Source organism: Dermatophilus congolensis (genome assembly GCF_900187045.1).
Lineage (GTDB): Bacteria > Actinomycetota > Actinomycetes > Actinomycetales > Dermatophilaceae > Dermatophilus > Dermatophilus congolensis.
In genome coordinates this window covers 1,613,423-1,728,765 of the sequence record NZ_LT906453.1, presented here as the reverse complement: position 1 = coordinate 1,728,765, position 115,343 = coordinate 1,613,423, and the positions used below count along the sequence as shown (strand labels likewise).

Annotated in this window: 89 protein-coding genes, 1 pseudogene and 1 riboswitch (2 of these 91 running past the window's edge); of the genes and pseudogenes, 30 read left to right on the top strand and 60 right to left on the bottom strand. The window is 60.5% G+C overall.

Features of this window, described 5'->3' with window-relative positions:
- Window positions 1–915, bottom strand: partial view of a molecular chaperone DnaJ gene (gene dnaJ / locus CKV89_RS07365; protein ID WP_028327718.1) — the 5' portion only. Its footprint begins 213 nt before the window's first position; the window shows 915 of its 1,128 coding nt (coding positions 1–915); the start codon lies at window positions 913–915; its stop codon lies off the left edge, out of view.
- A 121-nt stretch (window positions 916–1,036) separates the two neighbouring features.
- Window positions 1,037–2,074, bottom strand: coding sequence for a heat-inducible transcriptional repressor HrcA (gene hrcA, locus CKV89_RS07360; protein WP_028327717.1), 1,038 nt, complete (start codon window positions 2,072–2,074; stop codon window positions 1,037–1,039).
- Between the two features lie 208 nt (window positions 2,075–2,282).
- Between hrcA and CKV89_RS07355 the strand changes: the two genes are divergently transcribed.
- Both CKV89_RS07355 and CKV89_RS07350 read left to right on the top strand, forming a co-directional pair.
- Window positions 2,283–3,125: a DUF3097 family protein gene (locus tag CKV89_RS07355; RefSeq protein WP_028327716.1), complete on the top strand. Its 843-nt coding sequence runs from the start codon at window positions 2,283–2,285 to the stop codon at window positions 3,123–3,125.
- A gap of 109 nt (window positions 3,126–3,234) precedes the next feature.
- The gene (locus CKV89_RS07350; RefSeq protein ID WP_034401474.1) at window positions 3,235–4,932 is read left to right on the top strand and encodes an AMP-binding protein; all 1,698 of its coding nucleotides are present in this window, start codon (window positions 3,235–3,237) and stop codon (window positions 4,930–4,932) included.
- Between the two features lie 73 nt (window positions 4,933–5,005).
- On the opposite strand, the gene hemW is transcribed toward CKV89_RS07350, so the two are convergent.
- The 3 genes from hemW to lepA are packed head-to-tail and all read right to left on the bottom strand — an operon-like array spanning window position 5,006 to window position 8,966.
- On the bottom strand, window positions 5,006–6,253 hold the full coding sequence (hemW, locus tag CKV89_RS07345; protein ID WP_028327715.1) for a radical SAM family heme chaperone HemW: 1,248 nt from the start codon (window positions 6,251–6,253) through the stop codon (window positions 5,006–5,008).
- Between the two features lie 2 nt (window positions 6,254–6,255).
- On the bottom strand, window positions 6,256–7,098 hold the full coding sequence (gene trmB, locus CKV89_RS07340; RefSeq protein WP_051277691.1) for a tRNA (guanosine(46)-N7)-methyltransferase TrmB: 843 nt from the start codon (window positions 7,096–7,098) through the stop codon (window positions 6,256–6,258).
- Window positions 7,095–8,966: a translation elongation factor 4 gene (lepA, locus tag CKV89_RS07335; RefSeq protein WP_028327713.1), complete on the bottom strand. Its 1,872-nt coding sequence runs from the start codon at window positions 8,964–8,966 to the stop codon at window positions 7,095–7,097. Before lepA ends, trmB begins: the two co-directional genes overlap by 4 nt.
- Window positions 8,967–9,146: 180 nt before the next feature.
- On the opposite strand from lepA, the gene CKV89_RS07330 reads away from it, so the two are divergent.
- Window positions 9,147–9,731 carry a type II toxin-antitoxin system PemK/MazF family toxin gene (locus tag CKV89_RS07330; protein ID WP_034401527.1) on the top strand — a complete coding sequence of 195 codons (585 nt, stop codon included), beginning with the start codon at window positions 9,147–9,149 and terminating at the stop codon, window positions 9,729–9,731.
- Window positions 9,732–9,798: 67 nt separating this feature from the next.
- On the opposite strand, the gene CKV89_RS07325 is transcribed toward CKV89_RS07330, so the two are convergent.
- The 3 genes from CKV89_RS07325 to hrpA form a co-directional block, all read right to left on the bottom strand.
- Window positions 9,799–11,463 (bottom strand): RNA polymerase sigma factor, encoded by a 1,665-nt coding sequence (locus CKV89_RS07325; RefSeq protein ID WP_028327712.1) that lies wholly within the window; start codon window positions 11,461–11,463, stop codon window positions 9,799–9,801.
- A 9-nt stretch (window positions 11,464–11,472) separates the two neighbouring features.
- The gene (locus CKV89_RS12535) at window positions 11,473–11,607 is read right to left on the bottom strand and encodes a hypothetical protein (RefSeq protein ID WP_267879304.1); all 135 of its coding nucleotides are present in this window, start codon (window positions 11,605–11,607) and stop codon (window positions 11,473–11,475) included.
- 226 nt (window positions 11,608–11,833) lie between these two features.
- On the bottom strand, window positions 11,834–15,862 hold the full coding sequence (gene hrpA / locus CKV89_RS07320) for an ATP-dependent RNA helicase HrpA (protein WP_231935352.1): 4,029 nt from the start codon (window positions 15,860–15,862) through the stop codon (window positions 11,834–11,836).
- A gap of 205 nt (window positions 15,863–16,067) precedes the next feature.
- Here hrpA and CKV89_RS07315 point away from each other — a divergent pair, with 205 nt between their 5' ends.
- Together CKV89_RS07315 and CKV89_RS07310 are read left to right on the top strand one after the other, a co-directional pair.
- Entirely contained in the window at window positions 16,068–17,462 is a 1,395-nt protein-coding gene (locus CKV89_RS07315; protein ID WP_084441350.1) for a uracil-xanthine permease family protein, read from the top strand.
- A 57-nt stretch (window positions 17,463–17,519) separates the two neighbouring features.
- Window positions 17,520–17,840, top strand: a complete 321-nt coding sequence (locus CKV89_RS07310; RefSeq protein ID WP_028327711.1) for a putative quinol monooxygenase — start codon at window positions 17,520–17,522, stop codon at window positions 17,838–17,840.
- Window positions 17,841–17,920: 80 nt separating this feature from the next.
- Here the strand turns inward: CKV89_RS07310 and mnhG are convergent, their stop codons facing one another.
- The 14 genes from mnhG to CKV89_RS07240 all read right to left on the bottom strand — a co-directional run bounded on the left by mnhG (window position 17,921) and on the right by CKV89_RS07240 (window position 35,875).
- A complete protein-coding gene (gene mnhG, locus CKV89_RS07305) occupies window positions 17,921–18,259 on the bottom strand; it encodes a monovalent cation/H(+) antiporter subunit G (RefSeq protein ID WP_028327710.1) in 339 nt (112 codons plus the stop codon).
- On the bottom strand, window positions 18,256–18,636 hold the full coding sequence (locus CKV89_RS07300) for a monovalent cation/H+ antiporter complex subunit F (RefSeq protein WP_231935351.1): 381 nt from the start codon (window positions 18,634–18,636) through the stop codon (window positions 18,256–18,258). Before CKV89_RS07300 ends, mnhG begins: the two co-directional genes overlap by 4 nt.
- A complete protein-coding gene (locus CKV89_RS07295; protein ID WP_051277690.1) occupies window positions 18,633–19,238 on the bottom strand; it encodes a Na+/H+ antiporter subunit E in 606 nt (201 codons plus the stop codon). The genes CKV89_RS07300 and CKV89_RS07295 overlap by 4 nt, the downstream gene beginning before the upstream one ends.
- Window positions 19,231–20,889 (bottom strand): Na+/H+ antiporter subunit D, encoded by a 1,659-nt coding sequence (locus CKV89_RS07290; RefSeq protein WP_034401517.1) that lies wholly within the window; start codon window positions 20,887–20,889, stop codon window positions 19,231–19,233. Before CKV89_RS07290 ends, CKV89_RS07295 begins: the two co-directional genes overlap by 8 nt.
- Before the next feature lie 38 nt (window positions 20,890–20,927).
- The gene (locus tag CKV89_RS07285; RefSeq protein ID WP_034401472.1) at window positions 20,928–21,377 is read right to left on the bottom strand and encodes an NADH-quinone oxidoreductase subunit K; all 450 of its coding nucleotides are present in this window, start codon (window positions 21,375–21,377) and stop codon (window positions 20,928–20,930) included.
- Complete coding sequence (locus CKV89_RS07280; RefSeq protein ID WP_231935350.1) at window positions 21,374–24,304, bottom strand: Na+/H+ antiporter subunit A; 2,931 nt, start codon at window positions 24,302–24,304, stop codon at window positions 21,374–21,376. The genes CKV89_RS07285 and CKV89_RS07280 overlap by 4 nt, the downstream gene beginning before the upstream one ends.
- 188 nt (window positions 24,305–24,492) lie before the next feature.
- Window positions 24,493–25,140, bottom strand: a complete 648-nt coding sequence (locus tag CKV89_RS07275) for an IMPACT family protein (protein WP_028327708.1) — start codon at window positions 25,138–25,140, stop codon at window positions 24,493–24,495.
- Window positions 25,137–26,780 carry a dipeptide ABC transporter ATP-binding protein gene (locus CKV89_RS07270; protein WP_028327707.1) on the bottom strand — a complete coding sequence of 548 codons (1,644 nt, stop codon included), beginning with the start codon at window positions 26,778–26,780 and terminating at the stop codon, window positions 25,137–25,139. The genes CKV89_RS07275 and CKV89_RS07270 overlap by 4 nt, the downstream gene beginning before the upstream one ends.
- Window positions 26,777–27,607, bottom strand: a complete 831-nt coding sequence (locus CKV89_RS07265) for an ABC transporter permease (RefSeq protein WP_028327706.1) — start codon at window positions 27,605–27,607, stop codon at window positions 26,777–26,779. Before CKV89_RS07265 ends, CKV89_RS07270 begins: the two co-directional genes overlap by 4 nt.
- A complete protein-coding gene (locus CKV89_RS07260; protein WP_084441307.1) occupies window positions 27,604–28,599 on the bottom strand; it encodes an ABC transporter permease in 996 nt (331 codons plus the stop codon). Before CKV89_RS07260 ends, CKV89_RS07265 begins: the two co-directional genes overlap by 4 nt.
- A 26-nt stretch (window positions 28,600–28,625) precedes the next feature.
- A complete protein-coding gene (locus CKV89_RS07255; RefSeq protein ID WP_028327704.1) occupies window positions 28,626–30,122 on the bottom strand; it encodes an ABC transporter substrate-binding protein in 1,497 nt (498 codons plus the stop codon).
- Between the two features lie 143 nt (window positions 30,123–30,265).
- Entirely contained in the window at window positions 30,266–31,540 is a 1,275-nt protein-coding gene (locus CKV89_RS07250) for a DUF445 domain-containing protein (protein WP_028327703.1), read from the bottom strand.
- Between the two features lie 26 nt (window positions 31,541–31,566).
- A complete protein-coding gene (locus CKV89_RS07245; protein ID WP_028327702.1) occupies window positions 31,567–33,528 on the bottom strand; it encodes a malectin domain-containing carbohydrate-binding protein in 1,962 nt (653 codons plus the stop codon).
- A 175-nt stretch (window positions 33,529–33,703) separates the two neighbouring features.
- Window positions 33,704–35,875, bottom strand: a complete 2,172-nt coding sequence (locus CKV89_RS07240; protein WP_051277689.1) for a glycosyltransferase — start codon at window positions 35,873–35,875, stop codon at window positions 33,704–33,706.
- A 586-nt stretch (window positions 35,876–36,461) separates the two neighbouring features.
- Here CKV89_RS07240 and CKV89_RS07235 point away from each other — a divergent pair.
- Window positions 36,462–37,988 carry a sugar transferase gene (locus CKV89_RS07235; protein ID WP_324603354.1) on the top strand — a complete coding sequence of 509 codons (1,527 nt, stop codon included), beginning with the start codon at window positions 36,462–36,464 and terminating at the stop codon, window positions 37,986–37,988.
- 66 nt (window positions 37,989–38,054) lie between these two features.
- Here the strand turns inward: CKV89_RS07235 and CKV89_RS07230 are convergent, their stop codons facing one another.
- The 3 genes from CKV89_RS07230 to CKV89_RS07220 all read right to left on the bottom strand — a co-directional run bounded on the left by CKV89_RS07230 (window position 38,055) and on the right by CKV89_RS07220 (window position 42,393).
- Window positions 38,055–40,895: a vitamin B12-dependent ribonucleotide reductase gene (locus tag CKV89_RS07230; RefSeq protein ID WP_028327701.1), complete on the bottom strand. Its 2,841-nt coding sequence runs from the start codon at window positions 40,893–40,895 to the stop codon at window positions 38,055–38,057.
- A gap of 202 nt (window positions 40,896–41,097) precedes the next feature.
- Complete coding sequence (gene nrdR / locus CKV89_RS07225) at window positions 41,098–41,592, bottom strand: transcriptional regulator NrdR (RefSeq protein WP_051277688.1); 495 nt, start codon at window positions 41,590–41,592, stop codon at window positions 41,098–41,100.
- 363 nt (window positions 41,593–41,955) lie between these two features.
- Complete coding sequence (locus CKV89_RS07220; RefSeq protein ID WP_154657698.1) at window positions 41,956–42,393, bottom strand: hypothetical protein; 438 nt, start codon at window positions 42,391–42,393, stop codon at window positions 41,956–41,958.
- A gap of 428 nt (window positions 42,394–42,821) precedes the next feature.
- Between CKV89_RS07220 and lexA the strand changes: the two genes are divergently transcribed.
- Both lexA and CKV89_RS07210 read left to right on the top strand, forming a co-directional pair.
- Window positions 42,822–43,535 carry a transcriptional repressor LexA gene (gene lexA / locus CKV89_RS07215; protein ID WP_028327699.1) on the top strand — a complete coding sequence of 238 codons (714 nt, stop codon included), beginning with the start codon at window positions 42,822–42,824 and terminating at the stop codon, window positions 43,533–43,535.
- Between the two features lie 40 nt (window positions 43,536–43,575).
- A complete protein-coding gene (locus tag CKV89_RS07210; protein ID WP_028327698.1) occupies window positions 43,576–44,520 on the top strand; it encodes a LysR family transcriptional regulator in 945 nt (314 codons plus the stop codon).
- A 4-nt stretch (window positions 44,521–44,524) separates the two neighbouring features.
- Here CKV89_RS07210 and CKV89_RS07205 read toward each other — a convergent pair whose 3' ends face one another.
- From CKV89_RS07205 to hflX, 9 genes are all read right to left on the bottom strand, one after another.
- The gene (locus CKV89_RS07205) at window positions 44,525–46,942 is read right to left on the bottom strand and encodes a DNA internalization-related competence protein ComEC/Rec2 (RefSeq protein WP_084441305.1); all 2,418 of its coding nucleotides are present in this window, start codon (window positions 46,940–46,942) and stop codon (window positions 44,525–44,527) included.
- Window positions 46,939–47,214 carry a ComEA family DNA-binding protein gene (locus CKV89_RS07200; protein ID WP_051277687.1) on the bottom strand — a complete coding sequence of 92 codons (276 nt, stop codon included), beginning with the start codon at window positions 47,212–47,214 and terminating at the stop codon, window positions 46,939–46,941. The genes CKV89_RS07205 and CKV89_RS07200 overlap by 4 nt, the downstream gene beginning before the upstream one ends.
- Complete coding sequence (locus tag CKV89_RS07195; protein WP_157728092.1) at window positions 47,183–47,968, bottom strand: SLBB domain-containing protein; 786 nt, start codon at window positions 47,966–47,968, stop codon at window positions 47,183–47,185. The genes CKV89_RS07200 and CKV89_RS07195 overlap by 32 nt, the downstream gene beginning before the upstream one ends.
- Window positions 47,969–48,222: 254 nt before the next feature.
- Window positions 48,223–49,134 carry a DegV family protein gene (locus CKV89_RS07190; RefSeq protein WP_084441299.1) on the bottom strand — a complete coding sequence of 304 codons (912 nt, stop codon included), beginning with the start codon at window positions 49,132–49,134 and terminating at the stop codon, window positions 48,223–48,225.
- Window positions 49,131–52,037, bottom strand: coding sequence for a leucine--tRNA ligase (gene leuS, locus CKV89_RS07185; protein WP_028327694.1), 2,907 nt, complete (start codon window positions 52,035–52,037; stop codon window positions 49,131–49,133). Before leuS ends, CKV89_RS07190 begins: the two co-directional genes overlap by 4 nt.
- A gap of 205 nt (window positions 52,038–52,242) precedes the next feature.
- Window positions 52,243–52,503 (bottom strand): 30S ribosomal protein S20, encoded by a 261-nt coding sequence (gene rpsT / locus CKV89_RS07180; RefSeq protein ID WP_028327693.1) that lies wholly within the window; start codon window positions 52,501–52,503, stop codon window positions 52,243–52,245.
- A 209-nt stretch (window positions 52,504–52,712) separates the two neighbouring features.
- The gene (holA, locus tag CKV89_RS07175) at window positions 52,713–53,786 is read right to left on the bottom strand and encodes a DNA polymerase III subunit delta (protein ID WP_084441297.1); all 1,074 of its coding nucleotides are present in this window, start codon (window positions 53,784–53,786) and stop codon (window positions 52,713–52,715) included.
- The gene (locus tag CKV89_RS07170; protein WP_028327691.1) at window positions 53,783–56,017 is read right to left on the bottom strand and encodes an ATP-dependent DNA helicase; all 2,235 of its coding nucleotides are present in this window, start codon (window positions 56,015–56,017) and stop codon (window positions 53,783–53,785) included. The genes holA and CKV89_RS07170 overlap by 4 nt, the downstream gene beginning before the upstream one ends.
- Before the next feature lie 107 nt (window positions 56,018–56,124).
- Entirely contained in the window at window positions 56,125–57,654 is a 1,530-nt protein-coding gene (gene hflX / locus CKV89_RS07165) for a GTPase HflX (protein ID WP_084441293.1), read from the bottom strand.
- A gap of 165 nt (window positions 57,655–57,819) precedes the next feature.
- On the opposite strand from hflX, the gene CKV89_RS07160 reads away from it, so the two are divergent.
- Complete coding sequence (locus CKV89_RS07160; protein WP_028327690.1) at window positions 57,820–58,458, top strand: class I SAM-dependent methyltransferase; 639 nt, start codon at window positions 57,820–57,822, stop codon at window positions 58,456–58,458.
- Window positions 58,459–58,491: 33 nt separating this feature from the next.
- On the opposite strand, the gene dapF is transcribed toward CKV89_RS07160, so the two are convergent.
- The 6 genes from dapF to CKV89_RS07130 form a co-directional block, all read right to left on the bottom strand.
- A complete protein-coding gene (gene dapF / locus CKV89_RS07155) occupies window positions 58,492–59,379 on the bottom strand; it encodes a diaminopimelate epimerase (RefSeq protein ID WP_028327689.1) in 888 nt (295 codons plus the stop codon).
- 46 nt (window positions 59,380–59,425) lie between these two features.
- A complete protein-coding gene (miaA, locus tag CKV89_RS07150; RefSeq protein ID WP_028327688.1) occupies window positions 59,426–60,364 on the bottom strand; it encodes a tRNA (adenosine(37)-N6)-dimethylallyltransferase MiaA in 939 nt (312 codons plus the stop codon).
- A gap of 93 nt (window positions 60,365–60,457) precedes the next feature.
- The gene (gene miaB / locus CKV89_RS07145; protein WP_028327687.1) at window positions 60,458–61,987 is read right to left on the bottom strand and encodes a tRNA (N6-isopentenyl adenosine(37)-C2)-methylthiotransferase MiaB; all 1,530 of its coding nucleotides are present in this window, start codon (window positions 61,985–61,987) and stop codon (window positions 60,458–60,460) included.
- A gap of 160 nt (window positions 61,988–62,147) precedes the next feature.
- A complete protein-coding gene (locus CKV89_RS07140) occupies window positions 62,148–62,735 on the bottom strand; it encodes a regulatory protein RecX (RefSeq protein WP_051277684.1) in 588 nt (195 codons plus the stop codon).
- Window positions 62,735–63,757, bottom strand: a complete 1,023-nt coding sequence (gene recA, locus CKV89_RS07135; protein WP_231935489.1) for a recombinase RecA — start codon at window positions 63,755–63,757, stop codon at window positions 62,735–62,737. The genes CKV89_RS07140 and recA overlap by 1 nt, the downstream gene beginning before the upstream one ends.
- Window positions 63,758–64,098: 341 nt before the next feature.
- The gene (locus CKV89_RS07130; RefSeq protein WP_084441290.1) at window positions 64,099–64,335 is read right to left on the bottom strand and encodes a DUF3046 domain-containing protein; all 237 of its coding nucleotides are present in this window, start codon (window positions 64,333–64,335) and stop codon (window positions 64,099–64,101) included.
- A 182-nt stretch (window positions 64,336–64,517) separates the two neighbouring features.
- Here CKV89_RS07130 and CKV89_RS07125 point away from each other — a divergent pair, with 182 nt between their 5' ends.
- The 6 genes from CKV89_RS07125 (at window position 64,518) to arfB (ending at window position 73,380) form a co-directional block, all read left to right on the top strand.
- Window positions 64,518–65,888, top strand: a complete 1,371-nt coding sequence (locus CKV89_RS07125; protein ID WP_028327686.1) for an MBL fold metallo-hydrolase — start codon at window positions 64,518–64,520, stop codon at window positions 65,886–65,888.
- 1 nt (window position 65,889) lies between these two features.
- Complete coding sequence (locus CKV89_RS07120) at window positions 65,890–66,651, top strand: sulfite exporter TauE/SafE family protein (RefSeq protein ID WP_028327685.1); 762 nt, start codon at window positions 65,890–65,892, stop codon at window positions 66,649–66,651.
- Window positions 66,652–66,662: 11 nt separating this feature from the next.
- Window positions 66,663–67,244, top strand: a complete 582-nt coding sequence (locus CKV89_RS07115; RefSeq protein WP_028327684.1) for a rhodanese-like domain-containing protein — start codon at window positions 66,663–66,665, stop codon at window positions 67,242–67,244.
- Window positions 67,245–67,414: 170 nt separating this feature from the next.
- Window positions 67,415–72,082: an ATP-dependent helicase gene (locus CKV89_RS07110; RefSeq protein ID WP_034401466.1), complete on the top strand. Its 4,668-nt coding sequence runs from the start codon at window positions 67,415–67,417 to the stop codon at window positions 72,080–72,082.
- Window positions 72,069–72,944 (top strand): DNA-formamidopyrimidine glycosylase family protein, encoded by an 876-nt coding sequence (locus CKV89_RS07105; protein WP_028327683.1) that lies wholly within the window; start codon window positions 72,069–72,071, stop codon window positions 72,942–72,944. The genes CKV89_RS07110 and CKV89_RS07105 overlap by 14 nt, the downstream gene beginning before the upstream one ends.
- A 1-nt stretch (window position 72,945) precedes the next feature.
- Window positions 72,946–73,380 carry an alternative ribosome rescue aminoacyl-tRNA hydrolase ArfB gene (gene arfB, locus CKV89_RS07100; RefSeq protein WP_197697039.1) on the top strand — a complete coding sequence of 145 codons (435 nt, stop codon included), beginning with the start codon at window positions 72,946–72,948 and terminating at the stop codon, window positions 73,378–73,380.
- Between the two features lie 17 nt (window positions 73,381–73,397).
- On the opposite strand, the gene CKV89_RS07095 is transcribed toward arfB, so the two are convergent.
- The 8 genes from CKV89_RS07095 to dapA form a co-directional block, all read right to left on the bottom strand.
- Window positions 73,398–73,703, bottom strand: a complete 306-nt coding sequence (locus CKV89_RS07095) for a helix-turn-helix domain-containing protein (RefSeq protein ID WP_028327681.1) — start codon at window positions 73,701–73,703, stop codon at window positions 73,398–73,400.
- Between the two features lie 215 nt (window positions 73,704–73,918).
- Window positions 73,919–74,407, bottom strand: a complete 489-nt coding sequence (locus CKV89_RS07090) for a CinA family protein (protein WP_084441288.1) — start codon at window positions 74,405–74,407, stop codon at window positions 73,919–73,921.
- Window positions 74,404–74,994 carry a CDP-diacylglycerol--glycerol-3-phosphate 3-phosphatidyltransferase gene (gene pgsA / locus CKV89_RS07085; RefSeq protein WP_084441286.1) on the bottom strand — a complete coding sequence of 197 codons (591 nt, stop codon included), beginning with the start codon at window positions 74,992–74,994 and terminating at the stop codon, window positions 74,404–74,406. Before pgsA ends, CKV89_RS07090 begins: the two co-directional genes overlap by 4 nt.
- A complete protein-coding gene (gene rimO, locus CKV89_RS07080; RefSeq protein ID WP_051277712.1) occupies window positions 74,991–76,517 on the bottom strand; it encodes a 30S ribosomal protein S12 methylthiotransferase RimO in 1,527 nt (508 codons plus the stop codon). The genes pgsA and rimO overlap by 4 nt, the downstream gene beginning before the upstream one ends.
- Window positions 76,518–76,553: 36 nt before the next feature.
- Complete coding sequence (locus tag CKV89_RS07075) at window positions 76,554–77,561, bottom strand: serine hydrolase (protein WP_154657697.1); 1,008 nt, start codon at window positions 77,559–77,561, stop codon at window positions 76,554–76,556.
- Entirely contained in the window at window positions 77,528–80,233 is a 2,706-nt protein-coding gene (locus CKV89_RS07065) for an FtsK/SpoIIIE family DNA translocase (RefSeq protein ID WP_028327675.1), read from the bottom strand. Before CKV89_RS07065 ends, CKV89_RS07075 begins: the two co-directional genes overlap by 34 nt.
- Before the next feature lie 204 nt (window positions 80,234–80,437).
- A complete protein-coding gene (locus tag CKV89_RS07060; protein WP_028327674.1) occupies window positions 80,438–82,120 on the bottom strand; it encodes a ribonuclease J in 1,683 nt (560 codons plus the stop codon).
- Complete coding sequence (gene dapA, locus CKV89_RS12085; RefSeq protein ID WP_028327673.1) at window positions 82,117–83,010, bottom strand: 4-hydroxy-tetrahydrodipicolinate synthase; 894 nt, start codon at window positions 83,008–83,010, stop codon at window positions 82,117–82,119. The genes CKV89_RS07060 and dapA overlap by 4 nt, the downstream gene beginning before the upstream one ends.
- Before the next feature lie 389 nt (window positions 83,011–83,399).
- Between dapA and CKV89_RS07050 the strand changes: the two genes are divergently transcribed.
- On the top strand, window positions 83,400–84,212 hold the full coding sequence (locus CKV89_RS07050) for a thymidylate synthase (protein ID WP_028327672.1): 813 nt from the start codon (window positions 83,400–83,402) through the stop codon (window positions 84,210–84,212).
- A gap of 62 nt (window positions 84,213–84,274) precedes the next feature.
- A complete protein-coding gene (locus CKV89_RS07045; protein WP_231935349.1) occupies window positions 84,275–84,793 on the top strand; it encodes a dihydrofolate reductase in 519 nt (172 codons plus the stop codon).
- 66 nt (window positions 84,794–84,859) lie between these two features.
- Here CKV89_RS07045 and dapB read toward each other — a convergent pair whose 3' ends face one another.
- Window positions 84,860–85,561, bottom strand: coding sequence for a 4-hydroxy-tetrahydrodipicolinate reductase (gene dapB, locus CKV89_RS07040; protein ID WP_051277711.1), 702 nt, complete (start codon window positions 85,559–85,561; stop codon window positions 84,860–84,862).
- A gap of 335 nt (window positions 85,562–85,896) precedes the next feature.
- On the opposite strand from dapB, the gene CKV89_RS07035 reads away from it, so the two are divergent.
- Complete coding sequence (locus CKV89_RS07035) at window positions 85,897–87,576, top strand: ABC-F family ATP-binding cassette domain-containing protein (RefSeq protein WP_034401463.1); 1,680 nt, start codon at window positions 85,897–85,899, stop codon at window positions 87,574–87,576.
- A 62-nt stretch (window positions 87,577–87,638) separates the two neighbouring features.
- On the top strand, window positions 87,639–88,526 hold the full coding sequence (locus tag CKV89_RS07030; protein ID WP_028327668.1) for a hypothetical protein: 888 nt from the start codon (window positions 87,639–87,641) through the stop codon (window positions 88,524–88,526).
- Window positions 88,527–88,547: 21 nt separating this feature from the next.
- On the opposite strand, the gene CKV89_RS07025 is transcribed toward CKV89_RS07030, so the two are convergent.
- Together CKV89_RS07025 and CKV89_RS07020 are read right to left on the bottom strand one after the other, a co-directional pair.
- Window positions 88,548–89,954 carry a DUF2252 domain-containing protein gene (locus CKV89_RS07025; RefSeq protein ID WP_028327667.1) on the bottom strand — a complete coding sequence of 469 codons (1,407 nt, stop codon included), beginning with the start codon at window positions 89,952–89,954 and terminating at the stop codon, window positions 88,548–88,550.
- A gap of 165 nt (window positions 89,955–90,119) precedes the next feature.
- Complete coding sequence (locus CKV89_RS07020; protein ID WP_028327666.1) at window positions 90,120–91,505, bottom strand: amino acid permease; 1,386 nt, start codon at window positions 91,503–91,505, stop codon at window positions 90,120–90,122.
- A gap of 213 nt (window positions 91,506–91,718) precedes the next feature.
- On the opposite strand from CKV89_RS07020, the gene CKV89_RS07015 reads away from it, so the two are divergent.
- A complete protein-coding gene (locus CKV89_RS07015) occupies window positions 91,719–92,420 on the top strand; it encodes an ABC transporter ATP-binding protein (protein ID WP_051277683.1) in 702 nt (233 codons plus the stop codon).
- Window positions 92,421–92,501: 81 nt separating this feature from the next.
- On the opposite strand, the gene CKV89_RS07010 is transcribed toward CKV89_RS07015, so the two are convergent.
- Window positions 92,502–93,293 carry a hypothetical protein gene (locus CKV89_RS07010; RefSeq protein WP_154657696.1) on the bottom strand — a complete coding sequence of 264 codons (792 nt, stop codon included), beginning with the start codon at window positions 93,291–93,293 and terminating at the stop codon, window positions 92,502–92,504.
- Window positions 93,294–93,763: 470 nt separating this feature from the next.
- Window positions 93,764–93,913 (bottom strand): hypothetical protein, encoded by a 150-nt coding sequence (locus tag CKV89_RS11860; protein WP_157728091.1) that lies wholly within the window; start codon window positions 93,911–93,913, stop codon window positions 93,764–93,766.
- Window positions 93,914–94,074: 161 nt separating this feature from the next.
- Between CKV89_RS11860 and CKV89_RS07005 the strand changes: the two genes are divergently transcribed.
- The 3 genes from CKV89_RS07005 (at window position 94,075) to CKV89_RS06995 (ending at window position 98,342) form a co-directional block, all read left to right on the top strand.
- A complete protein-coding gene (locus CKV89_RS07005) occupies window positions 94,075–94,950 on the top strand; it encodes a CPBP family intramembrane glutamic endopeptidase (RefSeq protein ID WP_051277681.1) in 876 nt (291 codons plus the stop codon).
- Window positions 94,951–95,307: 357 nt separating this feature from the next.
- A complete protein-coding gene (locus CKV89_RS07000) occupies window positions 95,308–96,876 on the top strand; it encodes a YfcC family protein (protein WP_028327665.1) in 1,569 nt (522 codons plus the stop codon).
- Between the two features lie 155 nt (window positions 96,877–97,031).
- Entirely contained in the window at window positions 97,032–98,342 is a 1,311-nt protein-coding gene (locus CKV89_RS06995) for a threonine/serine exporter family protein (protein WP_154657695.1), read from the top strand.
- Between the two features lie 30 nt (window positions 98,343–98,372).
- Here CKV89_RS06995 and rocD read toward each other — a convergent pair whose 3' ends face one another.
- Window positions 98,373–99,629, bottom strand: a complete 1,257-nt coding sequence (gene rocD, locus CKV89_RS06990; protein WP_084441278.1) for an ornithine--oxo-acid transaminase — start codon at window positions 99,627–99,629, stop codon at window positions 98,373–98,375.
- Window positions 99,630–99,722: 93 nt separating this feature from the next.
- Here rocD and CKV89_RS11855 point away from each other — a divergent pair, with 93 nt between their 5' ends.
- Window positions 99,723–99,950 (top strand): hypothetical protein, encoded by a 228-nt coding sequence (locus CKV89_RS11855; RefSeq protein ID WP_154657694.1) that lies wholly within the window; start codon window positions 99,723–99,725, stop codon window positions 99,948–99,950.
- Window positions 99,951–100,169: 219 nt separating this feature from the next.
- Window positions 100,170–100,775, top strand: a pseudogene (locus CKV89_RS06985) (metal-dependent transcriptional regulator); the annotation flags it as partial.
- Here the strand turns inward: CKV89_RS06985 and CKV89_RS06980 are convergent.
- Genes CKV89_RS06980 through CKV89_RS06970 form a run of 3 tightly spaced genes read right to left on the bottom strand, consistent with a single transcriptional unit; the run spans window position 100,730 to window position 103,400 of the window.
- Window positions 100,730–101,710 (bottom strand): metal ABC transporter permease, encoded by a 981-nt coding sequence (locus tag CKV89_RS06980; RefSeq protein WP_028327661.1) that lies wholly within the window; start codon window positions 101,708–101,710, stop codon window positions 100,730–100,732. The pseudogene CKV89_RS06985 and the gene CKV89_RS06980 overlap by 46 nt on opposite strands.
- A complete protein-coding gene (locus CKV89_RS06975) occupies window positions 101,707–102,441 on the bottom strand; it encodes a metal ABC transporter ATP-binding protein (protein WP_028327660.1) in 735 nt (244 codons plus the stop codon). Before CKV89_RS06975 ends, CKV89_RS06980 begins: the two co-directional genes overlap by 4 nt.
- Complete coding sequence (locus CKV89_RS06970; RefSeq protein WP_028327659.1) at window positions 102,441–103,400, bottom strand: metal ABC transporter substrate-binding protein; 960 nt, start codon at window positions 103,398–103,400, stop codon at window positions 102,441–102,443. Before CKV89_RS06970 ends, CKV89_RS06975 begins: the two co-directional genes overlap by 1 nt.
- A gap of 513 nt (window positions 103,401–103,913) precedes the next feature.
- Here CKV89_RS06970 and CKV89_RS06965 point away from each other — a divergent pair.
- From CKV89_RS06965 to CKV89_RS06950, 4 genes are all read left to right on the top strand, one after another.
- Window positions 103,914–105,173, top strand: coding sequence for an ABC transporter substrate-binding protein (locus tag CKV89_RS06965; RefSeq protein WP_028327658.1), 1,260 nt, complete (start codon window positions 103,914–103,916; stop codon window positions 105,171–105,173).
- A gap of 19 nt (window positions 105,174–105,192) precedes the next feature.
- The gene (locus CKV89_RS06960) at window positions 105,193–107,181 is read left to right on the top strand and encodes a VWA domain-containing protein (protein WP_095068504.1); all 1,989 of its coding nucleotides are present in this window, start codon (window positions 105,193–105,195) and stop codon (window positions 107,179–107,181) included.
- Window positions 107,182–107,206: 25 nt separating this feature from the next.
- Window positions 107,207–108,217, top strand: coding sequence for an ATP-binding protein (locus CKV89_RS06955; RefSeq protein WP_028327830.1), 1,011 nt, complete (start codon window positions 107,207–107,209; stop codon window positions 108,215–108,217).
- 60 nt (window positions 108,218–108,277) lie between these two features.
- A riboswitch (cobalamin riboswitch) is annotated at window positions 108,278–108,457 on the top strand.
- A gap of 136 nt (window positions 108,458–108,593) precedes the next feature.
- Complete coding sequence (locus CKV89_RS06950; protein WP_028327831.1) at window positions 108,594–109,643, top strand: homocysteine S-methyltransferase family protein; 1,050 nt, start codon at window positions 108,594–108,596, stop codon at window positions 109,641–109,643.
- A gap of 169 nt (window positions 109,644–109,812) precedes the next feature.
- Here CKV89_RS06950 and CKV89_RS06945 read toward each other — a convergent pair whose 3' ends face one another.
- The 3 genes from CKV89_RS06945 to rpsO all read right to left on the bottom strand — a co-directional run bounded on the left by CKV89_RS06945 (window position 109,813) and on the right by rpsO (window position 114,635).
- Window positions 109,813–111,324 carry an APC family permease gene (locus CKV89_RS06945; RefSeq protein WP_028327832.1) on the bottom strand — a complete coding sequence of 504 codons (1,512 nt, stop codon included), beginning with the start codon at window positions 111,322–111,324 and terminating at the stop codon, window positions 109,813–109,815.
- Between the two features lie 155 nt (window positions 111,325–111,479).
- On the bottom strand, window positions 111,480–113,993 hold the full coding sequence (locus CKV89_RS06940; RefSeq protein WP_028327833.1) for a polyribonucleotide nucleotidyltransferase: 2,514 nt from the start codon (window positions 113,991–113,993) through the stop codon (window positions 111,480–111,482).
- A 372-nt stretch (window positions 113,994–114,365) separates the two neighbouring features.
- Complete coding sequence (rpsO, locus tag CKV89_RS06935; RefSeq protein ID WP_028327834.1) at window positions 114,366–114,635, bottom strand: 30S ribosomal protein S15; 270 nt, start codon at window positions 114,633–114,635, stop codon at window positions 114,366–114,368.
- Between the two features lie 208 nt (window positions 114,636–114,843).
- On the opposite strand from rpsO, the gene CKV89_RS06930 reads away from it, so the two are divergent.
- On the top strand, window positions 114,844–115,343 hold the 5' portion of the coding sequence (locus CKV89_RS06930; protein ID WP_028327835.1) for a molybdopterin-dependent oxidoreductase. It continues 1,849 nt past the right edge of the window; only the first 500 of its 2,349 coding nucleotides appear in the window; it begins with the start codon at window positions 114,844–114,846; the stop codon falls past the right edge of the window.

Here is a 115,343-nt window from a genome sequence, read left to right as displayed (position 1 = left end):
GCCGCGCAGAGTTTGCACGTCTCCGCTTTGGGTTCCTGGTTCGATACGTACGTCGAGGTTGCCGTCCAGGGTTTCCAGGGAAATGGTGGTTCCCAGGGCTGCGGCTGTCATGGGTACGTGGAGTTGGCAGTGCAGGTCGTCGTTGCGGCGGCGGAAGGTGGGATGCGCGCGCACGGCGATCTCGATGTATAGGTCCGCTGCGGGGCCGCCACCGATGCCGACTTCGCCCTGTCCGGAGAGCTGGATGCGGGTGCCGGTGTCGACGCCTGCGGGGACTTTGAGGTTGAGGGTGCGGCGGGTTCGTACGCGTCCTTCACCGGAGCATTCGAAGCAGGGATTGGTGATGAGTGTTCCGTATCCCTGGCATTTGGTGCAGGGGCGGCTGGTCATCACTTGGCCGAGGAAGGAGCGCTGTACTTGCTGTACTTCGCCGGCTCCGCCACATGCGTCACAGATGACGGGTTTGGTGCCGTTGGCGGTTCCTTCGCCGTGGCAGGTGCCGCATTTTTCGGCTGTGTCGACGACGATTTCTTGCTCGCCGCCGAACACAGCGGTGGCGAGGTCAATGTCGAGGCGGACGAGAGCGTCTTGGCCGCGTTGCACTCGGGAGCGTGGCCCGCGGCTGGCGCCGGTGGCGCCGCCGAAGAAGGCGTCCATGATGTCGCTGAAGCTGAAGTTTCCTGCGTAGCCTTCACCGCCGGAGGCGTAGGGGTCGGCGCCAGCGTCGTAGGCCTTGCGTTTGCTTGGGTCGCCGAGGACGTCGTAGGCCTGGCTGATTTTTTTGAACTGTTCTTCAGCGTCGGGGCCAGGGTTGACGTCTGGGTGAAGCTTGCGTGCTTTGCGCCGGTAGGCCTTCTTAATTTCTTCGTCGGAGGCTCCGCGCTCGACCCCGAGGTCGGCGTAGTAGTCGTTCACCAATCAGCCCTTCTTGTCCTGGGGGACATATCGGTTTTCACGTCGCTGGGGCGAGCGCTTGTGGCGTTCTCGCCATGTGTGTGTCCTCTGTGCACGGTGGCGTGGGAAGAGGGTTCGGGTCTCATGACCCGAGCATTCGTGAGACATAGTTGGCGACCGCGCGGACCGCAGCCATGGTGCCCGGGTAATCCATGCGGGTAGGACCGATGACAGCCAGTCCTCCGAGGGTATCGGTACCGACGCCGTATCCCGTGCCGACCACAGATGTTGATGCGAGTCCTTCGTGTGGATTTTCTTGGCCGATGCTGACGCCCACCGCGCCAGCGGGGGCGCCTTCGGCGAGGGATCCGAAGAGCCGCAGTAGCACCATGTGTTCTTCGAGCGCTTCGAGGACGGGGCCCACGCTTAAGGGGAAGTCCGTTCCGAAGCGGGCAAGGTTTCCTGTCCCGACCAAGAGCACACGTTCTTCGCTCTCTTCGACGAGTGCCTCGTTAAGGACACGTAGCAGCGCCTCGACCAGGGTGTGTTCGGGACCGATGTTTTCTTCAAAGTGTGCGCGCAGCGCCACGGCTGCTTCCGGCAGGAGGCAGCCGACTGAGGCAGCGTTGATGCGGTCACGTAAGTGGCTGAGGTTTTCTGCGTTCCAGGTGTGGTCGATGTCCTCGGGCAGGTCGATGCGTCGCTGCTCGACGCGGCCAGAGTCGAGGATGAGCACGAGCATGACGCGCTCGACTCCTAGGGGCAGGAGTTCGATGTGTTGGACGCGAGAGCGAGTGAGCGAGGGGTATTGCATGGCCGCGACCTGGCGGGTCAGGGAAGCGAGCAGGCGTGTCGTGCGTTCCACTACGTCATCCAGGTCCACGGCGCCTTCCAGGAATCCGGCGATGGCGTTTTTTTGCGCCGGGGAAAGTGAACGGGTCTGGGCTAGACGGTCTACGAAGAGGCGGTATCCCGCATCGGCGGGGATACGCCCTGCGCTGGTGTGGGGCGCGGCGATGAGGCCTTGCTCTTCCAGAACTGCCATGTCGTTACGGATGGTCGCAGCCGACACGCCCAGGGCGTGTCGATCGAGAAGGGATTTGCTGCCGACCGGTTCGGAGGTGGCCACGTAGTCCTCGATGATGGCTGACAAGACCGTCAACCTGCGATCGGTGTTCATCCACTCACCTCCTGAAACAGTCCGACGGGTCACCGTCGTGTGGGCGGGGCCGCCAATCAATGACTCCCTTTGATGTTGGCACTCTGATCGGTCGAGTGCCAACTCGGTGCGCCCCTACGATGGTCGCGTGCGCGAATTCCCCCGATCCCGTTCCCCCCATAAATCTTCCGCCCCTGCCGCTGCGAGCCGGGAACGATATTCCGGTGACATCCTCGCGCACAAACACACTCCCCCGCGAGGAAGATCCACACAGACACCCGCAGAAATCGGTTTGGTCGTCGAAGAAGTAGCCTCCGGCTGGGTCGGAGCGATCACGCGGGTACAAAAAGCAGGCGGCATGCAGGTCGTAGATCTAGAAGATCGCCGCGGTCGCATCAAAGCTTTCCCTCTGGGCCCCGGCTTCCTCATCGACGGCTCCCCCGTCACTCTCACCGCCCCCACCCGCAACACCGCTAAACGCAGCCGCGCATACACAGCCAGCGGCAGCCGCGCGCTCGCTCAAGCTCGCGCCCGCGTCGCACTAGGCTCGCGCATCTTCGTCGAAGGACGACACGACGCTGAACTAGTCGAAAAAGTGTGGGGAGATGACCTACGCGTCGAAGGAGTAGTCGTTGAATACGTCGGCGGAATCGACGACCTCAACGGCATCATCACCGAGTTCGCCCCCACCGCACAGCGACGCCTCGGCATCCTCGTAGACCACCTTGTTCCCGGCAGTAAGGAATACCGACTCGTAGAAAAAGCCCGCACCCTCCAGCCCTGGGCCAACCACGTTCACATCGTCGGCCACCCATTCGTCGACGTGTGGCAGTCAGTCAAACCCGCTCGTGTCGGCCTGCGCGCATGGCCCACCATCGAACGCGGCACCGACTGGAAACGCGGCATCCTGGCGGCACTAGGCCTACCCAACAGTGACCAAGCCGACATCGCCCGCGGCTGGCAAGCAATCCTGACTACGGTACGCAATTACGAGGATCTCGAACCGCAATTCCTTGGACGAGTAGAAGAACTCATCGACTTCGTCACCGCCCCAACCGACACCGAAAACTGAAACCCTCAGGCCCCGACTCCTCACAAAGCCGCGCCCCACGTAACCACACAGGTTACGGTTACGTAGCCGCAGCTTCAGTCGGTACCCGAGTGCAAATCTGGAGGCCTACATGATCGGAAAGCAACTCGCCACCGACTCCCTTGAGTCCGGCTCCGTCGCCAGACACCTCACCTATTGGGACACCTCCATTCCCGCCAAAATCGAAGCCACCGCGGCCAAACTTCCCGAACGCGTCTGCATCGACTTCATGGGCACCGCGCTCACCTACGAAAAACTCAGCGAACACGTATCCCGCGTGGCCGCTGGCCTGCTCAAACTCGGCCTCCGCAGCGGCGAACGCATCGCCATCCTGCTGCCCAACTGCCCCGAAAACATCATCGCCACCCTGGCAGCCCAACGCATCGGCCTAGCCGTCGTGCAACACAACCCCCTCTACCCCACCGACGAACTCGAACCCATGTTCCTCGACCACGGCGCCCGCGTCGTCGTCGCCTGGGACAACTCCCTACCCGCCGTCATGCCGCTACGCCAACGCACCGGCGTTGAACACATCTTCGGCGTCGACATCACCCGATCCCTCCCCCTCCCCAAACGCCTCGCCCTACGCCTCCCCCTGGCAAAAACCCGCTCCATGCGCTCGCAGTTAACTGCTGGTGGGCTCATGCGCGGGTGCGCATCCTGGGAATCGTTATTCCGACACGGAGCATTGCCCTCCACACACGGCTACCCCGCCTCAGATGCCACCGCCGTGATCATGTACACCTCAGGAACCACAGGCCGCCCTAAAGGCGTGCCGCTCACGCACGCCAACCTGCTAGCTAACTGCAAGCAAGGATTGGAGTGGACGGGACTCACTTTAGGGACCGAAACGTTCCTGTCGGTACTGCCCATGTTCCACGCATTCGGTCTCACACTGGGCTCTTTCGCTGGTTTGTGCGCAGGTGCCACCGTCGTCACCCTGCCCAGCCCTGACCCAGGCTTGATGGTCGGAGCCATGAAACGCCGCCCAGCAACCTTCCTCGTTGGAGTGCCGCCGCTGCTGGACGCCTTCCTCAAAAAAGCCAAAGAACGCCACGTACGGCTGCAATCGCTGCGCACCACATTGTGCGGCGCCATGTCACTGCCACCAGAGTTCGTCGCCAAATGGGAAAAAGCCACCGGCGGGATGCTCGTCGAAGGATACGGACTCACCGAAACCTCACCGGTAGTAGTAGGCAACCCCCTGGATTCTCGACGCCGCGCAGGCAGCATTGGTCTGCCCTTCCCCGACACTGAAGTGCGGATCGTTGACCCCAAAAACCCACAGAATGACGTCCTCGAAGGCGAAGAAGGCGAACTGATCGTCCGCGGACCACAGGTGTTCTCCGGCTACCTCAACAAGCCACTGGAAACCGCTGAAGCTTTCGTTGACGACTGGTTCCGCACCGGCGACGTCGCGCGCATCATCGACGGATTCATCGTCCTGACCGGCCGCCTCAAAGACATCATCATCACTGGCGGCTTCAACGTTTCTCCACTTGAAGTCGAGGACGCGCTGCGCCGCCACCCTCGTATCCGAGACATCTCCGTCGTCGGGATCCCAGGCACACGACGCGGCGAAGACGTCGTCGCCGCGATCGTTCCCGAGGGAGAACTGCCCAGCAACGAAGAACTCCGTGCTTGGGCCAAACAGCACCTAGCTGCCTACAAAGTCCCGCGCAGGTTCGTTTCTGTTGAAGAGCTACCCATCAACGCCATGCGTAAAGTCGTGCGCGCCGAGGTCGTGGCACTCATCCAACGCACCGAAGCCGACACCACAAAAGCCTGACCCCCAAATCGTGTTGTGGCGCCCCACCCTAGGCAGGGTGGGGCGCCACAACACGATTCTTTAAACACCTGCGCTAATAGCCAAGCATCCGCCGCAAAACCAAGTCAGCCAACAAACGTCCCCGGTCAGTGAGCACCACCCTAGGGTCAGCATCAGCTAATGCGTCCTCACGCAGCAGCCCCTCCTGAGACAACTGCCTAGCCACCTGCGGACCAGCAGTAAACCCTGAATCCAGCACCGACAGCGGCAGCCCTTCAGCCAGGCGGATACCAAGCATGATTTTTTCAGTAACACGGGCTTCTTCATCCAGCACCTCACGCGCCGCAGCCGGCGAACGGCCTTCCTCTAACGCAGCTGCATACGCGGCCGGATACTTCACATTCCACCACCGCACACCACCAATATGGCTGTGCGCTCCTGGCCCCACTCCCCACCAGTGCCCGTCATGCCAGTAGCCCTCATTGTGGCGACCGCGCCCCACATCATTACGTGCCCAGTTGCTCACCTCATACCAGCGGTACCCAGCAGCAGCGAGCGCCCGGTCTGCCATCTCGTATTTGGCTGCCTCATCGTCATCATCGGTGGGGGCGACCGCACCGCGGCGCAATGCCGCGCCCATCGCGGTGCCCTCTTCGATCACCAATCCATAGGCAGAGATGTGATCTGGTTCCAGGGCAATCGCCGCATCCAGGGACACCTGCCAGTCCGCCAGGCTCTCCCCCGGCGTGCCGTAAATCAGGTCAAGGCTGGTCACCAAACCCGCATCCTTGGCTGCGGCGATAGTTGCCTCAACGTTGTCGGGAGTGTGGGTGCGGTCAAGCGTTTCTAGAACATGCCTAACTGCCGACTGCATCCCCACACTGATGCGGGTTATCCCCGCATCAGCCAATCGCGCCAACGATTCCGCGCTCGTTGTGTCTGGGTTGGCCTCGACCGTTACCTCTGCGCCATCGACCAGCCCGAATCGGGAACGGATCGCATCGAGCAATGTCACGATGTCCTCAGCAGCGAGCATCGTGGGGGTGCCTCCGCCGAAAAAGACTGTGTCCACTGGCCGTAAAGCTTTGCCTGTTCCAGCAAGAACCCGCGCAGACAAGTCAATCTCGGTAACTGCGGCAGCAACGTAACGGCGCATCTGCTCCTGGCCATCGACACCGGCAGATGGAACGTATGTGTTGAAGTCGCAATAACCGCATCTGCGGTAGCAGAACGGCACATGCAGGTAATAGCCAAACGGTTCAGGCCCCTGTAGCGCCGCTACCGCTGCGGGCGGGAGTGCACCATCGGCAGGAGCCGGATCTCCAAGAGGAAGAGAGGGCACGGTCAGGCCGTCGGTGTGACCATGTAGGCAAGGTCAGCGATGGGCCTGCCCAAGGCGCGACCTTTGCTCTCAAATCGCGTCAATGGCCGCACTGCATACCGCTCGCTTTGGCCATACAGCGACCTGGCAGACACCGCAGCAGTCGGGTCATCGTGTGCCTGTGGGTCAGTCATGGCAGTCACCGCACCCGGAATCGGAGAAAGTGCAGGTACTTGCGCGGCTGCCTCACTCATCACCACGGCATAGGGGGCCCAGTCTGTGGCCAGCCGGACCACTCCCCCAGCAGCCAGGACGCGCGCTACATCCTCAAAAAACCCGACGTCTACAAGACGGCGCTTGTGGTGTTTGGTTTTCGGCCACGGATCCGGGAACCACACGTGAATTTCCGAAAAGGTTCCAGGCTCTACGTTATTGGCGATCAGAGCCCGTCCGTCACCCTCCAAAACCCGCAGGTTGCTCAACCCTCGCGCCTCAGCCTGCACCACGGTGCGAGCCAACCCGGGCCGATACACCTCCAACGCCACATGGTCAGCGTCAGGGAAAGCCTCAGCGTGCGCCAGAACCGCATCACCAGTACCAGAGCCCACCTCAGCAATCAGTGGCGCTGACCTACCGAATACCGCCTGTGCATCAAAGCGCCATTGCGGGGCGATGCTGGTCAACCGCAGGTCGCGCTCAGGAGTGACGAACCAGCCCTGCATTTGCGGGGTCCAGGCCTTAGCGTTGCGCGTGGAATAGCGCCCATCCCGACGCGCGAATGACAACACCTCACGCGGAATGAGAACCCGTTCTTCAGGCGCGCCCTGGCCCGCTGCCTCAGCTGCGGTATCGGAGTTCAGCGTCATTTCTTACCGCCCTTGGCTTCGCCGCCACCATCACTGGACAGCGCAGCGATGAAGGCTTCCTGCGGAACCTCCACGCGCCCCACCATCTTCATGCGCTTCTTGCCCTCTTTCTGCTTCTCAAGCAGCTTGCGCTTACGGGAGATGTCACCGCCGTAACACTTGGAAAGCACATCCTTGCGGATAGCGCGGATGTTTTCTCGAGCAATCACACGCGAACCAATCGCAGCCTGGATCGGCACCTCAAACTGCTGCCTAGGAATCAACTCCCGCAGCTTGCCCGCCATCGCGACACCATAGGCGTAGGCCTTGTCCTTGTGCACGATCGAGCTGAATGCATCAACTTCCTCGCCCTGCAACAAGATATCGACCCGAACCAAGTCAGCGGTTTGCTCACCATCAGGCTCGTACTCAAACGATGCATAGCCACGCGTCTTGGATTTCAACGCATCAAAGAAGTCGAACACGATCTCAGCCAGTGGCAGCGTGTACCGCATCTCCACCCGCTCCGGGGACAAGTAATCCATGCCCCGCAACGACCCGCGCCGAGACTGGCACAGCTCCATGATTGCCCCGATGAATTCGCTCGGCGCCAGGATGGTCGAGCGCACCACCGGTTCCCGCACCTCTTTGACTTTTCCAGCCGGGAATTCACTCGGATTCGTCACCCGCACAACGGATTTGTCTTCCATCACGACCTCGTACTCCACGTTAGGCAGAGTCGAGATGAGATCGAGGTTGAACTCGCGCTCGAGGCGTTCGCGCACGATCTCCAAGTGCAGCATCCCCAAGAACCCAACACGGAAACCAAACCCCAACGCCACCGACGTTTCCGGCTCATACACCAGCGCCGCATCGTTGAGCTTGAGTTTGTCCAACGCGTCCCGCAATGCCGGATAATCCGACCCATCAATCGGGTAGAGACCCGAGAACACCATCGGGCGAGGATCCTTGTAGCCACCCACCGGCTCCTTGGCAGGGGCCGAGGACAACGTCACCGTGTCACCCACCCGAGACTGGCGCACATCTTTGACGCCAGTGATCAGGTAGCCGGTCTCTCCCACGCCCAGACCATTGCTCGGCAGCGGCTCTGGCGAGATCACCCCGATCTCCAGCAGCTCATGGGTGGCACCGGTAGACATCATTGAAATCCGCTCTCGCGGCTTGAGCATCCCATCCACCACTCGCACATACGTGACTACGCCACGGTATGTGTCATAGACAGAGTCGAAAATCATCGCCCGCGTCGGCGCATCGGCTACACCCACCGGCGGGGGAATCTGCCGGACGATCTGGTCGAGAAGCTCCTCAACTCCCTCGCCGGTCTTTCCCGACACTTTCAGCACATCCTCGGGCTCACAACCAATCAAGCCCGCCAACTCCTCGGCGTACTTCTCCGGCTGCGCGGCAGGAAGATCAATTTTGTTTAGCACCGGGATGATGGTCAGATCGTTTTCCATCGCCAGGTAAAGGTTCGCCAGCGTCTGGGCCTCAATGCCCTGGGCGGCATCAACCAGCAGCACCGCTCCCTCACAGGCAGCAAGAGAACGCGACACCTCATAGGTGAAGTCCACGTGCCCAGGAGTGTCAATCATGTTGAGGCAGTAAGTGTTCTGCCCCTCCTCATCAGCCACAGACCACGGCATCCGCACCGCCTGCGACTTGATCGTGATGCCACGCTCACGCTCAATGTCCATCCGGTCCAAATACTGCGCACGCATCTCCCGCTCAGGCACAATGCCCGTTGACTGCAGCATCCGGTCCGCAAGCGTGGACTTGCCGTGGTCAATGTGGGCAATGATGCAGAAGTTACGAATCAGCTCGGCAGGGGTCGCTGCGGGAGGCAGCGCCGAAGCAGCCTTCGGTGACACTAGGTGACCTCGATAGTGGTAGAGCGGACGGGGATCAGGTGCCAGGAGCCCGATCTACAGGAGCGATCAAACATCAGCTGCCTGTACAGCACCAACGGCACAATCACCTCCCATTCTCCCACGACTTCAACAGCACCTTGGGGCATGCTCCACGCCACCGCCACCGGCTACGCTTCCGGCGTGTCATTCAACTTCCAACGTCTTGGACGTGAACTGCTCCGTTTCCTCCTGCGATTCGCTGGAGAAGAACTCCAGCGACGCACCGAAAACACCCCGCCAGAGAAGAAAACACAACACGCCACCACCGCCCCGGCACCATCGGAAGCGCCCCCAACTCCACGCCCCCCAGCCAGCCGCCGCACACCCACCACCAACAGCGGCGCACCAGAGAACATCACTTACTCCCCCAACCGCAATGGTCGCCCAGACCCCGGCGAAGTCGTTTGGGCTTGGGTGCCCTTTGAAGAAGACCCATCCCAAGGCAAAGACCGACCCGTCCTGGTTCTGAGCATCGAAGGCAACACCGTCCACGCCCTCCAACTCACCAGCAAAGACCACGACCGAGACGCCGCACAAGAAGCACGCGCCGGACGATTTTGGATGGATATCGGCACCGGTGCCTGGGACCGCCAAGGACGCCCCAGCGAAGTACGCCTCAATCGACTTTTGGCCCTACCAGCCGACAGCATCCGCCGCGAAGGCGCCGCCCTGGACCGCGACATCTTCGAATCTGTCGTTGCGGCCTCAGCGAAATACCGCCACTAACACCACCCACGCATATAGCGGCGGGGGCGGTACACATATGTGTACCGCCCCCGCCGCTATACCGCGATCAGTCCAAGTAGTCGCGCAACACCTGAGAACGCGACGGGTGACGCAGCTTACTCATCGTCTTCGACTCGATCTGACGGATACGCTCACGCGTCACGCCATACACCTTGCCGATCTCATCGAGAGTCTTCGGCTGACCATCAGTCAAACCGAAACGCATCGACACCACGCCCGCCTCACGCTCAGAAAGCGTGTCTAGCACCGAGTGCAACTGCTCCTGCAACAACGTGAAGCTCACCGCGTCAGCAGGAACCACAGCCTCAGAGTCCTCAATGAGGTCACCGAACTCGCTGTCGCCATCCTCACCCAGCGGAGTGTGCAGAGAAATTGGCTCACGCCCATACTTCTGCACCTCGACAACGCGCTCAGGCGTCATGTCGAGCTCCTTGGCCAGCTCCTCCGGCGTGGGTTCGCGACCCAAATCCTGCAGCATCTGGCGCTGCACCCGAGCCAACTTGTTGATGACCTCAACCATGTGCACCGGAATACGAATGGTGCGAGCCTGGTCAGCCATAGCACGAGTGATGGCCTGGCGAATCCACCACGTCGCATACGTCGAGAACTTGAAGCCCTTCGTGTAGTCGAACTTCTCAACCGCACGAATCAGACCGAGGTTGCCTTCCTGGATCAAGTCCAGGAACAACATTCCACGCCCCGTGTACCGCTTAGCCAGCGAAACCACCAGACGAAGGTTGGCCTCCAGCAAGTGGTTCTTGGCGTTACGGCCATCCATGATCACCCAACGCAAATCGCGGGTCAGCATCGGATCGAACTCTTCACGCTCAAGAATTTTCTCAGCGAACAAACCCGCCTCAATACGCTTAGCAAGATCAACCTCTTGCTCAGCGTTAAGGAGGGCGACCTTACCGATCTGCTTCAAGTAGTCCTTGACCGGGTCGGCCGTAGCACCAGCAGTGACAACCTGCTGCGCCGGGGCATCTTCCTCATCATCGTCACGCAGAACAAAGCCCGACTCTTCAGAGCCATCGTTCTTGTCGTCCTTCTTAGACTTGCGTGAACGCCTGCCCCGAGGAGTGACCTCTTCACCGTCATCATCTTCAGGCTCGTCATCAACGAGATCGTGGTCGGTGTCAACAAGGTCATCGACAATAGGCTCATCGAATTCCTCAGACACGACATCGAGATCGTCCTCGAGCTCCGGATCTTCCTTCGCGGCCTTACGGGTACGCGTAGTTTTCGCAGCCGCCGACTTCGCCGTCGAACGCGTCGCGCGCTTACGCGGCGCTGGCTTGTCCGCAGCCTCTTCCGATCCCTCCGCCGCGTCAGCCGCAGGCGCGACCTTCTTCGTCGTGGCCCGGCTAGTACGCCGCGTCGTAGTACCAGCGGCCTTAGTCGACTTACGCCGCGGCGTACGCTTACGCGGCTTGTCACCAAGGCCTTCAGCAACAGCCTGCGCTGCGTGATTCGCATCAAGAGTGACCGTGATGCCACTCATCTCAAGAGCACGCAACACCGCCTTCTGACGCGCCAAAGTCAATTCAGCCGCGACCAGCGCGCGCTGAACGGAAACACTGTCGACGGTTCCTGTGGCGGCACCAGCCGCCAGCAGCTCGGCGATGGCCGGGTGCGAGAACTCGGCCGGAAGAGGCTTGGTTCCATTCTTACCGGTTGGGGCTTCTGCGGAGGCGTTCGCCACGTGCTGCACCGACACCTTTCACGTAGGTTGGTAGGTCAGTCGCATTCCTGCTCGGACGGCTAGCGCGGCTCGTGTCTCACCGCTCATCTCGCGGGACATTACGGAGCCGGGGTGTTTAAGTGCCGAATCGCAGGCAAAAATGACTTGCACCATTATAACTTCTTGCACACATCTCCCTCGTCACACACGCAAAACCGCAGGCCGTGGCCCACCATGCGAAAGCAACTCAGTCAACGCAGGAATGCCAACGCAACACCGGCCGCAATAATTCCGCCACTTGAGCACAACGCCCAAAAAACCGAAAAAACACAGCAGACCGCGCCAACGACGGCTTCCTACACACCCCATCGGCACCACAACCGACTACCCCAACACCCCTCTAATCACGAGCATCCTCCACCCGATCCATCGCCGCATAAATCCGCTTCTCAGACACAGGAACAGCCGTCCCCAACCGCTGCGCGAACAAACTCACCCGCAACTCCTCCACGAGCCAACGCAACTGCACAACATCAGCCGCACCATGCTCAGTCACAGGCAACTTCGCCACAACCGCCAACCGTTCCTGCTCCACCCGCGCCACAACCTCAGCCGAGGCTGCATCCTTACGCAGATCCAACGGACCCTTCTCGATCCGAACCAACATGGCCTGCAAATACCGCGCCACATGCGCCAACTGCTTCATACCCGTCGCAGCAACAAACCCCGGATACACCAACCCAGCAAGCTGCTGCTCCATATCAGCACGCATCTGCTTAACCCGATCCGCATGCATCGCATCCAGCGCCAACCGCACCTTCAACGACCGCTCCAACACCGGAACCACCATGTCAACAATGTCCATCACATGCGGCACAACCTCCCGCTTAACCGCAGCCAACACCTGATCAAACGCCTCAGCAGTACGGATCCGCGCCGACATCCCCGACTCCTGCTCAGCGATAATCGCATCCACCGCTGCCGCCAACACATCCTCCAGCAACGCATCAATGCCACCATGCGGGTTATTACCCAACGCCAACCGCTGAGAATTACTCAACAACGTCAAAATGCGCTGCCACGGCGCCGTCGAATTCAACAAAACCAGCCGCCGCAAACCATCATGCGTAGCCGTCTCCTGCTGCCGACGCGTCCCCAACACCTCAATCGCCACCGAATCACCATGATCGACCAGCGCCGGGAACCCCTTCACCGTGTTCTTTCCGCGCTTACCCTCAAACTCACTAGGAAGCTCACCGAAATCCCACGACGTCACCGCTTTGCGCTCCAAATCAGCAGCGGCCTTCTTCATCGTTCCACGTACCTTCGGCGCCAGCTCCTCCTGCAACGCCTCCAAATCCTTACCCTCAGCAATGGCGCGCCGCCGGTCATCCTCCACAGTGAAACTCATTCGCAAATGCGCAGGTAAAGAAGCAATACCCCACTCCCCCTCCGGCACCCGCTTACCCGTGACGATATACAGACCCCGCGCCAACTCATCCGCAAAAGACAACCCCGACTCAGGACCCGAACCCGGCTCCGGCTCACCCTCAACACTGATCGCTGCCAACGCCGCCCGCGCCCGATCCGGAGCAGGAACAAACTGCTTACGCGTCGCCTTAGGTAACGACTTCACCAACGCAATCGCCAGATCCTCACGCAAACCCGGAACCAGCCAGTCAAACCCCACATTCTCCACCTGGTTCAACACCGCCAGCGGAATATGGCACGTCACGCCATCAGCAGCGCCACCTGGATCAAACTCATACGTCAACCGGAAAGACAGCTCCCCCTGCTGCCACACATGCGGATACTTCGCCCGCAATGCCTCATCCAACGGGCCATCGCCAGCATTAGCCGTATCCGCAACCAACACATCCTGCGTAAACGTCAACAAATCCGGATCCGCGCGACGCGCATCCTTCCACCACGCATCAAACGCAGCACCACTAGTCACCGACGCCGGAATGCGCTCGTCATAAAACGCAACCAAATCCGAATCATCAACAAGCAAATCACGACGACGAGCCCGCGACTCCAACTCTGCCAACCGATCCAACAACTTACGGTTGTCATGGAAAAACCGATGCGGCGTATCCCAATCGCCCTCCACCAAGGCATGCCGAATAAACAAATCACGCGCCAATTGCGGATCAATCGGCGCCAACGCCACCCGCCGACCAATCACCAACGGCACACCAAACAATGTCACCCGCTCATCAGCGATAGCCGCAGCACGCCCACGACTCCACCTCGGCTCCGAATGCGACCGCTTCACCACATGCGCCGCCGCCTCCTCAACATCCACCGCCGACGTCACCGCATTCGTCCGCGCCCACAACCGCGTCGTCTCCACCAGCTCGGCACTCATCACCCACTCCGGGTTTACCCGCCGCAGTACCGAACCATGCCCAATGGCAAAACGCGCACCCCGGGCACCCACGTACTCCCGCTTCTCTTGATCCCACGCCCCCACCTGCGACAACAACCCCGTCAACAACGCCTGATGCACCGCCGAAGCCGGAGAAGTCCCCGTGCCCACCCGCAAACCAAGCTCCTTGACCGTGTCCCGCAACTGCGACACCAAGTCCTGCCATTCCCTAAACCGCAAGAAATGCAAATACTCATCCCGACACAACCGACGGAACGCCGAACCAGACAAAACACGCTGCTGCTCAGACAAGTAATCCCACACAGCCAACAACGTCATAAAGTCCGAACCCTCGACCTTAAAACGCGCATGCGCCTGATCAGCACGAGCAGAATCACCCCCCTCCGAAGGACGCTCCCGCACATCCTGAATACTTAACCCCGCAACAATCACAATCACTTCACGCAACGTCCCGTTACGATCCGCCGCAATCAACATCCGCGCCAACCGCGGATCAACCGGAATACGAGCAATATCCCGCCCCAACCGCGTCAAACGATGAGGACCCTTCTCCCCCGCCTCAATCGCCCCCAACTCCTGCAACAACCGCACACCATCAGAAATCTGGCGACGATCCGGCGGATCAACAAACGGGAACCCTGAAATATCACCCAACCCCAACGAGATCATCTGCAAAATCACACTCGCCAAATTGGTCCGCATGATTTCCGGATCCGTAAACTCCGGCCGGCCAGCGAAATCTTCCTCGCTATACAAACGAATCGCCACACCATCAGACAAACGCCCCGAACGACCCGAACGCTGATTAGCACTTGCCTGACTAATCGCCTCAATCGGCAAACGCTGAACCTTCGTCCGCTGATTAAAACGACTAATACGCGCCGTACCCGTATCCACCACATACCGAATACCCGGAACCGTCAACGACGTCTCCGCCACATTCGTCGACACAACAATGCGCCGCCCCGAATGCCCCGCAAAAATCCGATGCTGCTCCGCCGCAGATAAACGCCCATACAACGGCAACACCTGCGTATCTGGAAACTTCATCGCCTCCAACGCATCAACAGCATCACGGATCTCCCGCTCCCCCGAACAAAACACCAAAACATCCTGATCACCGCCATCCCCACGGCTCTCAGTCCATAACTCCTCCACCGCCTCAGTAATCCCATAAACCTGATCCACCTCCACCTCAACCCGCTCACCAGAACGCGAAACCTGCTCACGCACAAGCGGCCGATAACGAATCTCCACCGGATATGTACGCCCCGACACCTCCAAAATCGGCGCAGGACGACCATCCGGACCAGCGAAATGATTCGCAAACTTTTCCGGATCAATCGTCGCCGAAGTAACAATCACCTTCAAATCAGGACGCTTCGGCAATAACTGACGCAAATACCCCAAAATAAAATCAATATTGAGACTCCGCTCATGAGCCTCATCAATAATGATCGTGTCATAACGACGCAAATAACGATCCCGCTGCAACTCCGCCAGCAAAATCCCATCCGTCATCACCTTCACCAAGGTGTCCCGACTCGACGCATCGTTAAAACGCACTTGATACCCAACCGCACCCCCAATCTCAACCCCCAACTCCTCAGCCAACCGCTCCGCCACCGAACGCGCAGCAATACGCCGCGGCTGCGTATGCCCAATCTGCCCATCAATACCCCGCCCCAACTCCAAACACATCTTCGGAATCTGCGTGGTCTTCCCCGACCCCGTCTCACCAGCAATCACCACCACCTGGTTCTCACGAATCGCCGCAAGGATCTCATCCCGCACCCCCGCCACCGGCAAATGCTCCGGATACGACACCTGCGGAACCGCAGCCAACCGCGCCTGACGACGCTTAGCCCGCGCCGCATCCCGCGCCGCCCGCTCCTCCTGCGTCAACGGACGCCGCACCACACGGCCACCCCGACCGCGACCCCGACCAGAAGAACGACCACCCCCAGAACGTCCCCCACTCACGCCACCAACACCAGACTCAGAACGACCACGGGAGGAATCAAACGCATCAGGCACGCGCACCAATATAAAGGCGCACCACCCAGCAGCCTCCCTCACCCCAGCCACCGGGACAGCCCAACCCACGCCCAACACCCCTACAGCTACGCTGTTGCGCAACCCAGCCACGGACGGCACCAACCGCCCCACATCAACCGGGGCGCCCAACCCCTCACCCCACCGCCACCACGCCCACCAGCGGCGCGGCTACAAGGAGAACACCATGCCCTCACTCGGGTGGAAACTTCACTCAGATGGCCGAACCATCACACCCGGGGCAGTCGTCGCCCCCGAAGAACGCCTCTCCTGGCCATTCACCATCAGCATCGGCGCCCAACACGTCGTCGCCATGTTCGGCGCAACATTCCTCGTCCCCCGACTCACCGGATTCCCACCCTCCACCACACTCTTCTTCTCCGCCATCGGCACCCTCCTCTTCCTAGCAATCACCGGCGGACGACTCCCCAGCTACCTCGGCTCCAGCTTCGCCCTCATCGCACCCATCACCGCCGCCACCGCCTCCCACGGCGCCGGATCCGCACTCGGCGGCGTCATCGCCGTCGGTGCACTCCTGGCACTCATCGGAGCAATCGTCCACGTCGCCGGCGCACGCTGGATCGACACAATCATGCCCCCCACCGTCACCGGCGCCATCGTCGCTCTCATCGGCTTCAACCTTGCCCCCGCTGCCTGGAACAACGTCAAAGAAGCACCCATCACTGCCACCGTCACCATCCTGGCAATCATCCTCACCACCGTCCTGTTCAAAGGACTCATCGGACGCCTATCCATCCTCATCGGCGTCCTCGTCGGCTACGCCACCGCCCTCACCCGCGGCGAAGTCACCTTCACCGAAGTCGACAAAGCATCATGGTTCGGCCTACCCACCTTCCACACCCCCACCTTCGAACCATCCGTCCTTGCCATGTTCCTACCCGTCGTAGTCGTCCTCATCGCCGAAAACATCGGACACGTCAAATCCGTCGCAGCCATGACCGGACGCGACCTCGACGACATCACCGGACGCGCACTCTTCGCCGACGGCATCTCCACCATGCTCGCAGGCTCCGGAGGCGGATCCGGAACCACCACCTACGCCGAAAACATCGGCGTCATGGCCGCCACCCGCGTCTACTCCACCGCCGCCTACGTCGTCGCCGGACTCTTCGCCCTAGCACTAAGCATGATCCCCAAATTCGGCGAACTCATTAACACCATCCCCAGCGGAGTCCTCGGCGGCGCAGCCACCGTCCTCTACGGCATGATCGGCATGCTCGGCGTACGCATCTGGGTACAAAACCGCGTCGACTTCTCCGACCCAGTCAACCTCAACACCGCAGCCCTAGCCCTGGTCATCGGCATCGCTGACTTCACCTGGGTCCTCGGCGGCCTCACCTTCAACGGCATCGCCCTAGGAACCGGCGCCGCCCTCATCGTCTACCACCTCATGCGCACCCTCTCCCGCCTACGCGGCACCACCGTCGAAGCCCCCTCCCCCGCATCCGCACCCGCCGGAACCGAAATAACCACCACCGGCGAACACACACCAGACCGCTGGGCCGAACGCCCCACCCCACCACTAACCAAAAAACCAAACCCCGCCCCCACACAACAATGACAACCCCACCGCACAACTCACCCAGCGAAGAGCACCAACCTCCGTTAGCGTGAACGCATGATCCTCATCAACGTCAAATTCTTCATCAAACCCGAACACGCAGATAACTGGCCAGAAATCAGCCGCCCCTTCACCGAAGCAACCAGAGCCGAAGAAGGCAACCTCTGGTTCGAATGGTCACGCAGCATCGAAGACCCCAACACCTACATCCTCCTCGAAGCATTCACCGACGAAGGAGCTGAACCCCACGTTTCCAGCGAACACTTCGAAACAATGAAAAAAGAATTCCCCCAATACCTCACCCAAACCCCCCAAATCATCAGCAAACAGGTCGAAAACGGCCAATGGGGCCCCATGGGAGAACTCAACATCTCCTAACCCCCAGCCCCAGACAAAACACAAGTGCCTGGTAACTGACCTATGTAACAAGTCAGCTACCAGGCACTTGCGTACCTGCCCTACCCACCCTGCCCCGAAACCTCACCCTCATCAGCCTTATCCGAGCGCGCCAATGCGTAATACCCCCGCCCAGTCATATGACCCGACGTTGGCACCGTGATCATCTGAAAAACACCCACCAACAACAACATCCCCAAATCAATCCACGACGGCAACCTCAACCCCACCGCCAACAACACCAACAACACCCCCAAAGTCTGCGGCTTAGCAGCCGCATGCACCCGACTAAAAAAGTCCCGAAACCGCCCCAACCCCACAGCAGCCGTCAAACACAAAAACGACCCCACAAACAACGCCGCCAGCGCCACCCAATCAGCAACCTGCTCCACAACGCTCACCGACGATCCCCCTGACCTGTAGAAAACTGCCCCTCACCAGAACCGTCACCCTCACCCTCCAACAAAACCCGCCCATCCACCACCGGCGCCAACGACCTTGGCTGCACCGCATCATCAGCATGCGCCGCAAACCGCGCCACCGCCAACGAAGACACAAACCCCACCAACGACAACGAAATAAGAATCGACACCGTCGAACCATCCCGCGTCGCCGCAATATATAAACCAAGAACACACACGACCGTCGACACCAACACCTCGTTAGCAATCGCCCGGTCAACCGCCGTTGGGCCCACCACCATCCGAAAAACCGACAACAACGCAGAAACCAACAACATCACTACGCACGCACCAACAATCCACAGCTGAACGCTCACCGCTGCACCTGCCCCTCAACTCCAGACGCCACAGACCGCGAACGCCGCCGACCACGCAACACTGCCTCCGGATTCTCTGCCAACGCCCGAATCACCCGCTCCTCCTGCGACTGCGCTTTCCGCAACGCCACCCGCAACGACTCCTCATCAGGCGCATCAAAAATATGCAACAGCATCCACCCCTCACTCGGAGACAAATCCACCACCACTGACCCCGGAACCAACGCGTTCATCTCCGCATTCACCACAGCGATCAACTCGTTATCCGAACGCAGCGGCACCCACAACAACCGCCCCTGCGGCTGCCACCCCACCTGCAACGCCCTCGCAGCAACCTGAAAACTCGCCACCACCAGATCAACACCAAAACGCAACCAGAGCACCAGCATCGCCCACAGCCGCACCCGCACACCCAAAATCAACGGCGGCAACGGGAATAGCATCAAAATTCCCGCAGCCAACAGCATCCCGCCAACAACGTTCAGCCAGGTAGCCCTCCCCCACAGCAACACCCACACCAACACCAACAGCACAAACTGCACCGGCTGCACACGCCTACGCACAGCCCGGAACTGGCGCCTAAAAGCCCCTGAATCAACCACGGCAAACACTCCCCTCGCCACACCCAGCTGGGAACACCGCACGCACATACGACGTCCGCGACAACAAATCCAAAGCCGCCCGATCTGTCACCCCATACAACGGGCCAGCAACCAACGTGAACGCACACGAAACCGCCACCAACGACGCAGCAGGGATAAATAACCCACGCGGAACATGCTGATTAGCCTGCCCCTGCAGCTCACGCAACCGATCAGGCTCAATCGCTGGACTGGACTCCGTCGCCGCGAACTCACGCTCCCCAGCAGGAACCACCACATCAGCAGAAATCTCCGTCACCGGCCGCCGCCAGAACGCCCTGGCCCACACTCGCGACACCGCATACAGCGTCAACAAACTCGTTACCACTGCACCGGCCATCAGCGCATACGAGACCACACCCCCGGCCTGTGCGCCCGCATGCAGCAACCCAATCTTCCCCAACCATCCCGAGAACGGAGGAATGCCACCCAAGTTCACTGCAGGAATGAAAAACAACACGGAAATCATCGGAGCCGTACGCGCTAAACCACCCAACTCAGCCAACGACGTCGTCCCCGCTCGATGCTCGATCAACCCCGTCACCAAGAAAAGACTCGTCTGCACAACAATGTGATGACACGTGTAAAAAATAGCCGCCGACAAGCCTATCTGATTACCGACCGCTAACCCAAACACCAAATAACCAATATGACTAATCAGCGTAAAAGACAACAAACGCTTAATGTCATCCTGCGCAATAGCACCCAAAATCCCGAAAAGCATGGTCAACAAGGCAGCCCACATGAGCAAGCCATTCAATCGACCATCAGGGAACAACAGCGTCTGGGTACGCAACATCGCGTACACGCCCACCTTGGTCAACAGGCCAGCAAAAACCGCAGTCACCGGAGCAGGGGCAGTCGGATACGAGTCCGGAAGCCAGCCCATCATCGGGAACAGCGCAGCCTTAATCCCAAAACCAATCAACAACAAAGCCGACAGCGTCAGCGCCCCACCCGAAGACAACTCAGGAATCCGCACCGCCAACTGCGCCAAATTCACTGTGCCGGTGGCCGCATACACAAAAGCGATCGCAGCCAAGAAAAACAACGAACTCAGCAAATTAACAAAAACATAGTTGACGCCAGCGCGCACTCGCTCTTCCGTACCACCCAATGTAAGCAGCACAAAACTAGCGACCAGCAACATTTCGAAACCAACATAAATATGAAACAAATCCCCAGAAATAAACGTGGTTCCAACCCCAGCAGCCAACACCAACAACGTCGGGTGAAAAATTGGCAGCGGAGCCTCACCATCACCCACATCAGCGCTAGAACGTCCCTGCCCAATCGAATACATCATGACCGCGAAAGTCACGATCGTGGACACCAACACCATCAGCGACGTCAACCGGTCAACAATCAACGTCACCCCCATAGGAGCTGCCCACCCGGCAGCCTGCATCACCTGAGGGCCATACACATCCGCTCGATACACCAACAAAGACGACGCGATCAGCACACCCAGAAACACACAGATCGTGATGATCCGCTGGACCTTCTCTTTACGAACCGCAACCAGAGTTAGCCCGGCACCAATCAGCGGCAAAGTCACCGGCAAAGGAACCAGCCACGTCCACGGATCCACCTCGCCAGCCGGAGAAGGCATATTTCCACCAGCGATCACATCCACCAACGCCATCGCACTCACTGCGGCCCTCCTTCACGCTTACTTTCAGGGCCGCTTACCGGCACAGACTGCACATCCCCACCTCGCCCCGGGTGGTGACCGCCTGGATCAGGGTCATCTCCCGGATCTGGCTGGTCCAAATCATCGGCGTAAGCACTGTCAGACATGTCATTTTCAGCAGCACGACGAGCAATACGCGCATCCTCATCGTCATCGGTAATGATGTCGCTGCTAGACAACTGCCACGCCCGATGAGCAAGCGCCATGACAAAACCAGTCAAAGCCAGCGTGATCACAATCGCAGACTTGCCCGCCGCGCCACCAGCAGCAAGAAACAACAGATTCACCGCATTGCCCATCAGCACAACACCGATGAACGAACGCACAATGCCTCGCTCCAGAAGCAACACAACACCGCACGCCATCATCACCCCGACAGCAACAGCCAATGGAAGGTTAGAAATCACCGCGACAGTCCTTCCATCGAATCTGTTCCACCCTGCCTTCGATCAAACGAAGAACTGATCGGTGAAAAATCAGGAGCACATGTGGTGATGCGTCCATTCAAGGAGTCTTCTTCCATCTGTCGGTCAAGGGCTGACCCAAGGCTGCGGAGCATATCCAACACGAGCCCAATCACCACGAGATAAACACCCACGTCAAACAAAACCGACGTCACAAAGTGGACCTCGCCAATCAGCGGTAGATGAAGTTCGAATGTCCACGTCTGCAAAACGTGCCCGCCAAAGAGCATCGACACCACACCAAAACCCGCGGAAAGAAACAAACCACTTCCCAGCAGCGCACCAGGCAAGATCGGCGCAGCAGCTCGTAGTTCGTCACGCCCGCCAGCTAGGTAACGCACAGTCAGGGCAAGACCAGCAACCATGCCTGCCGCAAAACCGCCACCTGGGGCGTTGTGCCCCGCGAACAGCAGGTACACCGACCACAGCAAAATTGAATGGAACACCAACCGGGCAACAACCTCGATGAGTACCGACCGTCGTTCTCCAGTCACAAACCCGGCAGTCGAAACAAGCCAGGACTGTTGCACTCCCGGCTGTGAAGCAGGCACTGCCTGCTGGGCTTGCCGTAGTCGTTTTCCTGTCTTGCTGAGTTTTCGGGGTCGAATACGCTCCATGTTTTCTTCGCGGAGGAAGATCAGGCTGGCGATGCCCGTTGCTGCGGCCAAGGCGACAGAGATCTCCCCCATCGTGTCCCAGGCACGGATGTCGACCAGGATGATGTTGACGATGTTTGTTCCGCCTCCGAATGGATATGCCAGTTCGGCCATTCCATCGGATGCCGGTCGGTGAACGCGCAAGGCCGGCATAAGTAGGGCAAGTGCGGTGAAGATGACACCGACGATCGCTCCGAAAACAACTCGCCAAATACGCAGGGATGTTGATGCTGTGATGTCGAATCGGGTTCGCAGGCGGCGCAGCACGAGAACGAACACGACGATGGAGAACGTTTCGGCCAGTGCTTGGGTTAATGCCAGATCTGGTGCGCCATAAACGAGGTACATCATGGCGCAGCCGTATCCGGTGGTACCGGCCATGAAAATGGCTCGAAGGCGGCGGCGAGAGCGGACAGATGCGATAGCGGCCGTGCACAGAACCAGGGCGATAGCGGCTTGGGGCCAAGCTGCAGCGTTATCTGTGTGGATGCGCTGCCAGTCCTGCGAGGTAAGTAGCAAGGTCCCGCCAGGAACGACGATGAAGACAGTCAAGATCAAGGACAGCGACAGTGGCAGCGATCCACGTTGGAGCAGACCGGTCGTTTCTAGCGAAAGACGATCAAGACCACGCATGCAAAGCCAGTAAGCATCTCGTGCGGACAACAACTGTGGGACGTTGTTTTGGAATCGGTAAACGTGTCTGCTGAGCAGGATGAGAACGCTTCCTGCGGCCCAGGTAAGCAGCGTCAGAAGCAGGGCTGGGGTGATGCCATGCCAGAGAGCAAGGTGAAGGTCTGCGGCGTGCGAGGGGGTGTCACTTGCGCGGCGCAAGATGGGTTCAAGATAAGTGCAGAAAATCCCGAGTGCAATGCTCCCGGCGGAAAGGATGAGTGGAATACCGGTCAGGAGGGGACCAGGGGCATGAACTGGGGTTTTTTCGAGTTCAGGGTTGTTACGGAAGGCGCCCCACACGAATCGCCAGCTGTAGGCCAGGGTCAGGGCTGAGCCAGCGACGAGAACTCCTAGGACAATCTTTCCGTAGGGCAACGGCGAGTGCAGGTAAGCGTCATAGGCAGCTTCTTTTCCTACGAAACCGAGCAGGGGTGGAAGGCCAGCCATGCTTGCGGCGGAAATGATTGTGGCGATGAAAAGTCCGGGCATGGAGTGCCGTAGACCGGATAGTCGGCGCAGGTCGCGGGTGCCGGTGGAGTGGTCGATGGCTCCAACGATGAGGAAGAGCGCGCCTTTGTAGAGCGCGTGGGCGAGCAGGAGGGTGGTACCAGCTAGGGCAGTGTTTGGGTATCCGGAGCCGACGAGAATGATGAGGAATCCGAGCTGGCTGACGGTGCCGAAGGCGAGGAGGAGTTTGAGGTCGTGTTGGCGTAGGGATCGGTAGGCGCCGATGATCATCGTTGCGCATCCGACTGTGAGGACAAGAGGGCGCCAGGTGGGGGCGTCGGCGAAGGATGGCGCTAGTCGGGCTACGAGGTAAATGCCAGCTTTAACCATGGCTGCCGCGTGCAGGTAGGCGCTGACTGGGGTGGGGGCGGCCATGGCGCCGGGTAGCCAGAAGTGGAAGGGCACCTGGGCGGATTTGCTCAGGGCCCCGATGAGGATGAGGACGATGGCTGTGTTGGTGATGGGGCTATCGAGGGGGGTGGTGCCAAGTAGCTGGGACAGGCGGTATGTTCCAGCTTGTTCGCCGAGGAGGATGATGCCGATGAGCATGGCCAGGCCACCGAAGCTGGTGACAACGAGTGCTTGGGTGGCGGCGATGCGGCTGGATCTGCTTTCGGGTCGGTGCCCGACGAGCAGGTAGGACCCGACGGTAGTCAGTTCCCAGAAGAGGTAGAGCAGGAGGGCGTCATCGCTGGTGACGAGGCCAAGCATGGCTCCAGCGAAGGCGACCAGGGTTCCAGCGAAGCGCCCGAGTCCTGGTTCGTCGTCGGAGAAGTAGCCTGCGCAGTAGGCAAGTACGAGTGCTCCTATTCCACCGACGACCAGGCATAGCAGCCAGGAGAGTGTGTCGAGTCTGAAAGTGAGGGTGAGGTTGAGGGTGGGGATCCACGGGTAGGTTTCGATGAGAGGGCTACCCAGGGCTGCCGGTGTCTGTGTAAGTGCCCATGCGAATGTCATTGCCGGTGGTGCTGCGAGGATCCAGAATCCTTTGGAGCGGAAGCGGTCAATGATGAATGGGGACAGGACAGCGGCCACTGCATGGATGGTGAGCAGAACGACCACTGAGGGAACCTCCTCTTGGGCTCACGGTGTGGTGAGCCTCGACGCCTGGGGAGCATGACAGCGCACGCACTCGTATGGCGGGCCGCATTACCAACTTACCGGGTTTTGAGAAAGGTTCGTAGAAACAATCCATCCGCAGCAGTGATGAACAGGCTGGTTGACTACTGGTGAGGGTTTTGGATTGGTGACCAGGTGGGGCCGAGGAGTTCGGTGGTGCCGTGTCCGGATGAGGTGGAAGCGACGATTTCGGTGACGTCGTTTTCGAGGTCGCTTCTGATGTCTACGAGCATGGTGACGTTGTTGGTTGTGTACTCCACATCGTGGAATGCGCATCCCATGGCGCGTAGTGCGTTTTCGGTTTTTCCTGCGCAGTTCATGTTTGTGGTGATGCGTAGGCGTTTGCCTTCTGCGTAGGTGATGGTTTCGGCGGTTTCGATTGCGGCGATGGTGGCGTCTGTGTATGCGCGAACTAGTCCGCCTGTTCCTAGCAGGGTGCCTCCGAACCAGCGTGTGACGACTACGACGACGTTGCTCAGTCCGTGTCCTGCGATGGTTTCGAGGATGGGCATTCCGGCTGTGCCTGATGGTTCTCCGTCGTCGCTGCTGCGGCGGGTTTCTTGGTTGTGGCCGAGGATGAAGGCGCTGCAGTGGTGGCGAGCGTCCCAGTGTTCGCGCCGTGCGGTGTCGATGACTGCGCGGGCTGTTGTTTCGTCGGTGACTGGTTCGATGTGGGCGAGGAATCGGGAGTTTTTTACGTCGATTTCTGCGCTGGTTGGGTGGCTGATGGTGGTGTAGAAGCGTTCGCTCATGTTGGCTCCGTCGCGAGGTCGGCGGCCTGTTTGCCTGCGAGGGCGCCGGTGATGGTGGGGGCTGAGGCGATGAGGCGTTGGGTGTAGGGGTGTTGTGGGGCGTGGTAGAGGTCTGTGCTTGGTCTGTCTTCGACGATGTGTCCTGACTGCATGACGATGGTGCGTTCGCAGAGGTCTTGGACGACGAATAGGTCGTGGCTGATGAATAGGAGGGTGAATCCGATGCTGTCTGCGAGGGAGGTGAGTAGGTCGAGGATGTGGCCGCGGACGGTGACGTCCAGGGCGCTGACGGCTTCGTCTGCGAGCAGGAGGGTTGGGTTGGGTGCCAGGGCGCGGGCGATGGCGATGCGTTGGCGTTGGCCGCCGGAGAATTCGTGGGGGTAGCGGGTGGCGGCGTCGGGTTCGAGGCCGACGGCTTCGAGAAGTTCCCATACGCGTTCGCGGTGGAGGGTGCGTTTTCGGGCGCGTAGTGGTTCGGCGATGCTTTGCCAGACGCGCATATGGGGGTCGAGGGATCCTGCGGGGTCTTGGAACACCATTTGGAGTCGGTCTCGGAGGAATCCGAGTTCTCGTTCGGGGCGTGCGGTGATGTGTTCTCCGTCGATGCGGATGGTGCCGCTGGTGGGGTTTTGTAGGCCAGCGAGGCAGCGCAGCAGGGTGGTTTTTCCGGAGCCGGATTCGCCGACGATTCCGAGGCGTTCTCCGGGGTTGAGGGTGAATGAGACGTCATGTAGGGCGGTGACTGCTTCTCGGGTGGGCCGTCCAAAGCGGCGTTGGGGGGCGAATGTGTGGGTGAGGTTGTCGACTTCTACGTGGGCGCCGTGGCGGGTGGGGGGTGGCTGGTGGCTGCTGGTGCGGGGGGTGGTGGCGCGGTCGGCGGCGCTGACGAGTAGGCGGGTGTATTCGTGTTGGGGTGTTGATAGTGCGGTGTGTGTGGGGGCGTGGTCAACGAGGGTGCCGTTTTTCATGACGAGGAGGCGTTCGCAGACGGTGCCGACGACGGCGATGTCGTGGGAGATGAATAGGACTGCTGATCCGCGTTGGGTGGCGCCTGCGACGATGCGTTCGAGGACGGATGCTTGGACGGTGACGTCGAGTGCGGTTGTGGGTTCGTCGCAGATGAGGAGGTCGGGGGTTCCTGCCATGGCGATGGCTGCGACGACGCGTTGTCGTTGTCCCCCGGAAAGTTGGTGGGGGTATGCGGTCATGGTGTGGGTGGGGTTGGGGAGCCGCATTTCTTCGAGGAGTTCGATGGCGGCGGTGCGTGCGTGGGTGCGGTTGAGTGCGGCGCGGGCTTGGAGGGCTTCGATGATTTGGTTACCGACGCGCATGGTGGGGTCGAGTGCGGTCATCGGTTCTTGGAAGATGAAACCGATGTTGGCGGCGGCGGTGCGGGTGTGGTGTCGGGTGTTGAGGAGGTTGTTGCCGTAGAGGTTGATGGTGCCGGTGGTGGTGAGGTTTTCGGGTAGGAGTCCGGCGATGGCGGCTGCGGTGAGTGATTTTCCGGAGCCGGATTCTCCGATGAGTCCGACTCTTTCTCCGGGTGCGATGTGGAGGTTGATGTTGTTGACGAGGATTTTTTCTCCGGTGGTGATGTGGAGGTTGTGGACGTCGATGAGTGGTGGTGCGGTGGTGGTCATCGGTGTCGTCCTCGTAGTCGGGGATCGGTGAGGTCGCGCAGTCCGTCTCCGAGGAGGTTGAATCCGAGTACGGCGGTGGCGATGGCTGTTCCGGGGATGAGCGCGAGTCCGGCGTGGGAGTAGAGGAATTCTTGTCCTTCTTGGAGCATGCGGCCCCAGGAGGGTTGGGGTGGTGGGGTGCCTAGGCCGAGGAAGCTGAGTGCTGCTTCGGCGAGGATGGCCATGGCGAAGGCGACGGAGCATTGAATGATGATGGTGCCGCGGATTCCGGGCCAGATGTGGGTGTAGGCAATGGACCAGGGGCTGCGTCCGGCTAGTTGTGCGGCGGCGATGTAGTCGCTGGTGAGGATGCGTAGGGCGTTGGCGCGGGTGATGCGTAGGAAGGTGGGGATTCCGGCGATGCCGATGGCGGTGACGGCGGTGAGGGTGCTGCTGCCGAAGATGGCGCCGAGCATGATGGCTAGGAGGAGTGCAGGGAAGGCCAGGAGGATGTCGGCGGCGCGTAGGAGGGTGGTGCTGATGGGGCGGGGGCCCATGGCTGCGAGGATGCCTAGTGGGACACCGATGAGTGCGGATATGGCCACGGATGTGATGCCTACGGTGAGGGTGGTGCGTGCTCCGACGAGGATTTGGCTGAATACGTCGCGGCCGAATTTGTCTGTTCCGAGCCAGTGTTGTGCGGTTATGCCTTGGAGTCGTTGGGTTGGGTGCATGGCGGTGGGGTCGTAGGGGGTCCAGATGAAGGAGCAGGCTGCGGCGAGGATGACCAGGCTTGATAGGGCTGCGCCGGTGATGAGGAGGGCGGGTAGGCGGCGGTGTTTGTTCATGCGTGGACCCGGATTCGGGGGTTGAGGAGGGTGTAGAGCAGGTCGACGAGGGTGTTGAGGATGAGGATGGCGATGACTAGGAGCATGACGACGTCTTGGATGACGAGTAGGTCGCGGTTGCCGACGGCGTCGAGCAGGAGGGATCCGAGGCCGGGGATGGCGAAGACTTGTTCGATGATGACGGCTCCGATGAGCATGCTGGCTAGTTGGATGCCCAGGATGGTGATGACGGGGATGGCGGTGTTGCGTAGTACGTGGGTGGTGATGAGGTGGGGGGTGCTGATGCCTGTTGAGCGGGCGGTGCGGATGTGGTCTTGGTGCCAGGTTTCGAGTACGGCGGCGCGGATGTAGCGGGTGAGGATGGCGCCTTGGACGAGGCCCAGGGACAGGGCTGGCAGGGTGAGGTGGGCGAGGAAGCTGGTGGGGTTGTGGGCTGGGACGGCCCATCCGGAGCTGGGGAGGAGTCCGGCGTGGACGGATAGAAGGGTGACGAGGATGATGGCGACGAGGAAGGAGGGTAGGGATACGCCGATTTGGCTGAGGGTTGAGATGGCGATGCCGTCGGCATGGCGGTGGCGTAGGGCCGCGTGGATGCCTGCGGGGATGGCGATGAGTAGGGCGATGACCAGTCCTGCGGCGACGAGCCAGCAGGTGACGGCGGCGCGGTCCAGGATTTGGGGGGTGATGGCTGCGCCGGTGACGTAGCTGTTTCCTAGGTCGAGGGTGATGAGGCTGTGGATCCAGTCGAAGTATTGGGTCAGTAGGGGGCGGTCGAGGCCGTATTGGGTGCGTAGCGCGGCGACGGCTTCGTCGGAGGCGTTAAGTCCTAGGGCGATGCGGGCGGGGTCCCCGGGCAGGATGTTCATGAATGTGAACACGAGTATGGATGCGGCTAGGAGGGATGCCGCGAGGTTGGTTATTCGTTGTAGGGGTGTGGTTGCCCGTGGTGGTTGCCGGGTGGGGGTGGCTCCCTCTGGAGGGGGTGTAGTCATGGGGTGGTGCCGCTCGGTCGTGGTGTTTATTTGCGGGCGATGCGGGTCAGGTCGAAGGACTCGGAGGTGTCGTTGGCTCTGATTCCGGTGAGGTCTGATTTGTGGACGACGAGGTGAGGCATGAGGAAGAGGAAGTCAGCGGCGGCGTGTTCGGAGATGCGTTGTGCTGCTGCTTTGAGGTTTTCGATTTCTTGGGCGGGGGTGCCTTGGTCGGCTTCTTCGATGAGGCGGGTGAATTCGGGGTCGTTGTAGCCGAGGTAGTAGTTGGGTGAGAAGACGCGGCCCATGTCGCGGGGTTCTACGTGGGCGATGATGGTGGCGTCGTAGTCCTTGCTTTTCATGACTTGGGAGAGCCATGCGGCAGGGAATTCGAGTTGGTCGAGTTGGACGGTGAAGCCGACGGCTTCGAGGTCGCTTTTGACGACTTGGCCGCAGGAGATGGCGTAGGCCGTGTTGGGTAGGCGTAGCCGGATGGTGGGGTTGGGGGTGCCGGCGGAGGCGAGGAGGGCTTTGGCTTTGTCTTGGTCGTAGGGGTGGTTGTGGGTGGTGTCTTCGTACCAGGGGTCGGTGGGCGGGACCATGGAGCCGATGTGGGTGCCTTTTCCGGCCCAGCAGGTTTTGAGGAGGCTGGGTTTGTCGATGGCGGTGCGTGCGGCTTGGCGGACGCGTTCGTCGGTGAAAGGTCCGGTGGCGTTGTTGAAGGCTAGGAGGACTTCGCCGGTGGTGGTGCCTTCGGTGATTTTGTATTCGGGTCGGTTTTTGAATTGGCCGAGTGATTCGGGTGAGGCGAGGTTGCTGATGATGTCGATGCCGCCGGAGAGGAGGGCGTTGTTGAGTGCGTTGCCGTCTTTGAAGTAGCGCAGGGTGACGTTGCGGAAGTGGGGGGTGGTTCCGGCGAAGTGTGGGTTGGGGCCTAGTTGGAGTGAGTCGCCGCGTTTCCAGCTGGTTACGGTGTAGGGGCCGGTGCCGTTGGTGGTGGTGGCGTGGTCGCTTTTGTCGTTGCGGCTGAACATGGCTCCGACGCGGGTGGTCATGCGGTAGAGCCAGTCGTTGCTGGGGCGTTCGAGGGTGACGCGTAGTTCGTTGGGGGCTGTGGCTTCGGCTTTTTCGACGACGTCCATGTAGTCGGCTACGGAGGTGGTCCAGTCGGTGGAGACGCGGTTGATGGAGTAGACGGCGTCTTCAGCGGTGAAGGGGGCTCCGGAGGCGAATTTGGCGTCGTCGACGAGTTTGAAGGTGTAGACCTTGCGGTCGTTGGAGACGGTCCAGGAGCTGGCGAGGGCGGGCACGATCATGCCGTGTTCGTCGAGGGTGACGAGGCCTTCGTAGACGTTGCCTAGGAGGGCTTCGGGGATAGCGGCGCCGTCGTTTTTGGTGAAGTCGAGGCTGACTGGTTCGGCGGTGAATCCGACGGTGAGTCGGGTTCCGGAGGATGGGTCTTCGTTAGTGGACCCGGCCGAGCATGCGGCGATCGTGGCCAGTGCGAGCGCGCTTGCGAGGGTCTTGACGAGGCGGCGGGTCATCGGTCCTCCTGTTGTCCACCTGCATTGATGCACCAGGTGTGGCGGGCCCACGGTGTCGGTGCGGGGAAGATTCCGGTGCCGTCGCAGCATACGTCAGGGGTGGGGTGGGTTGTGGAGGACGTGCGGTTTTGTCTGTTGTTCTCTCACAGCAGTAGGTGGGAGATGGTGTGGATGAGTAGGCCGGCAAGGCCGCCGACGATGGTGCCGTTGATGCGGATGTATTGGAGGTCTTTGCCGACGTGTAGTTCGATGCGTTCGGCTGCTTCTTTGCCGTCCCAGGAGCGGATGACTTGGGAGATGACGGTGGCGATGTCGCGTCCGAAGGTGGCGATGAGGGCTTCGGCGGAGGATGCCAGACGGTTGGTGACGGTTTGGGCTAGCTGTGGGTCGGTGAGAAGTCGTTGTCCGAATGCGCGTAGTTCGTCGGTGGCGCGGTTGATGAGGTGGCTGTCGGTGTCGGTGAGGGCGCGTTGTCCGACGTTGACGAGTGCTTCCCAGAGGTGGATAGCTGTTTCGGTGGTTTGGGGGTGGGTGAGCAGTCGTGTTTTGAGTGCTTCGGTGCGTTCCATGACTGTGGGGTCGTTTTGGAGGTCGCGGGCTAGGTCGGTGAGGAGGTCGTCGATGGCTTGGCGTACGCGGTGGTAGGGGGTGGATCGGACTTCTTGGATCCATTTGACGCATTCGGTGTGGACGCGGTCGGTGACGATTCCGTTGAGCCAGTCGGGGGTCCAGGTGGGGGCGCGGTCGGCGATGAGTGTGCTGAATTGTTCGGGGTTGTCTAGGAGCCAGGCGAGGGCTTCGTCGAGGAGTAGGTCAACTAGGCCGGTGTGGATGCGGTCGGTGACGATTTCGTCCAGGAGGGCTCCGGCTAGGGGGCTGATGGGTTCGTGGGTGAGTTTGGGGACGAGGGTGTGGTTGATGAAGCCGCGGATTTCGTTGTCGTCGACGCTGTTGAGTGCGCGGGCTGCGACGGGGGCGAGTCGGTGGACGACGCGTTCGGCGTGGTCATCTTCGGTGAGCCATCGTCCGGTGCGTTGGGCGATGTTCATGGTTTGGACTCGTTGTCGGACGGCGTCGGGGGTGAGGAAGTAGCCGAGGAAGAAGTCTTCGAGGCTGGTGGCGACGGTGTCTTTTTTGCGGGGTATGAGGGCGGTGTGTGGGATGGGTAGGCCTAGGGGGTGGCGGAAGATGGCGGTGACGGCGAACCAGTCGGCGAGGGCGCCGATCATGGCAGCTTCTGCGGTGGCGTTGACGTATTCCCAGGGCCCGTCGTGGCCGAAGGTGAGGGCGTAGACGATGGCGGCGATGATGAGTAGGGCGGTGGCGACGGTGCGCATGATGCGCAGGCCGCGGGCGCGTTCGGCGTCGGCGGCCTGCGGTGTGGTGAGGCTGGGGGTGGCTGGATGTGTGGTCGCCATGGGTTCATTGTGGCGTGTGGGTTGGGTCAGGGGCGTTTCATGCGGTGGAGGTATTCGGCTGTGGCGTGGGGGTTGTCGGTGAAGAGGTTGGAGCGGATGTAGGGGGCGTTTTCGTGGAAGTAGGACTCGTATCCGATCCAGCGGGCATTGCGGGTTAGCCAGTCGTAGACGAAGGCGATGTAGCGGGGGTTGTCGCCGCCGCTGTTGGGGTTTGCTGGGGCGATTCCCCATTCGGGTAGGACGAATTTTTTGTTGTGGGTTTTGGCGAAGTTGAGCCAGAAGTTCCAGCCGTAGGGGGCGTCGCGGTGGTGGGCGATGTTGGTGTCGTTTGTGTAGCCGGGGTCCCAGTCGTAGGCGTCCATGCCGATGTAGTCGACGCAGTCATCGCCGGGGTAGAAGGTGCGTGCGTCGGTGGTGTCGGTTTGTCCGGGGCCTTCGTTGACTACCCAGGCGATGCGTAGACGTGGGCCGCTTTTGCGTAGTGCGGTGACGGCGTGGCGGTAGGCCTGTTTCCATTGGGTGGCGCTGTGGGCGTAGGCGGCGTGTTTCCAGCCGGGGAGGTTCATTTCCCAGCCGAGGCGGATGTATGCGGTGGGGTATTTTGCGGCGATCATGCGGCCGAAGTTTTCCCATTGGGTGTTGTAGCCGCCGGTGCTTGCGGTGGTGAGGTTGCCGTCGTCGGGCCAAAGGGGGACGCCGACGTCGAGGGTGCCTGTGTAGCGGGTGGGGATGCGTTGGTTGTCCATGAACCAGTCGTTGGACATTTCGGCCCAGTTTTCTCGGCTGGGGAAGACGGTGATGACGTCGGCGGCTCGTCCTCGGTGTTGGATGAACTGGGTGGCGATGTCGGCGCGGTGCATGGGGAAGAGGCCTGAGTCGAAGGGCATGCCACTGGGTCGTTGGGTTGTGGTGGGGGGTTTGGGATTGCTGGGGGGTGCGGGTTTTTTGTCGGTTCGGGTGATGGTGATGGCTGATAGGAGTGCGAGGTTGGTTTTGTTGATGGGGGTGATGTCGAGTCGACCGTCGGTGACTGTGGTGGTTAGGCGTAGGTCGTGGGCGGTGTTTTTGCCTGCGGCTTTGTAGATGTCGATGTTGGTGAGTTTGGTGGTTCCTTCGGCTTTGATGTCGAAGATGCGTTGGCCGGGTTTATTCCAGAAGGCTTCTCTGGTGTGGAGGGTGATGGTGTAGGTGCCGTTGGGTAGGGGGTGGGACCAGTTTTTCCAGCGGATGAGTTCGGGGCGGTAGAGGGTGTCGCTGGTGGTGCCTTTGATGTCGGTGGTGGGTGGGAGTGGTTCGACGAGGTCTCCGCCGGTGAAGCCGCGGCGAGCGATGTAGGTGTTGCCAGCGGCGTCTTTGATGGGTTTGGTGTAGGTGGTCATGCGCAGCACTGTGGTGCTGGTTGTGGGTGCGGGCTGGGCTGGGGGGTTGGGTTTGCTGGGGGGTGTGGTGGGGGTGATGTCGATGGCGGAGATGAGGGCGCTGTCTGCGGTGGCGGTGAATCCGAGGTTGAGGTGGCCGTCGGTGATGGTGGTGTTGAAGGTGCGGTCGTAGGCGTGGTTTTTCCCGACGGCTTTGATGATGTCGATGTTGTCCAGGGCGGGGTTTCCTTCGGCGGTGACGGAGAAGACGCGTTGACCGGGTTTGTCCCACCAGGCTTCGCGCATTTTGAGGGTGATGGTGTAGGTGCCGTTGGGTAGGGGTGTTGTCCAGGAGTTCATGCGGACGTGTTCGTGGCGGTAGAGCTCGTCTTCGGTGGTTCCGGCGATGTCGTAGTTTCCCCAGTAGGAGGTGGATTTGTCTCCGGTGTCGAATCCGCTGGTGGGGCTCCAGGTGTGACCGTGGGTGTCGGTGATTGGGGTGAGGGCGGTGGTGATGCGGATGGTGTTGCCGGGGGCGGGTGTGGCGGCGAGGGCGATGCTGGTGGGCGCGGCCAGGGCGAGGAGGGTGAAGGCGGCCAGGGCGCGTGTGGTGGCGTGGTGTGGACGCATGGGTAGGGCGCTTTCGAGTGGGGAGAAAGAGTCGCTTTCCTGTCGGGTGTGAGGGCGACTTTTCTGAGGTGTTCCTTCAGGCGCCTGCTGCTTCCCCCGGGGGCCAGGGGTGCGTGTAGGGGGCCGATGGTGTCCCATCGGCCCCCTACACAGTTAGCTTGTTCAGGTGTGGTGTTTAGGCGGTGGTGGTGTCTGTGTGTGCGGGTTTTGCTGCTTCGAGTAGTTGTTCGATGGGCGCTAGGGCCGCGTCCCAGCCGTAGACGGCCAGCATCGCATCGACGGCATCTTGGGGCAGGATTTTTTCTCCGTGGAGCAGTTCTATCTCGATTGCTTCGCAGAAGCGGCTGAGGTCTTCGGAGGTGGTGCGGATGACTCCTTCGGGGAGTCCGTCGAGTCCGGATGCACCGACGTGGGTTGAGACTGAGGGCAGGCCGTATCCAATGTATTCGAGCAGTTTGATGCGGGATCCGCCGCCTTCGAGGAGGGGGGCGATGCCTAGTCGTGCTCGTTCGAGGAGGGGGGCCATGCTGGGCACATTTGCTTCGAGGCGGGTTCCGGGTGCTGCTTGGACGCGGGCGCGGAATTCTTCGGAAGGGTTGCGTCCGGCGATGGTTAGGACGAGTCCGTGGTGGCGGGAGATGAGGTCGGCCCATTGGGGTGATTCGATGAGCCAGAGGATGCCGTTGATGTTGGGGCGCCAGTCGAGGGCTCCGGTGAAGAGCAGTTCGAGGGAGTCGATTTTGGCGGCTTGGCTGCCTCCGCGTCGTTTTTCCGGTGGTGGTGGGGTGACGCCGTTGCGAGCCACGATTACGGTGCTGGTGCCGTCTTTGCGGGCTTGGTGGGCGTCGTGTTCGGTGCAGACGATCATGGGGTGGCGTGCCCCGGTGCCTTTTTCGAGGGTTTTGAGCAGGGCGGCTTCAGCGTAGGCGGCGACTTTCATGGCGCCGGTTTCGGCGTGGGCGCGTTGGGCCATGAGGTCGGATTCGACGTTGTGTGTGCTCAGCCAGACGGGTAGTCCTTCGGGGAGGATGTCGGCGATTGCGAAGAGGCTGGTGTGGTCGATGATCGATCCGCGGAAGGGGCCGTATTGCTCGAGTGCGTACTGGACTCCTTCGATAACGGCGTCGCCGCACAGTCGTAGGGCTCCTAGGCTGCGGTATCGCATGAAGCTGGTGGCGTCTTCGACGCGGCTGAAGGGCCCTGACTTGGGGGTGAAGATGTCTTCGACGGTGAAGTGCTCGCCGCTGCCGCTGGCTTTTTTGACGCCTTTGGGGGTGACGAGGATGACGTCGTCGCGTTCGGCGAACCAGCGCACCATGGCTAGGGTGCGCAGCATGCCTCCGGAGGTTGCTGGGATGCCGAATTCTTTGGTGACGAAGAGGAATGGGAGTCCGGGTACGCCTGCTGCTCGGGCGGTGGGTGAGGTTTCGAGGAAGCGGGAGCGGGCTACTTCACGGCCGCCGACGTTGGCGCGGCCGGTGGCGACGCCTTTGGCGTATTCAACGTAGAGCTTGGCCAGGGGGCGGTCGCCGCGGGCCAGTTCGCGGGCGGCGCGCAGGGCGTAGCCGCCGAGCATGGCTCCGCGCATCACTTTGGCTTCGGGGCCGGTGTGGTAGCGCTTGACGTAATTGGTGAAGGAGGCGCCGCGGAGGCGGAGCATTTCTTTGCTGGGTGCTCCGGAATTGCCTGCGCCGTGGGGAACGATGACGTCTGAGCGGAGCACTTCGGCTAGGCCTGCTTCACGGGCGCGGCGGCCGAACGACATGTCTTCGGAGTAGACGTAGAAGGATTCGTCGAATCCTTCTAGGCGGCGGAACTGTTCGGTGCGTACTGCCATGCAGGCGCCGGTTGTCCATTCGACGGAGACGTTTTCGCCCATTTCGGGTTTGGCGTAGACCCCGGCTTTGGGGAAGCGTTTGTGGAGTCCGGCGGCGTAAACGATGGTGCGTGGGACGGTGGGTTCCCATCCGCCGACGCCCATTTCGACTCCGTTTGTAGAGACCATGGTTGCGGCGTGGGAGGCGGCGAGCACGTCAACGGCTAGACCGTCGACGAGGGCTTGCATGTCGCTCATGGTGGGTCGTGAGTCGGGGTTGACGAAGACGACGAAGGGGGCGCTGCTGGTGAATGCGCCTTTGTTGGCGGCGCGGGCGAAGCCGACGTTGCCGCCGTCGAGGTAGCGCACATTGGGGTGTTTTCGAGCCCATTGGTCTAGGCCGTCGATGCCTTGTCCGTTGTCGACGATGGCGATGGGTAGTTCTTCTGGCCATCCGGCGACGAGCTCTTCTACGTGTTCCCTGCTTTTGTAGGTGACGAGGACGACCTCGAAGTCATTCTTCGTGCTCATGTGTCTTCTCCCCTGATCCGGCGAACACGTCCTCGCTTGATCGGCGGCTCACCCCGGTGTGTTGGTAGCCGTTGCGGCGGCCGCGTGACCGTGGTGGGGTGTGCGGACTTGTCGTGCTCGAGATTCTCGTTGTGATTCTTGACGACCTTACCGAGCTGGTTGCTGTGGGGTAAGGCGGGCTGTGCGCATGCCGTGTGGAGTTCGGGGTGTGGGCCGGTGTGTGGGTTGTTTTGTGTTCACCACGCGAGTCGTACCGGTGTGGGGGTGCCGCTAGACTTCGTGGGCAGTTGTCCAGGTCGGGCGCCCGTCTCACACTCCTTTTTAGGTACGTCGTTCTCGAGTGTGGTTGGCCGCCTCTTGCGTTCCCTACGTGAAGGGGGCGTGCTCGGTGCTTCATCGATTGAGAGGGCGTTCCCGCCCGAGCCTCGGCACGAGCGCTATCCGTGGCCCAGCGTGGGGACACGTTCTCGTGTTGAAGAGGGGATCCACGCCGTGGGGGCGTGGTTTTTGGTCGTGAGCGCGATGGAGCGGAGCCGGCTAGGCAGCGGGGGGCCGCTGCGGCGGCGACATTTTGGGGAGGTTTATTTTGTCGATTCACGAACGTGAGTCTGTGCCTGTGCAACACCGCACTGATGCGGGAGTTTTGGGGCATGAGCAGGGCAATGATTCATTGTCTGCCGGTGGCGCTGATCGCGGCGCTGCGCGTGGCGCGTGGTCACGCATGTACCTGCATCGGATTGTTGTGCTGGATGTGATTTCGGCGGTGCTGGGGCTTTTCTTGGCACTGAAAATTGGGCCTACTCGGGATGAGATCGCCGGTGGGTACATTCTGGCTAGTGCCCCTATCCCGTTGGTGTGGGTGGGGATTCTTGCTTTGTGCCACGCCTATGAGCGCCGTTATTTGGGCGTGTCCGATGAGGAGTATCGGACGGTGGGGCGCGCCGTGGTTGGCATGCTGGGTTTGCTGGCTGTGGCAGGAATGTTCACTAAGGGACAGTGGTCTCGGGCGTACATCATCACGCTGCTGGTGTCGTTGTTTGTGCTGGCCTTGGTTAACCGCCGGATCATGCGTTGGTGGTTGCACAAGAACCGCCGCAACGGTCGTTTGATGCAGCGGACTGTGGTTGTTGGTCGTGCTGATGCTGCAGCCGAGTTGATCCGGCAGATTAAGCGCTCCCCCGATCAGGGTTTCGATGTGGTGGCGGTGTGCACTTCTGGGATGGATTCGTCGTGGAATGCCACCTCCGCGATTGAGGGGGTTCCGGTTTTCGGTAGCCCGGCGGAGGCCACTTCGGCTGTGGATTTGTTTGACGCCGAGGTTGTGGCGGTGACGTCGCATCCGGAGTTGGCGGGTAAGTCTTTGCGTCGCCTTACCTGGGCCTTGGAGGAGCGCAATGTGGAGCTGGTGGTTTCTACCGGGCTTCTCGATGTGGCCGGGCCGCGTTTGTCGATCCGTCAGTCTTCGGACATGTCGCTGCTGCATATTGAGCGTCCCGCGGCGACACGGCAGTCAGAGATTTTGAAGAGCATCATGGACCGCTCTATCGCGGCGGCGTTGATTGTTATTTTCTCTCCGTTGCTTATTGGTGTTGCTGTCGCGATTAAGGTGATTTCGCCGGATGGGCCGGTGATTTTCCGTCAGCAGCGTGTGGGGCAGCGTGGTGAGCTGTTCACGATCTACAAGTTCCGTTCGATGGTCCCTGATGCGGAAAAACGTCTTGCTGATTTGTTGAAGTACAACGAGGGCAACGAAGTCCAGTTCAAGATGAAGAAGGATCCACGGATTATTCCGGGTATCGGTAGCTTCATCCGTAAGTACTCGGTGGATGAGTTGCCGCAGTTGTTCAATGTGTTGTTCGGGACAATGTCGCTGGTGGGGCCGCGCCCGCAGAGCCAGGCCGAAGTTGAGCAGTATGAGCCCGATGCGATGCGTCGTCTGCACGTCAAGCCGGGTATGACGGGATTGTGGCAGGTCAGCGGCCGCAGCGACCTTGATTGGGAGCAGTCGATTCGTCTGGATTTGAAGTACGTGGACAACTGGTCCCCGATTGTGGACTTGAAGATTCTGGTTCGTACCTTCAAGGCAGTGTTCGCCAGCTCTGGAGCGTACTAACCAGCCCGTGTAGAAGCACATCTAAAGGGGGGCACCCATTATCGGGTGCCCCCCTTTAGATGTCTGTTAGCTGCAGCCGCTGGTGGAGCCGCATCCTTCGCAGGCGTAGCAGCTGCCCGCTGGGCGCATCTTGGTGCCGCAGGTCATGCACATGGGTGCATCAGCGATTTTGCCTTGGAGTAGTTCCATCAGGTCTGCTGAGGAGCGCACCGGCGCGGTGTTGCGGCGTTGCTCTTTGGCTCCTGAGACCGGTGTTTGTGAATAGTTTTCCAGTTCGCTTTCTTGGGCTTCGTCGCTGTTTTCGGCGAGGTATGACCCTGTTTCTAGGTGCCGGGCACGTTCTTCGGCGGAGTAGATGCCGTATGCCGAGCGGGTGTCGAAGTCCAGATAGTCCAGTGCCAGACGCCGCGCGACATAGTCCATGATCGATTGAGCCATACGAATGTCGGGGTCGCCTGTCATGCCTGCTGGTTCGAAACGCAGGTTGGAGAACTTTTCCACGAATGTTTCCAGCGGAACGCCGTACTGCAGCCCGATGGAGACTGCGATTGAGAAGGCGTCCATCACTCCGGCCAAGGTTGATCCTTGCTTACCGAATTTGAGGAACACCTCTCCTGGCCGCCCGTTTGTGTAGGCAGAGGCTGTCAGGTACCCCTCGGCTCCTCCTACCGCGAATGATGTTGTCGTTGAGGGGCGTCGCCGGGGCAGGCGGGTGCGCTTGGCCCGGTACTCCACGATCTTTTCTGGCGCAGGCTGTTCAGCAGGCGATTGAGGGTCGGTGGTGGAGGTTTTTTTCGCTCCACCATCAGATAGCGGCTGGCCGACTTTGCAGTTGTCGCGGTATACGGCTAGGGCTTTGAGGCCAAGTTCCCAGCCAGCCATGTACACATCGGCGATGTCTTGGATCGTTGCGCTTTCGGGAAGGTTCACGGTTTTGCTGATCGCTCCGGACAGGAAGGGCTGCGTCGCGGCCATCATGCGCACGTGGCCCATGGGTGCGATTGCCCGTGCCCCCATGGCGCAGTCGAACACTTCGTAGTGTTCTCGTTTCAGTCCGGGGGCGTCGATTACGTGCCCGTGTTCGGCGATGTATTCAACGATGGCTTCTACTTGCTCGTCTTGGTATCCCAGGCTGCGCAGGGCGCGGGGAACAGTGTGGTTGACGATCTGCATTGATCCGCCGCCGACAAGTTTTTTGAATTTGACCAGTGAGAAGTCTGGTTCGATGCCGGTGGTGTCGCAGTCCATCATGAAACCGATCGTGCCGGTTGGGGCCAGCACTGAGGCTTGTGCGTTGCGGTAGCCGTGTTCGCTGCCGATACGTACTACGTCTTCCCATGCCTGGTTGGCGGCTGTGTGGATGCTTTGCGCCATCGGCTCGAAGGTGCGCAGAGTGAGACTGGCATCTCGGTGCATCTGCATGACGCGTTGGTGGGGTTCAGCGTTGCGGGCGTAGCCGTTGTACGGGCCGACGATGCCAGCTAGCTCGGCGGAGCGGCGGTAAGCGGCACCCGTCATCAGGGATGTGATGGCGGCAGCGAGGGCCCTTCCGCCATCGGAATCGTATCCGTGTCCGGTGGCCATGAGGAGTGCGCCGAGGTTGGCGTATCCGATGCCTAGCTGACGGAAGTCGCGTGTGGTTTCAGCGATAGCCAAGGTAGGGAAGTCTGCGAAGCAGATGGAGATGTCCATCGCGGTGAATACGAGTTCGACGGTGTGGGTGAATTTCTCCACATCGAAGGTGTCGTCCTCGCGGAGGAATTTCAGCAGGTTCAGTGAGGCCAGGTTGCAGGAGCTGTTGTCTAGCGACATGTACTCCGAGCAGGGGTTTGAGGCAGTGATTCGGCCAGATTCGGGGGTGGTGTGCCAGTGGTTGATGGTGGTGTCGTATTGCAGTCCGGGGTCGGCGCATTCCCAGGCAGCTTTTGCGATGGTGTCGAACAGTGATTTTGCGTCGACTTCTTCGATGACTTCACCGCTCATGCGGGCTTTGAGGCCGTAGGTGGTGCGGTTTTTGACTGCTTCCATGAAGGCGTCGTCGACGCGTACTGAGTTGTTGGCGTTCTGGTACTGCACGGACACGATGTCTTTGCCGCCTAGATCCATGTCGAATCCGGCGTCGCGCAGGGCGCGGACTTTGTCTTCTTCGCGTGCCTTAGTGAGGATGAATTCTTCAATGTCGGGATGGTCGACATCCAGGATAACCATTTTTGCTGCGCGTCGGGTAGCGCCGCCAGATTTGATGGTTCCTGCCGAGGCGTCGGCGCCACGCATGAAGCTCACTGGCCCTGACGCGGTGCCTCCAGAGGAGAGGAGTTCTTTGCTGGAGCGGATACGGGACAGGTTCAGTCCTGCGCCGGAGCCGCCTTTGAAAATGAATCCTTCTTCGCGGTACCAGTTCAGGATTGACTCCATGGAGTCTTCAACGGAGAGGATGAAGCATGCGCTGACCTGCTGGGGGCTGGCGGTGCCGACGTTGAACCAGACTGGTGAGTTGAAGCTGAAGATTTGATGCACCAGGGCGTAGGTGAGTTCGTGTTCGAAGATTGTGGCGTCTTCGTCCGTGGCGAAGTAGCCGTGTTTTTTTCCTGCGGCGACGTACGTCATGACGACTCGGTCAATCAGTGTTTTGAGTGAGGATTCACGCGTTGGTGTTCCCACTGCGCCGCGGAAGTATTTTGTGGTGACGATGGTGCTGGCGTTCATCGACCAGAAGTCGGGGAATTCGACTCCGTGTTGTTCGAAGATTGTTTCGCCGGTTTTCCAGTTTGTTTGGACAACGTCGCGTTTTTCCCATGTCACCTCTTCGTAGGGGTGCACTCCAGGGGTGGTGAAGATACGCGCGACGGTGATTCCTTCCCTGCCTGCGTGGTCTGATTCAGCCATTGTGTCGGTGGTTTCGCTCATACGTCGTTCCTCCCAGACTCGGCTCTTGCGAAGCCGCTCTACTGTTTGCTCGCCCCGAACGCTTGACTATGTCGACGACGCAGGCACAGTGGCGTAGGGCCTCGGGCGCCCGCTGAATGCGGGCATGGGTGATAGCGGCACCAGTTGTTGGCCCGCTGATGGTGAGAAATGTGAAAAACGCGCTATGAAAGCGTGGTGGTGCTTACCCGCTGCCGGGTGGGTCTCCGTCGTCGGTAATGACGCCGTTCTCGTCCTGAGGTTGGCGCAGACGGGCGATCGCAGCCTCGAAGTCTTCGAGGCGCTCGAAATCTTGATAGACGCTGGCGAACCTTAGGTAGGCGACAACGTCGAGGGCTTGTAGCGGTTCAAGGATTGCCAGTCCGATGGCGTGCGCGTCGACCTCAGCGGCGCCGCGCATCCTGATGTTTTCTTCTACGTGCTGGGCAAGTAATGCCAGGTCGTCGTCGGAGACGGGTCTGCCTTGGCATGCTTTGCGCACCCCAGTGACAATTTTTCCGCGACTGAAGGGCTCACTTGCGCCGGAACGTTTCCGTACTGCTAGTGCGGAGGTTTCCAGGGTTGTGAAACGTCTCCCGCAGGAAGGGCATTCTCTTCTGCGCCGGATACCCGATCCGTCGTCAATCGCACGACTGTCGATGACTCGACTGTCGTCGTGACGACAAAATGGGCAGTGCACGTCGCTTCCCTTCCTTGCGTGTTGAGTGTCGATGCTGCCGTGAGGAACGGCCACATCGCGTGGATCCCCGCACGTCCAGGAACGCAGGTTCACGTTCTCTCAATAGACAAAGGCCCACTGAAATAATAGCGATATAAAACCTTTTGCCCATCCACAATATATGGACGATGCCTTACCTGGCGTCACTAGATGTAGTGATCCTATGGGTGCCACTTCTCCGAACAAAAGCTGGAAGGCCGTTTGATACGTCACTTTCCCTATCCCAAGCCCGCAAACACACAGGCCAGCAGCCCACTCACGCGCCTCCAACTCAGGAGCCCAACTCCCCCCACCGGCGTGTCGAAGCTACTGCCCCAATGGATCTCACGGCATGCGTGGAATCCACAAACGCTGCCCCGCACTCACATGCACATCAGCCAAGTCATTGATCTGCTGCAGGATCATCACTGCATCACCAGAAGGAAGCTGCGGCAGGTACTCTCGGGCAACATCTGCCAGCGTTGATTGGTTCTCCGTGACGGTCACCATGCGATCCATCACAATCCCCACCTGATCAAGACCAGTGCACACCATAAAAACGACAAGTGACACCGCAAACACCACCCCCAAAGCCACCACTAAGCGCCCTGTAGATATCGACCACACCGGGCTCGATTCTTCCCGCCCCGAATCCGGGAAGGAAATGACAGTCGCTAACCCCTCACCTGCAGCTGTGGCTCCAGCGCCGACTTCATCATGCCCCCGCATGTCAGCTTGTTCCCCGCCAGCTGATACCGCATGCAGCATATTGCGACCAGTCATCACAAACTCCCTCTCCTTATACCCCAACACCGACTCTGCGCCTGTCGCACGCGAGTCAATGATTCGAATACCTGTTCTATCGAACAAGAGTTCGATAAGAAAAGCAAGGATATTTCGCACACATATTCGATTTACTTAATCCAACTTGACTAACGTGCCCCCTGAGATGAGCTCCTCCTTCTGGGGGGCGCAACACAGAATCCGAACATCTGTTTGAGGAAACCGCCCATCGCCGCCTAGAATTCGAACAACAGCCCCATCTCGCAACTCTCATCGGACTCACGTACACGCCCAATCCAGAGCCCCGAAAAGAGCGGGAACCAGTCAGCCCAAGGTGAAACCCACCTTGCTCTCACCCCCCGACACCGTTCACACGCCCCCTGCGAAATCTCACCTTGTCGGCAGGCGGTGCTAGAGAAAGGATCCCCATGTCCGAGATCCATGAAACCGCCGCCCAACAACGCCCCGGACTCACTGCACGGCAACGCAAAGTTCTCCAGGTCATCCGCGTCTGCGTGGAATCCCGCGGATACCCACCCAGCCTGCGCGAAATTGGCGATGCTGCAGGACTGACCTCACCCAGCAGCGTCTCTCACCAGCTCTCCGCCCTCGAACGCAAGGGCTACCTGCGCCGCGACCCCCACCGCCCCCGCGCCATCGAAATACTCATCGACACCGACCTAGACCTCCCGGACCGTAAAGAGCCCCGCTCCGAGGCCACAGAACCCCCCACGCCAGAAACACACAGCACAGATCTGCACCCCGAAGCCACCTACGTGCCCGTCCTTGGCCGTATCGCAGCTGGGGCCCCGATCCCCGCAAAAGAAGCACTCGAAGACGTCTTTCCCCTACCGCGCCAACTCGTCGGTGAAGGAGAGCTCTTCCTCCTGCAAGTCTTCGGGGACTCCATGGTTGACGCAGCCATCTGTGACAAAGACTGGGTCGTCGTCCGCCGCCAACCCACCGCCAGCAACGGCGAAATCATCGCAGCCATGCTCGACTCCGAAGCAACAGTCAAAACCCTAAAAATCAACCCCGATGGCTCCCGCTGGCTCATGCCACACAACCCCGCCTACAGCCCCATCGACGCCACCCACGCCACCATCCTCGGAAAAGTCACCGCAGTCATCCGACGCCTGTGACCACCCGCGATACCAGTAACGCGACGTTATGATCAGCAACATGATCGACATCGCCGGTTTCCGAGTCATGCACGCCATCGCTGACGCCGGAAGCTTCACCTCCGCCGCCGCTTCCCTGGGCTACTCCCAACCTGCGATCTCACAAATGGTGCGCCGACTCGAACAACGCACCGGAACCACCCTCGTCGAACGCGTAGGCCGCACCGTACGCCTCACCGAAGCAGGCGAAGTCCTCGCCCGCCACGCCACAGCCATACTCACCGCTCTCGAACAAGCCGAAGACGAAATATCAGCCATCGCCGGACTCGAATCAGGACGAGTACGCCTCATGGCTTTCCCCTCGGCATCGGCCGCCATCGTCCCGGCAGCCCTAGCTCAACTACGCGAAACCTACCCCGGCATCACCGTCACCTTCACCGAAGGCGAACCCCCGCAAGCACTAGCCGCCCTGCGCGCCGGCGAATGCGACATCGCTTTAGTCTTCGCCTACGACGGAGCCGGACTACCCGCAGCCGAAGACAACCTCGAAACACTCCACGCCATCGAGCTATTCGATGACCCTGTACACGTCGCACTCCCCCGCCAACACCCCCTCACCAGCAACCCCGTGGTCAACCTCGCCGACCTCACCAACGAAGACTGGATCGCCGGTTGCCCCCGCTGCCGCGGCCACCTCCTGGACTCCTGCAACCTGGCCGGATTCCGCCCCCGCGTCACCTACGAAACCGAGGACTACATGGCCGTACTCGGGTTCGTCGGCGCCGGGCTCGGCGCCGCCCTCATCCCCGCCCTGAACCTCTCCAAAGCCACCCACCCCGACGTAGCCATCCGCAACATCACCCCCCAAAGCCACCGCACCGTCTACGCCGTCACCACACCCGACCTTTTCCGCGTCCCCGCCGTCGCCACCACCCTCCACGCCCTCACCGACAGCGCAGAACAAGCACACACATCACCAGAAATCCCCGCCACCCTCATGATCTAAAACCTCATCTGGTTCGCAGCCCCCGAACCACAACACCCCGGCCACCACCAGCACCCGAAACATGCATCAAGACCGTCCCCGCCTCATCGGTGCGCCACACACTCGCCCCCGAACGCTGCAAATCCACCATCACCGACGGAGCTGGATGCCCATAGGTGTTCTGCGCCCCCACACTAATAACCGCAACTGCCGCCCGCAGATCGCTATACAACCCTGCAGCAACATGCGCCGACCCATGATGCGACACCTTCACCACATCAAAACTGCCTAACTGCCCACTGCCTTCAAGAGCACGACGCACAGCAGCAGTAGCTGCTTCTTCAGCATCCCCCAACAACAACACCCGCATCCCACCAGCTTCAGCGGTAAGAACCAAAGAGCCGTCATTAGAACTAGCGCTGTGCTCACTACGCGGCCACACAGTTCGCAAACGAAGCCCACCCCACACCCCCTCATTGCCCATCACCCACGTCTCCACCGGAATCTGCGCACTCTGGATAATCCGAGTGATCTGTGCAGGACGCCCCCGCGCCTCGGCCGCAGCCGAAACAACCAACCGCTCCACCTTCCGGCCAGCGACCACACCCGAAAGCCCCGCAACATGATCCGAGTCGTAATGGGTCAACACCACCGCCGCCAAGTGCTGCACATCCAACGCATCAAGACAAGCATCAATCAACCGCGGATCACGACCGGTATCCACCAAAACAGTTGACGCACGATCATCACCACGCACAACCAACGCATCCCCCTGCCCCACATCACAGGCAGCGAACTTCCAGCCCTGAGCCCCCTGTCCACCAGGCAACGGAACCCACACCGCGAACAAAGCAACAATCAAGCCCCCACCAGCAAAAACGCTATGACGACACATAACCCCCAAAAGTCGCCGCCACACCGGAACCGTGAACAACACCACCACAGTGAGCACCGCAAACACACCAGCTCCCCACCCCCCTGCCGGCCACGGCACTGTTCCACCAGGAACCACCGCCAACCCACGCGCCACACACGCAATCGCCAACGCGCACACCCCTGGGAACCACGCACACAATGCCGCCAACGACGGAAACACCAACGAGGCAGCAGCCGTAAAAATCCCACCCAGGGTGACCGGGGCAACCAAAGGAGCGGTGAGCACATTAGCCGGGATAGAAATCAGCTGAATCCCTGGGCTCAGCAGAAGCAACACCGGAGCGCACATCACCTGCGCAGCCAACGGAACAGCAACAAGGGGAGCCAGCCAACGCAAAAACCTCGGGAGCTTACCTGCGATCCCCTCAGACCACGAGCGCGCAAACAGAACAATTCCCGCCGTAGCCAGCACCGAAAGCGCAAACCCATAGCTACGGGCCAACCACGGATCGAAACTCAGAAGCAACAAAATGGCAGCGGCCAAAGCAGGCAACGCAGCACCGCGGCGTGAAGCGCTAACACCAACCAGACCAACAGCTCCCATCGTTGCTGCACGCAACACACTTGCATCTGGGCGAGCCACAACCACGAAAAGAGCGACTGCGGCCATACCGAGAAAAGGCCGGACCCGCCGTGGCATTCCGATCAGCCGCATCAAGAAAGCAACACCAAGGAGTACATACGTCACGTTCGTGCCCGACACTGCACTCAAGTGAGTCAAGCCGGTGTCGCGCATCGCCTCAACCAGAGAAGAAGACTGTTGTGAACGATCACCGAGAACCATCGCCGGAACGAGTCCGCGAGCATCCTCAGGAAGAGCGTGAGTAGCCTGACTGAGCCCAGTTCGGACATACGTGGCCACGGCCAAAATCGGATTCGGTGATGGGTGTACCTGCAGTGCGTTCGGGCGGCTCACGGTGGCGACGGCTTTATCTGGCGCAGGGACTTCCCGTAGCGCTCCACGCACCGTAATAGCGTCACCCCAGTTTGCGTGAGCGAGGCGTTGATCAGCGAAAATCCGCACTGGTGTAGCTACCGAAGTGCTTAGCGCATGATGTTCAATCGTTTCGACGTTCATCAAGGCGACATACAGTGCCCCCGAGCCGTTCGCAGAGGGAATTTGTCGTGGCTCTTCGGTGATACGTCCAGTCAGGGCGCCAGTGGCGTGTGTTGCTGCAAGATCGGGGATCGGGCCAGCTTGTCTACGCAGATCATACGCGGTGGCGGTGGCGCACAGAACAAACGTGGCAATGAGAGTCAAAGTGCCGATGCGCGCGATCGAGGTGGGACATCGGCAGAGAAATGCAGCAGCAGGCAGGGCGAGCAGCGCACTGATTAGTGCCGCCCCAGTGGTGAAAGTCCAGTGCGGACCAGCCACGGCTAATACGCTCCACGCGATCACTGCTGGGATAAATAGGCGCAGGTCAGCAGGCACCTCAGTGGCCGAGGAAGGTTTTTCGCGCTTATCACGCAGTGCGCTAAGAAGCAGGTTGGCAACCGTCCTCATACCGTGACGAGTTGGGCAAGTTTAGCGAAGGTCTTTTCACCGACACCGGAGACCTCGTTAAGGTCTTCCACACGCGTGAAGCGCCCGTTATCGGTGCGCCATTTAATGATTTTTCCGGCCATCACCGGACCAACACCAGGCAAAGTTTCCAAGGTAGTTTGATCGGCGCTGTTGAGGTTCACTTTGCCTGCAGCGGTAGTAGAAGTACCTGGGCTGCTTACAGAGGCCGCGGGGGCTGCCTCACCCAGGGCAGCGACGATGATGTTCACCATCACTGAGTGGCTTGGCCATATTGATACTGCGGGCATCGCTTCCACGTGCGAAACCACCTGCGGCCGCAATCGCTTGGCTCGCACGGGACCCCGCAGGCACAGTGACGACCCCCGGTTTGGTGACTCTCCCGGCGACATGGACCGTGATGGCCGCCGGTGTCGTCTGTGACTGTTTATCAGCCTTCCCCGCAGTTCCTAAAGGTGACGGTTGCCCAGCATGGGTGGATGCAGCGGGAACGATGTGCTCTGCTGCTTGACGTTCGGTGAACCACCAACGTGCGAACACCACCGCACACGCCAGCACACCAATGATCAAGGCTCCGATAATCGCGCGGGTAGGGGGAACACTCCTGGCCGTTTGGAGACGTTGCGGAACAGCGAGCAGAGCACGAGTGTCCGTGGCGTGTATGCGCTCTTCGTCTTCCAGGGGTGGCAAACGCCGATGCTGGTTATGGCTCTCCGCAGCTGGGGAGGCAAGCAGAGCGCGCACATTTGGTCGAGGGCTTTTGTTGATCTGCGGTACGTATGGTGTTTTTTGCTGTACATCCCCCATACCTGCTGCTGGGTGCGTGGGCTCGTTGTAACTGCGAGCGCTCTTTGATTCTGCTTTCGCGACGAGTTGCTGCCACCGCTGCTCGACGTCGTTGCAGCCACCAGAGGGTTTCTCTGCTAGATCCCAGTCGTCGATTTGTGAATCCCACTGCTCACGTTCTGACGCCCACTCCAGCTCGAATTCCTCATCAATATCGGACACGAACCCGGCACTAGAGTCAGGGGCATAGCGGGACTCGCAAGCAGCGAAAGCACGGTGAGCACGATGGCGCGAAGGGTGGATTGGCCACGGCGCATTGACTCCACGCGGGCGACTGGCCTCGTGGGCAGCTTGTGCGGTGGGCAGCGGATCGGCAGGAGGCATGCGGTGAAGCTATGCCGAACCAGAACACTCAGATGCAGACAGCACCTGCTGATGTGGAGAACAAATCCCTTCTCAACAGGTTGTGGACGCCCCTACGTAGGCTCTGTGGGCGTTCCTGTAACAAATACCCCAACTGCTCCCGGACCGACATGCACCGCCAACACCTCGTCCACAGGCGCTACCGACACCGAAGCAACGGAGATGCTCTGCGTTATCAACGCTTGCGTGAGTTTTTCTGCCAACAGATCGGCACGCTCGGTGGCATCAACATGTTGCACCGTCACCGTGACCGGGCCTAGAAGCTGTCTAGCGCGCGAAACCGCTAACTCAATCAGGCGTGAAACAGCACGTCCAGTAGTTCTGAGTTTTTCCACGGGCTCGATGTGCCCGTCTGTGAGCTGAAGAATCGGTTTCACTGACAAGGCTGCCCCAAGGAACGCCGCAGCAGCACCAATCCGCCCGCCCTTACGCAGGTTCTCCAAAGAATGCACATAGAAAAACGTGGACGTCGCATCGGCAACCGCGCGAACAATACCGCGAGCGGCCTCACCAGCTTCCTGCGGCGATAGCCCAGCGACAATCGACGCTGTGTGGCGCACCGCGTTCCCCAACCCGGCGCCAGCCATTGCGCTATCGATGACGTGCACAGGCACCGATGCCGACCGCGCGGCCAACAATGCTGCGTCACGCGTGCCAGATAGCTGGGAAGATAAATGCACCGAAACGATGCCCTGCACACCACGAGAAGCCAAGTTTTCGTAGCAGGTGAGGAACTCCCCCGGTGAAGGACGTGAAGTACCGGTGGTTTTAGCTGCAGCCGCAGCCATCGGGAAAGATCCTTCACTATCTGCGGTGATCTCGTGCCCATCAGCCAGGACGTGCAATCTGACCACCCCGATACCCAACTGCCTCTGCTCAGCAGCAGACAGCCCGGCAGTGGAATCTGTCACCACAGCAATGCTGCGGCCACCGGCCACCGGGCTGTCAGTGCTGCGAGCTGTCACTGAGCGACGATGTTGACCAGGTTCGGGGCACGCACAATGACCTTGCGGACTGTTTTGCCCTCAATCAGTTCAGCGATGCGCGGCTCGGCGAATGCTGCCTTCTCCAGGTCAGCTTCACAGATCGAGGGGTCAACCTCGATGCGTGCCCGGACCTTACCCAGCACCTGAATCACCGCGGTCACCGAGGCCGCAGCCAGGAGCGCCTCATCAGCTTCAGGGAACTGCGCGTACACCACTGAATCGCTGTGCCCCAGGCGGTGCCACAACTCTTCAGCAATGTGCGGAGCCACTGGCGCCAACATCACTACCAGCGTTTCAGCAGCCTCACGCGGAGTATGTGCCAGCTTGGTGAGAACGTTGTTGAACTCGATCAACTTGGCGATCGCTGTGTTGAACCGCAAACCGGCGTAGTCGGCACGCACGCCTTGCACTGCACGCGCCATCGCCCGTGCTGTGTCCTCATCCATAGGTTCATCGACGACAACGACCTCGCCGGTTTCTTCATCGATGACGTTGCGCCACACTCGCTGCAAGAAACGCTGCGAACCAACGACCGCGCGGGTCTCCCACGGTTTGGAGGCCTCCAGCGGTCCCATGCTCATCTCGTACACCCGGAATGTGTCGGCCCCGTACTGGTCGTACATCTCGTCAGGGCTGACAACGTTCTTCAACGACTTGCCCATCTTGCCGTACTCACGCACGACTTCCTGACCGTTCCACAGGTAGGCGGTGGTGCCGTCCTGCTGCACAGACTCGGTGATCTCGGCGGCAGGAACGATTTGGCCACGCTGGTCACGGAACGCATACGCCTGGATGTAACCCTGGTTGTACAGCCGGCGGAACGGCTCGGCACTGCTGGTGTGCCCCAGGTCGAACAACACTTTGTGCCAGAACCGGGCATACAGCAGGTGCAGCACAGCATGCTCCACACCACCGACGTACAGGTCCACTCCACCAACATCCGGTAGACCTGCCGGCGCGCCCTCCACAGGAGTGGCTCGGGGGCCCATCCAGTACCGCTCGACCTGCGGATCAACAAAACGTTCCGTGTTGGCCGGGTCGAGGTAACGCATCTCGTACCAGCAGGAGCCAGCCCATTGGGGCATCACGTTGAGCTCACGGCGGTACATCTTCGGGCCATCACCAAGATCGAGCTGCACATTCGCCCATTCCTCGGCGCGAGCCAGCGGCGGCACCGGCTGACTAGTTTCGTCCTCGGGTTCGAGCTTCTGTGGCGAGTAGTCGTCTACTTCAGGCAGCTGCACTGGAAGCATCGACTCCGGTACCGCAACCGGCTGGTCGAACTCGTCGTACACGATGGGGAACGGCTCACCCCAGTACCGTTGGCGGCTGAAGAGCCAGTCACGCAGCTTGTAGGTAGTGGTGCCTTCACCGATGCCCTGTGCCTCCAGGTGAGTGATCATCGCGGCTTTGGCCTGCGGCACTGACATGCCGTTGAGATCGATGCCCTCCCCGGTGCTGTTGATTTTCACTCCATCACCGGTGTAAGGCTGATCTTCAGGATGCCCCGCCGGCGGTTCGATGGTGCGGATCACGTCAATGTCAAAGGCCGAAGCGAATGCGAAATCACGCTCATCTTCGGCAGGGACGGCCATGATGGCGCCCGTGCCGTAGCCCATCAGAACGTAGTCGGCGATGAAAACAGGAAGAGCGCGCCCATCAACCGGGTTGATCGCGAACGCCCCAGTGAACACACCCGTTTTTTCTTTGCCTTCTGCCTGGCGCTCCATCTCGGTTTTGCTCGCCGCCGCAGCGATATAGGCAGAAACTCCCTCAGAAGGAGTGGCCGCTCCAGCTTTCCACGCCTGCTTAGTGCCCTCAGGCCACGTGGCGGGCACAATCTTCTCAACAAGCGGGTGCTCCGGAGCAAGCACCATGAATGTGGCGCCAAACAACGTATCTGGGCGGGTAGTGAACACCTCGACCTGTTCGGTGGCACCTTCTGCTGCAGGCACATCAAAACGCACCGTCGCTCCAGTAGAGCGACCAATCCAGTTACGCTGCATCAACTTGACCGGCTCTGGCCAGTCAACCCGATCCAGATCTTCCAAAAGGCGATCGGCGTATGTGGTGATGCGCATCATCCACTGCCGCATGTTGCGCTTAAACACCGGGTAGTTGCCGATATCGGAACGTCCCTCAGCGGTGACTTCCTCATTCGCCAAAACAGTTCCCAACCCGGGGCACCAGTTCACCGGCGCAGAAGAGACATACGCCAACCGGTACTGGTCAAGAATTTCTCGCTGCTCGTGCCGCGCCAACTCACCCCACGGGCGGCCATCTGGCGTAGGACGGGTGCCGTCCGCGAACTCTGCCTCCAGCTCCGAGATCGGGCGAGCCTTACCTTTGCCGTTGCTGGCGTTAGGGGCCTGGGGATCAAACCAGGCGTTGAACAGCTGCAAGAAAATCCACTGCGTCCAGCGGTAGAACTCGACATCGGTGGTGGCCACGGAACGACGCGTGTCATGGCCCAACCCCAAGCGACGCAGCTGGCGACGCATATTCGCAATGTTGTTCTCGGTAGTGACGCGCGGGTGCTGACCGGTCTGGATCGCATACTGCTCAGCTGGCAAACCAAACGCGTCATAGCCCAGGGTGTGCAGAACGTTCTTACCCGTCATGCGCTGGAAACGTGCGAAAGCATCCGTGGCGATATAACCCAGCGGGTGCCCAACGTGCAGCCCCGCCCCAGAGGGGTAAGGGAACATGTCCAGAACGTAAAGAGGCTCACGCTTAGCGGCCTGCGAGTCAGCCCACGGGCCAGCTGGGTTCGCGGCGGCATATGTACCTTCGGTCTCCCACACATCTTGCCAATGGCGCTCGATGCGATCGGCTACCTCGGCCGTGTATCGGTAGCCGGCTCCGGAAGCTGATTCACTCATCGACATCGTCCTTCGTCTCGTCATACACCACGTCACGGGCCACGACTGGACACGCCGGGCCGTCGCCAATCTACCGCAGGGCAGCAGAACCTCTCCAAAGGAACCGGGCCCACCAGCCACCCAGAAATACGAAGCGAGGACCGCCTGGAAACTCCAGACGGCCCTCGCCTCACCGATCACCGGTCTCCCGGCGTCACGGAGTTGATCAGAGAGCGTTGAAACGCGTCGCCATAGCCGACTTCTTGTTAGCGGCCTGGTTCTTGTGAATGACGCCCTTGCTCACGGCCACGTCCAGCTTGCGGGACGCGTCGCGCAGCGCCACCGCTGCCTCGTCCTTGTTGCCAGCCTCGACCGCAACACGGAACTTACGGATGAAAGTACGCAGCTCAGACTTGTAAGCCTTGTTGCGTTCGGTCCGCTTGTTGTTGGTCTTAACGCGCTTGATCTGCTGCTTAATGTTTGCCACGAATCTGACTTTCTGGTCGAAGGACTACTCCACACACACGCATGAAGCAGGCCCCCCTCGCATCCGAACCGCAACTGAAGTCGTCGTGGTCGGCCCGGCCAAGGAAGGGCTAATTTCGCGTGACTTGCGCACGACCTGGGCGCGCACGCGAACATCCAGCTTAACAGGCGCGCTGGACACGACCGAAGCACCCCTGCACCTCACCCCCGCTATCGACCCCGACCTCGACCTGTGTACGCATGCCGAGCCCGCGCCACCTGCAACACACACCGCTCCACCGCGAACTGCGGATCCCGGCCCCCACCTTTGACCGCGAAATCAGCAGCCGCGATTGCCTCCACCGCAACAGCAAGCCCATCCTCACTCCACCCTCGCGCAGTACGACGAGCCCGATCAACCTGCCAGGGAGCCATTCCCAACGCCCCAGCAACCTGCCCCGCCGACCCAGAGGGCGCCCCCGTGACCTTAATGAGCTGGCGAATCTGCACCGCCAACGCAGCCACAATCGGCACAGGATCAGTCCCCACAGCCAACGCATGCCGCACCAACGCCAGCGCCTCAGCAGTGTTCCCCGCCAAAGCAGCATCGGCGACTTTGAACCCATTCGCTTCGACACGGCCGCCGTAATACGTCTCGACTGTTCCGGTGTCGATCGCCCCTGTGGTGTCTGCGATGAGCTGACTACAAGCAGAAGCCAACTCATCGACACTTTTACCTACTGCTTCGACAAGAGTTTTCACAGCGTCAGGAGCGATACGACGCCCCGCGCGACGGAACTCACTGCTGACAAACTCAGACTTGTCCCGGTCGCTCTTAATCGCTGGAGCGGTCAGAACCCGCGCACCAGCTTTTTTCATCATGTCGAGGACTTTTTTGCCACGATTACCGCTGCGATGCCAAACGGCAAGAGTCACCGTCTCTTCAGGGGCACTGAGATAGCGAACAAGGTCCTCGATCAAAGCGTCATTAGCGGCCTCCAAGCCACGCACAAAAATGCCTGTTCTGCCCCCGAAAAGAGAAGGGCTAGCGGCCATAGCGATGGAGCCAGCCTCATACCCTTCGGCATCAAAACGGACAATATCGACCTGCGGGTCAGTAGCCCGTAGCGCGATAGCAGTGGCTTCCAAAGCGCGCTGAGCCAAGACACGTTCTGGCCCAGTCACGAGAACCAAAGGCGGCACTCCCCCGGCGGGAGTGTCTGCGATGGTGGCGTCATCATCAAAGCCACCGAACCCAGAGTTCGGTTCCGGGGCGCGGCGGCGTCCAGCCCGTTGTGCAGTCATGACAGTTTCAGTGCTTTCATCCGGGCAATGATCGATTCAGGTGGCATTTCAAGATGTTCAGCAAGCTCAGAGATATCAAGCCCCAGATCGAGACCATCGCGGAGTTCTTCATCAAGAGTGGCATCCCACTTATGCCCCGCCGTCACTGCCAGACTCGAGTCCACTGCGCCAGTGTGCTCTACGCGCGGCGCTGGATGCTCGGTTTCTCCAGGTTCCATCGGTGGAGCACTAGTGGCGGGCATAGATTTCATCACCGCGCGCTCCCCACGCGCCGCGACCGGCAGCACAGGCGCAGCCGCAGCATCAAGACGTTGAAGAGCCCCCAACACAACATCACGGTCAGTGGTGGGCCACATATCAGGCAGCGAAGCCTGCAAAAACCCGGCATAACGGGCTTTCTTCATTCGCGGATCGAGAAAAGCAACAACTCCACGGTCATCAGCACGGCGGATCAACCGCCCAGCCCCCTGCGCAAGTTTGAGAGCCGCAGCAGTAGCCGAAACCGCCATAAACCCATTACCTCCCATAGAGCCAATGGCGCGAGTGCGCGCCTCAGTGAGAGGGTCATCGGGGCGGGGAAACGGGATCCGGTCAATAATGACCAGCTGACACGCCGAGCCAGGCACATCAACGCCCTGCCACAACGAAAGCGTCCCAAACAGGCAAGTGCTGGCATCCGAGGCGAACTGCCTCACCAACGTCGATAGTTGGTCATCTCCCTGACACAGAATGTCCAGGTCATCGCCGAAGCGTTCCCGCATCTGCTCCGCAGCAGTCTTAGCTGCGCGCATCGAACTAAACAGCCCCAATGTTCTGCCGCCAGCAGCACGAATGAGAGCTTCGATCTCGTCGAAAACCTCCGTCGCAGCGCCATCACGTCCAGGCGTAGGCAGCCGGTCAGCCACGTACGCGATTCCTTGCCGCGCATAGTCGAACGGGCTACCCACATCCACGCAACGCCATGCCGGGGCTCCCTGCCCCCGCAATCCCATCTGCCCAGCTACAGGGTCGAAAGATCCCCCCAACTCCAGCGTGGCTGAGGTCAACACAACCGTCCGTTCGGTGAACATGGCCTCCCGCAGCTGCATCGCCACACTCATCGGCGCGATACGCAGCACCGCTCCCCTGCGGTCGTCTTTAGTCACCCAGAGCACATCGAGTTCCCTGTTTTCCAAAGCACGTTCAGTGAAAGCGTGGATCTCTTCAACCGCGGCACGAGCGACTTTCTTTGCGCCCTCGACAGGTTCGCCGCCTTCGCCCTTCAAAGACCCCCACAGCAGGCGCGCAGCCTCATGCACACGCCCCAAAGCCTGAACCAGCATTTCCGGGGCAGTCTGCACCCTGCCCTCGGGAACCGCTTCCAAAGCAACAGCCAACCCATCACCAGCCAAAGCGAACTCATTGGCATCAGCATGCGAGGCAGCTTTACGTGCAGCACTACCAACAGATTTAGAGCCCAGCTCATCAGTGACCGTCGCTGTCACCCGATCAACGAGTTCATGGGCCTCATCGACCACAAGAAGATCATGCTCAGGCAGCAGACGCCGCCCTTCAAACGCATCAATAGAAGCAAACGAATGGTTTGTGACCACGATGTCAACGTCAGCAGCCGCTGCCCGCGCCTGCTCAACAAAACACTCCTCACGCATCGGACACCGCGACCCTAGGCACTCCCGCGCCGACACCGACACTTGACGCCAAGCGCGCTCAGAAACCCCCGGGACCAGATCATCACGGTCACCAGATTCGGTTTCCTGAGCCCACTGCCGTAGCCGCAAAACCTCTTGCCCCAGACGCCCGATCTGCTCATCCACCTGGCCGACACCGAACAAAGCATCGTCATCGTCCTCAGGCATACCGCCAGAAATTTTGTGCACACAAATGTAGTTACGACGCCCCTTGACCAGCCCATACGTCAACGGCCGAGGCAAATACCCACGCAGCGACTCAGCCAACCGTGGCAGATCACGGTCAACGATCTGCCCCTGCAACGCCAGTGTTGCCGTAGCCACCACAACCGGGGTTCCCGTCGCCTGCGCATGTGCTGCAGCTGGCACCAAATACGCCAACGACTTACCCGTACCGGTCCCAGCCTGAACCAGCAAATGCTCACCAGAATCGACAGCGGCGCTAATCGCCTCAGCCATCGACACCTGACCGGCACGCGGGGAACCACCAATTCCGGCAACAGCGGCCTCAAGCAGGGTTTTCACAGAAGGCGACGACACAATCCACCACCCTAGTGCCCCTCACCCACCCCTCTGGACTGCTTGTCCACTGCTAAAGCAGCAGTTTCCAAAACGCCCAGAGGGTTGAGGAAGAACGTGGCGAAGAAAACTCACGACTCCACAAGGAACGGCGCGAACTCACTAGCTTTTTCGTGCCGCACAAAACCTTCAATCAACGTGCCCTCAGGGGTGTGCTCCTCACTACGGATATCGCCCTGCCCATGCAACAGCGACACCAAATCGCCGCGCTGATAAGGAATCAGAACACGCAGGTGAACATCCGGGACTGGCAGATGATCAGCGACAAGCTGACGCAACTGCTCTATCCCCTCACCCGTGCGTGCTGAAACGAACACCGCGTCAGCCTCACAGCGGCGCAAAAGATCTAGCGTCTCTTCTTCAGCTAGATCGGTTTTGTTCACCACCACTACTTCACGAAGCTCATCAGGACGCACCTCAGCAAGCACTTCACATACTGCCTTGATCTGCCCAATCGGATCCGGGTGCGAGCCATCCACCACATGCAAGAGCAGATCAGCATCCCCGGCCTCCTCCAACGTGGACCGGAAAGCCTCCACCAGCTGGTGCGGCAACGAACGCACAAAACCGACCGTGTCCGCGATGGTGTACTCACGCCCATCGGGGGTGTTCGTGCGACGAACCGTGGTGTCCAACGTGGCAAACAAAGCGTTCTCCACCATCACCCCAGCTCCGGTGAGCCGGTTCAGCAAGCTAGATTTACCGGCGTTGGTGTACCCAACAATGACCACACTGGGCACGCTGTGAGCAGCCCGTCCCGAACGCTTCGTGACCCGAATTTTCTTCATCTCACGGATCTCGCGACGCAGCTTGGCCATCCGTGTATTGATGCGGCGACGATCAAGCTCGATCTTCGTCTCACCAGGGCCACGCGACCCCATACCCGCACCACCAGAAACCTGCCCACCAGCCTGCCGGGACATCGACTCACCCCAGCCACGCAGACGCGGCAACAAATACTCCAGCTGCGCCAGCTCAACCTGAGCCTTACCCTCTTTAGACTTAGCGTGCTGGGCAAAAATGTCGAGGATCAACGCGGTGCGGTCAATGACCTTCACCTTCACCACATCTTCCAAGGCACGCCGCTGGCTGGGGGCAAGCTCACAGTCAGCGATAACTGTGTCAGCGCCCTCAGCGGCAACAACCTCGGCCAGCTCAGCAGCTTTACCCGACCCGAGATAGGTCGCCGGATCTGGTTTAGCGCGGCGCTGCAGCACCCCCGCCAACACCCGCGACCCAGCAGTTTCAGCCAACGCTGCCAATTCGCGTAGAGAGTTCTCGGCATCCTCAACCGAGCCAGAATTCCACACCCCCACCAGCACTACGTTCTCCAAACGCAACTGGCGGTATTCAACTTCGGTAACGTCTTCCAGCTCAGTCGAGAGGCCATCAACACGGCGCATCGCCGCGCGTTCCTCACGTTCGAACTGGTCACCATCCCAGGTGGCATGGGCGTCGGTGTCACTGGTGTCAGACAAGGCAGCAGCTCGACGCGCGAAAACATCTTCATACTCGGCAGAGTCACGGAGCCCACCGAATGCCGCACCGTAACCGGTCTGCTCGATGTCGGGGGCGTGAGTTGTGTGATCGTTGTTCGTCATATCCCTCTCATAGTCGCATGATCATCCGGCTCAAACGGGAATGCCCAAGAACCGGTACCGGCAACAACGCAACACTCAACCATCCTGTTCCCCACACTCCCCCACAGGTACGCAAAGCCCCGCGCAGACAAACCGACCATGACGCACCAGCGGTAACCTAAGCCCATGCCGAGCCCGACCAGCCACTACTTCGACACCGACCCAACTGGACCTGCCCGCACCCGCACCCTGCGCGTCAACCTCGCCGGCCGCGATGTCGAAATCGCCTCAGCAGACGGCGTGTTCTCCGGCGACCGGCTCGACCCAGGAACATCCGTTCTTCTCCGCGAAGTACCCCACCCCCCCACAAGCGGAACCTTCCTCGACATCGGATGCGGCTGGGGACCCATCGCCTGCACCCTCGGAATGCTCTCCCCTGAAGCTGACGTCATCGCCGTTGACGTCAACCGACGATCCCGAGAACTCACCGCAACAAACGCAGCAACACTGGGCTGCACACGCGTACAGGCCCTAGCCCCAGAAGAAGTCCCTGAAGAAACCCGCTTCGACCTCATCTGGTCCAACCCACCCATCCGGATCGGCAAACCGGCATTACACGCCCTGCTCTTAACCTGGCTGCCTCGCCTCTCCCCCAGCGCAGACGCCTACCTCGTAGTCAGCAAAAACCTCGGCGCCGACTCACTACAGACCTGGCTCACAGCAACCCTGCCCGATGCTTTCACAGTGCGCCGAGCAGCCACGGCCAAAGGCTTCCGGATTCTTCATGTGCACCGCGACAGCGAAACTGAGACTGCCTGCAGCTGACCCCGCCAGCCACAGGCAATCAGGCCAACTGCCTCACAGCCGCGTCACACCATCAGCAATCAACTCAGCAGGTCCAGAAAGAGTCACCTGACGGTCCGCACCCACAGCGACGTGAAGGCTTCCCCCGGGCACATCAACCCGCCACTGGTTAGCTCCATCCTCGCCACTGCACAGCATTGCCGCCACCGCCGCAGCCGCAGCGCCCGTGCCACACGAACGCGTTTCACCAACACCGCGCTCAAACACCCGCATCTGCAGATGCCCCGGACCAATAACCTGCACGAGCTCCACATTGGTTCCATGCTCAGGCAGCGGCGTCACCACCGGAGCTGCACTCAAATCCACGGCAGGTAGATCAACCTCACAAGGAAGCATCACCACCGTGTGCGGGTTTCCCATATCGACACTCACGCCCGCTAACCCCTCAAATCCAGGCACCGATACCCGCGCATCAAAACCCTGCGCCTCGAACTCGCTCTGCGCGGTCAAGGTGTACTGCCCCAGCCCCGTGGAATACACCGCACCCTCGACCCCGATGCGTTTAATTCCCGCGCGCGTAGCAATCATGTAACTGTTCTCAGTCACCAACCGCTCCCGCCGCAAATAGGCAGCGAAAACCCGCGTCCCATTCCCGCACATTTCCGCAGGCGTGCCATCAGCATTGCGGTAATCCATGAACCATTCAGCCTGGCCCGCCAGCGCCTCGATCTCGGGTTCACCACACAATGCGGTGGGCACAACTCGGATTACACCATCGCCGCCTATACCTGCGCGGCGGTCCGCGAGTCGACGGACCTGGTCAGGGGCTAGGCCACGCGTGCCATCGAGGTCAGGGATAAGCACAAAGTCGTTTTGGGTGCCGTGCCCCTTGGTGAAGGAGTATGCGACGGGGGCGGGGGTTGTTGCGTTCACGTGATTCATTCTCCCGCGATGTGCTGAGTGGATTATGTGTTTGGTCGGGTGTTTATCACAGAGCAGGACTGCTGAGACCGTGCTGCTGGAGTGCGGCCAGGGCAGCGGGCAGAACGCTGCTGGGATCGTGGGCATCAATCCACGTGATGCGCGGGTCAGGGGTGAACCAGCTAATTTGTCTGCGCGCCAGGCGCCGAGTGGCGACGGTGGTGGCCTCGATGGCTTCTTCTTCGCTCATGGATCCGCTGAGCTGCGCCAAAGCTTCGCGGTACCCCACAGCGCGAGAAGCTGTCCTGGTCTGGGACAGACCACGCTGTTCCAGTGCCGCGACTTCCTCGAGCAGTCCAGCGCGCCACATATCCCGCACCCGAGTTTCGATGCGGGTGTCGAGTAAGTCTCGATCTAGGTGCAGGCCCAGCATCACGGTGGGACGGACGAATTCACGTCTCGGCATGGTTGCCGAGAACGGGCGTCCAGTGAGCTCGATGACTTCTAAAGCGCGAACAATACGGCGGGTGTTGCGCGGTTCGATAGCTGCGGCGGCCTGTGGATCCAGTTCGGTGAGCTTTTGGTATAGGGCGGGAGTGCCTTCCGTTGCGGCGTGCGCCTCCCACCGTGCACGAACTCGAGGATCAGTTGGCGGGATTTCCAGCACATCGATAGCTGCGCGCACATACAGCCCGGACCCTCCTACCAGCACAGGGAGGTTTCCACGGGCGATGATTCCATCAATATCGGTGCGCACGTGCCGCTGATAGGCGGCCACGCTCGCATCATCAGCAATGTCGAGAACATCGATCTGGTGGTGAGGGATGTTTCCCCGCTCAGCGTTGGTTGGTTTAGCAGTGCCGATATCCATGCCCGCGTACAACGCGAACGCATCAGCGTTAACGATTTCTCCACCCAACTGCTCGGCAAGGCGCACCGCTAGCGCGGTTTTTCCCGTCGCTGTTGGGCCCACAACTGCAACCACTTGTGGCACTTGTTCGGTCACGAACCCACCCGCCGTCTTCGTTTCCAGTGATGAAAAGTTTCTGCTTTCCCGGGCATCACGACGCATCTGCGTACAAGTGATGCCCGGGGCACCTCAGCAGCTTCCGCAGGCTCCGGTAGATGCAGTTTGTGGCCGCGCACCTATAGTCGGTAGCCCCAAGCTGACCGTTGGTTTGTGCGGAACCGGGTTGCCTTCTAGACGTTCCCACGCGTCACCACCGATGGTGCGGCGCACGGAGAAAACCCGCTCGTCTGGGTTCTGGGCCACTGCCGAGTCGGCAACCAAGTGGTGCGGGGCCCCATAGGTCACTGCCACATCGACAAGGTCTCCTGGGCGGGGGCGTTCGGACTCCGACAGTCCCTCAGGCAACGAGAAATGCACGAGACGGTTATCGCGTGCCCGGCCAGACATCCGCGCAGTCTCTACATCTTTACGGCCCTCAAACGGAGCGACAAGCACCTCAACCGTCTGGCCTTCAAGGGCACGGTTTTGTTCCCAGCTGATCTCGTCCTGCAACGCAACCAACCGGTTGAAGCGTTCCTGGACAACCTCTTTGGGGATTTGGTTATCCATCGTCGCTGCCGGGGTGCCGGGGCGGATCGAGTACTGGAACGTGAATGCACTGGAGAACCGCGAGGCCCGAACAACCTCAAGAGTGTCTTCGAAATCTTGATCTGTTTCGCCCGGGAATCCCACGATGATGTCCGTAGTGATCGCCGCGTGCGGGATCTGCTCCCGGACTCGCTCAATGATGCCCAGGAACTTCTCGCTACGGTACGAGCGGCGCATCGCTCGCAGCACCGAATCCGAACCGGACTGCAACGGCATATGCAGGCTCGGCATCACATTCGGCGTTTCTGCCATGGCGGAGATGACGTCATCAGTGAACGCCGCCGGATGTGGGCTAGTGAAACGCACACGCTCCAGGCCATCGATATCACCGCAGGCGCGCAGCAACTTAGCGAATGCGCCACGGTCCCCGAACTCCACCCCATAGGTGTTCACGTTCTGCCCAAGCAGTGTCACTTCAAGGACACCCTCGGCCACGAGTGCCTTAACTTCAGCGAGGATGTCGCCCGGGCGGCGGTCCTGCTCTTTACCGCGCAACGCCGGAACAATGCAGTAGGTGCAGGTGTTGTTACAGCCCACCGAAATCGACACCCAGCCGGCGTAAGCCGAGTCACGCCTCGTCGGCAACGTCGAGGGGAATGTCTCCAAAGACTCGAGGATCTCCACCTCAGCCTTCTTGTTGTGACGTGCCCGCTCCAACAGCACCGGCAACGACCCGATGTTGTGCGTACCGAAAACAACATCGACCCACGGCGCTTTAGCAACGATGAGGTCTTTGTCTTTCTGCGCCATGCATCCACCAACAGCGATCTGCATGTCGGGGTTTTTCGTCTTGGCTGGACGCAACTGCCCCAAGTTGCCGTAGAGCTTGTTGTCCGCGTTCTCACGCACTGCGCACGTGTTGAACACGACAATGTCTGGCTCTTCCAAACGTTCAGTCGGTGGAACCGATTCGTAATCCACGTACCCCGCGGCCTCCAAGAGCCCCGCAAGACGCTCGGAATCATGCACATTCATCTGGCACCCGTGAGTGCGCACTTGATAAGTCGTCATCACAAACTATTCTCCAACCTCACCCCTGCGCCCACGAAACCGACACCGATCCCGCGACACGACAAGCGCAGGCCACCTCACCTGAGGTGGCCTGCGCCCTACCGGACGATCACAGCTCCAGCGGTTACCCGCCAAGCTGCTCAATTTAACCAGCTACACGTCAATCCCGAGCATGCTCAGGCAAAGCATCCAAAGCCTGAGCAACCACCGAAAACGCGACACCTGCCGAATACCCTCGCCGACCAAGCAAACCCAGCAGGCGACGTTTCTTCGTTTCAATGTCAAGGCCACTCATCGACCGCAGCTTCTTATCGACAACTGCGCGAGCAGCCTCTTTATCACGCTCCACGTCAAGATGCTCAACAGCATCTTCAACGATCGTGGCCTCCACGCCTCTCTTGGCCAGTTCCATCTCCAGCGACCGCTTCGACAGTCCCTTAGAATCCCGCAAGCTACGCACCAACATCTGTGCGTAAGCCGCATCATCAACCAAACCAGCGTCTTCCAAACGGTCCAAGACCTGATCAGCTGTTTCCTGCGGAATGTCTTTAGCCGTGATCGCCTCAGCAAGCTGTGCCCGAGACCTTGGTGCCGCCGCTAACTTACGCAGCGCAATCCGTTTAGCTTGTGCGTAGTCGGCAGAAACCGACAATGCACCTGACCCCTCGGACTGCGAAGACCTACTCGCCTGCGCTACTGCCTGCGCCATCGCCTCACGAGCGCGCGCCAACCGTGCATCGTCACTCATCAGAACGCAACAGGCGCTTCATCGCCCCCCGCGCCGCCTTCTACAGCTTCCGCAGGCGCCTCAGCGCCGGGAATGATGCCCAGCTTTTCCTTGATACGCCGCTCAACCTCTTGCGCCAACTCCGGGTTGTCTTTGAGGAAGTTACGGACATTCTCCTTGCCTTGACCGAGTTGGTCGCCCTCGTAGGTGTACCAGGCCCCAGCCTTACGGATAATCCCGTGCTCCACACCCATGTCAATGAGGCTGCCCTCACGCGAAATGCCCTGACCATACAGAATGTCGAACTCGGCCTGCTTGAACGGCGGAGAAACCTTGTTCTTAACCACCTTGGCGCGCGTACGGTTACCCACCGGGTCGCTGCCATCCTTCAACGTCTCAATACGGCGAATATCCAGACGCACCGAGGCGTAGAACTTCAACGCCTTACCACCTGTGGTGGTCTCCGGGTTACCGAACATCACGCCGATCTTCTCGCGAAGCTGGTTAATGAAAATTGCCGTCGTGCCCGTGCTGTTCAATGCACCCGTGATCTTACGAAGGGCCTGGCTCATCAACCGCGCCTGCAACCCCACATGCGAATCACCCATCTCGCCTTCGATCTCCGCGCGCGGAACCAAAGCCGCTACCGAGTCAACGACGATGATGTCGATAGCTCCCGAGCGGATCAACATATCGGTGATCTCAAGCGCCTGCTCACCAGTGTCCGGCTGGCTCACCAACAACGCATCAGTGTCCACACCCAAAGCCCGGGCATACTCCGGATCCAAAGCGTGCTCAGCATCAATGAACGCCGCGATCCCCCCGGCTTTCTGCGCACTAGCCACCGCATGCAACGCCACAGTCGTCTTACCCGAAGACTCCGGACCGTAAATCTCAATCACCCGGCCACGAGGAAGACCACCCACACCCAGCGCCACATCCAACGCAATCGACCCCGTCGGAATAACCCCCAATGCCGGGCGCACCTGATCACCCAAGCGCATCACAGCACCCTTGCCGTAGGCCTTTTCGATCTGGGCCATCACCGTGTCCAGAGAAGCAGCCTTGGGATCCAACGAAGAAGAACGAGACCCCGACGAGGCCTTGGAAGAACGTGCCATGACACACCTTGCTTTCTGCGAATACTCGAAACGGCCGTCTACCTGCGACCTCAAGCGCGACCACCAGGCCAACAACTCGGGTCAGACGTTAAAAGGAACCACCGACAAGGTCCCGCCACCGCAACGGCAACTGTGGACCATACCCCATGACCAACCAGGTTGTGGAGCAGCCGGACCCGCCGGTCGAGTACCGGCAGAAAGTCCCATCACCCACAAACTACCGAACAAATGTTCGATAGGCCACCTCAACACACGCCACCACATCAGTACTTATCGCGATTCTCCTGCAATGGAACAACTCGCCCCAGCCGCCGCTCCGGCGGCACCCCCATCTGTTCCACCAATGCCTCCCATACCCGCCGCGGCTCAACACCAGACTCCAGGAGCTCATCAGGAGTACCCCCACCCAACGCCGTCACACTCTGATGCGACGCCAAAACCTGCGCACGCGCAGCCCCGAACTCCTCATCCATCAACCGCCAAAACTCACTAAGACGCATAACCCAAGTCAACCACCCCGCACCATCACCCCAGGCGGCACCTACCTCTTGCTGTGAATCATGCGCAGCAAAGGCGACAGCTAGTCAGTTGAACACACTGGCGTGACCCACCTCTTGAATATACCCCTGGGGGTATGTTCAACTGGGTTTATCACCACCCGCCACACCCCTGGGAGACCCCCATGCTCTTCACCCAGCACTACCTCGACTGCCTCTCACAGGCCTCATACGTCATCGGTGACGAAACAACAAAGAAAGCCATCATCATCGACCCCCGACGCGACACCGACGACTACCTCAACGAAGCCACCGAAAACGGCATGAACATCATCGGAGTCATCAACACCCACTTCCACGCCGACTTCGTCTCCGGACACCTCGAGCTGGCAGAAAAAACCGGAGCCTGGATCGGATACGGCGAAAAAGCCACCCCCGACTTCACCCACCGACCACTCACACACGGCGAGCGCATCAGCCTCGGAGAAGTCACCCTCGAAATCCTGGCCACCCCCGGACACACCCCCGAATCAATCAGCATCCTCGTCTACGAACACGCAGACGACGACGTGCCCTACGGCGTACTCACCGGCGATGCACTCTTCATCGGTGACGTCGGACGACCAGACCTCCTAGCATCCAGCGGCACCACCGCCGAAGAACTCGGCCGCAACCTCTACCACTCCATCCAACACACCCTGATGTCCCTACCCGATGAAGTCCGCGTCTTCCCCGGACACGGCGCCGGATCAGCCTGCGGCAAAAACCTCTCCACCGAAAAACAATCAACAATCGGTGAACAACGCCGCACCAACTACGCCTGCACGCCCATGAGCGAACAAGAATTCGTCGATATCGTCACCGCAGGCCAACCAGCCCCTCCCGCCTACTTCGCCTACGACGCCACACTCAACAAAAAACACCGCCCCACCCTCGGCAACAGGGTCACACCAGCCCTGAACAACACCGAACTCGACCACGCCCTCAACAACGGCGCCCTCATCCTCGACACACGCGCAACCGAAGAATTCACCGCAGCGCATCTACGCGGATCCATCAGCGTTCCCTTCGACGGGCGGACCGCCGAAACTGTCGGCATGCTCCTCACACCCGAACAACGCATCATCCTCATCACCCCCGAAGGGCTCGAACAAGAAACAACCATGCGCCTTGGCCGCATTGGATACGACCACGTCCTCGGATACCTCCCCCGCCTCGACAGCTACCTCAGCGAACACCCAGAGAAAGCCGGACAGGCCAACCGCCTCGAAGTTCACGAGCTCGACAACGCTGCGCCACACACACAACTACTCGACGTACGTGGCCCCGGCGAAGCAGCAGAAGGCGCCATCCCCAACACCATCAACATCCCCCTGCCGCAGCTAGCCCAACGACTCAACGAACTAGACAAAAACCGCCCAGTGATCGTCTCCTGCGCCGGAGGGTGGCGATCCAACGTCGCCGCAAGCTACCTACGCCACCAAGGATTCAGCAACGTCGCAGACCTCATCGGCGGCTACAACGCCTGGGCCGACGCACACTCAATGGCGCACTGACATGGACTGGTGGATCCCCCCATTAGCCCTAGCCGTCGGTGCCCTCATGGGCGCCCTCGGCGGAGGCGGAGCCATCCTCACAGTCCCCATCCTCACCACCCTGATAGGGCAAACACCACGCGCAGCAACCACCGGCTCACTCATCATCGTGGGCCTGTCCGCCCTCATCGGCGTCATCCCACACCTGAAAACCGGGCGAGCCAAAATCGCCGACGGCCTCACCTTCGGAGTCTTAGGGTCAGCAGGCGCGCTCATCGGCTCCCACCTATCAGCCACGGTGCGCGGCCCAGTGCTCATGGTCGCTTTCTGTGCACTCCTGCTTCTTGTCGCAGCAGTGATGATTCGCAAACAAATCCGCGCCGCCCCCACCGGCACAACACGCCGCGGCTGGATCGCCCGCATCGGCGCAGCAACCGGCGTCGGCCTACTCACCGGGTTCTTCGGGGTCGGAGGAGGATTCGTCATCGTGCCCGCCCTGACTCTCATCATGGGCCTAGAAATGCCCGCAGCCGTAGCCACATCCCTGCTCGTCATCGCGATCAACTCAGCAACCTCACTGGCATCCCGCGCCACCCAAGAACTCCCCCTGGACTGGGCCACCCTTCTTCCATTCGCTGCACTCACAGCCTTCGGAACTCTCCTAGGAGGACGATTAACCACCCGTATCAATCAACGCGCCCTCAACCTCGCATTCATCGCCCTACTCATCCTCCTAGCCCTGGGCTTGGCTGCACAAAACCTGCCCGAACTCATCAACCAGTAAGGAAACCCTCCATGACCCGCTCCGAACACATCACCGCCGCACAAGCAGACACCTGGATCCACAGCCCCGACGCCCCCACCCTCCTCGACGTCCGCACACCAGCAGAATTCGCCAGCACCCACATCGCCGGATCCATCAACGCACCCATCGACCTCATCGAAAAAGACGCCGCCCGCATCGGCGCAGCCATCCCCAACGACGTCCTCCTCATTTGCCGCACCGACAACCGCGCCCACGCCGCAGCCAAAGCCCTCGCCCCCACCATGGGCGGAAAAATCCACGTCCTCGTCGGCGGCATGACCCAATGGGAAAAAGAACACCGACCCGTAGAAAACGGACAAGGCGGCCCCTGGGCCATGGACCGCCAAGTCCGCACCGTCGCCGGCGCACTCGCCCTAAGCAGCATCGCCGCAAGCACCATCGCCCCCAAAGCCAAATGGCTCGCCGGAGGCATCGGCGCAGGCCTGCTCTACGCAGGCCTATCCGACACCTGCGCCATGGCAAAACTCCTCGACAAAATGCCCTGGAACCAGGTCAACAACTCCCCCACCACCGAAACCATCCTCACCGCCCTGACACACAAGAAAAACTAACCCCCGCCACAAAACTCACAACACAACACCACCAAGCCCGTGGCCAGCGACCTGGCCACGGGCTTAACAACAAAAACCACCCCCACCAAAACCCGCCAGCGCCGCTCACCGCCGCAACACCATCCCAATGGCAGGATGACGCACACCCCCCAGCCACGGAACGAGGTGACATGAACACCCCCAGCGACGACACCAACCCCCTAGCCGCCTTCCACCCAGCCACCCGCACCTGGTTCACCGAAACCTTCCCCGCCCCCACCCCCGCACAACACCACGCCTGGAACGCCATCAACACCGGCAACGACACCCTCGTCGTCGCACCCACCGGATCAGGAAAAACTCTCGCCGCCTTCCTCACCGCCATCGACCGCCTCGCCCACACCACCCCCACCCCCGACACACCCCCCGGCGTACGCGTCCTCTACATCTCCCCACTCAAAGCCCTCGCCGCCGACGTCGACCGCAACCTCGCCCGCCCCCTACGCGGCATCGCCGCCGTCGCACGCCGCACCAACACACCCCAAAACACCGTCACCGTCGGCATCCGCACCGGCGACACCAGCACCAAAGACCGCCGCGCCATGGCAACCACACCCCCCGACATCCTCATCACCACCCCCGAATCTCTCTACCTCCTCCTCACCTCTGCAGCACGCACCATCCTGCGCAACGTCGACATGGTCATCATCGACGAAATCCACTCCCTCACCCCCACCAAACGCGGAGCACACCTAGCCCTAAGCCTCGAACGCCTCGACGCATACGCCGGACACCGCGCCCAACGCATCGGCCTATCCGCAACCGCCCGCCCCCTCGACGAAGTCGGCAAATACCTCACCGGAGGTCTGCCCTACACCCTCGTCCAACCCCCCGCACACAAAGAATGGGACCTTGACATCGTCGTCCCCATCGAAGACATGTCCCTACCAGGCCAACCCACCGGAAACCCCACCGGCGCCGCATCCGGCAACGAAGAACGCCACTCCATCTGGCCCCACATCGAAAACCGACTCCTAGACCTCATCACCACCCACCGCAGCACCCTCATCTTCGTCAACTCCCGCCGCGTCGCCGAACGCCTCACCGCCCGCGTCAACGAAGAATGGGACACCCGCAACACCCCCAACGAAACCACCACCGACACCCCCACCACACCCCCACCCGAACCACCAATCCTCGCCCGCGCCCACCACGGATCCGTCAGCAGCGAACAACGAACCCACATCGAAGAAGCCCTCAAAAGCGGCCAACTCCCCGCAGTCATCGCCACCAGCAGCCTCGAACTAGGCATCGACATGGGCGAAATCGACCTCGTCGCCCACATCGACGCACCCCCCAGCGTCGCCTCCGGACTCCAACGCGTCGGCCGCGCCGGCCACCAAGTCGGAGCCCGATCACACGGCATCTTCCTACCCACCCACCGATCCGACCTCATCCGCACCACCGTCGTCTGCGAACGCATGCGCGCCGGACTCATCGAAACACTCCACATCCCCACCAACCCACTAGACGTCCTCGCCCAACACATCGTCGCCATGTGCGCCATGGACGACTGGACCCTCCCCGAACTCACCAACCTCATCCGCCGCACCGCCTCCTACGCCACCATCCCCACCACCCTCCTCACCTCCGTCCTCGACATGCTCGCCGGACGCTACCCCGACGAAAACTTCGCCGGACTACGCCCCCGCATCATCTGGGACCGCAGCACCGACACCCTCACCGGCCGCCCCGGCTCCCAACGCATCGCCGTCACCAGCGGCGGAACAATCCCCGACCGCGGCCAATTCGGGGTCTTCCTCATCGGCGAAGGCCCCGGCCGCCGCGTCGGCGAACTCGAAGAAGAAATGGTCTACGAATCCCGCGTCGGCGACGTCTTCACCCTCGGCACCTCATCCTGGCGAATCGAAGAAATCACCCACGACCAAGTACTCGTCACCCCAGCCCCCGGCATCCCCGGACGCCTCCCCTTCTGGCGCGGCGACGCCGAAGGACGCGAAGCCGAACTCGGCGCCGCAATCGGCGCCTTCATGCACGAAATCGCCACACTCCCCCACGACACCGCCATCAACCGCGCCACCACCGCAGGCCTAGACACCTGGGCCGCCACCAACCTCGTCACCTACATCCACGAACAAAAAACCGCCACCGGCGCCGTACCCAGCCAAAACACCATCATCCTCGAAATCTTCCCCGACGAACTCGGCGACACCCAGATCGTCATCCACTCCCCCTGGGGCTCCCGCGTCAACGCACCCTGGTCCCTAGCCATCGCCGCCCGCCTACGCCAACGATTCGGCATCGACCCCCACCCCATGCACGCCGACGACGGCATCATCCTGCGCCTACCCGAAACCACCCCCACCGACGACAACACCCCCACCACCCACCAACTCCTCACCGAAATCGCCGAACTCATCACCATCGACCCCGACGAAATCACCGACATCATCACCAACGAAGTCGGCGGATCAGCCCTCTTCGCCTCCCGATTCCGCGAATGCGCATCCCGCGCCCTCCTCCTGCCCCGCCGCAACCCCGCCGCACGCCAAGCCCTCTGGCAACAACGACGCCGCTCCGCCCAACTCCTCGAAGTCGCCAGTCGCTACCCAGAATTCCCCATCGTCCTAGAAACACTGCGCGAATGCATGCAAGACGTCTTCGACGTCCCCGCCCTCAAAACCCTCATGACCAACCTCACCAACCGGCGAACCCGCATCCACGCCATCAACACCCCCACCCCCTCCCCCATGGCACGCACCCTCCTATTCGGATACATCGCCCAATTCCTCTACGAAGGCGACTCCCCCCTCGCCGAACGCCGCGCAGCAGCCCTATCCATCGACCCCGAACTCCTCGCCGACATCCTGGGCACCCACACCACCAGCATGCGCGAACTCCTCGACCCCACCATCGTCGAACACACCGAAGCCCAACTCCAAGCACTCGACCCCGAACGCAGCCCACGCAACATCGAAGAAACCTTCGACCTCATCCGCCGCATCGGCCCCCTCACCACCACCGAAATCACCACCCGCACCCACCCCCACACAGACACCACAACCACCACCACCTGGATCTACGAACTACACAACCGCCGCCGCATCATGCCCATCACCATGGCCGGCGAACAACGCTGGGCCCCCGTCGAAGACGCCGGCAGACTCCTCGACGCCCTCGGCATCACCCCACCATCATGGGTCCCCTCCGCCCACCTCACCCCACCCCAAAACCCCCTCACCGACCTCATCATCCGCTACGCCCGCTGCCACGCACCCTTCACCACCACCGACCTAGCCACCCGACTAGGACTCGGCGAACACATCATCCGCACCCACCTGCACCACCTCGAAAACACCGGCAACATCATCACCGGCGAACTACACCCCGCAAACACCGGACAAGACCACTGCGACCCCGAAATCCTGCGCCTCCTACGCCGCCGCAGCCTCGCAGCACTACGCGCCCAAGTCGAACCCGTCACCCCCACCACCTACGCCCAATACCTCACCACCTGGCACGGCATCACCACCGAAACCGGCACACCACAACCCCAAGAACACGGCACCGAAGGACTCCTGCACGTCATCGAACAACTCGCCGGATACCGCCTACCAGCCAGCGCCCTCGAAACCCTCATCCTGCCCACCCGCATCACCAACTACACCCCAACACTCCTCGACGACCTCCTCACCCGCGGCGAAATCACCTGGCAAGGAAACGGCTCCACCGCAGGCGACGACGGATGGATCTCCCTACACCTCACCGACGACGCCCCCAACACCCTCCACACCCCCACCACAACCCCACCACCAGAAAGCATCCACGCCACCATCCTGACCATCCTCGCCACCGGCGGCGGATTCTTCTTCCCCACCCTGGCCAACACCGTCCGCGAACACATCACCACCACCAACCCCACCACCCCACCACCAAACAACACCACCATCAGCGACGCCCTCTGGGACCTCGTCTGGGACGGACACATCGTCAACGACACCTTCACCCCCATGCGCGCCCTACTCAACAGCACCCGCACCACCCACAAACAACGCCCCCGACCACCACGCCCCACACGACTAACCCGACGCAACCTACGCACCCCCACCCGCACCACCACCCCCGACCCCACACCACCACGACTCCAAGGACGCTGGTCCCTCCTACCACCAACCGAAACAGACCCCACAACCCGCACCCTCACCACCGCCGACATCCTCCTCGAACGCCACGGCATCCTCACCCGCGCAGCCGCCACCAGCGAAAACACCGACGGCGGATTCACCCCCATCTACCGCATCCTCACCCACGCCGAAGAAACAGGAAATATCCGCCGCGGCTACTTCATCGAAGGACTCGGCGCCTCCCAATTCGCCACCAACGCCGCCCTAGACCAACTCCGCACCCACAACGAAAACAACAGAATCGACACAACCCCACCACAACCCCCCGCACTCATCCTCGCCGCCACCGACCCCGCCAACCCCTACGGCGCAGCCCTCCCCTGGCCCACCACCAACAACAACGAAAACACCACCCACCGCCCCGGCCGCAAAGCAGGCGCCCTCGTCATCCTCCACACCGGAAAACTCTGCGCCTACATCGAACGAGGAGGACGCACCCTCCTCACCTTCGGCGACAACACCACCCACGCCCACACCACCGCCACCGCACTAAGCACCATCATCGACACCGGCCGCCTCCCCCAACTCACCATCACCACCATCGACGGCACCCCCGCCCTCCAAGCACAAAATCACCCACTCCACACCCACCTACTCAACAACGGATTCCACCTCACCCCCAATGGACTAAGAAAACGCCATGCCAGAAGGTGACACCGTCGCACGCACCTGCCAACGCCTCCACCACGTCTTCGCAGGCCACACCACCCAAGAAGCCGAACTCAGATGGGGAAACCGCGAAGGAAGCGGACTCATCGGACACACCACCATCGAAGTCATCCCCCACGGCAAACACATCCTCCACCGCTTCTCCAACGGCTGGACCCTCCACTCACACCTACGCATGGAAGGCAGCTGGCGCATCACCCACCCCAACGAACCCCAACGCCACTCACGCCGCGTCCGCGCCCTACTAAGCACCAACGAATGGACCGCCCTCGGCCTATCCCTAGGCATGCTCAACCTCATCCCCACCCGCGACGAACACACCCTCACCGGACACCTCGGACCCGACATCCTCGGCCCCGACTGGAACACCGACCTAGCAACCACCAACCTCCTGACCAACCCCACCACCATCGGCGCAGCCCTACTCGACCAACGCAACCTCGCCGGCATCGGAACCCTCTGGGCCAGCGAAACCCTCTTCACCCAACACATCAACCCCTGGACACCAACCACCACCCTCACCCCACAACAAATCACCAAAATCCTCACCAAAGCCCACCAACTCATGACCGCCGCCCTCAACCACGCCATCCAATCAAGCACCGGATCACACCGCCCCGGACACAACACCTACGTACACGCACGCTCAGGACACCCCTGCCGCCGATGCGGCACCACCATCCGCGTACACCCCATCGGCCCACCCACCCGCGAACGCGTCATGTTCTACTGTCCAACATGCCAAAACGGCCTAGCACCAGGAGACAAAGGCGCCCCCATCAAACCCCTGGGCTACACCCGACACCCACACCCCCGCGGCCCCCGAAAAACCCGGTACGGAAGATGACATGCCCCACATCGATCACCCCCTACCCATCACCCGAACCCTAACCATCCCACCCAAAGAACTCCGCGAACGCTTCAACCGCGCAACCGGCCCCGGCGGACAACACGTCAACACCAGCGACACCCGCGTCGAACTATCCTTCAACCTCACCAACAGCCCCTCCATCCCCGAACACCTCAAACAACGAATCCACGACCGCCTCGCCCACCGACTCAACAACGGAACACTCACCATCACCGCAGCCGACGAACGCAGCCAACTCGCAAACCGAAAAATCGCCCGGCAACGACTCGCGCAACTCCTCCGCGAAGCCGCCGCGCCCCCTACGCCCCAACGCAAGAAAACTCGCCCCACACGCAACTCCGTTCAACGCCGCCTCACCAGCAAAAAACACCGCGCGGCAATCAAACGAAACCGATCACGCCCCTTCGACTAACCCCCCAAACCCCACGCTCACGCAGCAGGACGCGGCACAGCCAAACGACCCCGCTCACCAGAGCCCATCGTCAGCACAACCCCAGCGGCTTCCCCCAACGCAACCTGATCAGCGACATCACGCAACATCTGACTCACCGGCAAATCCAACGCCCCACAAATCGAAGCCAACAACTCCGAACTTGCCTCTTTCTCCCCCCTCTCAATCTCCGACAAATACCCCAACGAGACCGCAGAACGCGCCGACACATCACGCAACGTACGTCCCAACGACTTACGTCGAGAACGAAGTACCGTACCGATCTCCTTGCGCAGCAGCACCATGTTGTCCTCTCCTCGCAATTCCCCTGGCGATCGACCGCCGTGGACAGTCCCCTCCCCAAATAAGGGGAACCTCTCTCCGGCTTGTTATATGCAACGGACGAGCCCCCCAATTCATGCCCTCAACGCGAGGAATAATGCGGTACTCACCGAAAAAGCTGATCCAAGACGCACACAGACCCAAAAACAGGCCCGTGCCCCCCCGTCCAAGAACAACCTCAAAGCCGTTGTCGCAGCAGTCTAAATGCTGCCTCCACCGTGGCGAACCGAATCGCACCACGCTCCCCCGTTAACGAGAGCCGCTCCACCACCGTCTGACACCCCACCTCACCCTGCGGCCCATGCACCGCAATAAACACCGTACCCACCTGCGCATCCTCAGAAGGATCCGGCCCAGCAGCCCCCGTGGTTCCCACCCCCCACTGCGCACCAAACAACCTCACCGCCCCCACAGCCAACTCCGCAGCAACCTCAGCGTTCACCGCCCCCGTAACCAAAGCGCTCTGAGAAACCCCCACCACACGAGCCTTCACCTCACTGCTATACGCACACACCCCACCACGCACCACAGCAGAAGACCCCGGCACCGCAGTCAACCCAGCAACAACAAGACCACCCGTCAACGACTCGGCCGTCGCTACCGTCTGCCCCGCATCCAACAAGGCAGCAACAACATCAGCAGCAGGAACCAACACCTCACCACTCACGCCGACACCTGCCGCGACGACGAACGCACCAACCTCACAGCCTGGAAAACATACTCAACACCCGTCGCCACAGTCACCACCAAGGCACCGGCCACCACAACAACACCAATCCACCACAACACGCCCGTCACCGGAGCAACCAGCAACGCCAACGCCACCGTCTGCAACACCGTCTTAATCTTGCCGCCACGGGAAGCAGGCATCACGCCATAACGAATCACCACCAACCGCAACACCGTGATCCCCCACTCACGCAGCAGAATGAGAATCGTCACCCACCACCACAGGTCACCGATCACACTCAACCCGATAAACGCCATTCCGGTGAGCGCTTTATCCGCAATCGGATCAGCTATCTTCCCGAAATTTGTCACCAAATTACGTGAGCGAGCGATATACCCATCCAGCGAATCCGTCGCCATCGCCAGCAAAAACACCAGCAACGCCCACCACCGCATGGACACCTCATGCCCACCCCCGGCCAGCAACAGCCAGCCGAAGAGCGGGACCATGAAAATCCGCAACACCGTCAACGCATTAGGCACATTCCACGAACTCGGCTGCGTCTGCGGCGCACTACTGGTCATGAGATCACCGCAACCAGATCAGCACCCTCAGAAGTAACCACCCGCGCCGAAATGAGCTGACCAACCTCAGGAAGCTGCGCCGCACCATCACTGCTTTGCACAAGACGCGTCAACCCATCAACCTCCGGACCTTGATGCTCAGCCCGACCGAACACAATCCGGTCCCCCTCAAAGAACGACCCCTCACCCAGATCCTCATCCCACGGCTGAGCCTGCGCATTGGACTCAACAAGCACGCTCACCTGCGAACCGATCCGCTCAGCCGCACGCTCAGCACCCGCCGACTCAGTAATCGTCGAAAGAATATCCAGGCGTTCATCAATAACTTCTTGCTCAACCTTGTCGTCATACCCCTGGGCCTCAGTGCCATCCTCATCGGAGTACCCAAAAACGCCACACACATCCAAACGCGCAGCTGTGACGAAATCAACGAGCATCTGGAAGTCCTCCTCCGTCTCGCCGGGGAACCCAACAATCACGTTAGAGCGGATCCCTGCCTCCGGCGCCAAAGACCGAATCTTCTCGATCAAGCTCAAGAACGACTCCGGATCACCAAACCGACACATCCGGCGCAAAATCTTCGCAGACACATGCTGGAACGAAAGATCGAAATACGGCACAACCTTCTCCGTCTCGACAATCGCCCGCACCAAGTCATCACGCAACTCCGCTGGCTGCAAATACGAAACCCGGATACGTTCCAGCCCTTCCACCTCAGCAAGATCAGGTAACAACGTGTCCAGCAGACGGATATCGCCCAAATCCTTGCCGTACGAGGTCGAGTTCTCAGAAACCAGGAAAGCTTCCTTCACCCCATTACTACCCAGCCAGCGAGCCTCAGCAAGAACATCACTAGGACGGCGAGAAACAAACGCACCACGGAACGAGGGGATAGCGCAGAAAGCGCAACGACGATCACACCCCGAAGCGATCTTCAACGGAGCCCACGGCGCCCCATCCAAACGTGCCCGCACGAACGATTCACCAGCAGTGGCATCCGGCCCCAAATCCCCATGCCCTGGAAGCACGATTCCCGGCGCCGTTTCCTGACGAGCAATCGGAGAAATCGGCAACAGAGAACGACGATCCCGCGGAACGTGCGACTGCACCTGCTCCCCAGCCAAGATGCGACTCAAGTGATCGGACATGTCCTTGTAGGAGTCAAACCCGAAAACACCATCAGCTTCAGGCATTTGCTCAGCTAGCTCACGCCCATACCGCTCCGCCAGGCACCCCACGGCCACCACTGCGCGAGTCTCGCCGCTTTCTTTCAGATCAGCCAGATCAAGAATCGTGTCGATCGAATCTTTCTTGGCCTCTGCGACAAAACCACACGTATTCACAACATTCACGTCGGCGCCAGAAGGGTCGTCAACAAGAGTCCACCCCGCAGCAGCCAAGCGGCCTGCGAGCTCCTCAGAATCCACGTCATTGCGTGAACATCCGAGACTGGTGAGGTGAATCGTGCCGTGAGTGGCATCGTTGCGTGCGGGCGCACTTGCGGCAGCGGTGGGCGAAGTCATAACAACCACTTTAGGGGTGATGCGGGCTGTGCCAACTCACGCACACTTGCCCGCATCTGTTGCACCAAGCGAATCACGTAGCCAACTAGCTGCTTGCGACAAAATTTTGGCACCTGCATCGTGGTTACCGCCATGCGGTTGAACAAGAAGCGCGACCCCTACTCCACCGCCACCGGGCAAGATCAAAACTCCCACCTGCCGCATCAGGTAACCACTGGTGCTAGGACCCCAACCACCTTTGAATGCAACGTCATCGACATTCAAGCCACGTTTGTTGGTTCCGCGCGCAACCGCACCAATCCCCCACGACTGCGTGTGGTCAATGAAACGCATATCCCGCATGATCTGGGCTCCATAGGGAACACACGGAAGCGTCGCAGCGAACTTAGCAGCATCATTCACTCGCCAAGCAGTCAAACCGAACGGCACGCGCACCCCCGCCGAATTCCGCGCAGCCCGGGTGCGTTTATCACCGGTATCACCGAGAACTTCGTTGACCAGCTCTGCCTTCATCCCGAAGTTTTCCAGCCCCTCCCACAAGCGCCGGGCAGCGTCATTGTCGGAGATGCGCACCGACATCTCAATGTCGTTAGCCACAGCTTTAGGCAGATCACCGCCGCGCTGCTGGATAGCTGCCAAAGCCAATGGGACCTTGATCGTCGACCACGCGTCGATCGTGTCCGTAGTGCCCAATTGTTGAACTTGCTCCGGGTGCCCAACCGGCGCCCACGCAATAGTGAGCTGCTGATCCCGCCCAGGCAGTTTCTTGAATCCCTGAACAAGTTTGCTGGCGTCAGTTGTCTGTACAGGCTTCACCGGAGGCGGAGGTGGAGCCGGGGTGCTGATCACTGCTGGCGGCCGCGAAGGCAGCATCGGCGCCACAGTGGGTGTTGCAGTACTGGTTTGTGAGTCTTCCTCCTTTGGTGATGATGCGGAGCTGCCACATGCGGCCATGGTGGCGCAGAGCACTGCGCACACGAACGCAGTGCTCATCCGCCGCCGAGTGACAACTACCTGCCGCGCCCCTGTTGTGTCAGTTGCCACGCGTCCTCATCCTCCAGGTCCCCCTCGTGCACGACTTCTTCGCCCTGCACTTCAACATCGGCATATCGGTCATGTCCCCCTGCCGTGCCTTGTTGACCCTCCGCTGGTGGCGGAGGGGTTTGTCCTTGCATCTGCGCCAGAACGGTAGGCAGATCTTCTGGGCGGATCAACACGTCTCGCGCTTTACTTCCTTCAGAAGGGCCGACAACGCCGCGAGATTCCATGAGGTCCATGAGTCGTCCGGCTTTAGCGAAACCGACACGCAATTTGCGCTGCAACATCGAAGTCGAACCGAACTGGGTAGTAACGACCTGTTTGGTTGCTTCAAGGAGCAGCTCCAAGTCATCGCCGATGTCAGCGTCGATCTGTTTCTTTTCTGTGGCGGGAACAACGTCTTCCCGGTAGCTCGGTTTGAGCTGGTCGGTGACGAACTTGACGACCGCGGCGACCTCTGACTCCGGCACCCAAGCACCCTGTACACGCATCGGTTTGCTCGCCCCCATAGGGAGGAAGAGAGCATCACCTTGGCCGATGAGCTTTTCGGCGCCGGGCTGATCCAGCACGACCCTGGAGTCAGCCAGGGAGCTTGTCGCGAATGCCATCCGGCTGGGCACGTTGGCTTTGATGAGGCCGGTTACGACGTCGACGCTGGGACGCTGCGTAGCCAGGACAAGGTGAATACCGGCAGCGCGAGCCAGCTGGGTGATACGAACAATGGACTCTTCCACATCGCGGGGAGCGACCATCATCAGGTCAGCGAGCTCGTCAACCACAACGAGTAGGTATGGGTAAGGCTCAACGACGCGTTGCGATCCGGGTGGAAGTTTGACGTCACCGGAGCGGACAGCTTTGTTGAAGTCGTCGATGTGTTTGTACCCGAATGCGGCCAAGTCGTCGTAGCGGGCATCCATCTCTTTGACCACCCATTGCAGCGCTTCAGCGGCTTTTTTGGGGTTGGTGATGATGGGGGTGATCAGGTGTGGGATGCCTTCGTAGGCGGTGAGCTCGACTCGTTTGGGGTCCACGAGAATCAGGCGTACTTCGTCGGGGGTGGAGCGCACGAGGATCGAGGTGATCATCGAGTTAACGAAGCTGGATTTACCCGACCCTGTGGCACCTGCCACGAGGAGGTGGGGCATTTTCGCCAGGTTGGCGATAACGAATCCACCTTCGACGTCTTTACCGACGCCCATCACCATGGGGTGAGGGTTGCGGGTGGCGACTTGGCTACGCAGCACGTCACCGAGACTGACTTTTTCGCGGTCTGTGTTGGGGATCTCGATCCCGATGGCTGATTTGCCGGGGATGGGCGAGAGGATGCGTACGTCTGCGCTGGCTACCGCGTAGGCAATGTTTTTGCTCAGTGCGGTGACGCGTTCAACCTTGGTGCCGGCGCCGAGCTCAACTTCGTAGCGGGTGACTGTGGGGCCACGGGAGAATCCGGTGACTTGAGCGTTGATGTTGAACTGTTCTAGTACACCGGTGAGAGCTTGAACGACGTGGTCGTTAACTTCTGAGCGGGTTTTGTGGGGGGTTCCCTGTTCGAGCAGGTCTGAGGGGGGAAGAGTGTAGGTGACATCGCCGGCGAGGGCAAGTTGTTCGGTGCGTTGCGGGATGGCTTGGGTGGGCGGGGGCACCAGTTCGGTTTGGTTGGTGGCTGGCACGGGGCCAGGTTTGGTGCTGCTGGCTGCGGCGGGGTTGTTGACGCGGTCGAGGGCTTGTGTGGCTGCGCGGTCGGCGGCGGTGGTTGTGTCGCGTTGGGCGTTTGCGGCTTCTTCTGCAGCGATTTTGGGGAGGTCTGCGAGTCTGCGGCTGCGGCCTTTGTGGACTTCTGCGGCTTGCTCGAATGCTTCGTCTCCGTCGCGGTGGTCGAGTTCGAGGTTGCGGCGGGATTTGCGGCGTGAGGATGTGGGGATGGGGATGGTGTCGACGTATTCGTCGAGGCCGAAGAGGCGGTCGTGGAGTTCGGTGAGTCGGTCTGGGATTTCCACGAAGGGGGTTGCGGTGATTACGAGGACCCCGAAGAACGCGACGATGGCTAGTACGACGTAAGCACCCCAGTCGGTGAGCATGGCGTCTAGTGGTGCGCCGACGAGGTAGCCGATCATGCCACCGGCGGAGCGGAATGCTTCGGTGCCGCCGGAGATGCGGGGATTGCCTCGGGCGATGTGGATGATGCCGGCGAGGCTGACGGTCAGGGTGGTGACGCCGATGGCGATGCGTGAGGTGGCAGCGTCTTCGACGGGGTTGCGCATGATGCGTAGCCCGAACCAGACGAATGCTAGGGGCAGGAACAGTGCTCCCCAACCGATGGTGCCGGCGGCGATGATGTGGATGAATTCGCCGAGTGGGCCGGGTAGTCCCCACCATTCGCGGGCGGCGATGATCACGGCGATGATGATGAAGAACAGGCCCATACCGTCGCGTCGGTGTTCTTCGGGTAGTCCGGATGCGGTGCGGCCAACGCGGCGCGCCATGCCTCCGGTCAGGCCAGTGATTCCGCGCAATGCGGAGCCGGCGCCGCGGCTGGGAGTGCCACTACCCGCGCGGGGGGTTTTGGCCGCGGGGGTACGGCGTGTGGCGGCACCGTTTTTGGTCCGGGGGTTCTTGCGAGGGACAGGTTTTCCTTTGGCGGCGGTGCGCCGCTTGTTTGGGGTGTTACGAGTTGCCACCCAAGCAGACTAGGCGATTGACCCGAGGTGGTCTGGTCGACCAGTTGCGACGTGCCGCATAGCGATACGTCGCGGCGGTGGGGCTGTGCTGGTGGCGGCGGGGTGAGGTGTGGGGCAGTGTGGGGTAGTTGCGTGGCGTGTTGGGGCCCGCTCGTCGTGTAGACGGGCGGACCCCAACAGGTGGTGTGGTGTTCTCAGGGCTGGTTAGGCGATGACTACTACGGGCACGATCATTGGGCGGCGGCGTAGTTTTCCGCCCACGAATCCGCCGATGGTGCGGCGCACCACTTGCTGGAGTTGGTGGGCGTCGTTGGTGCCGCGGTCCCATGCGCTTTCGACCGCTTCGCAGATTTCGGGGACGATTTTGTTGAAAACGTCGTTGCCTTCAGCGAATCCTCGGGTGACGACTTCCGGTCCAGTGCTGACTTTTCCGGTGGCCGAGTCGATGACGACGATCGCGGAGATGAAACCTTCGTCGCGCAGGATTTGGCGGTCTTTGAGGAGCGCTTCGTCGGTAGCGCCGACGGAGGAGCCATCGACGTACACGTAATTGCAGTCGACTTTCCCGGTGACGTTGGCTTTTCCGTCCACGAGGTCGACGATGATTCCATCGCCAGCCAGGACGACGCGGTCTTCAGGTAGGCCGGTCGCAGCGGCGAGGCGTCCGTTGGCCAGGAGGTGTCGCCATTCGCCGTGGACGGGCATGGCGTTTTTGGGGCGCAGGATGTTGTAGAGGTAGAGCAGCTCTCCGGCGCTTGCGTGGCCGGAGGTGTGCACTTTGGCGTTGCCTTTGTGGACTACTTCGGCGCCGAGTTTGATGAGTCCGTTGACTACCCGGAATACGGCGTTCTCATTACCAGGGATGAGGGAGCTGGCGAGAACGACTGTGTCACCTTCACCGATTTTGATGCGGTGTTCGTCGTTGGCCATGCGGGACAGCGCCGCCATCGGTTCTCCCTGCGAACCGGTGCACATGAGGAGTTGTTGGTGTTCGGGGTAGTCTTCGATTTTTTTCATGTCGACGATGACACCGTCGGGCACGTTGAGGTATCCCAGTTCGGCAGCGATTCCCATGTTGCGGACCATGGAGCGGCCGATGAGGGCTACCTTGCGGTTGTGTTCGGCGGCGGCGTCGAGGACTTGTTGCACGCGGTGGACGTGGCTGGCAAAGGAAGCCACGATGATGCGGCGTTGGGCTTTGCTGAACACGTTTTCTAGTGCGGGGTAGATGTCCTTTTCGGGCATCGTGAATCCGGGCACTTCGGCGTTGGTGGAGTCTACGAGGGCGATGTCGATGCCTTCTTCGCCGATGCGGGCCATGGCTCGCAGGTCGGTGATGCGCCCGTCGAGGGGTAGCTGGTCCATCTTGAAGTCGCCGGTGTGCAGGAGTGTGCCTGCGTCGGTGCGTACTGCAACGGCTAGGGCGTCAGGGATGGAGTGGTTGACGGCGATGAATTCGCATTCGAAGGGGCCGAGGTCTTCGATGTCTCCTTCGGTGACGTCCATCGTGTAGGGCGTGATCCGGTGTTCTTTGAGTTTGGCTTCGATGAGGGCCAGCGTCAGGTTGGATCCGATGAGAGGGATGTCTTCTTTGAGGCGGAGCAGGTATGGGACTGCGCCGATGTGGTCCTCGTGGCCGTGGGTGAGGATGATGGCTTCGACGTCGTCGAGGCGGTCTTCGATGTAAGAGAAGTCCGGCAGGATGAGGTCGACGCCGGGGTGGGCATCTTCGGGGAAGAGCACTCCGCAGTCGATGATGAGGAGACGTCCTGCGTGCTCGAGGACGGTCATGTTGCGCCCGATGTCGCCGAGCCCGCCGAGGGGGACGATGCGTAGTCCTCCCTCGGGCAGTGCTGGTGGCTCTGTCAGGTCAGTGGGGAATTTCACGAGAGGTGGGCCTCCTTTAGGCCTTGGCGCACGATGTCGCGTTGGGTATCGGTCAGTTGTGCAAGCGGTAGGCGCACGTGGTCGGTGGCGATGATGCCGGCTTCGGCGAGTGCGGCCTTGACGGTGATAGCTCCTTGGCTGGTGCCCATGATTGCGTCGACGGCGGGGATGAGTTTGCGGTGGATGTCGATGGCTTGGGGCAGGTTGCCGTTGTTGAGGGCGTCGATCATGTTTGCGTATTCGATTGACGCGAAGTGGCTAGTGACTCCCACGATACCGTGGGCGCCTTGGGCGAAGTGTGCCAGGTTAGCGCCATCGTCGCCGGAGTACCAGGCCAGATCGGTGGCTCGTTGGACGTGGCTTGCTGCCCATAGGTCGCCTTTGGCGTCTTTGACGGCGACGATGTTGGGGTGGGCGGCTAGGGCGATGTGGGTTTCGGTGGTGATGGGGACACCTGCGCGGCCAGGGATGTCGTAGACCATGACGGGTAGGTCGGTGGCGTCGGCGACTGCGCGGAAGTGGGCGAGGATCCCAGTCTGGGGGGGCTTGTTGTAGTAGGGCGTGACAACAAGTGCGCCGTCGGCGCCGATCTCGGCGGCTTGTCGGGCGAGGCTGATGGAGTGGGCGGTGTCGTTGGTGCCTACGCCGGCAACGATTTTGATGCGGTCTCCAACGGCGTCTTTGACTGTTTGCAGGATGAGTCGTTTTTCGTCGTCACTGGTGGTTGCGGATTCTCCGGTGGTGCCGTTGACGACGAGCCCGTCGTGGCGGCGATCAGCCAGATATATAGCCAGGGACCGGAGTGATTCGAGGTCGAGGGCTCCGTCAGCGGTGAACGGAGTGACGATCGCGGTCAGGACACGACCAAAGGGTGCAATGGCAGACGACATAGGGGCAGGCTATCGGTTTCGAGGGGGGGCCGCGCGGCTCGACCCGTGGGGTTGCTGTTCACGCGGTGGGCTGGTTCCTCACAGCGGCGGCCAGATCGAGGTTTCTGGGGGCAGGTGGGTCGGGTGTTCGGCGGGTGAAGACGTGGAAGAACGTTGCTCTACCCGCTCGGGGGGTCCGGGTAGAGCAACGTTCTCGGGAATCATCGGCGCGACAGTGACAGCGTTACAGCTTTGTGTACACATTTTTTGTGCAAACCGGGAACTTCATGCATGAACCCTGAGCCCGGCAGCTTCGAATCGTTAGGGAATCCGCTTACGGTGCGGACACATCAAGGCTGTGAAACCACCTGTTACCTGTGGGGGTGCTCTGACCCTGCGAGACTAGCCGGATGCAGCAGTACAGGGAGCTCATGGAACGGATTCTCGCTGAGGGGAACGAGCGAGGTGACCGCACCGGAACCGGGACATTGTCAGTTTTCGGCCACCAGATGCGGTTTGATCTTCGTGCCGGGTTCCCGGCATTGACCACCAAGAAGCTGCACCTGCGTTCCATTTTCGGTGAACTGATCTGGTTCTTGCGCGCAGACACCAACATTGCCTGGCTGCATGAAAACGGCATCACGATCTGGGATGAATGGGCCGACGAGAACGGTGACCTAGGCCCGGTGTATGGGCATCAGTGGCGCAGCTGGCCGACCCCCGACGGGCGCACCATCGACCAGATCGCTAACGTGATCACTTCGATCAAGCAGAACCCGTGGTCACGCCGACACATCGTCTCGGCGTGGAATGTCGCCGAGGTTGAAGACATGGCTCTGCCTCCGTGCCACACCATGTTCCAGTTCTACGTCTCTGCCGGCGAGGACGGCGAACCGAAATATTTATCCTGCCAGCTGTACCAACGCAGCGCTGACGTGTTCTTGGGAGTGCCGTTCAACATTGCCTCGTACGCGCTGCTGACGCATATGGTCGCGCAGGTCACCGGTTTGGAAGCAGCTGAGTTCGTGCACACGCTCGGAGACGCGCACCTGTACCTCAACCACATGGATCAAACCCGTGAACAGCTCTCCCGCACGCCACGGCCTCTACCGAGCCTGCATCTAAACCCCCAGGTCAGCAAGATCGATGCTTTCCAGATCAGCGATATCGAACTTATTGGCTATGACCCTCACCCCGGTATCAAAGCCCCTATTGCCGTCTAGCCCTAGCCGCCCTAGCAACACCTCTGCCCCGCTGCTGCTGTTCTTTGTTGAGGAGTGACCACGTGACCTCATTCGTGCCCGCACCCGACCCGATCGTCCCAGAGTCGCGTATCTGTGTGGTGGTCGCGGCCGCCGAAAACTGGGTGATCGGCGCACACGGCACCATGCCGTGGCATTTGCCTGAGGACTTGGCTCATTTCAAACGCATCACCACCGGAAGCGCGATGATCATGGGACGGCGCACTTTCGAAAGTATCGGGCGGGCGCTGCCGGGCCGTCGATCCATTGTGGTCACTCGGGACCGTTCCTGGTCAGCTCCTGGCGCGGAACCTGCATGTTCACTGGCTGAGGCGGTGTCGATTGCTGGTGAGGATCGGGTGACGGTGGCTGGCGGTGGGCAGGTGTATGCCGAAGCGTTAGGCCCGGACTCCCCTGTCGTTGTGGACACTGTGCACCTGACAAGGGTGCATGCTCGCCCGCAGGGCGACACGTGGTTTCCACCTATCGATGAGACCCAGTGGCGTCAGGTCGCCCGTACTGAAGGCCAGGGGTGCACGTTTCTTTCCTATCGGCGGATGTGATGCACCCTGTCGGCACCGACATGTTGCGTGTTGCCGGTGCCGACAGGGCTTCTTCCCTAGGCAGGGTTACAGGCCGAGGTAGTTCTCCAGGCCGACAGTGAGGCCAGGGGTTTTCAACGCGCCGCGCACACCTTCAAGAACGCCAGGCATGAAGCTAATGCGGTCATAGGAGTCGTGACGGATCGTCAGGCCTTCGCCTTCGCCACCGAAAAGCACTTCCTGGTGGGCGACGAGGCCACGTTGGCGCACGGCGTGCACCCGCACACCGTCAACGAGGGCGCCGCGAGCGCCGTCTGGGTCGTGTGTGGTGGCGTCGGGGACGGGGCCGAGTCCGGCGTCAGTGCGGGCAGCGCCGATGAGGGAGGCGGTGCGGGCTGCGGTGCCGGAGGGGGCGTCGACTTTGTTGGGATGGTGTAGTTCGACGATCTCCACGGATTCGTAGAAGCGGGCGGCCTGCTGGGCGAACGACATCATGAGTACGGCGCCGATGGCGAAGTTGGGTGCGATGAGGACGCCGAGGTTGGGGCGGTCAGCTAGTTGGGTGCGGACGGCGTCGAGGCGTTCTTCGGTCCATCCGGTGGTGCCGACGACGACGTGGACGTCTGCGTCGATGGCGGCGCGGACGATGCTGGGAGATGCGTCAGGGACGGTGAAGTCGACGAGGACGTCTGCTTCCTTGAGGGTGTCGAGGCTGTCGCCTGCGTCGTAGCGGGCGATGAGTTCCATGTCGGGTGCGGCGGTGACGGCGTCGCAGACGGTCGATCCCATGCGTCCGGAGGCGCCAGCGACGGCGACTTTGATGAGGTCGGTGCTCACGTAGTGTTGCCCTTCTTTGTCGGGGGTGGTTTTGCGGCGCTGGGTAAAGGCACCTCGGGGGGTGCCTGGTGGCGCCGTGCTTGGGCACCACCCTAGCTTTGAGTTTTGGTGTGCGATGAGGTTGATGCTGGCCTGTTGGGGCGTTGGTCGTGGTGTGGGGTGGGCGGTTGTTTTCTTGTCATTTTTGTTCAGGCCCAGACAAGGGGAACGCGGTGTTGTTAGTGTGGTGGGCATGAAGCAGTGAAACCCGTTGTCCTATCCATCTTTTGTGACTTCGAGGTTTCTGCATGCCCACTATCACCCCTGCTTCGTTCTTGTCCCGCGGCGCACATCTGCGTCTTGATGGGATCAGTAAGTCTTACTCCGATCGTCGTGTTCTGACTGACGTCACTTTCACGGTCAGCCAGGGCGAATGTTTAGCGTTGATCGGTGAAAACGGCACCGGTAAGTCGACGCTGCTGCGCATCGCGGCAGGGGTTGAGCCTGCTGATAGTGGCTCGGTAGAGGCCCCGGGGCGTGTGGGGCTGCTGTGGCAGCACCCCGCCTACGCTTTGAGTGACTCTGTGGCCCAGGTGGTTGAGCAGGCGTGCGCTGCTCCGTTGGCTATCCTGCGCGAGTTCGAGAAGGCAACCCTGGCTCTTGAACACGCCCCGCAGGGCGCTAGCGAACGGTATGACCGGGCGTTAGAGGCAGCCACTGCTCATGATGTGTGGAATTTGGATCATCGCGCCCAGGTCGTTCTTGATGGGGTGGGTCTTGCAGGGGTGAGTTGGCGCCGCCGCGCCGGTGAGCTTTCCGGAGGTCAGCGTGCTCGGCTTTCGTTGGCGTGGCTGCTGCTGAGCCGACCAGACGTTTTGCTGCTGGATGAGCCCACAAACCATTTGGATGAAAGCGGTATTGGGTTCCTCACTTCGTCATTGGCCAACTGGCCTGGGCCGGTGCTTTTCGCCAGCCATGACCGGGCGTTCATGGATGCCACTGCCACCGGAATTGTTGATGTGGATCCTGCTCCGCAGCCGAGTGCTTTAGTGAGTTCGATCGCTGGTGATGGGCCAACCAGCGGGATCGGTGTGCGCCGTTATGGCGGTACGTTCACTGATTATCTGCAGGCCAGGCAGGACGAGCGCCAGCGGTGGCAGAAGCAATACGAGACCGAACAGGCGCAGTTAAGAGAGCTGGAGCGCAGTGTGCGTGACAGCCGCATGGTTGGGCATGCTGGGGCTGCTGCGCGTACTGAGGCGCGCTCGGCGAAGAAGTTTTACGCCGACCGTAATGCGAGTGTGGTTTGCCGTCGGGTCAATGATTTTTCTCGCCGGTTTGAGCAGTTGCAGCGCTCTCAGGTGCGTAAACCTCCGGTAGAGCTTGAGTTTCAAGGGTTGAGTGTGGGGGCTCATGATGGGAACCCTGTTCCTTCAGTTTTGGTGGCGTTGTCTGAGGCTGCGGTCGCTGACCGGTTGGAGCCGGTGTCTGTCACTGTTGGGCGTAGTGATCGTTTGTTGGTTACTGGCCCTAATGGGGCTGGTAAGTCGACGTTGTTGGGTTTGCTTACTGGCGCGCTGCAGCCAGATAGCGGAACTGTGACGATTGCCAGGTCGGTGACGATCGGGGTTTTGGCGCAGGAGGTCGAGCTTGACCTGGGCTGCACGGTGGAGTTGCTTTACGCGTCCATGGTGGGCGCCCAGCGGGCTGAAGCTACACCGTTGAGCTCTTTCGGGCTTGTGGAGCCGCGGGACTTTTCACGACCAGTGGGGTCGTTGAGTGTGGGGCAGCGCCGCCGTTTTGCTTTAGCGGTGGTGTTAGCTACTCGACCTGATCTGCTTGTTCTGGATGAGCCAACTAATCACTTGTCGTTGGCGTTGGCTAGCGCTATCGAAACGCATCTGCCTGACTATCCGGGCGCGGTGGTGATCGCTAGTCACGACCGTTGGCTTACCCGTTCGTGGACTGGGCGGCGTTTGGAGTTGTAAATGATGCGTATCTGTACATGTTTGTCCTTCTCTGCATGCCTTCGAGAAGGCATGCTGGGTGTATGACCTCAGACGTCCTCGCATCGTTGGACGCGGCCGTGGCTGCCAAGGCCGAGAGCGATCTGCTCCGTCGTCGGCGTAGCGCGTTAGCTGAGCGCATCACCGAAGCGGAAGGAAACGTCATCGCAGCGCGGCTGCAGCTGCAGGGTGAGGAACGTGCCGTGAAGCGACTAGAGCGTGTTTCGTTTGCGCATCTGGTCTCTTCGTTACGGGGCACGCACGCCTCGGATCTCAGTAAAGAAAAAGCTGAGGCTGAGCGTGCCCGGTACCGTATCAACGCAGCTCGAGAAGAACTGGGGCGGCTGTTGCGTGAGGAGCAGTCCGTGAAAAGCCAGCTGGAAGCCCTTGGCGACCCTGAAGCCGCGTACGAGAAAGCACTTGCCGCGGTGGTGGAGGCTGGGCGTAATGATTCCGCTGTGGCTGCGCGGGCAGAAAGCGCAACCCGTGAACTTGTGCGGTTGCGGGAGTGCCGCGGAATTGATGAGGCGCTGGAGTCAGGGGAGGTTGCTCAGGAGGCGCTGGCGCGGGCGCGGGATTCTTTGAGCGCAGTGCAGGACTGGTCTATGTGGGACACCTTCGCTGGTGGCGGGATGGTTTCGTCGGTGGTTAAACATGACGCCCTCGATAAAACTGTGGCGCACCTGCGGGTTGCCGCTTCGGCGTGTGAGCGTTTCTCCCGCGACCTGGATGATGTGGGGATTCCTGAGGTGGATGGGGCCGTAGTTTCTCAGTTTGATCGGGCAGTGGATATCTGGTTCGACAACATCTTCACTGATTTGTCTGTGCACCAGTCCGTTAACGAAGCAACAGATGACATCCGCCGCGCAGAGAAAGCCGTGAGCACAGCAATGGATGGTCTGCTCGCTCGCCGCGCAACCTTGAGTGCCTGACGCGACCAGCGAGCACACACATTAGGCGGGGTTTTCTTCCGTAAGGGGGAACTGGCCATCGTTGACCGCTTCAGTGAACACGCGGAAGTCATCCTCGATGACATCTGCGTAGGCGGCGGCCCATGTGGCCACTGCATGCGTGAACCCGCCGCCCGAGCCACCCAAATACCCTGAGGCGGCTGCTGCGTCTGGGCTTTGCGCGTGAGCGCGGGCTAACAGTTGGGCGCACAGTGCGCTGTACATGCGTACCTCGTGCGGTGTTGCTTTACCTAGATCGACACTGCCTTTGTGGTCGCGGAATTGCCGCCAGTAATGGTTGCGGCCATCCGGGTCGACTGTGCGGCCCAAGAAAGGGTCAGATGTGGCCTGCAGTACCCGCTGCCCTTCAGTGACTCGGCGGCAGTATCGGTCTCGCTGGTCGGTGTCTGCGCCGCAGGGGTTCACCCCTGGCATGTCTGCTTGGGTGATACCTGCCTGGGTTTCGAGCACCGATGGCAGTGCTTCTTTCGATTGGAGGATCAGTGGCTCGCCATTGGGGCCTTGCAGGAGAACGATCGAGCAGTGCGTGCCCACGCTGGAGACACCGACAACGCGGCGGGCAGCGTCATTGACGCGGTATTGGGATAGCAAGAGCGCTCGGTCTGTGAGCAGGGTGTAGCGGTAGTCCTCGAAGCGCCGGGCAGCGCTGGCCAGGCCTTTCTCGCTGCGCGGGATGAGTAAGGGTGGGTCTGCTTTGAGGACGAGGCGGCCCGATTCTTCGTGCCGCATGCCAATGCGGTCCAGTGCTTGCTCGGAGGTGCGTTGGCGTGCTTTCTCGACGGTTTTGTTGAGTACGCGTGTGCCGCCGGAGCTGAACCATCCGGCGTCGACCGAGGCGAAGTAGCGGTCGGTGGCGCGGGCTTCGACCAAGGTGCGTAGGTAGGTTGCGTAGGTGGTGACAAGGGCCACGATGTCGTCGTTGATGATCTCGGCAGGGACGCCTTTGGAACGCTGCACCAAAGCCAAGGATGTGGCTAGACGTTTAATGTCCCATTCCCACGGGCCCACACCTGCTTCATCGAAGTCATTGAGGTCGAAAACGATTCGGCGTTCGGGTGAGGCATAGAGCCCGAAGTTTCCCAGATGGGCGTCGGCGTCGATGACGATGTGTACGCCAGTGCGCGGACCTGCGGCTAGGTCCCCAGTCATGACATCGACTGTGCCGCGGAAATACGCGTAGACAGATTGGGTCATTCGTGCCACGCGCACCCCAATAAGGTCAGCGATACGTGTGGAGTGGGTTTTTTCGATAACGGCGATGGGGTCCCGGTGCGGCGGGAGAGCGAGTTCGCCGTGCTCCCCGCGTCGAAGAGCAGTACGGATGTCACGCCCAGCCTCGAGGGCTGTTTCGGTGTCAGATCCGGGTGTGAGGAAACGCTGCACCTGCATGGGGAAAGATTACGTGTTCCCAGCACCATCGCTGCGCCTGCCGCACCCGAGCAACCCCGAGCTAGGTAATAGCGGTGTGGCGGCACCCAGCTGGTCACCGCCACACCACTTACCTCTTACCTATCCCCCAGGGCCACTACTGCCCTGGGAGGTAAAACCAGCGACTCACGCGTTTTCTTGGGCGCGGCGGTTACGGGTGAACAGCACCCCAACCCCAACCAGCACGGCCATCGCCGCAGCAGTACCGAGGAACTGCACCCGAACATCTGGCGCAGACATCCCCAACACCACCACCGCAGCCAACGCAACCAACGCCGCGTACGACAACCACGGGAAGCACCACATCGGCAGTCGTGGCCGCTTGCCTTCTTTTTCGAGCTGACGGCGCAACACGATGTGGCTACAGATCGTCACAGCCCACGTGACGATGATGGTGGCACCAACAATGTTGAGCAGAATCAACAAGATCTTCTCTGCCCACACGTAGTTCAAGAACACTGCCACGAACCCGAACGCCACCGACACAAACACAGCAGCCACCGGAACACCACGGCCATTAATACGCGTCAATCGCTGCGGAGCGTATCCCCGCTCGGCCAGCGAATGAATCATTCGCGAAGCGCCATACAGGTTGGCGTTCAACGCGCTAAGCAACGCAATAACAACAATCAACCCCATGATCAGAGCCGCTGCGGGCAGGCCAGCGTGATCAAGGACAGCCACGAACGGTGTACCCGCCAAGTCAGGGCTGTTCCACGGCAACACCAACACCATGATCGCCACCGACCCCATGTAAAACGCGAGAATCCGCCACAGAATCGTGTGCATAGCGCGGGCAATATTGGCAGAAGGATCATCCGAATCAGCAGCAGCAACCGCGACGATCTCGATACCACCGAACGCGAAAATCACCACCAACAAACCAGCAGTGATACCACCCAAACCTTGCGGGGCGAACCCGCCATGCGCGGTCAAGTTAGCCAAACCAGGTGAAGGCACCGGCAGCAACCCCACCAGCAGCGCCACCCCGATCAGCAAGAATGCGATCACAGCGCCTACTTTCACCAACGCGAACCAGAACTCGAACTCGCCAAAATTCTTCGCTCCGGTCAGGTTGATCAGGGTGAACAACACCATGAAGATCAACGCCAACGCCCACTGCGGAACCCCATCCCAAATACCGACAAGGATCTGCGCTGCCGCTGTCGCTTCCGCAGCGATCACCACAACCAGCTGCAGCCACCACAGCCACCCCATCGCAAACCCCACCGCCGGGCCCAATGCCCGCTCGGCATAGACAGAAAACGCCCCGCTGGAGGGGTTCTCTGCCACCATCTCGCCAAGCATCCGCATGATGAGCAGGACAACAATCCCGGCCGCGAGATAGGAAACAAGAACCGCTGGGCCCGCTGCAGTGATTCCGGCGCCCGACCCAACAAAAAGGCCTGCGCCGATAGCTGACCCCAAACTCATCATCACGAGGTGGCGGCTATTCATCGTCCCAGCCGAAGCCGACGATGAAGCCGCAGTGGAGGGGTGTTCGCTGGACATGTGCGAAATCCTTTGCTGCAAGAGAATGCGTTAAGGGGCAGCGTAGACGCCCGTCAGCACGGTGGACACACAAGCCAAGCCAAACATGGCACGGGGTTTTGCTGCGAAAACACGCAACACACCCCACTGCTGTGACCGACCATTAACAAGCGTCCCCACCGCCAAAGACCGTGGGACGTTGCCGCTGAACAACACTGCTGTCAATCTGAGCAAATGAGAGCGAACACCACACCTGCAGGCGAGCTTCGCTCGATCCGCAAAACTTACGGCGCAATCACCGCAGTCGATGGAGTGTCTCTGCATGTGACACCAGGAGAAATCCTGGCGCTGGCAGGCCCGCACGGCGCAGGTAAAACAACCACCCTTGAGATCTTGGCCGGATTGCGCCGCCCAGACTGCGGTCACGCCCTCATCAACGGCACCATCCCTGCGGGTTCTTTCAAGGCTCGGCTGCATGTGGGAGTACAGCAGCAACACTCACGCTTACCGGCCGGTTTGAAAGTGCGAGAAGCGATCCGCTCAGCATCAGCGCTCTACCTGAACCCCGGACCTGTTAAAGCGATCGTTAACAGGCTGGGGTTGGATCCTTACCAAAACTGCACTGTGGACACTCTCTCTACCCAGTGGCAGCGCTACCTCGATGTCGCTTTGGCCTGCATCGGCCGCCCCAGCCTGCTCATCCTCGACGACCCCACCAACGGTTTTGACTCTCAAGCACGCGCCGACATGTGGCATTTCTTCGGCGAACTACGCAACGCTGGCGTAGCCATCATCACCTCCACCCATGATCCCGCCGAGGCTGAAGCTTTCGCTGACCGGATCATCGTTCTCACACACGGGCGGGTAGCAACCTACGAGGCCACCTCCGATGTGCTTGCCACAGTTAACGAGGCCCCACAGAGCACATGCGCCTAACCCCCGGGGTAAACCGCCACCGCCGCCGCGCGCACGGCAGCGAGGCAGAAAACCGGCACTTCGCAGGCATCCGCTGCGGCTCTACTGCGCGGCAAGAGCTTTGGTGAACTGTTCGGCCCGGTCATCACACGTACGTTTCGAGCACCACGAGCACAACTGGCCATCAGGCACCACGTCCCAGTGGCAACACGTACTCCGATCAAAAAACACTCGGCTGCGCTGTGCATCACTGATCACGCGGAAAGCCCCCGTCCGGCGCAGCTGAGGGTGAGCGAACACCGACTGGGCCGCATCAAGCACCTCCCCAGCAGGTAAAGACGCTGAAGCGAAACGGAATCCGGCCGCTAATGAGGCAGCAGCGTTGCCTCGCGCATTAGCAATCGAGAACCGCGCTACCTGATGGAAAGTCCGTGCAATAGGCATCAGGTGCTGCTCGAAAACAACATCGACCAACACGGCCCCATCCCCGCGACTGCCCTGCACCTGATCAATCCACACTGCCGCAGGCGAGCCATCCACGAATGTTGTCGCGCATCGTTCGGCAGAAACATCCAGCACACACCCCGTCAGCGCCCACGCCCATGAAGTGATGCCACACCAGCGGTGACAGTAGCGTTGAAACACCAAAGAGGCAGCGTGCCGGTTAGCAGGGATGCCGCGGGAAACCGCGTGTTCTTCAATAACGGCTCGTGCCACATCCGGGTTGGTCATGCTGGTTGCTGAACGAGTAAGCGAATCCGCCGGCGCTTGCACCCCAACATTCAGCCCCTCACCCCATGTCCATGCCGGGTTGGTCTGCCCTGCATGAAGCAAAAGCTGCCCCAATGTTTCTTCAGGTGTGCAGGTGTCCCTGTAGGCAGGGGTAAGTGGCACGAGGTGCCCCTTTCTGTCTTTTGGTCACGAACCGAAACTCTTACCTACCTTCTTAACTGGGATAGTGGTGTGCGTGTGGCGGATATCAGTGCTGATCCGCATCGAGCAGAATTTCGGGCTGCACTCATCGCCTCATCCCAGGCGCGCACACCAGGTCATTAGTTACTTCCCTCCCAATCGAACGTTCGCGTTGTGATGAGATTGAGGACAAAGGTAGCAATCCTGTCGTCTCAGCGGCGTTGGCACCATGGGGCACGGCTGCGCTTTGTGGGCTTATCGAAAATATTTTTGCAGCTAGCAATAAATGTGGCGGCAGGTGGGGCGATGCTATTCGTTTCCGGAATAGCATCAAAAGACTGGCTAGCAGTTTTGAGTGGTGCTTTGTTTCTTTTATTTGCAGTAAGCATTCGCAGACAGTTCCACACCTGACTATTTCGTATATACACGGTAGGGTCAGGTGTGGAACTGACTCACGGCAGCTGCGCATCACCTTCTCGGGTGGGAAAATTCATGATCAGCGGAAAGAGAAAAACAGTCCCTGGCCACCCCAAACGCCCTAGTGGGACGTCACCCTTAAGGAATGACTCAGCAACCACCGTCGCCCGGGGCCTCGCACCCACACAATGACCCTTTCCCCTCCCCCACCAGCTCTGCCTCCACACCGGCAGGCAGCGCTCCTTCGCGCACAGCTGCCCCGCAGGGGGATGCGCGGCGGCTGCCGTTTAGGGGGGCCGAATATCAACACCTTCTGCGCACACCAAACCACCAAAAGTGGCGCCCTGTGCTCTCACTGGGTATCGCTGGCGCAGCCACCGTTATCTTTTTCCTAGTTTTGACCGGTGCAGGGTTGCTTCTCGCCATGATCTTTGGTGGTGAAGAGGCTCTCCAGCGTGAACTTGCGGTGTGGAACACCGAGAACGACTCCACCTTCCTTTCCAAGCTCACCCTGGATTTGATCCTGGCTGCTCTTATTCCTTGCACTTTGGTGGCCGTGTGGTTCGGCAACCGGGGATGCCCGAAGCTGGTGCATTCGGTTGTGGGGCGTTTCCGCTGGAAGTGGGCGCTGCGATGCGGAATTGCGCTGCTGCCGCTGTGGGTTGTTTACATCGCCGTGGATCAGTTCTTCACCGCTCCTGAGGGAAGCCGGCCGGAGTCGAACCTGTTGATGCTGATCTTCCTCGCAATTTTTGTCACCCCACTTCAGGCGGCTGGCGAGGAGTACTTTTTCCGCGGCTGGATCATGCAGAACGTTGGTGCATGGTTTGAAGACCCGCGCAAAGCTTTGATTATTTCGGGGGTAGTTAGCACGGTCGTCTTTGCGTGGATCCATGGGTCTACAGATTTCTGGGTTCTTGTTGACCTGGGCACGACAGCAGTGGCCTGCGTGTATTTGACGTGGCGCACTGGCGGTTTGGAGGCTGCCGTAGCGCTGCACACTGTGAACAACAGCGTGGTCGGGATTATCACTGCGATCGCTGGAACGGCTAGTGCGAGCAATGTTTCTGAAGCGACGACTGGGTCATTTTTTGCCACGATGATCTCGATCGGCATTCACGTGGCAGCAGTGTTGATTCTGCTGCGCTTGACCCGTGACGCTGACCTGGATGTGCATGCGCAAGAGCCGTATGCCATCCGCGCCAACTCCCAACTTTCCTGAGGCAACCTCATAAATAAACAGCGCGACCCTTTCCCCTATATTTGATGAAACAGGGAAAGGGTCGCGCTGTTTATTTATGAGCAGTAACTTTCTTTACTTAATAGACAATTATTTAAATGGATTTCTATCACTGCCAGTTAGGATGTGGCCGTGATTAACCACTACCCCTCTCCCCACCGCACATCAGCACGATCATCACATCCTGTGCGCCAGTGACGTACCCGGCAGCTCGATGCTTACCTAACGTCATATGTGAAATCTTATGTTGCTCACAACATTTCCCTGTCACGGTTTCCTTCGTGACTCTAAGCTGAATCTGGCTGGAGCAACTTTGGCTGCGACGTAGGGAGATCGAAGATGACAACCCCAGCAGTAAACGACACGCACGCCACCGCAAAGCCTGAGCGCCGATGGTCTTTCCCATCTGCTTTCACAATTCTTTTCCTGCTCACACTTCTAGCCGTCGGGGCCACCTGGCTCGTCCCTGCAGGCTCCTACGCCAAGCTCACATACGATCAGCCATCCCATTCACTGACTGTCACCTCACCCCAAGGGCAAAAGACACCCTTGCCCGCCACTCAAAATTCCCTTGACAAACTCGGCGTAAAAATCGACGTCAGTAAATTCACTGATGGGGCCATCACAAAACCTGTATCAATCCCACACACCTATGAACGCCTAGAGCAAAACCCAGCTGGCCTTGCCGATATCACAACCAGCATGGTTAACGGCACCGTCGAAGCAGCTGACATCATCGTGTTCATTCTTATTCTCGGTGGGCTGATCGGTGTAGTGAAAGCAACCGGGGCATTCGATGCTGGCCTCATCGCTCTAACCCAACGCACCAAAGGACGTGAATTTCTTCTCGTATCAACAGTTTCAGTTCTGATGGTGTTGGGTGGCACCTCGTGTGGCCTTGAAGAAGAAGCTGTCGCGTTCTACCCGATTCTCGTGCCGATTTTCATCGCTATGGGCTACGACGCCATCATCTGCGTCGGCGCGATCTTCCTCGCCGGATCAATGGGAACCACCTTCTCCACCATTAACCCGTTCTCTGTTGTCATCGCCTCCAACGCTGCCGGCACCCAATTCACTGAAGGGATATGGTGGCGGGCTTCTGGGTGCGCAGTGGGCGCGGTCGCTGTGATCGCCTACCTATGGTGGTACGCCCGCAAAATCAAAGCCGACCCGAGCTGCTCATACACCTACACAGACCGAGAAAAATTCGTGGCCCGCTGGCAACTAGGCGCCGACGATGACAGCCATGTGGCATTCGACTGGCGCCGCAAAATCATTCTCGTGCTGTTCGTGACGCCTTTCCCGCTCATGGTGTGGGGCGTCATGGCTGGCGGATGGTGGTTCCCAGAGATGGCGGCCTCTTTCTTGGCCATCACGATTGGCATCATGCTCCTGGCCGCTACCGGCCCGCACCGACTCAGCGAAAAACAACTCGTTGACAGCTTCACTGCGGGAGCTTCCAGTCTGGTGGGGGTTTCGCTGATCATCGGGTTGGCCCGGGGCATCAACCTCGTCATGAACAACGGGCTCATCTCTGACACGATGCTCGATGCGGCATCAAACATGGTGCAGGGGATGAATGGGCCACTTTTTATCGTGGCGATGCTGTTCGTGTTCTTCTTTCTCGGGTTTGTGGTGCCTTCTTCATCGGGGTTGGCGGTGTTGGCGATGCCGATCATGGCGCCGCTGGGTGACACAGTCGGCATCGACCGGTGGATCATCGTGTGCGCTTACCAGTGGGGGCAGTACGCGATGCTTTTCCTTGCCCCAACGGGGCTGGTGATGGCCACGTTGCAGATGCTTGACATCTCGTTCTCGCACTGGGTGCGGTTTGTGTGGCCCATGGTTGTTTTCGTGCTCAGTTTTGGTGGACTACTGCTGATCACCCAGGTGTTCCTCACCACATAAACGCCTCGACTGCAGGGCTCAGAGCTCACGTATTAACGAACCTAGGGGGTGCCTCTTGGGTGTCTCACAACCTCGCGTCGTAGGTTGGGGGTGCACAGTCTGAGAGGTCGCGGTCTGTCACGAGAGCGGCGGGTGTCGTGCAAGCCGTGGCGAAAATGGTTCGACGAGAGGTTTTTTCGGTGGGTGAACCGGTTAGCGCGGCGCACGCTCTCGGTGAGGATGTCCGGGTCGTGTTGCGGTTGGGTAGTCATTTGGCCGCAGCAGGAACAGGGTCGTATCGGGTTCGGCAAGCGATGCGGCAAGTGGCGGCAGCTTTAGGTATTGAGCATCTGGATGCCAGCATCACAACAACGTTTATTGCGTTGACAGCGCGGCGGGGTGAGGAGTTCCGCACCGTGGTGCGCGAGATTTCGAGCGTTGGGGTGGATGCGGGGCGGATCGCTGGGTTGGAGCGGGTTGCGGCGCAGGTGCGGCCAGGAGTCACGGCCGCGGAGGTGGATGCGCGGATCACGGCTGTGCAGCGCGGTGTTCGCCGGTGGGGGGTGTTTCCTCGTTCTGCGGCGGCAGGGGTGGGGTGTGCTGCGTTCGCGTTGTTGAATGGTTTTGGGGTGTGGGATGCGGTGGCTGTGGTGGGGTCGGCGGCTTTGGGACAGGCCGTGAGGATGTTGTTGACGCGTCGTCATGTTGCGCCGTTGGGTGTGGTGGGGGCGTGTTCGGCGGTGTCGTGTCTGGTGTTTCTTGCTGTGGCCACTGGATTGACGGCGTTGACGGGGGTGGAGGGGATTACGCCTGGGGCTGGGTTGGTGACTGCTGTGCTGTACCTGGTTCCTGGTTTTCCGCTGTACACGGGGCTGCTTGATTTGGCTCATCAGGATCTTTTGGCCGGGGCGGGGCGGTTGTTGTACGCCGGGACGGTGGTGGTCACTTCAGGGGGTGTGGTGTGGTTTCTTGCTTCGATCACGGGTGTGGCTCCGGCGGTGCCAACTCCGCATGAGCTGGGGTTGGTGGCCAGTGTGTTGTTGTGGGGGGTGGGTGGTTTTGTTGGGGTGGCTGCGTTCGCGATGTTGTTCGATGCGCGGTTACGTATCGTGTTTCTTGCTGGGGCGATTGGTGCGGCAGCGAATCTGACGCGGATGGCGTTGGTATTTTTCGCGGTGCCAGCGCAGACGGCGTGTTTCACCGCTGGGTTGGTGATTGGTTTGTTGGCTGCGGTGGCCGCCAAGTTGGGGCAGGTGCCGCGGATCACGGTTTCGGTGCCGGCGGCGATCATCATGGTTCCGGGGACGTTGATGTACCGGGCTCTTTACCACTTGAATGCCGGTGCGATGAGCGAGTGTGTGAGTGAGACAGCGCATGTGGCGCTGTTGTTGATTTCTATCGGTGCGGGGTTGGGGTTGGCGCGTTTGTGTACTGATCCGGCGTGGACTTTCGATCACCGGCCAGCGAGGGCGGCCGCCGCGAAGTGAGGTGGTCCGCCCTCGCTGTGGGGTTAGTTCTTACTTGGAGGCAGCTGCTGCGTCGGTGAGAACTTTCTGCAGGGTGTCGGTGATGAGTCGTACTTCGTCAGCGGTGACAACCAGCGGTGGGGCCAAACGGATGGTGGATCCGTGGGTTTCTTTGACGAGTACGCCTTCTTGAGCCATGCGTTTGGCGGCTTGTTTACCGGTCATGAGGGCTGGGTCGATGTCTACTCCGGCCCATAGGCCCACGAGCCGGTAGCTTTCTACGCCGTGGCCGACGAGTTTGTCGAGTCCTTCGCGCATGACTGGTTCTAGTTCGCTGGCGCGGTTTTGGAATTCGCCGGTTGCTAGTAGGCGCACGACGGCTAGTCCTACTGCTGCTGAGAATGGGTTTCCGCCGAAGGTTGATCCGTGCGATCCGGGGGTGAGCACACCTAGGACGTCTCGGTCGGCTACGACTGCTGAGACGGGCAGGATTCCACCGCCGAGTGCTTTGCCCAGCAGGTACATGTCGGGTACTACGCCTACGTGGTCGCATGCGAATAGGCGTCCGGTGCGGCCCAGGCCTGACTGGATTTCGTCGGCGATCATCAGGACTTGATGTTCGGTGCATAGACGACGCACGGTGGGTAGGAAGTCGGCGGGCGGGATGATCACGCCGCCTTCGCCTTGGATTGGTTCTGCGAGTACGGCCACGGTGTGTTCATCGATCGCGGCTTCGAGGGCGGCGGCGTCTCCGTAGGGAACTACTTCGAATCCGGGGGTGAAGGGGCCGAAGTGTTCGCGTGCGTCGGGGTCTGTGGAGAATCCGACGATGGTGGTGGTGCGGCCGTGGAAGTTGCCGTCCATGACGATGATTTTTGAGCGTTCGGGTGTGACGCCTTTACGCAGTGATCCCCAGCGGCGGGCCACTTTGATGCCGCTTTCGACGGCTTCGGCGCCGGTGTTCATCGGCAGGACCATTTCTTTGCCGCATAGTGCTGCCAGTTCGGTGCAGAAGTCTGCGAGGCGGTCGGAGTGGAAGGCGCGGCTGGTGAGTGTCAGTGTGTCTAGCTGTTCGTGTGCGACTGCGGTCAGTCCGGGGTGTCGGTGTCCGAAGTTGAGGGCTGAGTATCCTGCCAACGCGTCGAGGTAGCGGCGTCCATCTACATCTGTCACCCACGCGCCTTCTCCGCTGGCAAGCACAACTGGCAGAGGGGCGTAATTCGGTGTGATGGCGGCTTCTGCCGCTGCCAGGTGCGCGTCCGTGCGCTCACCGACGTGGTTTGTCGAGACGTCAATGGACTGGGTCATATGGGTACCTCCGCGTGCTCTGCCCATGGGCGGGGGTACGGGTGCACTGGGGTGCTGCCGCCGACCCTCGCCTATGGGGATCGTGGACCGCGCGTGAGTGACGAACCCGCCGGATGCTCTGGGGTGGGCGGGTGTGGCCGTGTTGTACGTGCGGTGTCACCAAGAGGTGACCAGGTGAAGGTACCCGACGAAACCCTTTTGTGGAAGGAAAAAATACAGAAAGTAGAGCTTTCGTTTGATTTTAACCTTCAAGGTATCTGGCGCTGTGCGCTGACCCCTCGGCTGATGAAGCAGCTATCTCAGATTCTTTTCACCATGTAAATTACGTGAATTAAATATTTCACCTAATAAGTCGAACTGATTTACAGCTTCTCAACTTTTCCGATTTTAGCTTTTTATCAACTAGCGCTAATTCTATTCATATTGGAATATGAAAATATCTCAACTGATCGCGCCCGCTCAGTGAGGGCGAACATGGGCCGTTCATCTCCGCTGGCTAGCAGTTCACTCCGGCTGTTGCTGGTCCGATAATCTGCCAGCATGTCGGTCTCCGCCCTGTCGACGAGTTCACAGACCTACCTCAAAGCCATCTGGGGTCTGCAGGAATGGTCAAATACTCCTGTCACCACCTCAGCGTTAGCCTCGCGCGTGGGCGTGAAACTCTCCAGCGCTTCTGATGCGGTGCGCAAGCTCACTGCCCAAGGGCTTGTTGAGCACGCTCCCTACGGTGAAGTGACACTCACTCCCACGGGACGTGCGCATGCGGTGGCGATGGTGCGCCGCCATCGCCTACTCGAAACGTTTTTGGTTCAGACTCTCGGATACCAGTGGGATGAGGTGCATGATGAGGCGGAAGCCCTTGAGCATGCAGTGTCGGACCTTCTGGTAGAGCGCGTTGCTACGCATCTGGGAAATCCCACCCGTGACCCGCACGGCGACCCCATCCCGAGTTCTGATGGTGCCGTGGCCCACCTTGACGCCATCGTTTTAACCCAGGCGCCAGTAGCCACAGATCTGTGTGTTGTGCGGATCTGTGACAAAGATCCGCAGCTGCTGCAGTTTTTCGCCGGGCACGGTATCGGGGTAGGGACCGTGTTGCGTTACGTGCCGGGCGCTGCGTTTTCGGGGTCGGTGAATGTTTTCGTTGATGATGGCGTGGATCCGTTAGTGCTCGGCGCTACTGCAACTGACGCAGTCTGGGTGCAGGCGGCCTCAGCACCTGCATGAGCGGCTCTGCCTCTGGCCAGCCAGCGCGGTATCACGCCGTGCCGCGGCGCCAACAGCATCACCACAGCGAATAGGCAGCCTTGCAGCACAACGATGATGCCGCCGGAGGAAACATCTAGCCAGAAGCTGGCGTAAATCCCGACCACTGAGCACGCCACCGATGTGGCTGGGGCGAGCAGCAGCATCCGCTCGAACCTGTCTGTGAGTAGATAGGCAGTCGCACCAGGGATGACCAGCATCGCCACCACAAGAATCACGCCCACTACCTGCAACGCCACCACGGCCGTGAATGCGAGCAGGGTGAGCAGAATCCCCGACAGGACGCGTGGACGCAGGCCGATCGCTTGGGCGTGCACCGGGTCAAACGCGAACAGCATCAGGTCACGTCGTTTGAGCACCAGGACAGTCGACGCCACTGCCGCCAGCAGTCCGATCTGGATGAGATCTGTGTTGCCCACGCCGAGGATGTTCCCGAAGACGACGTGCTGCAAGTCCATGTGGCTAGGGGTTACCGAGATCAACACCAGCCCCGCAGCGAACAACGTGGTGAACACAATCCCGATAGCGGCATCTTCTTTGACTCTGCTACCAGTGCGCACCGCCCCAATCAGCGCTACCGCTAACACCCCAAACACCAACGCTCCGACCGCGAACGGGATGCCAAGGATGTAGGCCAGCACCACCCCCGGTAGCACGGCGTGCGATACCGCATCTCCCATAAGCGACCAGCCAATAAGGACAAGCCAGCAGGAAAGAAACCCACTTACCGCTGCAGCGATTGTGGTGGCTGCCAGCGCGCGGGTGAGAAATTCATAGTGGAGGGGTTCAAGGAGGAGGTTGAGCACAGGGTTCACCACTGTTCTTGGAGGGTGTCTAGACCGAATGCGCGGGTGAGGTTTTCTGGCCGGAGCGCTTCGGTGACGGGGCCGTGGAAGAGGGTGCGGCGCAGCAGTAGGGCGGCTTCGTCAGCCAGGGCGGGTAGGGCGTGTAGGTCGTGGGTGGAGACGATGACGGCCACGCCGCTGCTGGCGAGGTTTTTGAGGAGGTTCACGATTGTTGTTTCGGAACGTTTGTCAACACCGGCGAAGGGTTCATCGAGCAGAAGGATGCGTGCTTCTTGTGCGATTCCACGCGCTACGAACGCTCGTTTGCGTTGCCCGCCGGAGAGGTTGCCGATTTGACGGTGGGCGAGGTCAGTGAGGTCGACGCGGGCAAGGGCGTCATCGACGGCGGCGTGATCGGCGGGGCGGGGCCGTCGGGTGAATCCTTGGTGCCCGTAGCGTCCCATCATGACGACGTCGCGGACGCTGATAGGGAAGGTCCAATCAACATCTTCGTTTTGGGGGACGTATCCGATCAGGCCGTTACGGCGGGCGGTGGCGCTGTCGGAGCCGTTGATGCTGATGGTTCCCTCGTGGTGGGGGGTGATTCCCATGATGGTTTTGAAGAGTGTGGATTTGCCTGACCCGTTCATTCCGATGAGCCCGCAGATCCGTCCGGGCATGACGTGCAGGGTCGCGCCGGTCAGGGCGGTGATGTCGCCGTAGCGGACGTGAATGTTGGTGACGTCAACGGCGGGGGTCATTACGTTTTTCCGGTGAGGGCATCAGCGATGGTTTTCGCGTCGTGGCGGATGAGGTCGAGGTAGGTGGGCACAGGGCCGTCAGCGGCGGAGAGGGAGTCAACATAGAGGGTGCCGCCGAAGGTGGTTCCGGTTGCTTCGACGACTTGTTTCATGGGTTTGTCCGAGACGGTGGATTCGCAGAACACTGCGGGGATTTTGTTGTTGCGGACGAAGTCGATGACGGAGGTGATTTGTTGGGGGGTGGCTTGTTGTTCGGCGTTGACGGGCCAGATGTATTTTTCGGTCAAGCCGGCATCTTTGGCGAGGTAGGAAAACGCTCCTTCGCAGGTGACCAGGGCGCGTTGGTTTTCGGGCAGGCTTTTCAAGGTGGTGGTCAGGTCGGTGCGGACTTTGTGAAGTTCAGCTTTGTAGGTGTTGGCGTTGGCGCGGTAGTCGTTGGCATGGGCGGGGTCGAGTTTGCTGAAGGCGGCGACCATGTTGTCGACGTAGGTTTCTGCAGCACTGGGGCTCATCCAGGCATGGGGGTTGGGTTTTCCGGCGTAGGCGTCTTCGGTGATGTTGATCGGGGTAATGCCTGCAGAGACCACAGCGTGGGGTGTTTTCACAGTGGAGACGAATTTGGTGAACCACTGTTCGAGATTGAGGCCGTTATCGAGGATGAGGTCGGCGTCGGAGGCTTTGGCGATGTCACCTGGGGTGGGTTCGTAGCCGTGGATTTCGGCGCCAGGTTTGGTGATGGAGCGTACGTCGAGGTGGTCCCCGGCGATGTTGCGGGCGATATCGGCTAGCACGGTGAATGTGGTCAGGACGACGGGTTTTTTGGTGGAGCTGCCGTTGGTAGATGCCTCAGGGGTACCGGTGCAGGCGGCTAGGAGCATAGCGGCGCTGGTCGCGGCAGCGGCGGCGAGAACCCATCGGGGTGTTTTTCTCGTGGGTGTTCTGCTCTGGTGCCGCCGCATGTGTGTTTTCCCTTCGCTATCGCCTCTTTGGTGTGTGCGTTACGGCGGTTGTGTGTTTCGGGGCGGCGGGGCCGGGATGTTTAGGGGCGACCCCGCCGCTATGTACGTCATGCCGTAGTTCTACTTTACGACGCACCTAAACACTTTAGACAGGCGCAACACTCCACGAACATACAGGTCAAACGGACACGCGGTGAACTTTCGCGCAGAGCGTCCTGAGACCTCGGTCTCCAGATCCTTCAGAAACACCACTCCACTGGGCCCCTCATGCCACCATGGGGCGTCCGCCGCGAAACACGACACCCTCGAGCTACCAGGTACCACCGGCACCATCTCGCGACGGTGAACCCCCTGTTTTTACGGGGAAAACCACCGGCCATCTCGGGGCGTCGAGTTCTCGCATCCGCCCTCGATGGAAGGGACGATTGGTGCATCGCATGACCAGCGCCCCAGACGCGCTGAGGAACTCGACGTACCTCCTCGGCCCCCACGGTCTTTCAAGGAAGGCACGCGATGTCACGTCTACGCGCCTCAATCCCGCTGCTGGCACTCACCCTCGCCCTGACAGGAGCGCTCACCGGATGCAGCAGCCCGGACGGCACCGCCGCGACACCGCAAGAAACAGCCACACCACCAGCTGAACCCCCAGCGGCACCACCAGCCCAAGCAGCCTGCATCGACAAATTCGACCCCACAAAGGACTACTTCCCCGACAAGGTGAAGTTCTCCGATGCAGAAAACGTTAACGTCGAATACTTCAACTCCTACAAAGTCGTCACCGTGCGACACACCAGCCCCGGCGGCCCCTCACAAAAATACGTACTCACCCAATGCGGCGCCCCCGAACCAAAACTGACCGGCGACCTGGCCACAGCCCAAAAAATCACGATCCCGGTCAAAAAAGCCGCCACCGGCTCCACCGGTCACGTGCCCCCCTTCCAGCTACTCAACCAATCCCAAGCCCTCGCTGGCGTCACCGACGCTGACAAAATCAGCGGCGGCAAAGTCAAAGACGCCATCAAAGCCGGAAAAATCACCAAACTCACCCCCACAGCCACCGGCGCAGACCCAGCCCAAATCACCACCCTCAAACCCGACCTGTTCATCTCCTCCACCCCCACCGACCCCGCCAACCCCAAACTCCGCAAAGAAAAAATCCCCGTCGTCTCCTACGCCGACTGGTTCGAACGCACCCCCCTAGGGCGAGCCGAATGGACCAAATTCACCGCCCTGTTCCTCGACGCCGAAGCCGAAGCCAACACACGCTTCGAACGCATCGCCTCCGACTACCGCACCCTCGTCGCCAAAGCTCTCCACGTCTCCCACCGCCCAGCCGTGCTGCTGGGCACCATGACCGACGGAAAATGGAAAGCCCCAGGCCGCGACAACTACGTCGCTAACGAAATCCTCGACGCAGGCGGCACCTACGTCCTCGAACACCTCAACGGCACCGAACCACGCCCCCTGGACTTCGAAATGGTCCTCACCCGAGGAGCCGAATCAGAGCATTGGCTAGCCCCCGAACCAACCACACCGTGGAAATCCCTCAACGACCCCATCTCCAAAGACGCCCGCATCGCCAACCTACCCCCCGTCAAAAAAGCCAACGTATGGACATTCACCAAACGAATCAACGAAGGTGGCGGAAACGACTACTGGCAAAGCGGAGCAGTCCGCCCCGACCTCGTCCTAGCCGACCTCATCGCCATCCTGCACCCAGAACTCATGCCATCCCACCAATTCACCTACTACACCCAAGTCCCCGCCCAATAACCCCCACCAACACAACCCCATGAAACCCCCACCTCCATACCCCTTCACCGCCATCGTTGGACAACCACACCTCCAACTCGCCCTCACCCTGCTCGCCATCGACCCCCACATCGGCGGCGTTCTCATCCGCGGCGAAAAAGGCACCGCCAAATCCACCGCCGCACGCGCCTTCGCCACCCACCTACCCACCGGCATCATGCGCACCCTTCCCCTAGGAGCCACCGAAGACCGCATCACCGGAACCCTTGACATCCAAGCCACCCTCACCCACGCCACACCCATCCCACTACCGGGCATCCTGCGCGAAGTACACGAAGGCGCTCTCTACATCGACGAAATCAACCTCCTGGACGAACATCTCCTCAACCTCGTCCTCGAAACCGCAGCCTCCGGCACCGCCCACATCGAACGCGAAGGCATCTCCTGCAGCCACCCCGCCCAATTCGCCCTCATCGGCACCATGAACCCCGAAGAAGGCCCCCTACCCGACCACGCCCTAGACCGATTCGGGCTATGCGTCGACATCACCTCCATCACCGACCTCGACACCCGCGTCCTCCTACTCGAACGCACCCTCGCCTACGAAAACGACCCACACGCATTCGCCCACACCTGGGCCCCCCACGAACACCACCACACCACCCACCTACAGGCAGCCCGCGACCTACTCCCCCACATCAGCCTCTGTCCCGAAATACACAGCCTCATCACCACAATCACCACCACCAACCATGTCGCCGGACACCGCGCCGACATCGTCCTCACCCAAGCCACTCGCGCCCACGCCGCCTGGCACAAACGACGCGACGCCACCACCGAAGACGTCCACGCCGTCACCTCCCTCGTCCTAACCCACCGCAGCCACACCCCCCCTGCCCCCACCACCCCCACCAACACACCCCCCACCACCCCAAAAACCCAACCCTCACTGACCAACCCCACCCACCACACCCCACCGGAAAACCACCCCACCAGCCACCAGCCCCCACCACCGACCACCAATCAGCAACACCACCACACCACCACCCCCGAAGGCCCCACCGGAACCTCCCGCACACCCCAACCCACCCCCACAACCACCACACACACCCTCCACACCCCCCTCATCGCAGACCCAACCCCCAGCGACACCGACACAGACACCCCCGCAACCTGCCCCCTCATCCCCCTAGCCGGCACCACATTCCCCGTCATCCCCCTTGCCACCAACACCACCAACCCCCACACCCCCGGCCGCAAAAACACGCCCACAACCGCACACCGCGGCCGCTACATCCGCTCCCGCCCCGCACGCCCCAATACCACCAGCGATATCGCCATCGACGCCACCATCCGCGCCGCTGCACCCCACCAACGCGCCCGCAACAACCCCCACGGCCGCATCCACATCGAACGCAGCGACTGGCAAGAAAAAATCCGCCAACACCACCCCGGCAACTGCACCATCTTCATCGTCGACGCCAGCGGTTCCATGGGCGCCCAAAACCGCATGACCGCAGCCAAAGGCGCCATCCTCTCCCTCCTGCTCGACGCCTACCAAAAACGCAACCGCGTCGCCCTCATCACCTTCCACCACCGCAACGCCCACATCCTCCTACCCCCCACCTCCTCCATCGAACTAGCCGGACGCCTCCTAACCGACCTACCCATCGGCGGCCCCACACCCCTACCCACCGCCCTAACCACCACCAGCCGCCTACTCAACACACTCCTACACAAAACCCCCGAACTACGTCCCCTACTCATCCTCGTCAGCGACGGCTGCGCCAACATCGATCTCGACGGCGACCCCACACCCAGCGCAATCAACCAAGCCCACCACCTCGCCACCAACCTCGGCAAAGACCCCCGAACCCGCTGGATAGTCGTCGACACCGAAAACCCCACCACCGACAAACTTGGCCACGCCGCCGCCCTCGCGCACGCTCTCAACGCCCCCTGCCACACCATCGACGAACTCCACGCAGACGACCTCCTCCACCTCGTCCGCACCCAAAACCCCCACTAACCACACGCCCCCCTCAGGAGACCCCATGCACCACCCCCCATATCCCTTCGCCGCCATCGTCGGACAAGACGAAATGCGCCTAGCCCTCCTCCTAGCTGTCATCTCTCCCGCACTATCAGGCGTCCTCATCCGCGGCGAAAAAGGCACCGCCAAATCCACCGCCGTACGCGCCCTCGCCGAACTACTCCCCACCCACCCCGAAGTCGACGGCTCCCCCTTCCACCTCTCCCCCGAGGAATACCACGACCTACGCGAACACCTCGAACCCGACCTAGGCGACACACCCCCCATCAAAAACGTCCGCGTACCCGTCATCGAACTACCCATCGGCGCCACCGAAGACCGCGTCACCGGCACCCTCAACCTCGAACACGCCCTCAAAGACGGCACCCGCCACCTCGACCCAGGCCTACTCGCCGCCGCCCACCGCGGCATCCTCTACGTCGACGAAGTCAACCTCCTCGACGACCACCTCGTCGACCTACTCCTGGACTCAGCCGCCATGGGTGTCAACACCGTCGAACGCGAAGGCGTGAGCCTGTCCCACCCCGCACGATTCACCCTCATCGGCACCATGAACCCCGAAGAAGGAGAACTGCGTCCACAATTCCTCGACCGCTTCGGACTATGCGTCACCATCAACGGATCAACATCCATCGCCGAACGCATCCAAATCGTCGAACGACGCCTAGCCTACGAAGACGACCCTGCAGGCTTCGTCTGCCGCTGGGAAGAAGAATCACACCGCCTCTCCCGACGCATCGCCGGCGCAATGCACCGCGTCAAAGACGTTACCGTCCCCCGCGAACACCTTTACACCGTGGCCCGAACCTGCATGGAAGCAGGTGTTGACGGACACCGCGCCGACATCATGATGCTCCGCGCAGCCAAAGCACTCGCAGCCTGGCACGGACGCGGAACCATCAACGAAAACGACCTCGACGAAGCAGCCCATCTCGTACTCCCCCACCGCATGCGCCGCCGCCCACTCGAAGCGATCGGCGAGGTCCCTACGACCACCACTAGACACTTCTAACCCCCGTCACCGCGGTACACACCTGTCCGTTATCCGGTCGGACATGAGACGAAAAACCGCGGCATGCTTAAACTCCCGGGCACGCGACGCAGAAACGGGAAGCCGGTGAAAAACCGGCACGGTCCTCGCCACTGTGATCAGGAAGCTCCGCCTCACACATGCCACTGGAGTCCCTCCGGGAAGGCTGAGGAAGAGCGCTCGACCTGAAAGTCAGGAGACCGCCTGCGCCGTCACCAATATGCCGATCCACGAGTGATGGACGGCCGCGGCGTCATCTTTAGGCATGCCCAGAAATAGGCACGCCCGCACACCGACGCCTGCGGCTTATCTGCTCTTTCTCGTGGTGAAGCTCCAAAATTGCCGAGGAGAGCAATAAATGAGTGAACAGCCCACCCTGGTCGAACGCCTCGACGCAGGCCCCGTGATCTGCGCAGAAGGATTCCTGTTCGAGCTGGAACGCCGCGGATACCTGACCGCAGGCGAATTCGTACCCGAAGTAGCCCTAGAACATCCCGACGCACTACGAGCCCTGCACGTGGACTTCCAACGCGCTGGTTCTGACATCGTCGAGGCCTTCACCTACAACGGCCACCGCGAAAAAATGCGCGTCATCGGTAAAGAGGACCTACTCGAACCGCTGAATCGCACCGCACTACAAATCGCCCGCAGCGTCGCCGACGCCGTCCCAGGCAACCTCATGGCCGGCAACATCAGCAACAGCAACATCTGGGACCCCGCAGACCCCGCATCTCAAGCCGAGGTACGGGCCATGTTCACTGAAATGGTGGGCTGGGCCGTCGACGAAGGCGCCGACCTAATCATCGGTGAAACGTTCTACTACGCAGGCGAAGCACTCACCGCCCTCGAAGTAGCAAAAAGCAGCGGCCTGCCCGTCGTGTTGACCATCGCCCCGATGGCCTCCAACGAAATGACCGACGGCGTCGACATTGTCGAAACAGCCCGTCGCCTGGAACAAGGTGGCGCAGACGTGGTGGGGCTGAACTGCTTCCGCGGACCAGAAACGATGATGCCCTGGCTGCGCGCCATCCGTAAGGCAGTGACATGCCACGTAGGGGCGCTACCTATCCCCTACCGCACCTCCCAAGAAGAACCCACCTTCTTCAACCTCTCCGATGTCTCTGCCAGCGTTCCTTCGCCGCACGGACGTGCTTTCCCCACCGCCCTCGACCCGCTCTACACCAACCGGTACGAGATCGAGGCGTTCGCTAAGGAAGCATTCGACCTCGGCGCCCACTACCTCGGCGTGTGCTGCGGCGCGAGCCCGATGCTGGTGCGTCAGGTAGCTGAAGCCGTTGGCAAGTACACCGAGGCCAGCCGTTTCTCTGAGAACATGAGCAACCACTTCATGTACGGAAACAACGACCGGCTTCCCGAGCACATCGTCGCGTTGGGCTCGCACGCCTGACCCTGTGGCGGGCTGAACGAGCCACTGCAACCGACAGCCCGCTTGCAGTGCCCCTGGCCTATTCCTGCTTTCAAGCAGGAATAGGCCAGCAGGGAACACAGATAAGCGGCGGTAACCGGTGACCTGCCGGATACCGCCGCTTATCTGCGCAGAACAGACAAATCAGCTATCAACTAGCCGTGTTGTGATCACCAACGCGGGCATGCCGGTAGCTGTACGTCGCATAAATGACCACACCGATCCCAAACCACACCAGGAACCGGATCCACGTCTCCAAAGACAGGTTGGTCATCAAGAACAGGCATGCCAGCACCGAAATAATTGGCACAACGGGCGAGAACGGAACCCGGAAAGGCCGTTTCAGGTCTGGTCGGGTTCGCCGTAGAACCGGCACCGCCACACTGACGACCACAAACGCAAACAGTGTTCCGATGGCGACCATGTCAGCCAATTCCGCCAACGGAACAAACCCGCCAAGGAGAACAACAAAAGCCGTCGTCAAAAGCGTCATCCGCGAGGGAGTGCCGTATTTGGGGTGCAACCGACCAATCCACGCTGGCAGGAGTTTGTCCCGGCCCATCGCGAACCCGATCCGCCCCATCCCTACGATGTCCACCAAAATCACCGAAGTAAGGCCACAAATCGCAGCGATAGAGATCAGGATGCCAGCCCACCCCAGTCCAACAGAGGTGAACGCTGCAGCCAAAGGAGCCCCTTCATCAATACGGTCGTAGGGAACCATCCCGGTAATCACGGCCGAGACCCCCATGTACAGGATCATGCACAGCACTAACGCGCCGATCAGTCCTCGTGGCATGTCTTTGGCGGGGTTGGTGGATTCTTCAGCCATGTTCGCGACTGATTCGAACCCGGAATAGGCGAAGAAAACCACTGCCGTTGCGGTAAGCACTCCACCGATCCCGAACGCTGCTGGCTCAAAACCGAACACCCACTGCGAAAGAGGCTGCTTCAGTCCTGATGCGGCGTCGGCGGTGCTGGGCTGCGATGGTGGAATGAATGGCTGCCAGTTCTGCGCTTTCACGAAGAAAGCTCCGAGCGCAATGATGAACACACAAATGGAAACTTTTACTGCCACAAGCAGATTGGTGACCCAAGCGCTCTCACGGACCCCTATCGTGGCGACCATCCCAAGAATGATGGCGATCACGATAGCCCCAACGTTGATGACTGACCCTTCACCGAATAATGAACTCGGCAGCCACGGGAACAGATGCAGCATGTACCCCGACCATCCTCGTGATACCACGGCAGCGCCTAGCGCGAATTCCAGGACCAGGTCCCACCCGATGATCCACGCGAAGATCTCACCGATGGTGGCGTATGTGTAGGTGTATGCCGATCCTGCGGTCGGGACAGCGGCAGCGAGCTCGGCGTAGCACAGCGCAGCCAACCCGCTCACTGCTCCGGCAATAAGAAAGGCCAAGACCACGGCTGGTCCTGCGTGGTTCTTGGCCTCGATCCCGGTGAGCGTGAAAATTCCGGTGCCGATGATCATGCCTACGCCGAAACCGATGAGGTCTTTCAACCCGAGGCGTTTGACGAATTGGCCAGTTTCACCGGCGACAGCGGACTCATCGTCCTGCTGATGGAGGATGTCTTCCACCGGTTTCAACCGGAGCATGCCGAGATGCTTTCGGTCTTCTGGGGTTGATTGAGTCATGCTCGCCAGCGTAAAGCGTGTTCTGCTGCCGCATGCGCTCTGGGGACAACGCCCGCTGTGGATTGTTTGCCCCAGATGCGCCTGTGGGGCTCTTCCCAGTGATGGGAAGAGCCCCACAGGCAGATTGCTCTGACTATATGAGCTTAGAGACTCACTCAGGCTTCTTCTGAGGAGTTACTTGCGCCCTCGGAAGCTTTAGCGGAGTCGACGAGCTCTTTGGCCTCGCGAGTGTTTGTGCCGGATTCGACGTTGTCATCGTGGTGTGTCCGGCGGCGACGGCGGGGACGCGGGGCGTCATCGTCCTCGCGACGCGGGCGGCGCCCACCGTTGTCGCCTCGTCCGCCACGGCGACGCGGACGAGAGTCGCTTTCACCTTCGGAGCTCGAGCTGGAGCTGGTTCCTTCGGAAGCTGCGGCTTCGGCTGCGGCCTGCTGCTCTTCGGTCAGCACAACGGCAAGGGACAGCTTTCCGCGCGGGTCGATTTCTTTAAGCTCGACCTGCACTTTCTGACCCACTGCGAGAACATCATCGACTACGTCAATGCGCTTGCCACCGACCAGCTTGCGCACCTCGGAGATGTGCAGGAGGCCGTCCTTGCCCGGAAGCAGGGAGATGAACGCGCCGAACGTGGTGGTCTTGACCACTGTGCCGAGGAAACGCTCGCCAACCTCTGGCATCTGCGGGTTAGCGATCGCGTTGACAGCTGCACGGGCTGCTTCGGCCGAGGGGCCGTCAGTCGCGCCAATGAAGACGGTGCCGTCATCTTCGATCGAGATGTCTGCGCCAGTGTCTTCCTGGATCTGGTTGATCATCTTGCCCTTCGGGCCGATGACTTCACCGATCTTGTCAACGGGAACCTGAACCGAGATCACGCGAGGCGCGAAGGGGCTCATCTCGTCGGGGGTGTCGATTGCCTCAAGCATGACGTCGAGGATGTGGAAGCGGGCTTCGCGGGCCTGCTTCAAAGCCCCGCCGAGCACGGAGGCGGGGATGCCGTCGAGCTTGGTGTCCAGCTGGATAGCGGTGACGAATTCGCGTGTACCGGCAACCTTGAAGTCCATGTCACCGAAAGCGTCTTCGGCACCAAGGATGTCAGTCAGGGCCGCGTACTTCATTTCGCCGTCGATTTCGGCCGAAACCAGACCCATCGCGATACCGGCAACCGGGGCGCGCAGCGGCACACCGGCGTTGAGCAGTGACAGCGTCGATGCGCAGACCGACCCCATCGAGGTCGAGCCGTTGGAGCCGAGGGCTTCAGAGACCTGACGGATTGCGTATGGGAATTCTTCACGGCTGGGCAGAACAGGCACGAGTGCACGTTCAGCCAGCATGCCGTGACCGATTTCGCGGCGCTTGGGCGAACCGACGCGCCCGGTCTCGCCGGTGGAGAACGGCGGGAAGTTGTAGTTGTGCATGTACCGCTTGCGTGTGTGCGGGCTCAACGAGTCCACTTGCTGCTCCATACGGAGCATGTTCAGGGTGGTCACGCCCATGATCTGGGTTTCACCGCGTTCGAAGATCGCCGAACCGTGAACTCGTGGAAGCACCTCAACCTCGGCCGAGAGCGCCCGGATGTCGGCCAGGCCACGACCATCGATGCGTACCTGCTCGCGCAGAATGCGCTCGCGGACCAGGTTCTTTTGAACGGCTTTGTAGGCGGCGGAAATTTCTTTTTCCCGCCCAGCGAATTCGCCTGGTTCTTCTTCAGTTCCGGCGAGCGAAGATTTGAGTTCTTCTTTCAGCTCATCGATGCCGTCTTCGCGCTCCTGCTTGCTCGCTACTGAGAGCAGCTCGCGGAGTTTTTCACCAGAAGCTGCTTCAACGGCGGCGTAGACGTCGTCCTGGTAGTCAAGGAACAGCGGGAATTCGCGGACCTCTTTGGCTGCGGTAGCGGCCAGCTCGGACTGGGCTTTACACAGCTGCGCGATGAACACCTTGGCGGCTTCGAGGCCTTCAGCAACAACCTCTTCGGTCGGTGCGGTTTTGCCTTCGTTTTTCACCAGTTGCCATGTTGCTTCGGTGGACTCAGCTTCCACCATCATGATGGCAACATCGTCGCTGCCGTCGGCGTTCTGACCAACGATGCGGCCTGCAACAACCATGTCGAAGGTGGACTTCTCGGCGTGCGAGAAGTCAGGGAATGCGACCCACTGTCCGTCGATCAAAGAAACACGAACACCACCGACCGGTCCAGAGAACGGCAGGCCGGAAATTTGCGTGGATGCCGATGCCGCGTTGATAGCCAGCACGTCGTACTGGTAGTCCGGGTGGCTAGCGAGAACGGTGATGACAACCTGAACCTCATTGCGCAGGCCCTTCACAAAGGAGGGACGCAGCGGACGGTCGATGAGGCGGCAGGTCAGGATCGCGTCGGTGCCGGGGCGGCCTTCGCGGCGGAAGAACGAACCGGGGATTTTGCCCGCAGCGTACTGGCGTTCTTCAACGTCGACGGTCAGCGGGAAGAAGTCGAACTGGTCCTTGGGCGTCTTGCCCGCGGTGGTGGTGGACAGCAGGGCGGTGCCGGTGTCCATTTCATCTTCAAAGAGGTAAGCAGTGACCGAACCTGCGGCCTGCTTGGCGAGACGTCCGGTTTCGAACCGGATGGTGCGCTTGCCGAATTTTCCGTTGTCGATGACGGTTTCAGCGAACGTGATTTCTGGACCCTCCATGTGGGCCCTCCTTTTCTTCATCTACTCACCAAATGCATCGTCGTTGTGCATCGGGTGTTCCAACTCGTGCGCGGCAGCGTCCAGGATGTGTTTGACACTGTGTCCGTGGACCCTCGGGGCCGGGCACGTTACGAGCGTTCGTGTGCTCGTTTCTCGGGGGCGCGTTGCAGCCCAGCCGAGATTTCCTTCCATGCTGTCCTGTTTTGGGACAGTTTTCACGACGTGAGGCCCGCTAGGCGGGCGTGTTGCACTTTTCTGGGTGTGTATGTGCTCTCAGAAAAGCGTGCCCGTATCTGGAGACGCCGTCCTCCGTGTCATACGGGATACGCGTCAAGGGCGGCCCCCCTGGGGAACCGCCCTTGACGCGTAGACTCAGTGACGCAGACCGAGGCGCTTGATCAGCGAACGGTAGCGCTCGATGTCGATGTCTGCGAGGTAACGCAGCATGCGCTTGCGGCGACCAACCAGAAGGAGTAGGCCACGACGGCTGTGGTGGTCGTGCTTGTGCTCACGGCTGTGCTGGGTGAGGTCATTGATGCGCTTGGTCAAGAGCGCGATCTGCACCTCAGGCGAACCGGTGTCACCCTCGTGCGTGGCGTACTCTTCCATGATCTGCTTCTTGGTTTCGGCGTCCAGCGACACTGGGCAACTCCTCGATCTGTCGTTGCGCGGTGCTCGGGGGCTTATCCACCCGGCGCTCTTTATCCGCGGCCGTTCTGACGGCAAGAGACCACCCTACCAGCGCTTCCTGCCACTGCCCTAATCACAGCGACGACACTAGCCCTAAACATCCTCTCACTTTTCGCTTCAGTGAACGTTCAAGCTCCACGTGTGGGGCACCCTGGAGTACATGAGTTCCCGCCATGTCTCCCACTGGGGTGTGTACGACGCCCACCGTTCCCCCGATGGAACTGACATCGAATCTGTTACCCCCTGGTCCGAGGACACAGCACCATCTGCTCTGCTAGGGAACGTGCCAGGCTCGGTCACGCGCCCCTCGCGCGTGCAGCGCCCCGCGGTACGCCGCCGCTGGTGGGAACACGGCCCAGGCCCCGACCGCGAGCGAGGCCGGGCTGGCTCCGATCAGGACTGGATCACTCCAGGGTGGGATGAGGTGCTTGATCGCCTCGCCGATGAGCTGCGTCGTGTCTACCGTGACCATGGTGCACAGGCAGTGTTTGGGGGCTCCTATGGCTGGGCGAGCGCAGGGCGTTTTCATCACGCGCAGAGTCAGCTTCACCGTTTTCTCAACACGCTGGGCGGGTACACGCGGGGCGTTAATACATATTCCACTGGAGCATCAGAGGTCCTTTTCCCGCACATCCTTACGGACGAGTCTGCCCTGGCGCA

Excerpts from the sequence above, each read along its gene's own strand:
- CKV89_RS06970 (WP_028327659.1), bottom strand. The coding sequence starts at position 103,400 with ATGCGGCGGCACCAGAGCAGAACACCCACGAGAAAAACACCCCGATGG.
- CKV89_RS07130 (WP_084441290.1), bottom strand. The coding sequence starts at position 64,335 with ATGCGTCTTAGTGAGTTTTGGCGGTTGATGGATGAGGAGTTCGGGGCT.
- CKV89_RS07030 (WP_028327668.1), top strand. The coding sequence starts at position 87,639 with ATGACCTCAGACGTCCTCGCATCGTTGGACGCGGCCGTGGCTGCCAAG.
- CKV89_RS07220 (WP_154657698.1), bottom strand. The coding sequence starts at position 42,393 with ATGACTGGTCGCAATATGCTGCATGCGGTATCAGCTGGCGGGGAACAA.
- CKV89_RS07310 (WP_028327711.1), top strand. The coding sequence starts at position 17,520 with ATGATCCTCATCAACGTCAAATTCTTCATCAAACCCGAACACGCAGAT.
- CKV89_RS07275 (WP_028327708.1), bottom strand. The coding sequence starts at position 25,140 with ATGAGCGAACGCTTCTACACCACCATCAGCCACCCAACCAGCGCAGAA.
- CKV89_RS07240 (WP_051277689.1), bottom strand. The coding sequence starts at position 35,875 with ATGAGCACGAAGAATGACTTCGAGGTCGTCCTCGTCACCTACAAAAGC.
- CKV89_RS07120 (WP_028327685.1), top strand. The coding sequence starts at position 65,890 with ATGGACTGGTGGATCCCCCCATTAGCCCTAGCCGTCGGTGCCCTCATG.
- rocD (WP_084441278.1), bottom strand. The coding sequence starts at position 99,629 with ATGACCCAGTCCATTGACGTCTCGACAAACCACGTCGGTGAGCGCACG.
- CKV89_RS06960 (WP_095068504.1), top strand. The coding sequence starts at position 105,193 with ATGAAACCCCCACCTCCATACCCCTTCACCGCCATCGTTGGACAACCA.
- CKV89_RS07350 (WP_034401474.1), top strand. The coding sequence starts at position 3,235 with ATGATCGGAAAGCAACTCGCCACCGACTCCCTTGAGTCCGGCTCCGTC.
- CKV89_RS07025 (WP_028327667.1), bottom strand. The coding sequence starts at position 89,954 with ATGCAGGTGCAGCGTTTCCTCACACCCGGATCTGACACCGAAACAGCC.
- pgsA (WP_084441286.1), bottom strand. The coding sequence starts at position 74,994 with ATGACCAGTAGTGCGCCGCAGACGCAGCCGAGTTCGTGGAATGTGCCT.
- CKV89_RS06965 (WP_028327658.1), top strand. The coding sequence starts at position 103,914 with ATGTCACGTCTACGCGCCTCAATCCCGCTGCTGGCACTCACCCTCGCC.
- CKV89_RS07230 (WP_028327701.1), bottom strand. The coding sequence starts at position 40,895 with ATGAGCGAAACCACCGACACAATGGCTGAATCAGACCACGCAGGCAGG.
- CKV89_RS06940 (WP_028327833.1), bottom strand. The coding sequence starts at position 113,993 with ATGGAGGGTCCAGAAATCACGTTCGCTGAAACCGTCATCGACAACGGA.
- hflX (WP_084441293.1), bottom strand. The coding sequence starts at position 57,654 with ATGACGAACAACGATCACACAACTCACGCCCCCGACATCGAGCAGACC.
- CKV89_RS07095 (WP_028327681.1), bottom strand. The coding sequence starts at position 73,703 with ATGGTGCTGCTGCGCAAGGAGATCGGTACGGTACTTCGTTCTCGACGT.
- CKV89_RS12535 (WP_267879304.1), bottom strand. The coding sequence starts at position 11,607 with ATGGTGCAAGTCATTTTTGCCTGCGATTCGGCACTTAAACACCCCGGC.
- recA (WP_231935489.1), bottom strand. The coding sequence starts at position 63,757 with ATGGCCCAGATCGAAAAGGCCTACGGCAAGGGTGCTGTGATGCGCTTG.
- CKV89_RS07270 (WP_028327707.1), bottom strand. The coding sequence starts at position 26,780 with ATGACCACCACCGCACCACCACTCATCGACGTCCACAACCTCCACATC.
- CKV89_RS07245 (WP_028327702.1), bottom strand. The coding sequence starts at position 33,528 with ATGCGTCCACACCACGCCACCACACGCGCCCTGGCCGCCTTCACCCTC.
- CKV89_RS07110 (WP_034401466.1), top strand. The coding sequence starts at position 67,415 with ATGAACACCCCCAGCGACGACACCAACCCCCTAGCCGCCTTCCACCCA.
- CKV89_RS07200 (WP_051277687.1), bottom strand. The coding sequence starts at position 47,214 with ATGGTGAACATCATCGTCGCTGCCCTGGGTGAGGCAGCCCCCGCGGCC.
- CKV89_RS07290 (WP_034401517.1), bottom strand. The coding sequence starts at position 20,889 with ATGCCTTCTCCGGCTGGCGAGGTGGATCCGTGGACGTGGCTGGTTCCT.
- CKV89_RS06995 (WP_154657695.1), top strand. The coding sequence starts at position 97,032 with ATGGTTCGACGAGAGGTTTTTTCGGTGGGTGAACCGGTTAGCGCGGCG.
- CKV89_RS07015 (WP_051277683.1), top strand. The coding sequence starts at position 91,719 with ATGAGAGCGAACACCACACCTGCAGGCGAGCTTCGCTCGATCCGCAAA.
- leuS (WP_028327694.1), bottom strand. The coding sequence starts at position 52,037 with ATGAGTGAATCAGCTTCCGGAGCCGGCTACCGATACACGGCCGAGGTA.
- dapF (WP_028327689.1), bottom strand. The coding sequence starts at position 59,379 with ATGAATCACGTGAACGCAACAACCCCCGCCCCCGTCGCATACTCCTTC.
- CKV89_RS06975 (WP_028327660.1), bottom strand. The coding sequence starts at position 102,441 with ATGACCCCCGCCGTTGACGTCACCAACATTCACGTCCGCTACGGCGAC.
- CKV89_RS07160 (WP_028327690.1), top strand. The coding sequence starts at position 57,820 with ATGCCGAGCCCGACCAGCCACTACTTCGACACCGACCCAACTGGACCT.
- CKV89_RS07210 (WP_028327698.1), top strand. The coding sequence starts at position 43,576 with ATGATCGACATCGCCGGTTTCCGAGTCATGCACGCCATCGCTGACGCC.
- CKV89_RS07205 (WP_084441305.1), bottom strand. The coding sequence starts at position 46,942 with ATGAGGACGGTTGCCAACCTGCTTCTTAGCGCACTGCGTGATAAGCGC.
- CKV89_RS07000 (WP_028327665.1), top strand. The coding sequence starts at position 95,308 with ATGACAACCCCAGCAGTAAACGACACGCACGCCACCGCAAAGCCTGAG.
- hrcA (WP_028327717.1), bottom strand. The coding sequence starts at position 2,074 with ATGAACACCGATCGCAGGTTGACGGTCTTGTCAGCCATCATCGAGGAC.
- CKV89_RS07115 (WP_028327684.1), top strand. The coding sequence starts at position 66,663 with ATGACCCGCTCCGAACACATCACCGCCGCACAAGCAGACACCTGGATC.
- CKV89_RS07250 (WP_028327703.1), bottom strand. The coding sequence starts at position 31,540 with ATGGCGACCACACATCCAGCCACCCCCAGCCTCACCACACCGCAGGCC.
- CKV89_RS06950 (WP_028327831.1), top strand. The coding sequence starts at position 108,594 with ATGAGTGAACAGCCCACCCTGGTCGAACGCCTCGACGCAGGCCCCGTG.
- CKV89_RS06945 (WP_028327832.1), bottom strand. The coding sequence starts at position 111,324 with ATGACTCAATCAACCCCAGAAGACCGAAAGCATCTCGGCATGCTCCGG.
- dapB (WP_051277711.1), bottom strand. The coding sequence starts at position 85,561 with ATGGGATCGACCGTCTGCGACGCCGTCACCGCCGCACCCGACATGGAA.
- CKV89_RS07020 (WP_028327666.1), bottom strand. The coding sequence starts at position 91,505 with ATGTCCAGCGAACACCCCTCCACTGCGGCTTCATCGTCGGCTTCGGCT.
- rimO (WP_051277712.1), bottom strand. The coding sequence starts at position 76,517 with ATGACTTCGCCCACCGCTGCCGCAAGTGCGCCCGCACGCAACGATGCC.
- trmB (WP_051277691.1), bottom strand. The coding sequence starts at position 7,098 with ATGACGCTGAACTCCGATACCGCAGCTGAGGCAGCGGGCCAGGGCGCG.
- CKV89_RS07050 (WP_028327672.1), top strand. The coding sequence starts at position 83,400 with ATGCAGCAGTACAGGGAGCTCATGGAACGGATTCTCGCTGAGGGGAAC.
- CKV89_RS06955 (WP_028327830.1), top strand. The coding sequence starts at position 107,207 with ATGCACCACCCCCCATATCCCTTCGCCGCCATCGTCGGACAAGACGAA.
- holA (WP_084441297.1), bottom strand. The coding sequence starts at position 53,786 with ATGACTGCACAACGGGCTGGACGCCGCCGCGCCCCGGAACCGAACTCT.
- lexA (WP_028327699.1), top strand. The coding sequence starts at position 42,822 with ATGTCCGAGATCCATGAAACCGCCGCCCAACAACGCCCCGGACTCACT.
- CKV89_RS07265 (WP_028327706.1), bottom strand. The coding sequence starts at position 27,607 with ATGAACAAACACCGCCGCCTACCCGCCCTCCTCATCACCGGCGCAGCC.
- CKV89_RS07260 (WP_084441307.1), bottom strand. The coding sequence starts at position 28,599 with ATGACTACACCCCCTCCAGAGGGAGCCACCCCCACCCGGCAACCACCA.
- CKV89_RS07105 (WP_028327683.1), top strand. The coding sequence starts at position 72,069 with ATGCCAGAAGGTGACACCGTCGCACGCACCTGCCAACGCCTCCACCAC.
- miaB (WP_028327687.1), bottom strand. The coding sequence starts at position 61,987 with ATGACGACTTATCAAGTGCGCACTCACGGGTGCCAGATGAATGTGCAT.
- dapA (WP_028327673.1), bottom strand. The coding sequence starts at position 83,010 with ATGTCGTCTGCCATTGCACCCTTTGGTCGTGTCCTGACCGCGATCGTC.
- CKV89_RS07140 (WP_051277684.1), bottom strand. The coding sequence starts at position 62,735 with ATGAGTGACGATGCACGGTTGGCGCGCGCTCGTGAGGCGATGGCGCAG.
- CKV89_RS07035 (WP_034401463.1), top strand. The coding sequence starts at position 85,897 with ATGCCCACTATCACCCCTGCTTCGTTCTTGTCCCGCGGCGCACATCTG.
- CKV89_RS07255 (WP_028327704.1), bottom strand. The coding sequence starts at position 30,122 with ATGACCCGCCGCCTCGTCAAGACCCTCGCAAGCGCGCTCGCACTGGCC.
- arfB (WP_197697039.1), top strand. The coding sequence starts at position 72,946 with ATGCCCCACATCGATCACCCCCTACCCATCACCCGAACCCTAACCATC.
- CKV89_RS07315 (WP_084441350.1), top strand. The coding sequence starts at position 16,068 with ATGCCCTCACTCGGGTGGAAACTTCACTCAGATGGCCGAACCATCACA.
- CKV89_RS07125 (WP_028327686.1), top strand. The coding sequence starts at position 64,518 with ATGCTCTTCACCCAGCACTACCTCGACTGCCTCTCACAGGCCTCATAC.